At 73.7% G+C, this 114,139-nt stretch carries 91 protein-coding genes, 1 tRNA gene, 3 pseudogenes and 1 riboswitch (2 of these 96 only partly in view); of the genes and pseudogenes, 49 read left to right on the top strand and 46 right to left on the bottom strand.

The genetic code is table 11. The annotated features are described in order from the left end of the window. Positions 1-688, top strand: partial view of a site-2 protease family protein gene (locus tag RM844_RS05125; RefSeq protein WP_311665193.1) — the 3' portion only. 506 nt of this gene lie to the left of the window's left edge; the window shows 688 of its 1,194 coding nt (coding positions 507-1,194); its start codon lies off the left edge, out of view; the stop codon is at positions 686-688. A gap of 64 nt (positions 689-752) precedes the next feature. Here RM844_RS05125 and RM844_RS05120 read toward each other — a convergent pair whose 3' ends face one another. Together RM844_RS05120 and RM844_RS05115 are read right to left on the bottom strand one after the other, a co-directional pair. Next, entirely contained in the window at positions 753-1,763 is a 1,011-nt protein-coding gene (locus RM844_RS05120; RefSeq protein ID WP_311665190.1) for a glycoside hydrolase family 5 protein, read from the bottom strand. Positions 1,764-2,180: 417 nt separating this feature from the next. Beyond that, a complete protein-coding gene (locus tag RM844_RS05115; protein WP_311665189.1) occupies positions 2,181-2,819 on the bottom strand; it encodes a TetR/AcrR family transcriptional regulator in 639 nt (212 codons plus the stop codon). Between the two features lie 132 nt (positions 2,820-2,951). On the opposite strand from RM844_RS05115, the gene RM844_RS05110 reads away from it, so the two are divergent. Continuing rightward, positions 2,952-4,415 carry a DHA2 family efflux MFS transporter permease subunit gene (locus tag RM844_RS05110; protein WP_311665187.1) on the top strand — a complete coding sequence of 488 codons (1,464 nt, stop codon included), beginning with the start codon at positions 2,952-2,954 and terminating at the stop codon, positions 4,413-4,415. A gap of 18 nt (positions 4,416-4,433) precedes the next feature. Here RM844_RS05110 and RM844_RS05105 read toward each other — a convergent pair whose 3' ends face one another. Further along, entirely contained in the window at positions 4,434-5,426 is a 993-nt protein-coding gene (locus tag RM844_RS05105; protein ID WP_311665185.1) for a helix-turn-helix domain-containing protein, read from the bottom strand. A gap of 108 nt (positions 5,427-5,534) precedes the next feature. Between RM844_RS05105 and RM844_RS05100 the strand changes: the two genes are divergently transcribed. Further along, positions 5,535-6,581 (top strand): saccharopine dehydrogenase NADP-binding domain-containing protein, encoded by a 1,047-nt coding sequence (locus tag RM844_RS05100; protein ID WP_311665184.1) that lies wholly within the window; start codon positions 5,535-5,537, stop codon positions 6,579-6,581. A gap of 107 nt (positions 6,582-6,688) precedes the next feature. Here the strand turns inward: RM844_RS05100 and RM844_RS05095 are convergent, their stop codons facing one another. Then, positions 6,689-7,048, bottom strand: a complete 360-nt coding sequence (locus RM844_RS05095; RefSeq protein WP_311665182.1) for a hypothetical protein — start codon at positions 7,046-7,048, stop codon at positions 6,689-6,691. Between the two features lie 263 nt (positions 7,049-7,311). Between RM844_RS05095 and RM844_RS05090 the strand changes: the two genes are divergently transcribed. The 5 genes from RM844_RS05090 to RM844_RS05070 all read left to right on the top strand — a co-directional run bounded on the left by RM844_RS05090 (position 7,312) and on the right by RM844_RS05070 (position 12,395). Next, a complete protein-coding gene (locus tag RM844_RS05090) occupies positions 7,312-8,250 on the top strand; it encodes an AurF N-oxygenase family protein (RefSeq protein ID WP_311665180.1) in 939 nt (312 codons plus the stop codon). A gap of 127 nt (positions 8,251-8,377) precedes the next feature. Further along, complete coding sequence (locus tag RM844_RS05085) at positions 8,378-9,106, top strand: TetR/AcrR family transcriptional regulator (protein ID WP_311665178.1); 729 nt, start codon at positions 8,378-8,380, stop codon at positions 9,104-9,106. Between the two features lie 200 nt (positions 9,107-9,306). Then, positions 9,307-10,731: a rifampin monooxygenase gene (gene rox, locus RM844_RS05080; protein WP_311665176.1), complete on the top strand. Its 1,425-nt coding sequence runs from the start codon at positions 9,307-9,309 to the stop codon at positions 10,729-10,731. Between the two features lie 44 nt (positions 10,732-10,775). After that, on the top strand, positions 10,776-11,075 hold the full coding sequence (locus tag RM844_RS05075; RefSeq protein WP_311665174.1) for a hypothetical protein: 300 nt from the start codon (positions 10,776-10,778) through the stop codon (positions 11,073-11,075). A 198-nt stretch (positions 11,076-11,273) separates the two neighbouring features. Further along, positions 11,274-12,395: a C40 family peptidase gene (locus RM844_RS05070; RefSeq protein WP_311665172.1), complete on the top strand. Its 1,122-nt coding sequence runs from the start codon at positions 11,274-11,276 to the stop codon at positions 12,393-12,395. 355 nt (positions 12,396-12,750) lie between these two features. On the opposite strand, the gene RM844_RS05065 is transcribed toward RM844_RS05070, so the two are convergent. From RM844_RS05065 to RM844_RS05055, 3 genes are all read right to left on the bottom strand, one after another. Then, positions 12,751-13,725, bottom strand: coding sequence for an ArsR/SmtB family transcription factor (locus RM844_RS05065; RefSeq protein ID WP_394814439.1), 975 nt, complete (start codon positions 13,723-13,725; stop codon positions 12,751-12,753). Between the two features lie 157 nt (positions 13,726-13,882). Then, positions 13,883-14,398: a roadblock/LC7 domain-containing protein gene (locus RM844_RS05060; RefSeq protein ID WP_311665167.1), complete on the bottom strand. Its 516-nt coding sequence runs from the start codon at positions 14,396-14,398 to the stop codon at positions 13,883-13,885. Then, on the bottom strand, positions 14,395-17,148 hold the full coding sequence (locus RM844_RS05055) for a sensor histidine kinase (protein ID WP_311665165.1): 2,754 nt from the start codon (positions 17,146-17,148) through the stop codon (positions 14,395-14,397). Before RM844_RS05055 ends, RM844_RS05060 begins: the two co-directional genes overlap by 4 nt. Positions 17,149-17,410: 262 nt before the next feature. Here RM844_RS05055 and RM844_RS05050 point away from each other — a divergent pair, with 262 nt between their 5' ends. The 6 genes from RM844_RS05050 (at position 17,411) to RM844_RS05025 (ending at position 26,349) form a co-directional block, all read left to right on the top strand. Further along, positions 17,411-18,208 carry a protein phosphatase 2C domain-containing protein gene (locus RM844_RS05050; RefSeq protein WP_311665163.1) on the top strand — a complete coding sequence of 266 codons (798 nt, stop codon included), beginning with the start codon at positions 17,411-17,413 and terminating at the stop codon, positions 18,206-18,208. Positions 18,209-18,479: 271 nt separating this feature from the next. Continuing rightward, positions 18,480-19,358 (top strand): lysozyme, encoded by an 879-nt coding sequence (locus tag RM844_RS05045; protein ID WP_311665161.1) that lies wholly within the window; start codon positions 18,480-18,482, stop codon positions 19,356-19,358. A 68-nt stretch (positions 19,359-19,426) separates the two neighbouring features. After that, positions 19,427-20,188 (top strand): spermidine synthase family protein, encoded by a 762-nt coding sequence (locus tag RM844_RS05040; protein WP_311665159.1) that lies wholly within the window; start codon positions 19,427-19,429, stop codon positions 20,186-20,188. A 133-nt stretch (positions 20,189-20,321) separates the two neighbouring features. Beyond that, positions 20,322-21,161, top strand: coding sequence for a response regulator transcription factor (locus RM844_RS05035; RefSeq protein ID WP_311665157.1), 840 nt, complete (start codon positions 20,322-20,324; stop codon positions 21,159-21,161). Between the two features lies 1 nt (position 21,162). Next, the gene (locus RM844_RS05030; RefSeq protein WP_394814444.1) at positions 21,163-22,254 is read left to right on the top strand and encodes a HAMP domain-containing sensor histidine kinase; all 1,092 of its coding nucleotides are present in this window, start codon (positions 21,163-21,165) and stop codon (positions 22,252-22,254) included. A gap of 342 nt (positions 22,255-22,596) precedes the next feature. Continuing rightward, entirely contained in the window at positions 22,597-26,349 is a 3,753-nt protein-coding gene (locus RM844_RS05025; protein ID WP_311665155.1) for a multifunctional oxoglutarate decarboxylase/oxoglutarate dehydrogenase thiamine pyrophosphate-binding subunit/dihydrolipoyllysine-residue succinyltransferase subunit, read from the top strand. A 158-nt stretch (positions 26,350-26,507) separates the two neighbouring features. On the opposite strand, the gene fxsT is transcribed toward RM844_RS05025, so the two are convergent. From fxsT to RM844_RS04985, 8 genes and pseudogenes are all read right to left on the bottom strand, one after another. Next, positions 26,508-29,519: an FxSxx-COOH system tetratricopeptide repeat protein gene (fxsT, locus tag RM844_RS05020; RefSeq protein WP_311665153.1), complete on the bottom strand. Its 3,012-nt coding sequence runs from the start codon at positions 29,517-29,519 to the stop codon at positions 26,508-26,510. 113 nt (positions 29,520-29,632) lie between these two features. Continuing rightward, positions 29,633-31,006, bottom strand: a complete 1,374-nt coding sequence (locus RM844_RS05015) for an aKG-HExxH-type peptide beta-hydroxylase (protein WP_311665151.1) — start codon at positions 31,004-31,006, stop codon at positions 29,633-29,635. Beyond that, positions 31,003-32,184 (bottom strand): FxsB family cyclophane-forming radical SAM/SPASM peptide maturase, encoded by a 1,182-nt coding sequence (locus RM844_RS05010; RefSeq protein ID WP_311665149.1) that lies wholly within the window; start codon positions 32,182-32,184, stop codon positions 31,003-31,005. The genes RM844_RS05015 and RM844_RS05010 overlap by 4 nt, the downstream gene beginning before the upstream one ends. 129 nt (positions 32,185-32,313) lie before the next feature. Then, positions 32,314-32,526 carry an FXSXX-COOH protein gene (locus RM844_RS05005; protein ID WP_311665147.1) on the bottom strand — a complete coding sequence of 71 codons (213 nt, stop codon included), beginning with the start codon at positions 32,524-32,526 and terminating at the stop codon, positions 32,314-32,316. Positions 32,527-32,685: 159 nt separating this feature from the next. Further along, positions 32,686-35,991: an SAV_2336 N-terminal domain-related protein gene (locus RM844_RS05000; protein WP_311665145.1), complete on the bottom strand. Its 3,306-nt coding sequence runs from the start codon at positions 35,989-35,991 to the stop codon at positions 32,686-32,688. A gap of 6 nt (positions 35,992-35,997) precedes the next feature. Further along, positions 35,998-37,071 carry an AAA family ATPase gene (locus RM844_RS04995; protein ID WP_311665144.1) on the bottom strand — a complete coding sequence of 358 codons (1,074 nt, stop codon included), beginning with the start codon at positions 37,069-37,071 and terminating at the stop codon, positions 35,998-36,000. A gap of 126 nt (positions 37,072-37,197) precedes the next feature. Next, positions 37,198-39,309, bottom strand: a complete 2,112-nt coding sequence (locus RM844_RS04990) for a VMAP-C domain-containing protein (protein ID WP_311665142.1) — start codon at positions 39,307-39,309, stop codon at positions 37,198-37,200. A 20-nt stretch (positions 39,310-39,329) separates the two neighbouring features. After that, positions 39,330-39,677 (bottom strand): annotated as a pseudogene (locus tag RM844_RS04985) (CU044_2847 family protein); the annotation flags it as partial. Positions 39,678-39,879: 202 nt separating this feature from the next. On the opposite strand from RM844_RS04985, the gene RM844_RS04980 reads away from it, so the two are divergent. The 3 genes from RM844_RS04980 to RM844_RS04970 all read left to right on the top strand — a co-directional run bounded on the left by RM844_RS04980 (position 39,880) and on the right by RM844_RS04970 (position 42,064). Continuing rightward, on the top strand, positions 39,880-40,059 hold the full coding sequence (locus tag RM844_RS04980) for a DUF6104 family protein (RefSeq protein WP_311665138.1): 180 nt from the start codon (positions 39,880-39,882) through the stop codon (positions 40,057-40,059). A 201-nt stretch (positions 40,060-40,260) separates the two neighbouring features. Further along, positions 40,261-41,115, top strand: coding sequence for a DUF4097 family beta strand repeat-containing protein (locus RM844_RS04975; RefSeq protein WP_311665136.1), 855 nt, complete (start codon positions 40,261-40,263; stop codon positions 41,113-41,115). 1 nt (position 41,116) lies between these two features. Then, entirely contained in the window at positions 41,117-42,064 is a 948-nt protein-coding gene (locus RM844_RS04970) for a PadR family transcriptional regulator (RefSeq protein WP_311665134.1), read from the top strand. Positions 42,065-42,145: 81 nt separating this feature from the next. Here the strand turns inward: RM844_RS04970 and RM844_RS04965 are convergent, their stop codons facing one another. After that, positions 42,146-43,108, bottom strand: a complete 963-nt coding sequence (locus tag RM844_RS04965) for a zinc-binding dehydrogenase (RefSeq protein ID WP_311665131.1) — start codon at positions 43,106-43,108, stop codon at positions 42,146-42,148. A gap of 128 nt (positions 43,109-43,236) precedes the next feature. Between RM844_RS04965 and RM844_RS04960 the strand changes: the two genes are divergently transcribed. Next, positions 43,237-43,785, top strand: a complete 549-nt coding sequence (locus RM844_RS04960; protein WP_311665129.1) for a GNAT family N-acetyltransferase — start codon at positions 43,237-43,239, stop codon at positions 43,783-43,785. Positions 43,786-43,960: 175 nt separating this feature from the next. Here RM844_RS04960 and RM844_RS04955 read toward each other — a convergent pair whose 3' ends face one another. Genes RM844_RS04955 through RM844_RS04945 form a run of 3 tightly spaced genes read right to left on the bottom strand, consistent with a single transcriptional unit; the run spans position 43,961 to position 46,796 of the window. Continuing rightward, positions 43,961-44,713 (bottom strand): amino acid ABC transporter ATP-binding protein, encoded by a 753-nt coding sequence (locus RM844_RS04955; protein WP_311665336.1) that lies wholly within the window; start codon positions 44,711-44,713, stop codon positions 43,961-43,963. A 26-nt stretch (positions 44,714-44,739) separates the two neighbouring features. Further along, positions 44,740-45,813: an amino acid ABC transporter permease gene (locus RM844_RS04950; RefSeq protein WP_394814438.1), complete on the bottom strand. Its 1,074-nt coding sequence runs from the start codon at positions 45,811-45,813 to the stop codon at positions 44,740-44,742. Between the two features lie 32 nt (positions 45,814-45,845). Next, positions 45,846-46,796, bottom strand: coding sequence for an ABC transporter substrate-binding protein (locus RM844_RS04945; RefSeq protein WP_311665127.1), 951 nt, complete (start codon positions 46,794-46,796; stop codon positions 45,846-45,848). A 621-nt stretch (positions 46,797-47,417) separates the two neighbouring features. On the opposite strand from RM844_RS04945, the gene RM844_RS04940 reads away from it, so the two are divergent. Then, positions 47,418-48,614, top strand: coding sequence for an NAD(P)-dependent malic enzyme (locus RM844_RS04940; protein ID WP_311665125.1), 1,197 nt, complete (start codon positions 47,418-47,420; stop codon positions 48,612-48,614). Positions 48,615-48,692: 78 nt separating this feature from the next. On the opposite strand, the gene RM844_RS04935 is transcribed toward RM844_RS04940, so the two are convergent. Beyond that, complete coding sequence (locus RM844_RS04935; RefSeq protein WP_311665123.1) at positions 48,693-49,451, bottom strand: class I SAM-dependent methyltransferase; 759 nt, start codon at positions 49,449-49,451, stop codon at positions 48,693-48,695. A 112-nt stretch (positions 49,452-49,563) separates the two neighbouring features. Between RM844_RS04935 and RM844_RS04930 the strand changes: the two genes are divergently transcribed. Beyond that, entirely contained in the window at positions 49,564-50,274 is a 711-nt protein-coding gene (locus RM844_RS04930; protein WP_311665121.1) for a CGNR zinc finger domain-containing protein, read from the top strand. 44 nt (positions 50,275-50,318) lie between these two features. Here the strand turns inward: RM844_RS04930 and sodX are convergent. Then, a pseudogene (gene sodX, locus RM844_RS04925) lies at positions 50,319-50,573 on the bottom strand (nickel-type superoxide dismutase maturation protease); the annotation flags it as partial. Between the two features lie 278 nt (positions 50,574-50,851). Here sodX and sodN point away from each other — a divergent pair. Continuing rightward, a complete protein-coding gene (gene sodN, locus RM844_RS04920) occupies positions 50,852-51,247 on the top strand; it encodes a superoxide dismutase, Ni (protein WP_311665119.1) in 396 nt (131 codons plus the stop codon). 143 nt (positions 51,248-51,390) lie between these two features. Here sodN and RM844_RS04915 read toward each other — a convergent pair whose 3' ends face one another. Continuing rightward, positions 51,391-53,694 carry a HelD family protein gene (locus RM844_RS04915; protein WP_311665117.1) on the bottom strand — a complete coding sequence of 768 codons (2,304 nt, stop codon included), beginning with the start codon at positions 53,692-53,694 and terminating at the stop codon, positions 51,391-51,393. A 288-nt stretch (positions 53,695-53,982) separates the two neighbouring features. On the opposite strand from RM844_RS04915, the gene RM844_RS04910 reads away from it, so the two are divergent. The 4 genes from RM844_RS04910 (at position 53,983) to RM844_RS04895 (ending at position 57,239) form a co-directional block, all read left to right on the top strand. After that, complete coding sequence (locus RM844_RS04910) at positions 53,983-55,038, top strand: hypothetical protein (protein WP_311665115.1); 1,056 nt, start codon at positions 53,983-53,985, stop codon at positions 55,036-55,038. Positions 55,039-55,138: 100 nt separating this feature from the next. Then, a complete protein-coding gene (locus tag RM844_RS04905; RefSeq protein ID WP_311665113.1) occupies positions 55,139-55,615 on the top strand; it encodes an NUDIX domain-containing protein in 477 nt (158 codons plus the stop codon). Between the two features lie 275 nt (positions 55,616-55,890). Beyond that, positions 55,891-56,304: an ATP-binding protein gene (locus RM844_RS04900; RefSeq protein ID WP_311665111.1), complete on the top strand. Its 414-nt coding sequence runs from the start codon at positions 55,891-55,893 to the stop codon at positions 56,302-56,304. Further along, positions 56,193-57,239, top strand: a complete 1,047-nt coding sequence (locus tag RM844_RS04895; protein WP_311665332.1) for an RNA polymerase sigma factor SigF — start codon at positions 56,193-56,195, stop codon at positions 57,237-57,239. Before RM844_RS04900 ends, RM844_RS04895 begins: the two co-directional genes overlap by 112 nt. A gap of 23 nt (positions 57,240-57,262) precedes the next feature. Here RM844_RS04895 and RM844_RS04890 read toward each other — a convergent pair whose 3' ends face one another. Beyond that, complete coding sequence (locus RM844_RS04890; RefSeq protein WP_311665109.1) at positions 57,263-57,694, bottom strand: hypothetical protein; 432 nt, start codon at positions 57,692-57,694, stop codon at positions 57,263-57,265. Positions 57,695-57,755: 61 nt separating this feature from the next. On the opposite strand from RM844_RS04890, the gene RM844_RS04885 reads away from it, so the two are divergent. After that, positions 57,756-58,724 (top strand): diacylglycerol/lipid kinase family protein, encoded by a 969-nt coding sequence (locus tag RM844_RS04885; RefSeq protein WP_311665107.1) that lies wholly within the window; start codon positions 57,756-57,758, stop codon positions 58,722-58,724. Positions 58,725-59,059: 335 nt separating this feature from the next. Beyond that, a complete protein-coding gene (locus RM844_RS04880) occupies positions 59,060-59,317 on the top strand; it encodes a WhiB family transcriptional regulator (RefSeq protein WP_019433310.1) in 258 nt (85 codons plus the stop codon). A 256-nt stretch (positions 59,318-59,573) separates the two neighbouring features. Here RM844_RS04880 and RM844_RS04875 read toward each other — a convergent pair whose 3' ends face one another. Together RM844_RS04875 and RM844_RS04870 are read right to left on the bottom strand one after the other, a co-directional pair. Beyond that, positions 59,574-61,058 carry a sensor histidine kinase gene (locus RM844_RS04875; protein WP_311665102.1) on the bottom strand — a complete coding sequence of 495 codons (1,485 nt, stop codon included), beginning with the start codon at positions 61,056-61,058 and terminating at the stop codon, positions 59,574-59,576. 366 nt (positions 61,059-61,424) lie between these two features. Next, positions 61,425-62,042, bottom strand: coding sequence for a TetR/AcrR family transcriptional regulator (locus RM844_RS04870; RefSeq protein ID WP_311665100.1), 618 nt, complete (start codon positions 62,040-62,042; stop codon positions 61,425-61,427). A gap of 122 nt (positions 62,043-62,164) precedes the next feature. Between RM844_RS04870 and RM844_RS04865 the strand changes: the two genes are divergently transcribed. After that, entirely contained in the window at positions 62,165-62,923 is a 759-nt protein-coding gene (locus RM844_RS04865) for an SDR family oxidoreductase (protein ID WP_311665098.1), read from the top strand. 92 nt (positions 62,924-63,015) lie between these two features. Here the strand turns inward: RM844_RS04865 and RM844_RS04860 are convergent, their stop codons facing one another. The 5 genes from RM844_RS04860 to RM844_RS04840 all read right to left on the bottom strand — a co-directional run bounded on the left by RM844_RS04860 (position 63,016) and on the right by RM844_RS04840 (position 68,858). Continuing rightward, positions 63,016-64,068 (bottom strand): SIS domain-containing protein, encoded by a 1,053-nt coding sequence (locus RM844_RS04860; protein ID WP_311665096.1) that lies wholly within the window; start codon positions 64,066-64,068, stop codon positions 63,016-63,018. 96 nt (positions 64,069-64,164) lie between these two features. After that, complete coding sequence (locus tag RM844_RS04855; RefSeq protein ID WP_311665094.1) at positions 64,165-65,724, bottom strand: glycoside hydrolase family 3 protein; 1,560 nt, start codon at positions 65,722-65,724, stop codon at positions 64,165-64,167. Positions 65,725-65,730: 6 nt separating this feature from the next. Further along, on the bottom strand, positions 65,731-66,543 hold the full coding sequence (locus RM844_RS04850) for a carbohydrate ABC transporter permease (protein WP_311665092.1): 813 nt from the start codon (positions 66,541-66,543) through the stop codon (positions 65,731-65,733). After that, positions 66,540-67,523, bottom strand: coding sequence for a carbohydrate ABC transporter permease (locus tag RM844_RS04845; RefSeq protein ID WP_311665090.1), 984 nt, complete (start codon positions 67,521-67,523; stop codon positions 66,540-66,542). Before RM844_RS04845 ends, RM844_RS04850 begins: the two co-directional genes overlap by 4 nt. Before the next feature lie 75 nt (positions 67,524-67,598). Then, entirely contained in the window at positions 67,599-68,858 is a 1,260-nt protein-coding gene (locus RM844_RS04840) for an extracellular solute-binding protein (RefSeq protein WP_311665088.1), read from the bottom strand. 277 nt (positions 68,859-69,135) lie between these two features. On the opposite strand from RM844_RS04840, the gene RM844_RS04835 reads away from it, so the two are divergent. The 7 genes from RM844_RS04835 (at position 69,136) to RM844_RS04805 (ending at position 79,581) form a co-directional block, all read left to right on the top strand. After that, on the top strand, positions 69,136-69,897 hold the full coding sequence (locus tag RM844_RS04835; protein ID WP_311665086.1) for a GntR family transcriptional regulator: 762 nt from the start codon (positions 69,136-69,138) through the stop codon (positions 69,895-69,897). Positions 69,898-70,077: 180 nt separating this feature from the next. After that, positions 70,078-72,312: a carbon starvation CstA family protein gene (locus RM844_RS04830; RefSeq protein WP_311665084.1), complete on the top strand. Its 2,235-nt coding sequence runs from the start codon at positions 70,078-70,080 to the stop codon at positions 72,310-72,312. After that, positions 72,309-72,515, top strand: coding sequence for a YbdD/YjiX family protein (locus RM844_RS04825; protein ID WP_311665082.1), 207 nt, complete (start codon positions 72,309-72,311; stop codon positions 72,513-72,515). Before RM844_RS04830 ends, RM844_RS04825 begins: the two co-directional genes overlap by 4 nt. A 174-nt stretch (positions 72,516-72,689) precedes the next feature. Continuing rightward, positions 72,690-74,123, top strand: a complete 1,434-nt coding sequence (locus tag RM844_RS04820; RefSeq protein WP_311665080.1) for a DUF2079 domain-containing protein — start codon at positions 72,690-72,692, stop codon at positions 74,121-74,123. 103 nt (positions 74,124-74,226) lie between these two features. After that, entirely contained in the window at positions 74,227-74,958 is a 732-nt protein-coding gene (locus RM844_RS04815; RefSeq protein WP_311665079.1) for a vWA domain-containing protein, read from the top strand. 918 nt (positions 74,959-75,876) lie between these two features. Then, a riboswitch (cobalamin riboswitch) is annotated at positions 75,877-76,040 on the top strand. Between the two features lie 116 nt (positions 76,041-76,156). Beyond that, complete coding sequence (locus RM844_RS04810; RefSeq protein WP_311665077.1) at positions 76,157-78,529, top strand: ribonucleoside-diphosphate reductase subunit alpha; 2,373 nt, start codon at positions 76,157-76,159, stop codon at positions 78,527-78,529. Further along, positions 78,520-79,581 (top strand): ribonucleotide-diphosphate reductase subunit beta, encoded by a 1,062-nt coding sequence (locus tag RM844_RS04805; protein ID WP_311665076.1) that lies wholly within the window; start codon positions 78,520-78,522, stop codon positions 79,579-79,581. The genes RM844_RS04810 and RM844_RS04805 overlap by 10 nt, the downstream gene beginning before the upstream one ends. 81 nt (positions 79,582-79,662) lie before the next feature. Here the strand turns inward: RM844_RS04805 and RM844_RS04800 are convergent, their stop codons facing one another. The 6 genes from RM844_RS04800 to RM844_RS04775 all read right to left on the bottom strand — a co-directional run bounded on the left by RM844_RS04800 (position 79,663) and on the right by RM844_RS04775 (position 84,662). After that, entirely contained in the window at positions 79,663-80,397 is a 735-nt protein-coding gene (locus tag RM844_RS04800; RefSeq protein ID WP_311665074.1) for a D-Ala-D-Ala carboxypeptidase family metallohydrolase, read from the bottom strand. A gap of 118 nt (positions 80,398-80,515) precedes the next feature. Further along, a complete protein-coding gene (def, locus tag RM844_RS04795) occupies positions 80,516-81,145 on the bottom strand; it encodes a peptide deformylase (RefSeq protein WP_311665072.1) in 630 nt (209 codons plus the stop codon). A 128-nt stretch (positions 81,146-81,273) separates the two neighbouring features. Continuing rightward, entirely contained in the window at positions 81,274-82,266 is a 993-nt protein-coding gene (locus tag RM844_RS04790; RefSeq protein WP_311665070.1) for a tetratricopeptide repeat protein, read from the bottom strand. A gap of 228 nt (positions 82,267-82,494) precedes the next feature. Further along, positions 82,495-82,818: a mycothiol system anti-sigma-R factor gene (gene rsrA / locus RM844_RS04785; protein ID WP_311665068.1), complete on the bottom strand. Its 324-nt coding sequence runs from the start codon at positions 82,816-82,818 to the stop codon at positions 82,495-82,497. Continuing rightward, positions 82,815-83,462: a sigma-70 family RNA polymerase sigma factor gene (locus RM844_RS04780; RefSeq protein WP_394814443.1), complete on the bottom strand. Its 648-nt coding sequence runs from the start codon at positions 83,460-83,462 to the stop codon at positions 82,815-82,817. Before RM844_RS04780 ends, rsrA begins: the two co-directional genes overlap by 4 nt. A gap of 381 nt (positions 83,463-83,843) precedes the next feature. Continuing rightward, positions 83,844-84,662, bottom strand: a complete 819-nt coding sequence (locus RM844_RS04775; RefSeq protein ID WP_311665064.1) for an SOS response-associated peptidase — start codon at positions 84,660-84,662, stop codon at positions 83,844-83,846. A 207-nt stretch (positions 84,663-84,869) separates the two neighbouring features. On the opposite strand from RM844_RS04775, the gene RM844_RS04770 reads away from it, so the two are divergent. Then, positions 84,870-85,709, top strand: coding sequence for an SCO2400 family protein (locus RM844_RS04770; protein ID WP_311665062.1), 840 nt, complete (start codon positions 84,870-84,872; stop codon positions 85,707-85,709). Between the two features lie 202 nt (positions 85,710-85,911). Here RM844_RS04770 and RM844_RS04765 read toward each other — a convergent pair whose 3' ends face one another. Further along, complete coding sequence (locus tag RM844_RS04765; protein WP_311665060.1) at positions 85,912-87,984, bottom strand: glycoside hydrolase family 48 protein; 2,073 nt, start codon at positions 87,982-87,984, stop codon at positions 85,912-85,914. 578 nt (positions 87,985-88,562) lie between these two features. Here RM844_RS04765 and RM844_RS04760 point away from each other — a divergent pair. Continuing rightward, complete coding sequence (locus tag RM844_RS04760) at positions 88,563-89,960, top strand: glycoside hydrolase family 6 protein (protein WP_311665058.1); 1,398 nt, start codon at positions 88,563-88,565, stop codon at positions 89,958-89,960. A gap of 288 nt (positions 89,961-90,248) precedes the next feature. On the opposite strand, the gene RM844_RS04755 is transcribed toward RM844_RS04760, so the two are convergent. The 3 genes from RM844_RS04755 to RM844_RS04745 form a co-directional block, all read right to left on the bottom strand. Continuing rightward, the gene (locus RM844_RS04755) at positions 90,249-92,990 is read right to left on the bottom strand and encodes a WD40 repeat domain-containing protein (protein WP_311665056.1); all 2,742 of its coding nucleotides are present in this window, start codon (positions 92,988-92,990) and stop codon (positions 90,249-90,251) included. 45 nt (positions 92,991-93,035) lie between these two features. Beyond that, a complete protein-coding gene (locus RM844_RS04750) occupies positions 93,036-94,091 on the bottom strand; it encodes an SMP-30/gluconolactonase/LRE family protein (RefSeq protein ID WP_311665054.1) in 1,056 nt (351 codons plus the stop codon). Between the two features lie 259 nt (positions 94,092-94,350). Beyond that, entirely contained in the window at positions 94,351-95,388 is a 1,038-nt protein-coding gene (locus tag RM844_RS04745; RefSeq protein ID WP_311665051.1) for a LacI family DNA-binding transcriptional regulator, read from the bottom strand. 242 nt (positions 95,389-95,630) lie between these two features. On the opposite strand from RM844_RS04745, the gene RM844_RS04740 reads away from it, so the two are divergent. Genes RM844_RS04740 through RM844_RS04725 form a run of 4 tightly spaced genes read left to right on the top strand, consistent with a single transcriptional unit; the run spans position 95,631 to position 100,433 of the window. Continuing rightward, on the top strand, positions 95,631-96,956 hold the full coding sequence (locus tag RM844_RS04740; RefSeq protein WP_311665049.1) for an ABC transporter substrate-binding protein: 1,326 nt from the start codon (positions 95,631-95,633) through the stop codon (positions 96,954-96,956). A gap of 13 nt (positions 96,957-96,969) precedes the next feature. Then, positions 96,970-98,022, top strand: coding sequence for a carbohydrate ABC transporter permease (locus tag RM844_RS04735; RefSeq protein ID WP_311665047.1), 1,053 nt, complete (start codon positions 96,970-96,972; stop codon positions 98,020-98,022). Then, entirely contained in the window at positions 98,022-98,957 is a 936-nt protein-coding gene (locus RM844_RS04730; protein WP_311665045.1) for a carbohydrate ABC transporter permease, read from the top strand. The genes RM844_RS04735 and RM844_RS04730 overlap by 1 nt, the downstream gene beginning before the upstream one ends. 57 nt (positions 98,958-99,014) lie before the next feature. Beyond that, a complete protein-coding gene (locus tag RM844_RS04725) occupies positions 99,015-100,433 on the top strand; it encodes a GH1 family beta-glucosidase (protein WP_311665042.1) in 1,419 nt (472 codons plus the stop codon). A gap of 303 nt (positions 100,434-100,736) precedes the next feature. Here RM844_RS04725 and RM844_RS04720 read toward each other — a convergent pair whose 3' ends face one another. Together RM844_RS04720 and RM844_RS04715 are read right to left on the bottom strand one after the other, a co-directional pair. Beyond that, positions 100,737-101,600, bottom strand: a complete 864-nt coding sequence (locus tag RM844_RS04720) for a spermidine synthase (RefSeq protein ID WP_311665040.1) — start codon at positions 101,598-101,600, stop codon at positions 100,737-100,739. 142 nt (positions 101,601-101,742) lie between these two features. Next, on the bottom strand, positions 101,743-102,144 hold the full coding sequence (locus RM844_RS04715; protein WP_311665038.1) for a hypothetical protein: 402 nt from the start codon (positions 102,142-102,144) through the stop codon (positions 101,743-101,745). A 174-nt stretch (positions 102,145-102,318) separates the two neighbouring features. On the opposite strand from RM844_RS04715, the pseudogene RM844_RS04710 reads away from it, so the two are divergent. Further along, positions 102,319-103,840: pseudogene (locus tag RM844_RS04710) on the top strand (hypothetical protein). An 88-nt stretch (positions 103,841-103,928) separates the two neighbouring features. Here RM844_RS04710 and RM844_RS04705 read toward each other — a convergent pair. After that, positions 103,929-104,534, bottom strand: coding sequence for a histidine phosphatase family protein (locus RM844_RS04705; RefSeq protein ID WP_311665036.1), 606 nt, complete (start codon positions 104,532-104,534; stop codon positions 103,929-103,931). 200 nt (positions 104,535-104,734) lie between these two features. Here RM844_RS04705 and RM844_RS04700 point away from each other — a divergent pair, with 200 nt between their 5' ends. The 3 genes from RM844_RS04700 to RM844_RS04690 all read left to right on the top strand — a co-directional run bounded on the left by RM844_RS04700 (position 104,735) and on the right by RM844_RS04690 (position 106,269). Further along, positions 104,735-105,652 carry a phosphatase PAP2 family protein gene (locus RM844_RS04700; RefSeq protein ID WP_311665034.1) on the top strand — a complete coding sequence of 306 codons (918 nt, stop codon included), beginning with the start codon at positions 104,735-104,737 and terminating at the stop codon, positions 105,650-105,652. A gap of 34 nt (positions 105,653-105,686) precedes the next feature. Then, positions 105,687-106,043: a hypothetical protein gene (locus tag RM844_RS04695; RefSeq protein ID WP_311665031.1), complete on the top strand. Its 357-nt coding sequence runs from the start codon at positions 105,687-105,689 to the stop codon at positions 106,041-106,043. A 152-nt stretch (positions 106,044-106,195) separates the two neighbouring features. Continuing rightward, positions 106,196-106,269, top strand: a tRNA-Lys gene (locus RM844_RS04690). A 76-nt stretch (positions 106,270-106,345) separates the two neighbouring features. On the opposite strand, the gene RM844_RS04685 is transcribed toward RM844_RS04690, so the two are convergent. Continuing rightward, positions 106,346-107,560 carry a M6 family metalloprotease domain-containing protein gene (locus RM844_RS04685; protein ID WP_311665029.1) on the bottom strand — a complete coding sequence of 405 codons (1,215 nt, stop codon included), beginning with the start codon at positions 107,558-107,560 and terminating at the stop codon, positions 106,346-106,348. 347 nt (positions 107,561-107,907) lie between these two features. Between RM844_RS04685 and RM844_RS04680 the strand changes: the two genes are divergently transcribed. Both RM844_RS04680 and RM844_RS04675 read left to right on the top strand, forming a co-directional pair. Then, positions 107,908-109,662, top strand: coding sequence for a putative bifunctional diguanylate cyclase/phosphodiesterase (locus RM844_RS04680; RefSeq protein WP_394814436.1), 1,755 nt, complete (start codon positions 107,908-107,910; stop codon positions 109,660-109,662). A 90-nt stretch (positions 109,663-109,752) separates the two neighbouring features. Continuing rightward, positions 109,753-110,193: a site-specific integrase gene (locus RM844_RS04675; protein WP_311665026.1), complete on the top strand. Its 441-nt coding sequence runs from the start codon at positions 109,753-109,755 to the stop codon at positions 110,191-110,193. A gap of 115 nt (positions 110,194-110,308) precedes the next feature. Here the strand turns inward: RM844_RS04675 and RM844_RS04670 are convergent, their stop codons facing one another. Together RM844_RS04670 and RM844_RS04665 are read right to left on the bottom strand one after the other, a co-directional pair. Further along, positions 110,309-111,052: a maleate cis-trans isomerase family protein gene (locus RM844_RS04670; RefSeq protein WP_311665024.1), complete on the bottom strand. Its 744-nt coding sequence runs from the start codon at positions 111,050-111,052 to the stop codon at positions 110,309-110,311. 8 nt (positions 111,053-111,060) lie between these two features. Then, positions 111,061-111,960: a maleate cis-trans isomerase family protein gene (locus RM844_RS04665; RefSeq protein ID WP_311665022.1), complete on the bottom strand. Its 900-nt coding sequence runs from the start codon at positions 111,958-111,960 to the stop codon at positions 111,061-111,063. Positions 111,961-112,133: 173 nt separating this feature from the next. Here RM844_RS04665 and RM844_RS04660 point away from each other — a divergent pair, with 173 nt between their 5' ends. Together RM844_RS04660 and RM844_RS04655 are read left to right on the top strand one after the other, a co-directional pair. Continuing rightward, on the top strand, positions 112,134-113,105 hold the full coding sequence (locus RM844_RS04660) for a D-2-hydroxyacid dehydrogenase (protein WP_311665021.1): 972 nt from the start codon (positions 112,134-112,136) through the stop codon (positions 113,103-113,105). Beyond that, on the top strand, positions 113,102-114,139 hold the 5' portion of the coding sequence (locus tag RM844_RS04655) for an amidase (RefSeq protein ID WP_311665019.1). It continues 414 nt past the right edge of the window; 1,038 of the gene's 1,452 nt are visible here — the first part of the coding sequence; it begins with the start codon at positions 113,102-113,104; its stop codon lies off the right edge, out of view. Before RM844_RS04660 ends, RM844_RS04655 begins: the two co-directional genes overlap by 4 nt.

Genomic DNA, 114,139 nt, shown 5'->3' with positions numbered 1-114,139 from the left:
CGGCCGGCTGCTGCGGGCGGCGCTCTGGCGCCGCTCCGGCGACCGGCCCCGGGCCACCGCCCAGTCCAGCGTGGCCGGCCAGGTCTTCGGCTGGGTGCTGGTGGCCGCCGGCCTGGTGGTGTTCCTGTGGAGCGGCGCCTTCGGCGCGCTCTGGCTGGCCCTGGTGGGCTGGTTCGTCGCCGGGGCCGCCTCGCTTGAGGGGCAACAGGCCCGCGTCCGGCAGCTGTTGGCCGGCGTGCCGGTGACCGAGACGATGACGCCCCGGCCGGCGACGGTGCCCGCCGACGCGACCGTCGGCGGCCTGCTCTCGGAGACCTCCCCCGGCTACGACCACCCGGCGCTGCCCGTGGTCTCATCCAGCGGCGCCCCGATCGGGCTGGTGACCAGGGAGCGGCTGCGCCAGGTCCCGGTGGAGAAGCACCGGGCGCTGACCGTCGCCGAGATCATGGTGCCGCTGGAGCGGGTCCGCACCACCACCCCCGACCAGGACCTCGCCGAGCTGCTGCCCCGGCTCGAACCGGGACCGGAACAGCGGGTGTTGGTGGTGGAGGGCGCGGAGGAGCCGGGGCCGGCCGGCGGCGGCCGGGCGGCGCCCACCCGACTGCTGGGCATCGTCTCGCCGTCGGACGTCAACCGCACCATCCGCCGGCTGTCGGAGCACCCGCGCCACCAGCCGGCCGGTCACTGAGCGACCGGCCGGCCGGGGGGTGGGGGGCGGCGGGTGGCCGGGCCGCCCACCACCACGGGGGCGGTCAGTTGTAGATGGTGGCTTCCTCGGCGGTCTCGGCGACCCCGTCCGGGCCGTTGAAGAACCGCTCGCCCCACTCGGTCAGCTGGTTCGGGTCGAAGTTGACCGACAGGTCCAGGTAGCCGACCTCGCTGCTGTTGCCGCTCCAGGACCAGCCCAGGTAGCCCAGGTCCAGCTCCTCGGCGGTGGCCATGATGGCGTCCTCGTCCGGGTCGCCGTCCGAGTGGTTGTGGCCGAACTCGCCAACCAGGATGGGCAGTCCGGCGTCCACGAAGTGGTTCAGGTAGTCCTGCACGGCGGTGGCGTTGTTGTACACGCCGTACATGTGGATGGAGAAGATGGTGTTCCCGGTCGGGTCCGAGTCGTAGACCGACTGGGCGCCCGCCCGCATGGTGCCGGTCCAGTCCTGGCCCCAGTTGGGCGCGTCCACCATGATGGTGTGCTCGAAGCCGGCGTTCCGCAGCTTGCCGATCGCGGCCTGGGTGTCGGCGGCCCACGCCTCGTAACCGGTGTTGCCGAACGGCTCGTTGCCGATGTTGACGATGATGTGGTCCTCTTCGCCGCGCAGCTGGTCGAGCACGCTCACCCAGTAGTCGGCGGCGGCGTCCAGCGAGACGGCGGCGCCCGCCTCGGGGTACCCGGTGGTGTCGTGCACCTCCAGCACGCAGATCAGCCGGTTGGCCTTGCACTCCGCGACGATCTCGGCCACCTGGTCGGGCGTGGTCTGCGCCCACTGGTGCCCGCTGCTGAGCACCACCCGGACGGTGTTGGCGCCCAGCGCCTTGATGTCCGCGAGCGAGCCGAGTTGGTCGAGGTACCAGGCGTGGGCGTGGTTGGCGCCCCGCATCACGAAGTCGTTGCCGGTGCTCTCCACCAGCCGGCCGTTCTCGATGTGCAGGCCGACGGCCCGCGTCCCCGGCTCGTCGGCGGTGGCCGGCTGCACCGCGAGGGCCACGCCCAGCGCCCCGGCGACACCGGCGGCGACGACGGTTCCGATTCGTTTCGTGCTCTTCATGGCCGTCTCCTCGAAGGGTCCGTCCCGTGGACCCGTTGGGGGGTGGGGGATTGACGAACGCGTGCGAGAACCAGCGCGGTGCGGACCCGCGTTGGAGCGCTCCCATGGAATCGCCCACCCATCAGGCCATCGTGTCGGCGCCATGTCAAGGAGATGGACAGAGCCGGCGGGATTGCCGGGCCGGGGAATGCCGCGAAGGCTCCACTAACGGGGCAACTCCGGCGCGACTTAACCGGATAACTCGCGACTCTACGTGTTGTCTCGGATACCAATCGCGACCGTGGCGCAGCGCGGCCCACCATCCGGCGCGGGCGCCGACAGGGGTGCGCGGCCCGCGCGCCCGGGGTGCGCCGACCCACCGGAGACCCAAACCTGTGAGAGCGCTCCCATCCGCCGGGCGCCCCGCCGGGCGGAGCCTCAGCCGCCGGTAGACGCCGGGCCGTAGGCGCGGAGGAAGGTGGCGGTGGCCGCGGCGGCCACCTCGCGGTACTCCGCGTCCGCCACCTCCCGGGTACCCATCCGGGAGCGTGCCTCCATGGGGCCGACCAGCAGCGCCATCAACTGCTCGGCCGCCAGGGCCGGTTCGGTGGCGGTCAGCCGGCCGGCGAGGGTGAGCCGGCCCAGCGGGTCCGCCAGCGCGCGCACCACCCGGTGCGGCCCGTAGGCGCTGACCAGCTCCAGCGCCTCGGGGAAGCGGGTCACCTCGGCGTACAGCAGCCGGCGCAGCGCGCAGGAGGTGGCGTCCCCGTGCACCCGCAGCAGCCGGTGACCGACCAGCCCCAGCGTGCCGGGCAGGTCGTCACCCGGCTCGTAGAGCGGCTCGATGGCGGCGATCCGCTCGTCGAGCTTGGCCCGGGCGGTGGCCTCCAGGGCACTGCGGAAGAGCGTCGCCTTGTCGGTGAGGTGGTTGTAGACGGTCGGCTTGGCCACCCCGGCCTCGGCGGCGATGTCCTGGACGCCGGCCGCCGCGTACCCCTTGCGGGCGAAGACGGCGAACGCGCCCGCCAGGATCGCCGCCCGCTTGTCGATCCGCCCCCGCGCCTGGGTCCCTGCCATGGGCCGATTGTACGGGCGGGCCCCGCCGAGACCCGGGGCACGGGGCAGCCGCCTGGCCCCGCACACCGAACTCCCCTGGCGACCCGCCGACTTCGCTTGCGTATGAACTAGTCAGAACATTAACTTGAACCCATGAGTTCAATATCTCGGGACCGGTTGGGTGCTCCCCTGCTGCGACTGATCGGCGTGCTGCTGCTCGGCGGGCTGCTGGGCATCCTGAACAGCACCATGGCCGCGGTCGCCACCCCGACGCTGGCCGCCTCGCTGAACGCCTCGCTGAGCACCGTGGGTTGGGCCTCCACCGGCTTCCTGCTCGCGGTGACCGCGACCATCCCGTTCGCCACCTGGGCCGTCGACCGCTTCGGCGGGAAACGGCTGTGGCTGACCGGACTCGGCGTCTTCGTGCTGGGCTCGCTCGCCTCCGGGCTGGCCTGGAACGCGGGCTCGCTGATCGTCTTCCGCCTCGTCCAGGGCGTCGGCGCCGGCCTGTTGGACCCGCTGCTGCTGGTGCTGCTGGCCCGGGCCGCCGGCCCGGCCCGGGCGGGGCGGGTGATGGGGCTGATGGGCGTGGTGCTCGCGCTGGGCCCGGCGGCCGGGCCGATCGCCGGCGGCGCGGTGGTGGAGGCGCTCTCCTGGCGCTGGATGTTCCTGCTCAGCGTGCCACTCGGGCTGGTCGCGCTGCTGCTGGCCCGGCGGACGCTGCCGGCCGACCAGCCGCCGGCGGAACGGCCGGGCGGCGGCCGCCTCGACGTGCTGGGGCTGGCGCTGCTGGCCCCCGGGTTCGCCGGGCTGGTGCTGGCGCTCTCCCAGACGGCGGAACGTGGCTCGGTCGGGGCCTGGTCGGCGCTGCTGCCGCTGCTGCTCGGCCTGGCCCTGCTGGCCGGCTACGGGCTGCACGCCGGCCGGGCGCGGGTGCCGCACCCGCTGATCGACCTGCGACTCTTCGCCAACCGCGGCTTCACCGCCGCGGTGACCATCATGGGGCTGAGCGGTGTGATCAACTTCGCCGCCTTCTTCGCCCTGCCGCTCTACTACCAACAGGTCCACGGCCACGGGGTGTTGGCGGCCGGGCTGCTGATGGCCCCGATGGGGCTCGGCGGCTCGCTGGCGATGCCGCTGGCCGGCCGGCTCTCCGACCGGTTCGGCTCCCGGGGCCTGGCCGCCGCCGGGACGGCGCTCGCCCTGGCCTGCACCCTGGGCTTCACCCGGGTCGACGCGGACACGGGTGAACTCCTCCCGGCGCTGGGCGCGTTGTTCCTGGGCGTCGGGCTGGGCTTCCTCAGCGCGCCGACCATGGGCTCGCTGTACCGGGCGCTGCCGGCCGAGCGGGTGGCACAGGGCAGTTCGGTGCTCTACATGCTCAACCAGGTGGGCGCCGCCCTCGGGGTCGCGCTGGTCACGCTGGTCGTGCAGACCTCGGGGGCGGTGACCGAGGGGCTGCACCGCGCGTTCTGGCTGGCCGCCGGGGTGCTGGCGGTGGTGCTGCTGACGGTGCCACTGCTGCCCGGCCCGCCCCCGCGCACCGGGCCGGACGGCGCCGTCGAGCCGGCCGAGCCAGCGGCGTCGGGCGGGGCGCGGCGGTCGGGACGAGCCTGACCGTGGTGGGAGCGGGCCCTACCGCCGGGGCCGCGCCGCGGCCGGGTCGGCTGGTCCGGCCGGCTCGGCCGGCGGCCGGGCGCGGAAGGTGCGGCGGTAGGCGTCCGGCGGCACGCCGACCACCCGGTTGAAGTGCCGGCGCAGCGTGGTGGCGGAGCCCATCCCGGCGGCCGCCGCCACCGCCTCCACGCCCCGCTCGGTGGACTCCAGCAACTCCTGGGCGCGCCTGACCCGTTGGATCAGCAGCCAGCGCAACGGGGTGGTCCCGGTGACCGCCTGGAAGTGGCGGCCCAACTGGCGGGTGCTCAGCCCCGCCTGGCGGGCCAGGTCCGTCACGGTCAGCGGCTGGTCCAGCCGCGCCAGCGCCCACGGCAGCAGCGCGCCGAGCGGGTGCTGGCCCGGCGCCGGCACCGGCGTCGCGACGAACTGCGCCTGGCCGCCCTCCCGGTGCGGTGGCACGACCAGCCGGCGGGCGACCGTGTTGGCGACCGAGGTGCCGTGGTCGAGCCGGACCAGGTGCAGGCACAGGTCGAGCGCGGCGGCCTTGCCGGCGGAGGTGAGCACGGTGCCCTGGTCCACGTAGAGCACGTCGGGGTCCACCGTCACCCGGGGATGGCGGGCGGCCAGCACCTCCGTGTGCGCCCAGTGGGTGGTGGCCCGGCGGCCGTCCAGCAGGCCGGCGGCGGCCAGCACGAACGCGCCGGTGCACAGCGAGGCGACCCGGGCGCCCGCCGCGTGCGCCGCGCGGACCGCGTCCACCAGCTCGGCGGGCGGCGGCACGTCGACATCGACCCAGCCGGGGACGATCACCGTGTCGGCGCGCGGCAGGTGGTCGAGGCCGTGGTCCGGCTCCAGCCGGAACCGGCCGAGCCGCACGGCGCCCGGGCCGCAGACCAACAGCCGGTAGCCGGGCCCGGCCACGCCGGCCAGGGGGGAGCCGAACACCTCGTGGGCGAGGGAGAGTTCGAAGGGCAGCATGCCGTCGGTGACGGCCAGCGCGACAGTGCTCACGTCCGAAACTGTACGGGCCATGGCGTTCCGGACACTCGTCCGCCGGCCGGCCGCCGGCCAGGATGGTCCACGAACGCACACCGAGTGGACAGAGCACGGGAGTTACCGATGGCGGCGGGACAGAAAGTAGCGGTGTACGGGGCCTCTGGGCACACCGGACGCTTCGTGGTGGCCGAGCTGCGGGAGCGGGGCCTCGTCCCGCTGCTCCTCGGCCGGGACGCCGCGCGGCTGGCGGCCCTGGTGCCGGCGGCCGGTCCCGGGGCGGCGGCCCGTGCGGCGTCGGTGACCGACCCGGCCGCGCTGGACCGGGCGCTGGCCGGCGCGGCCGCCGTGGTCAACTGCGCCGGCCCGTTCGCCACCACGGCCGGCCCGCTGATCGAGGCGGCGCTGCGTGCCGGCATCCCCTACCTGGACGTGGCCGCCGAGATCGAGGCCAACCTGGACACCTTCACGCACTTCGCGGAGCGGGCCGCGGCCGCCGGCACGGTGGTGCTGCCGGCGATGGCCTTCTACGGCGGGCTCGGCGACCTGTTGACCACCGCGGCGATGGGCGAGGACTGGCCGGCCGCCGACGAGTCGGTCATCGCCTACGGGCTGAGCGGCTGGCACCCCACCGCCGGGACCCGCGCCGCCGGCGTGGTGTCCAGGGAGCGGCGCGCCGGCCGGGGCGTGCGCTTCACGGCGGGGCGGCTGACCTACCACCGGGACGGGCCGACCACCCTGGAGTGGCCGTTCCCCGAGCCGCTGGGCACCCAGACCGTGGTCGCGGAGTTCACCATGGCCGACGTGGTGACCATCCCCAGCCACCTGGCCGTTCCCGAGGTGCGCACCCACATGTCACTGGCGGCGGCCAAGGACCTGTCCGCGCCGGAGACCCCGGCGCCGACGGCGACCGACCCACGGGGCAGGTCGGCGCAGACCTTCCTGGTGGAGGCCGTGGTGCGGCGCGGTGGCGAGGAGCGGCGCGCGGCGGCGGCCGGCCGGGACATCTACGCGGTGACCGCGCCACTGGTGGTGGAGGCGGTGGCCCGGGTCCTCGACGGCCGGACCAGGACGGTCGGGGTGGCCGCCGCCGGCGCGCTCTTCGACGCGGCGGACTTCCTGCGCGCCCTCGCCCCGCACCTCACCGTGACGCTGCCCGCGGCCGTCGGCTGACCCGCGCGGGGGCGTGTGCGGCGGGGCGCGTGACCGGGGCGCCGAGCCGGGGGCGTGCGGCGGCCGGGTCGGGTGGCCGGGTCTGGTGGCCGGATTGGCCCGGCGGCTCAGCCGGCCCGGTCGCGGCGGTAGGCGAGGAACTGGGCCTCCGCGAAGCCCGCCACGATCACCGCGCCGACCAGCAGGAACGCCACCCCGGCACCGGTCAGGTCCCCGACGCCGGCCAGCGCCAGGACCACCATGGCCACCCGACAGCCGGCGTTGGTCCCCACCACGGTCAGGGCAAGGGGCGGCCGGTGGCGCGGCGGCGGGCGACGGCCAGCAGCACGCCGGCGCCGACCAGCATGGGCCACCGCGAAGAGCGGCCCGACCCCCACCGGCAGGCCCAGCGGATCGCTGAGGAAGGGGGCGCCCACCAGCATCAGCACCCCGAAGAGCCCGGTGCTCGCGGCATCGAAGCGCAGCACGGCGTGCAGTGGGTGCGTCGCGGGGCGCTGGCACGCACGGCGCTGGTCACGGTCATTCCGGCCTCCCTGGTCCGACGGCCCAACCACCCGCTGCCGGGGGGCCGTTCCTCCCCGACGGTGTCACCGGGGCCGGCCCGGCCCAATGACCTCCCAGGCCATGGCGGCCCCGGCCGGCGACGCGGCCGCCCAGGGGCCGCCCAGGGCCGTAGAAAACCGTCGTCCACGGGATTGACGGGCTTGCTGACAGCTAGTCTCATAAAACCATGGCTCTCTCCGGTGACCTGGCCGACGTCACGACGCTGCGGGACGCGCTCGGTGCGCTCAAGGACCGTGAGCAGGTCGCCGAGCGACTGCTCGCGGCGTCGGCGCGGCACTCCTTCGACCCCGACCGTGACCTGGACTGGGAGGCCCCCTGGGTCGACGGCCTCTGGTACTGGCCGCCAGAACTGGTCTCCCTCTACGACACCCCGCTCTGGTACCGGATGAGCGAGGAGCAGCGGATCGCGCTCTCCCGCCACGAGGCGGCGGCGCTCGCCTCGTTGGGCATCTGGTTCGAGCTGATCCTGATGCAGCTGCTCGTCCGGCACATCTACGACAAGCCCGCGACCAGCGCCCACGTCCGCTACGCGCTGACCGAGATCGCCGACGAGTGCCGGCACTCGATGATGTTCGCCCGGGTGATCACCCACGGCGACACCCCGAACTACCCGCCGGTCCGCGCGCACCACAACGTGGCCCGGGTCTTCAAGACCTTCTCCACCACGCCGGGTTCGTTCGTCGCGACCCTGCTGGGCGAGGAGGTGCTGGACTGGATGCAGCGGATGACCTTCCCCGACGAGCGGGTCCAGCCGTTGATCCGCGGCGTCACCCGCATCCACGTGGTGGAGGAGGCACGCCACGTCCGGTACGCCCGTGAGGAGTTGCGCCGGCAGATGCTGATCGCGCCGCGCTGGGAACGGGAGTTGACCCGGGTGGCCAGCGGCGAGTTCGCCCGGATCTTCTCGGTCGCCTTCGTCAACCCCGAGGTGTACACGAACGTGGGCCTCGACCGGCGGGAGGCCGTCGCCCAGGCGCGGGCGAGCGCCCACCGGCGTGAGGTGATGCGGGAGGGCGCGCGGCGACTGACCGAGTTCCTCGACGACATCGGGGTGATGCGCGGGGTGGCGCGCCGCATGTGGCGCAGCTCCGGCCTGCTGGCCTGACCCGAAGGGCCGCCCGGTCGCCTCGGCCGGTCCCAACGGGCTTGCTCCGGCGCGCCGTTGGCCAGAACGGTCGGCGCGGGACCGCCCGCACCCCACCGGCGGCCGGCCGGCGGCTACCCTGCTTGTCATGAGCGGCCCCCCAGCACCCCGCGTGCCGGCCTACCGTCGGCTGAGCGTGGACGAGCGGCGTGCCCAACTGATAGCGACGGCCCAGGGGCTGTTCGCGCACCGCGTGCCGGAGGAGGTCTCGCTGGACGACGTGGCGCGCCGGGCCGGGGTCTCCCGCCCGCTGGTCTACCGCTACTTCCCCGGCGGGAAGCAGCAGTTGTACGAGGCGGCGCTGCAACACGCCGCCGAGGAGCTGGCCGCCTGCTTCGACGTGCCGGCCGGCGGCCCGCTCAGCGAGCGGCTGGGCCGCGGGCTGGACCGCTACCTGGCCTTCGTCCGCGAGCACGGCGAGGGGTTCTCCGCGCTGCTGCGCGGCGGCAGCGTGGTCGGCACCGCCCGCACCACGGCGATCGTGGACGGCGTGCGCCGGGCGGCGGCGGACCGGGTGCTGAGCCACATGGCGGTGCGCCGCCCCGGCCCCTGGCTACGCACCGCGGTGCGCACCTGGATCAGCGCGGTCGAGGCGATGTCGCTGATCTCCCTGGACGAGGGCGAGTTGGGCCTGGACGAGCTGCGCGACTACCTGATCGACCTGTTCGTCGGCCAGTTGGTGATCACGGCGGCGCACGACCGGCAGACCGCCCGGGTGGTGCGCGCCGCGGCGGCCCTGGAGCCGCCGGACGGGCCGGTCTCGGCGCTGCTGGACCGCGCCCTGCGCACCCTGGCCCCCGAGCCGACCGGCCCCTGACCGGCGGGCCGGCGGGCGCCGGGCCTCGGCGGCGCCGCGGTCCAGGAAACACGAAAGGCAAGGAGCGCACGCTCCCTGCCACTCTCAAGGTATAGCGCACGGGGGACCTTGCGGCAAGACCCCCCCGTTGGCCCAGAATCAGCGGCCCCGGTCCGGCCCCGCACCTGGTGGCCGGCCGTACACCACACCTGGGGGCTGAGTTGATCGACGTGATCGTGGCCGGCGGCGGACCCACCGGCATGATGTTGGCGAGCGAGCTACGGCTACAGGGCGTGCGGGTGCTGGTGCTGGAGCAGGCGGCGACACCGACCCGGCAGGTCCGGTCGCTGGGACTGCATGTGCGCAGCATCGAGCTGCTGGACCAACGGGGCGTTCTGGACCGGTTCCTGGCGCTCGGCACCAGATACCCCACCGGCGGCTTCTTCGCCGGGCTCGCCAAGCCGACGCCCACCGGTCTTGACACCGCGCACGGGTACGTCCTCGGCATCCCGCAGACCAGCACCGACCGGCTGCTCGCCGAGTGGGCCACCGAGTCGGGCGCCGAGGTGCGGCGCGGGTGCGCGCTGGTCGGACTGGCCCAGGACGCGGACGGGGTGACCGCCGAACTGTCCGACGGAACCCGGGCGCGCGCCCGCTACCTGGTCGGCTGCGACGGCGGCCGGAGCACCGTCCGCCGGCTGCTCGGCGTCGGCTTCCCGGGAGAGCCCAGCCGGGTCGAGACGCTGCTGGGCGAGATGGAGGTGGCCGTCCCGGCCGAGACGGTGGCCGCCGTGGTCGCCGAGGTGCGCGAGAGCCAGGTGCGGTTCGGGCTCGGGCCGGTCGGGGACGGCGGGTACCGGGTCGTGGTGCCGGCGGCCGGGCTGGCCGCCGACCGCGCCGTCCCGCCCACCCTCGACGAGGTGCGGGAGCGGCTGCGGGCGGTGGCCGGCACCGACTTCGGCGTCCACTCCCCGCGCTGGCTGTCCCGCTTCGGCGACGCCACCCGGCTCGCCGAGCGGTACCGGGTCGGCCGGGTGCTGCTGGCCGGCGACGCGGCGCACATCCACCCGCCGGCCGGCGGCCAGGGCCTCAACCTCGGCCTCCAGGACGCGTTCAACCTCGGCTGGAAGCTGGCCGCCGCGGTACGCGGCTGGGCCCCCGATGGCCTGCTGGACAGCTACCACGCGGAGCGGCACCCGGTGGCCGCCGACGTGCTGGACAACACCCGCGCCCAGATGGAGCTGATGTCCACCGAGCCGGGCGCGCGGGCGGTGCGCCGGCTGGTCTCCGAGCTGGCGGACTTCGAGGAGGTCAACCGCTACCTGACCGAGAAGATCACCGCCATCGGCGTCCGCTACGACTTCGGCCCGGGCCACCGGCTGCTCGGCCGGCGGCTGCGGGACGTGCGGCTGGGCCGGGGCCGGCTCTACGAGCTGACCCGCGGCGGGCGCGGGCTGCTGCTCGACCAGACCGGCCGGCTGTCGGTGACGGGCTGGGCCGACCGGGTCGACCGGGTCGTGGACACCAGCGACGAGTTGGACGTGCCGGCGGTCCTGCTGCGCCCGGACGGGCATGTGGCCTGGGTCGGCGAGGAACAGCGTGGGCTGGTCGACGCGCTGCCCACCTGGTTCGGCGCCGCCGCCTGAGCGCCGGCCCGAGCGCCACCGGCGGCCGGGCCTAGACTGCCCCGGTGCGAGCTGTGGAGACACCCTTTGTCGGGGGGCCGCTGGACGGCGAGACGCTGCCGGTGCTGGTGGGTGCCACGGGCCGGCCGCCCAAGGTCTACGAGGTGCCGGTGCCGGACGGGGACGGCGGCCTGGCGGCCGTGCACGTCTACCAGTTGGAGGCGGCCGGCCACACCAGGCGGCTCCGGCTGCCCAAGGGCTGGCGCTACGTCTACGCGCCGGACGCCCTCCCCGGCCGGGCCTACCGCAAGCGGCTGCGCCCGTCCGGCGACGACGACGCCACGCCGCCGCCGGACGGCTCCTGACGAGGCGGGGCGGGGCCGGCGGGACGGCGGGACGGCCGACCCGGGCGGCTCCGCGGGCTCCCGGCGCCGCCGGGCAGCCGTTTCGGGGCGCGCGGCCACCCGTTCGCGCCGTTCGGCGTGCGCGGGGTGCGGCACCGTGCACACCATCGCTGGGCCGATCCCGCCCGCGGGTGGCGTGACGGCAGGAGGAGCCGCCTGATGCCCCGACACACCACCGCCCTGGTCGCGCTGTTGCTCGCCGCCACCGTCGTCGGCGGCCCGTCCGCCAACGCCACACCCCGCGAGGCCGCCGACCAACCCGCCGACCCCGCTGCCCTGTTGACCGAACTACGCGAGCTGGCACGGGAGTCGGGGGCGGCCACCGAGGCGTACAACGAGTCGGCCGAGCGGCTGGCGGCGCAGCGGGCCGAGGTGGCGCGGCTGGACGCGCTGCTGGCCGACGCCCGGGGCACCCTCAGCGGCGCCAGGAGGACCGCCGGCCGGCTGGCCGCCGCCGAGTACCGGAACGGTGGCGGCGGCGAGCTGCCGCCGGTGCTGCGGCTGCTGCTCACCGGCGACGAGCCGGCGCGGGCGCTGCACGACACCACGGTGGCCCGGCGGGCGGCCGCCGGGCAGCTGGCCGAGATCCAACGGCTGGCCGAGGCGGAGCGGACCACCGAGACGCTGGCGGACGAGGCCCAAGCGGCGTGGGACGAGGAACGGCTGCTGGCCGAGCGGGAACGGGAGCGGCGGGACGCGGCGCACCACCGGATGGCCGAGGTGGCCGAGCTGCTCGCCGGCCTGACCGAGGAACAGCGCTCCGGGGTGACGGAGTTGGCGACCCGGGAGACCGCCGACGCGCAGCGGGAGTTCCTCGCCGCCCAGCGGCCGGCCGACGGGAGCGGGGCGGCGGCCGAAGGCGGCGCGGTGAGTGACGCGGTGACCGACGCGGTGACCGACGGCCGGACGGGCGACGCGGCCGGCGACGCGGCCGGGCGGCAGGCCCTGGAGTGGGCGCTCGCCCAGCGCGGCAAGCCGCACCGGCCGGGCGCCGCCGGTCCTGACGCCTTCGACCCGGCGGGACTGGCGCTGCGCGCCTGGGAGCAGGCCGGCGCCACCGTGCCCAGGACCAGCGCCCGGGCCTGGGAGCTGCTGCCCCGGGTGCCGCTGGATGAACTGCGCCCGGGCGACCTGGTGGTCTACCACGACGACGCCAGCCACATCGCGCTCTACGCCGGGGACGGCACGGTGGTCCACCCGCCCGCCCCCGGCCGGGAGGTGGCGGTCACCCCCGTCGCCGGGCGGCCGATCCTGGGCGCGGTGCGGCCCCGCACCCCCTGATCCCCGCGCCGCCTGACCCGCGCGCCGACGGCCACGGTCGCACTGTCAGTGGCGACCGCTACGGTGGGTAACCACCTGGGCGCGCGGTCCGCCACCCGGGTCCCGTCCCCTCGTCGAAGGCCGAGACCGCGTGCGTACCGACCGTTCCCCCCGCCCAGTCCCCCGTTCCGCCGGCCCGGCCCGGGTGGTGGTCCCGCCCCCCTGGGGACCACCGCCCGTGGCCGGCCCGGCGGCTGCCGCGCGGCGGGCCCGCCGCGCTCGTGCCACGACGTTAGGCGGCCCGGGCCCGGGCCAGGGCGTGTTTCACTCCTGCGTGAATCCGGGGACGGCGCGGGTGGCCGGCGCCGCCCCGCGGTCACCGGTCGGGGCCGTCCCCGCCGCCCAGCAGCCGGCGGCCCAGCGGGGTCAGGGTGTGCACCACGGCGTTCCGGCGGCGTTCGCTGAACAGCAGTCCCGCCGCGCGGAGCACCGCCGTGTGCTGGCTCACCGAGGACGGCAACGCGCCGGTCCGACGGGCCAGTTCGCCGCTGCTCGCGCCGCTCCCCACCTGCGTCAGCACCTCCGTCCTGGTGGCGCCGATCAGCGCGGCCAGCTCCCGCCGCCGATCCCCGTCCGGCGCGAGCGCCCCGCCCCGCCGCTCGGCGGGGTAGACCAGCACCGGGATACCGTCCTGCCTCAGCAGCGTGACCGCGGTGCGCCAGCAGAAGTAGGACGGGACCAGCAGCAACCCCCGCCCGCCGAGGTGGAGTTCCTGGCGCACCGGATAGTCCATCTCCAGGACGGGCGCGCGCCAGCGGATGCCGGGCGCCAGCCTCCCCAGCAGGGACTCCGTCCCCCGGTCCAGCAACTCCGTGGCCAGCCGCTCCCGTTCGGCCTCGACCGCGGCACGGACGTGCCGCCAGTGCGGGGTGATGGCCACCCGCTGGTAGCTGGTCAGCGCGCGGCCGAGCAGGTCCAGCGCGTGGTCGTCCCCCCGGGAGAGCGCCCTCACCCAGGGCGAGACGGCGCGCTCGGCGCCCAGCAGCTCGATGTCCCCGCGCCGCGCCGCCGGCGGGGTCCGCAGCACCTCGGCGACGCTCTCCCGCAGCCCGTAGCGCTGCCGCGCCGGGGTGAGAAAGTCCGGGAAGTAGCCCCGGGGCGGCACCAGTTCGGACAGCAGCCGGGTGGCGCGCGGCGCGCCGGCCGCCACCGAGCGGCGCCAGCGGCGCGAGACGTTCCCGCGCTCGGCGTGGTGCAGGCTGTGCAGGCTCAGCACCGTCTCCCAGGCCGGCACGGCGCCCACCGCCACCCGGACCCTGGCCAGGTCGTCTCCGTCGAAATGAACACGCAACACCGCTTCCCCCCGATGTATCCGCATCCCACGGCATCGCCCCCTTATCTACCGACAGGGGGGCGGGGACGCAAGAGGGAGGACCGCCGGAGCCCCCGCCGACGAGCGGCCGACGGACCCGGCCCGCCGGGACACCGGCCAGGTGCGGTCCCCCGGCCTAGTAGGGGCTGGTGGCCTGGCGGAGTTCGGCGCGGAGTTCCGGGGTGAGGAGGTGGCCGGCGCGGCCGACGAGCAGCGCCATCTGGTAGGTGACCACGCTGATGTCGACCGTCGGCTCGGTGTAGACGCCCAGCAGGGAGCCGTCCGAGATGGCCATCACCAGCAGGTTGCCGGTCTCCATGGCGACCAGCGTCTGCTTCACCTGCCCGCCGTCCATCAGCGAGGCGGCGCCGCCGGTGAGGCTGCCCAGGCCGGAGACCACCGTGGCCAGGTCGGCCGCCGCGCCGCTCGGCGTGCCGCCGGGCCAGCGCGGGGTGGGCGGCCCGGTCAGGAGCGGGGTGGTCGCGCCGTCGGCGCCCGACTCGGTGGAGAGCAGCGGCAGCCCGTCCGTGGAGACCACGGCGACCGAGAGCACCCCCGGCACCTCGTTCACCAACTTGCTCAGCAGCCACCGCAGGTTCTGCCCGCCGTGGCTCTGCGGGCGTTGCTGCCGCGTTTCGGTACCCGAGGTCATGACGGCTGTTCCTCTCCGTGTCGGCCAGGTCGTTCGCCGGGCCCTTCGCCTGGCCCGCGGCCGAGTCCCTGGCCGGGTCCTTGGTCGGCGGGGGCGCCCGGATGCGCGGGGAACTCCCCGGTGGCCAGCGCGGCGTCCCGGTGCCCCTCCCTGGCTCCCCGCTGGAAGCCGCCGAGCCGGCGGCGCAGCTCCTCCGGGTCCACCGTCCGGTTCCTCCCGGTGTCCGCGCCGGAGGGCCCGGCGGAGGCCACCCGGGTGCGGAGCGGCAGCCCGCTGTTGGTGGTCACGGGCGCGCTGTCCGGCGCGTGCGCGTGCTCGGCGCCGCGGGACCTGAGGTCGCGCACCGGGAGCGCGCCGGTCGGCGACCCGCCGGCGGGCGGCGTCCCGGCTCCGGCCGGGTAGCCGCCGGGCGCCGGCGCCGCCGGGTACCCGGCCTGGCCCGGCACCACGGGGTGCTGGCCGGTGGCCGGGGCCACCGGGTGCTGCCCGGTGGACGAGGCGATGGGGTGCTGGCCCGTGGTGGACGCCAGCGGGTACTGACCCGTGGACGCGTCCAGCGGATGCTGACCCGTCGTCGCGTCCAGCGGGTACTGACCGGTGGTCGAGGCCAGCGGATGCTGGCCCGTGGTGCCCGCCGGGGCGGCGTGCGCGCCGCCGTGGTCGGCCTGGACCGTCGGGTAGCCGCCGCTGGCCGGCCCGGCCAGCGCGTCGGTGGGGAAGCCACCGGGCTCGGCCCCGCCCGGCTGGAGCAGGCCGGCCGGCACCAGCACCTCGGCCAGGGTGCCACCGGCCGGGCGGGCCACCAGCCGGCAGCGCAGCCCGTGCCGGGCGGCCAGCCTGGCCACCGTGTAGAGCCCCATCCCGATGTGCTGCCCGTTGCCGCCGTCCGCGCCGGGCGGCGGGGTCACCGGGTCGGCGAGCCGGGCGTTCAGCTCGGCCAGCCGGCCCTCGGCCAGACCGCGTCCCTCGTCCTCGACGGTGAGCAGCAGCTCCTCCGCCTGCCAGTGGCCGGTCAGCCGCACCCGGGTGCCGGTGGGCGCGGAGACCGCCGCGTTGTCCAGCAGCTCGGCCAGCAGGTGGCTCACGTCCCGCGCCGCGTGCGCGGCGATCCGCATCGGCGGCGGCGGGACCGTCTCCACCAGGTCGTAGCGCTCTATCTCGCTGACCGCGGCCCTCGCCACGTCGATCAGCGGCATCGGCGAGGCCAGCGCCCGGACCGGCTCGGCGCCGGCGAGCAGCAGCACGTTCTCGCTGTGCCGCCGCATCCGCGCCGCCAGGTGGTCGACGGAGAAGAGCACGGCCAGCTGGTCAGGGTCGGTCTCGTGCTCCTCCAACCCCTCGATGACGGCGAGCTGTTCCTCCACCAGGTCCAGCAGCCGCTGCGCGTGGTGCGCGAACATGCCGTGCACCGCGCCGTGCAACGCGGCCAGCCGGGCGGTCAGTTCACGCTGCTCGGCGAGCAGCCGGTCGCGCTCGGCGCGCAGCCCGCCGCTGCTCTGCTCGGCCTCGGCGGCCTGCCGCTGGAGGTCCTCGGCGCGCGACCGCAGGGCGTTGACCGAGGCCACCACCTCCGCGAACTCGTCGTTGCGGCCGACGTACCGGACCGGCTCCTGGTGGACCGGGTCGGCGGCCACCCGCCGGGTGCCCAGCCGGACGGCGGCCAGCGGGCGGGTCAGCGAACGGGAGGTCTGCACGCTGACCGCGAGGGCCAGCAGCAGCGCGCCGATGATCACCCCGGCGGTGACCAGCAGCCGCGTCATCTCGTCGTCGCGCAGCGCCTCTACGGCCTCGGTGTGCTCGGTGGCCAGCGTGGCCAGCACCCCGCGCTGGAGGCCGGTGCGGGCCTGGAGCGCCTCGTCCACCGCGGCGGGGTCGAGCGCCCGGTCCGCCGCGTCCAGGACGGAGCCGTCGGTGAGGACGGCCAGGTAGTCCTCGGCTGCCTCGGCGTCGCCGCCGGCCACCGTGTGCCGGTAGGAGTCCTGCCCGTGCTGGTCGGCGATGGCCAGGAAGTCGGCCAGGGCCGCGGCCTCGGAGACCGCCTCCCGCTGGGCCAGGCCGGTCAGCTCGGCCTGTTCGCCGTCGCCTTCGAGGGCGGCCAGCAGCAGGCCCCTGGTCGCCGACGAGGCGTGCACGGCGCGGGCCAGGTCGGGCAGCGCGTCACTGGTGGGGCTGACCGCGTCGACCGGGGCGACCCGGCTGACGGAGCGCAGCAGCCCGTCCAGGCGCTCGATCACCGCCGTGTAGCTCTGGTGGATCTCCACCGGCGTGCGTTCGCCGGCGAGCGCCTGCTCGCGCTCCGCGGCGAGCGTGGCCAGCTCGTCCGACAGCGCGGGCTCCACCGCGTCCCGCAGCTCGGCGATCCGGCGGTCCGCGCGCGCCGTGGCGTCGTCGGTCAACGCCGCGGCCAGCGCGCCTGGTTCACCGGCGGCGGCGACCACCAGGGCGTCCCGCTCGTCCGCCAGGATGTGCGCCAGCGAGACCGACCGCTCCCCCAACGAGGAGTCGTCCAGAAGCTGTTGGCTGTCCGTCAGCGCCTCGTACTGGTGCAGCGCGGCGGGCGCGCCGGCGATCAGCACCGCGGCCCCGCTCAGCAGCAGGGCGACCAACAGCCGGGTGCGGACCCGGCCGCGGCGCCGGCGGGCCGCGCGGGATCCGGGGTCGGCGGCGGCCGCCCCCGAGGCGCCCTGAGGTGTGGAAGGGGCAGAACCACCTTCGTCCCGCGATGTCGTCTTCCGCACCTGTGCTCGCATTCTCGTCACTTCGGCTCCGACCTTGCCAGCGCCGACCGGGCGGGAGGCGAACCGGCCAGCCCCGCCACCCGAAGGAGTGAACAACACCCTGAAGTCGGCGGACAACTTCACGTCACCTGACCGGGGGACCGCGCCGTGAGTTCGGCTGGTTTTCGCTGGAATTCCGGCCGCGCTCCTGGCAAGATCAGCTTCCGCGCCGGCAACTATCGGCTCTTTCCCAGGCGAACGCCAACAAATGCCACCCTACGGCAGACTGTTGAGCATGCGCATCCAGTCGGCCACCGAACCGGGTTCACCGGGCCGCCCCAACGAGGACTTCGCCGCCACCGCCACCCCGACCGAGGTCGGCGACGGAGCACTGGTGGTGCTGGACGGCGTCACCGCACCAACCGGTGATTTCGGTTGTACACACGGGGTCGCCTGGTTCTCCGCGCGGCTCGGCGGCACGCTGCTGCGGGCACTCACGAGCGCCCCGGCACGCCCGCTGACCGACGCGCTGGCGCACGCGATCGAGCGCACCGCCGACGCCCACCGGGGCTCGTGTGACCTTTCTCACCGACGCACCCCGCAGGCCACGGTGGTGTGTTGCCGATGGAACGCCGGCGAGGTGGAGTATCTGGTGCTCTCCGACTCGGCGTTGTTGGTCGAGGAGTCAACGGGCGTGGTGCGGCCCGTTCTTGACGACCGACTGGACCAACTCCGGCCATTGGCATGGCGACAGCCGGCCGAGCGACGGGCCGCCTTCGTCGAGGCACACCGGAACGCGCCGGACGGCTTCTTCACCGCGGCCGCCGATCCGGCCGTGGCCGCCCGCGCGGTGACGGGCCGTCTCCCCAGGGAGCGGGTCAGCTCGCTGGCCGCCGTCACCGACGGGGTGGGGCGCTGGACGGAGGTCTTCGGACTCGGGGACTGGTCGGCGCTGCACCGGTCGCTGGTCGAGCGGGGCCCGGCCGGGCTGATCGCCGAGGTGCGCGCGGCGGAGTCCGCCGACCCGGCGGGCGCGGCGTTCCCCCGGGGCAAGACCCACGACGACGCCACCGCCGTCCTCGCCGTGCTCTGACCGTCGCAACGCGCCCACGGGCGCCAACCAGCCTCGGGCCCGGGGGCGTTCACCCGGCGTGTCCGGGGGCGGTGCGCCGCCGGGTCGCGCGGCCGGCCGTGCGGCGCCGGGTTTCACGCCGTTCAGCGGCCTGGACCACCGCTAAGGCCGTTTCCTCCTTCCCTGTCCTGTCTACCCGCGTTACCGTCGAGTTGGGCCATTGGCATGGCCACACCAGCATGCCGTCCCGGCCCGACTGTCCCCCCACACCACGGTTCCGGAAGGCACACCCATGCCCGTTCCCGACCTGGGTACGCGCGGCCACACACGTCGCCGGCGCGCCCCACGCACCCTCCCCATCCTGCTCGGCACCCTTCTCGCCGCCCTGGCCCTGCTGTTGGCCACGCCGACGGCGGCCGGCGCGGCCGCCCCGCCCGACGATCCGGAGCGGCATCCCGACTTCGGCTCGGCCTACCTGGGCTCGACCGTCCTCGAACACGAGGGCGGCGACACCAGCTACGTCCCGCCGGCGGCGGACCCGCTGGCCAGCGTCGAGGGCGTGGACGTCTCCAGCCACCAGGGCAACGTGGCCTGGTCCACGCTCTGGGACAGCGGCGTCAAGTTCGCCTACGTCAAGGCGACCGAGGGCACCAGCTACCGCAACCCCTACTTCACGCAGCAGTACAACGGCTCCTACGACGTCGGGATGATCCGCGGCGCGTACCACTTCGCGGTGCCCAACGCCTCCAGCGGCGCCGCGCAGGCCACCTACTTCGCCAGCAACGGCGGCGGCTGGTCGGCCGACGGGAAGACGCTGCCCGGCGTGCTGGACATCGAGTACAACCCGTACGGCTCGACCTGCTACGGGCTGAGCCAGTCGGCGATGGTCGACTGGATCCGGGACTTCAGCGACACCTACCGCGCGCACACCGGCCGGGACGTGGTCATCTACACCACCACCGACTGGTGGACCCAGTGCACCGGCAACAACGCCGGCTTCGGCGCCACCAACCCGCTGTGGATCGCCAGGTACGCGTCCACCCCCGGCACCCTGCCGGCCGGTTGGGGCTTCCACACCTTCTGGCAGTACACCTCGACCGGCCCCACGGTCGGCGACCACAACCTCTTCAACGGGGACTACAGCCGGCTCCAGGCGCTGGCCGACGGCTGACCGCGGCCGCCCCCGGGACCACCGGAAAACCCCGGGGGCGGCGGGGTGCCGTGCGGGAGGATGGCCCCATGGCACCCTCAGCGCTTCCCGCCCCAGGCACCGCCGGCCCGTCGGCCGGCCAGGACGCGGCAGACGGCCGGCCCGTGGTGCTGGACCGGCGGACCGGGCCGTTCGGCGAGGTGGTGCTGCGCCGGCACGGCGCGCTGCTCCAGATCATCGCCAACGGCTGCTTCCTGATGGACACTTCGGACGGCCGTTCCGAGCGGCTCCTGGTGCGCGCCGCGCTCACCGAACTGACCTCCGGTAGCGGAGCCGCCAGGCCGCACCCGCCCCGGCTGCTGATCGGCGGCCTGGGCGTGGGCTTCTCACTGGCCGAGGCCGCGGCCGAGCCGCGCTGGGGCGGCATCGACGTGGTGGAGCGGGAGCCGGCGGTGCTCGACTGGCACCGCGCCGGCCCGCTCGCGGCGCACTCCGGGGGCGCGCTGACCGACCCCAGGGTGCGGGTGGTCCAGGCGGATCTGCTGGCCCATCTGCACAGCGTCCGGGGCCGGTACGAGGCGCTCTGCCTGGACATCGACAACGGCCCGGACTGGACGGTGACCGAGGACAACGACGGCCTCTACTCCCCGGCCGGGCTCGCCGCCTGCCGCGCGGCGCTCACCGAGGGTGGGGTGCTCGTTGTGTGGTCCGCACAACCCTCGGCGACATTCCCCGACTTGCTGGGCGATGCCGGGTTCGTCGGAGTTCGCACCGAAGAGGTGTCGGTTGCCCGAGGTGTTCCCGACGTGCTGTTTCTCGCCAGCCGACATTCCGCCACCCGGTCCGCGTAGCCGGGGCCCGAGTTTCCGCTCTACGCTGCTTAGCGGTGCCCCAGGGCACCGTCTTGTCAGCACCAGCCGGCTGACACCACGCGACACCCCGGGGCGGTACCTCATGACCTCAACAGAAACCAGGAATGCGCCGATGGACCGAGAGCACCAGGAGAAGCCGTTGCCCACGGGCGACCCGACCGAGCCGGAGACGGCGGAGCGGAGCGGTCACCACAACGCGACCGTGGCAACCCCCGGAGCCCAGCGACGCGTTCTGGTCGTCGAGGATGACCCCACCATCGTCGAGGCGATCGCGGCCCGGCTGCGGGCCGAGGGCTTCCTGGTGCAGACCGCGGCGGACGGCCCGGCCGCGGTGGAGACCGCCAGCGCCTGGCACCCGGACCTGCTGATCCTGGACGTCATGCTGCCGGGCTTCGACGGCCTGGAGGTGTGCCGCCGGGTGCAGTCACAGCGCCCGGTGCCGGTGCTGATGCTGACCGCCAGGGACGACGAGACCGACATGCTGGTCGGGCTCGGCGTCGGCGCCGACGACTACATGACCAAGCCGTTCTCCATGCGCGAGCTGGTCGCCAGGTCGCACGTGCTGCTGCGCCGGATCGAGCGGGCCGCGGTGGCCGCCACCACGCCCAGGCCGGGCAGCGTGCGCCTCGGCGACCTGGAGATCGACCGGACCCAGCGCCGGGTGCGGGCCGCCGGCAAGGACATCCACCTCACCCCCACCGAGTTCGACCTGCTGATGTGCCTGGCCCGCTCGCCGCGCGCGGTGCTCACCCGGGAGCAGCTGCTGGCCGAGGTCTGGGACTGGGCCGACGCCTCCGGCACCAGGACGGTGGACAGCCACGTCAAGGCGCTCCGCCGGAAGATCGGCGCCGAGCGGATCAGGACGGTGCACGGCGTCGGGTACGCGCTGGAGACCCCGCCCGGGTTCGCCGGCGAGCCCACCGTCCGTGGCCAGGCCACCGCGGAGGGCTGAGCTGACCGTGCAGCGGGAGTCGACCGCGCGGCGCTACGGCCACACGCTGTGGCGGGTGCTGCGCCCGCTCGACCCGTTCCGCTCGGTGAAGGCCGCGCTGGGCGGCCTGGTGATCATCTCGGTGGGCATCACCACCGTGCTGCTGCTCCTGGCCTACCGGTCGGACATCGGACTCCAGGTGATCGCGATCATCGCGATCATCGCGTCCCTGCTGGTCACCCAGTTCGTGGCCCAGGGGCTGGCGTCCCCGGTGCTGGAGATGACCTCGGCGGCCAGGGCGATGGCCAGGGGCCGGTACGACCGGCGGGTCCGGGTGGCCCGCCGGGACGAGCTGGGCGACCTGGCGCACGCCTTCAACCGGATGGCCGCCGACCTGCAGGCCGCCGACCGGCAGCGCAAGGAGCTGGTGGCCAACGTCTCGCACGAGCTGCGCACCCCGATCGCCGGGCTGCGGGCGGTGCTGGAGAACGTGGTGGACGGGGTCTCGGACGCCGATCCGGAGACCATGGCCACCGCGCTGCGGCAGACCGAGCGGCTGGGCCGGCTGGTCGAGCAGCTGCTCGACCTCTCCCGGCTGGAGAACGGCGTGGTGCCGCTCCAGGCCAGAGACTTCCGGGTGGAGCCGTACCTGACCACCGTGCTGGCCGACGCCCGGATGGCGCTCGGCCGGGGACACGCCAGGACCGACGTCCGGATCCGGCTGGACGTGGTCCCCGGCGGGCTGCGGGCCAGGGCCGACCCGGAGCGGCTGGACCAGGTGGTCACCAACCTGGTGGACAACGCGGTCAAGCACAGCCCGCGCAACGGCACGGTCACCGTCGTGGCCCGGCCGGGCGCGGCGCCCGGCGGGCTGGTCATCGAGGTGCGGGACGAGGGGCCCGGCATCCCGCAGGAGCAGCGCGAGCTGGTCTTCGAGCGGTTCGGCCGGGGCACCATCGACGGCGTCCAGGCGCACGACGGGGGCACCGGGCTGGGGCTGGCCATCGCCCGCTGGGCGGTGGAGCTGCACGGCGGGACGATCGGCGTGGCGGAGTCCCGTCGGGGTTGCCACATCCGACTCACCCTGCCGGGTAACGCGCAGGCAAATAATTGACGTAGGGTCGCGGTCAGGGCCCGAAGGCGGGCCCGCTGACCTCGGGCGCCGCCGGGCGCCCTCGGTCGCGCGCCCCGGCGTGCGGCCCGGAGCCCGGCGCATCGTCGCAGTTGAACGCGGGGGTCCTCGCGGTCCTGTTCGACGGTAGTCCCGTTGTTGCCAATTCGTTGCCTGTTCACACCAAACTTGATGCAATTCCCGCGCGTTCCTGCCCTGAAACGCGGGCTTCGGTGTGGTGTAGGCCACGTCTGGCGGCTGCGGACTGCGCCGGAGGCGTAGGGGGGCGTAGCCTTGATTTCCGCTGTCCATGACCTTGCGAAGCGGAAGAGGGCGGTTGCCGCCGTGTCGCCACAGTCCCCGAACACCTCAAGCGTTGACGCCGACCGAGAAGCGCAGAAGAACTCTGCCGCCGGCTTCGGAGCCAACGAATGGCTTGTTGACGAGATCTACCAGCAGTACCTCCAGGACCCGAACTCCGTTGACCGTGCCTGGTGGGACTTCTTCGCCGACTACCAGCCGGGAGGCGACTCGGCACCCGCCGCGCCGGCCGGCGCGGGCTCGGCCCCCGCCGCCGCGCAGGCCCAGCCTCCGGCGGCGCCCGCCCCGGCGGCGCCGGCCAAGCCGGCGGCGAAGCCCACCGCGACCCAGCCGGCCGCCCAGCCGGCCCCGGCCAAGCCGGCGGCGAAGCCCGCCGCGGCCAAGCCGGCCGGGGCCAAGGCTGCCCCGGCCAAGCCGGCCGCCGAGCCGACGGCCGGTCCCGAGCTGGTGACGCTGCGCGGTCCCGCCGCCGCCGTCGCCAAGAACATGAACGCCTCCCGTGACCTGCCCACCGCCACGTCGGTGCGCGCGGTCCCGGTGAAGCTGCTCTTCGATAACCGCATCGTGATCAACAACCACCTGAAGCGGGCCAGGGGCGGGAAGGTCTCCTTCACGCACCTGATCGGCTACGCCATGGTGCAGGCGATCAAGGCGATGCCGGCGATGAACTACTCCTTCACCGAGAAGGACGGCAAGCCGACGCTGGTCAAGCCCGAGCACGTCAAGCTCGGCCTGGCCATCGACCTGGTCAAGGAGAACGGCGACCGCCAGCTGGTGGTGGCCGGCATCGAGAAGGCCGAGACGCTCACCTTCTTCGAGTTCTGGCAGGCGTACGAGGACATCGTCCGCCGGGCCAGGTCCGGCAAGCTGACCATGGCCGACTTCACCGGGGTCACCGTCTCGCTGACCAACCCGGGCGGCATCGGCACGGTGCACTCGGTGCCGCGGCTGATGCCCGGCCAGAGCGTGATCCTCGGCGTGGGCGCCATGGAGTACCCGGCCGAGTTCCAGGGCAGCTCCCAGGCGACGCTCAACCGCCTGGGCATCTCCAAGGTCATGACGCTCACCAGCACCTACGACCACCGGGTGGTCCAGGGCGCGGCGTCCGGCGAGTTCCTCCGCCAGATCAGCCAACTGCTGCTGGGCCAGCACGACTTCTACGACGACATCTTCGAGGCCCTGCGGATCCCGTACGAGCCGATCCGCTGGCACCGGGACATCGACGTCAACCACGACGACGAGGTCACCAAGGCGGCCCGGGTCTTCGACCTGATCCACTCCTACCGGGTCCGCGGCCACCTGATGGCCGACACCGACCCGCTGGAATACAAGCAGCGCCGCCACCCCGACCTGGACATCACCGAGCACGGGCTCACCCTGTGGGACCTGGAGCGGGAGTTCGCGGTCGGCGGCTTCGCCGGCAAGTCGATGCTCACCCTGCGGGACATCCTCGGCGTGCTGCGCGACTCGTACTGCCGGACCACCGGCATCGAGTACATGCACATCCAGGACCCGAAGGAGCGGACCTGGATCCAGGACCGGGTGGAGCGCCCGCACAGCGCGCCCGAGCGCGAGGAGCAGCTGCGCATCCTGCGCCGGCTGAACGCCTCGGAGGCGTTCGAGACCTTCCTCCAGACCAAGTACGTCGGTCAGAAGCGGTTCTCGCTGGAGGGCGGCGAAACGGTCATCCCGCTGCTGGACACGGTGCTGGACGAGGCCGCCGGCGACAAGCTGGACGAGGCCGTGATCGGCATGGCGCACCGCGGCCGGCTGAACGTGCTGGCCAACGTGGTGGGCAAGTCCTACGCGCAGATCTTCCGCGAGTTCGAGGGGAACCTCGACCCCAAGTCGATGCACGGCTCGGGTGACGTCAAGTACCACCTCGGCACCGAGGGCACCTTCACCGGGCTCTCCGGCGAGCAGATCAAGGTCTCGCTCACCGCCAACCCGTCGCACCTGGAGGCCGTCGACCCGGTGGTCGAGGGCGTGGCCAGGGCCCAGCAGGACATCATCGGCCGGGGCGGCAAGGACTTCACGGTGCTGCCGATCCTGCTGCACGGTGACGCGGCCTTCGCCGGCCAGGGCGTGGTGGCCGAGACGCTCAACATGTCGCAGCTGCGCGGCTACCGCACCGGCGGCACCATCCACATCGTGATCAACAACCAGGTGGGCTACACCGCGACGGCCGCCGCCGCCCGGTCCTCCACCTACTGCACCGACGTGGCGCGGATGATCGAGGCGCCGATCTTCCACGTCAACGGCGACGACCCGGAGGCGGTCTGCCGGGTGGCCCGGCTGGCCTTCGAGTACCGCCAGGCGTTCAACAAGGACGTCGTGATCGACCTGGTCTGCTACCGGCGCCGCGGCCACAACGAGACGGACAACCCGTCCTTCACCCAGCCGCTGATGTACGACCTGATCGACAAGAAGCGCTCGGTGCGCAAGCTCTACACCGAGTCGCTGATCGGCCGGGGCGACATCACGCTGGAGGAGGCGGAGCAGGCGCTCCAGGACTTCCAGGGCCAGCTGGAGAAGGTCTTCAAGGAGGTCAGGGACGCCACGGACACCCCGGCCCCGGCCGAGGTCCCGGTGCCCAGGCCGGAGTTCCCGGTCGCGGTGGAGACGGGCGTCTCCGCCGAGGTGGTCAAGCGGATCGCCGAGTCCCAGGTCAACATCCCGGAGCGGATCACGGTCCACCCCCGACTGCTGCCGCAGCTGCAACGGCGCGCGGCGATGGTCGAGGAGGGCACCATCGACTGGGCGATGGGCGAGCTGCTCGCCATCGGCTCGCTGCTGATGGAGGGCACCCCGGTCCGGCTCGCCGGCCAGGACTCCCGGCGCGGCACCTTCGGTCAGCGGCACGCGGTGCTGATCGACCGGAAGACCGGCGAGGACTACACCCCGCTGCTCTACCTGGCGCCCGACCAGGCCCGGTTCAACGTCTACGACTCGCTGCTGAGCGAGTACGCGGCGATGGGCTTCGAGTACGGCTACTCGCTGGCCAGGCCCGAGGCGCTGGTGATGTGGGAGGCCCAGTTCGGCGACTTCGCCAACGGCGCCTCCACGGTGATCGACGAGTTCATCTCGTCGGCGGAGCAGAAGTGGGGCCAGACCTCCGGCGTCACCCTGCTGCTGCCGCACGGCTACGAGGGCCAGGGCCCGGACCACTCCTCGGCCCGGATCGAGCGGTTCCTCCAGCTGTGCGCGCAGAACAACATGACGGTGGCGGCACCCACCCTGCCGTCGAACTACTTCCACCTGCTGCGCTGGCAGGTGCACAACCCGCACCACAAGCCGCTGGTGGTCTTCACCCCGAAGTCCATGCTGCGGCTGAAGGCGGCGGCCTCGCGGGCCGAGGAGTTCACCAGCGGTGCCTTCCGGCCGCTGATCGGCGACGCGGCGGCCGACCCGCAGCAGGTCCGCAAGGTCGTGCTGTCCGCCGGCAAGGTGCACTACGACCTGGCGGCGGAGCGGGAGCGGCGGAACGCCTCGGACGTGGCGCTGCTCCGGCTGGAGCGGCTCTACCCGCTGCCCAGTGAGGAGCTGCGCGCCGAGCTGGCCCGTTTCCCGCACGCCGAGCGGGTGGTGTGGGCCCAGGAGGAGCCGGCCAACCAGGGCGCCTGGCCGTTCGTGGCGCTCAACCTCCCGCAGCAGGTGCAGCTGCCCGGTCAGCTGATCCCGGTGACCAGGCCGGCCTCGTCCTCGCCCGCGGTCGGTTCGGCCAAGCGGCACCAGGCCGAGCAGCAGGCGCTGGTCGAGGAGGTCTTCGAGCTGTGAGCCAGTCCCTGGCCGGCCGGGTTCGCCCCCGGCCGGCCAGGGGCGGCGGCGAGGACGACGAGGGGGGCCACCGCGGACGCGGTGGCCCCCCTCGTCGTCGGGTGACCGTGGTCGGCTGGCCAGCGGGCCGGTGATCAGCCCGACCAGCGGGCCCGACGTCAGGTGATCAGCGGCTCGAAGTCCCAGAAGGGGCGGACCCGCGCCCGGGCGCTGACCGTGTGCACGTGCTGCGAACCGAGGGTGGAGATCAGCCCGGAGAGCGCGTCCTCCTCCGCCTTGTCGGCCTCCGCCCGCTGCCGCAGGTTCCGCAGGTCGGTGGCGAGGGCCACCTTGCAGGACAGGGTGAGCGGGTGCTCGCGGCCCAGGCCCCGGTTGTTGGCGGCCCGGCGGGCGGTGTCCCGGCTCAGCTCGGCGGCGCTCTCCACGTCGCCGGCGATGTTGCGGTCGGCGCTGAGGTTCAGCGCGATGCCCAGCCGCCAGGGGTGGTTGGGGCCCACCGCCTCCGTCATCCGGGTCAGGCACTGCTCGTTGAGGTCGAGCGCCTCCTCCCGCTCCCCCGCCGCGCGCAGCACCAGGGCGTGGTTGGCCAGCGTGCCGATGGTGTACGGGTGGTCGGGGCCCAGCGCCTGGCGGTACTGCCGGACGGTCCGCTCGCCGAGGGTCCTGGCCAGGTCGAGCCGGCCGTGCGCGCGCAGCACGAAGGAGTAGCAGGTGGCGATCTGCTGGGTGAGCGGGGAGCGTTCCCCGAGCACCCGCTCGACCCGTTCCAGCAGGTCGGCGAGCCGGTCATGGGCCAAGGGGCGCTCGCCGGCGCGCAACAGGCACAGCGCGAGGTTCAGCTCGGCGCTGAGCGTCTGGGGGTGGTCCACGCCCAGCACCGCGCGGTGCACCTCGACGCTCTGTTCCTGGAGCGACTGGGCCTCCGAGTAGCGGCCGAGCAGCCGCAGGTCCAGCGCGTAGGCGGTCTCCGAGGAGAGCGTCGCGCTGTTCCTGGCGCGCATCAGCTCGCGGCGGGCCTGGAGCGTGCGCCGGTCCTCGGCCAGCGCCGTCCGGTACTCGCCGAGCAGCCGCAGCGTGACGGCCAGGTTGCTGCGGGCGTTGAGGGTGCGGAAGTCCTCCTCGCCGATGAGGTCGAGGTTGCCGGCGAGCACCCGCTCCGAGGCGTCCAGCGCCTCCTGGTACCGGCCCAGGCCCCGCAGGTCGGCCGCGAGCCCCTCCAGCACCCGGAGCGCGCCGAGCGACTCGGCGCGGCCCTCGGCCGCCATCCGGGCCAGCAGACCGCGGTTGATCCGCTCGGTCCTGGCGTACTCGCCGACCGCGCGCAGCATGCTGGCGTGGTAGGAGGCGAGGTCGCTCATCAGCGGGTGCTCCTCGCCGAACAGCTCACGCCAGGCCCGCTCGGCGCGTTCGACGAGGTGGATGCCGGCGGTGTACTCCCCCGCGACGTAGAGGTAGTGCAGGCAGTGGTAGATCAGCCGGTGCACCCGGGTGTGGCGGCTGTGCAGCGCGCCCGAGCTGTCCAGGTGCGGCACGATCCTGGCGTAGGCCGGCCAGTTCCTGGTGTCCGTCGGCGTGCCGGGGTCGGCGGCGGACAGGCCGTGCCGGACCGCCCGGGAGAAGATCTCCCGGTCCGTCTCCGACATGCCGGAGCGCACCGTCTGGTGCACCATGCGGTGCAGGTGGATGGTGCCGGCGGCGTGCGGCTCGTCCTCGGCGTTCGGCGGGTCCCACTGGATCACCGAGTACTGGACCAGGCGGTTGGTCGCCGCGTTCCAGCGCAGCGGGTCGGACATCAGGCCGACCAGCTGCTCCGGCAGCCGCTCCGCCGGGATCTCCCGCAGCAGCTGGACCGGGATGGCGCCGGGCGCGAAGAACGCGCACAGCCGCAGCAGTTCGACGGCCTCGGGCACGGTCTCCCGCAGCCGGTTGAGCAGTATCGAGAACGCCGTCGGGTAGGAGGTGTCGAAGTCGGCGGCCACCCGCAGGCCGACCTCGATGTCCTGGTCGTCGCGGAGCATGGCGACGTACTCCTGGACGGTCATGGTGGAGTCGTTGAGCCAGCCGGCCGTCTGGTCGAGCGCCAGCGGCAGGTCGCCCAGGGTCTCGGCCAGCAGGTCGGCGTCCGACCGGCCGATCCGGGGGGCGCGGCGGCGGACGAAGGCCACCGACTCCTCCCGCTGGTACACCGGGACGGAGAGCAGGTGGGTGTTGTAGGCGTCCCAGTCGCGGTTCTGCGAGGTGATCAGCACATGGCCGGGGCCGCTCGGCACCAGGTCGTCGATGGTCTCCGGGCGGTCCGCGCCGTCCAGCACCACCAGCCAGCGAACGTGCGGGTCGCCGCGGCGCAGCGCGTCGCCGACCGCGCGCAGCCGCTCGCCGTACTCGTGGCCGGTGCTCAGGCCGAGGGCCGGGGCCAGCTCGGCGAGGCCCTGCCGGAGCGTGCCGCGCTGGTCGGCGGCGACCCACCAGACCACGTCGTAGGACGACGCGAAGCGGTGCGTGTACTCGGCGGCGGCCTGGGTCTTGCCCACCCCGGAGAGGCCGAGCAGGGTGACCACCCCGGCGCCCGGCTCGGCGCCCTGCAACTGGTCGTGGATCTCCTGCAACAGCCGCTCGCGGCCGGTGAACCGGGCGTTCCGGCGCGGCACCCCGCCCCAGACCCGCGGCAGCTCCATCGGGAACCGGGCGCCGCGGACCCCGGCCAGGGTGTCGAGGGACGGGTCGTGCGCGTCGAAGGCGCCGACCAGCCGCACCAGCCGCCGCTCGGCCTCCCGGGCGCCCAGCCCCCACAGCTCGGTGGTGCCGCCGAACGCCGCCGAGGCGGTGGGCATCGGGCTGGTGGAGACGGAGACGGCGGCGAACCGGCGGGAGTGCGGGGCGACGACGGTGCGCAGCGCCTCGTTCCACTCCTGGTCGGTGCGCGGACCGAGCTTGAAGTACCAGTCGCTGAGCACCACCAGGATGCGGCCCTCGACCAACAGCAGGTCACTCAGCGCCTCGGCGAGCGGCGTCTCGATCGGCGGGTCCCAGCGTTGGAAGGAGACCTGCCAGCCGTACCCCTCCAGGCGGTCGGCGATCCACACCGCCCAGGCGCGGTTGTACCCCGCGTGGCTGATGGTGATCCGCTGCTCCTCCGCCCTCGGAGCCGTGACCTGAGCCGAACCTTGCACGGAGCCTCCCTCAGCGGCCAACCGACCGACGCGTTCGCTCTGCTGACGATCCGGACGCGTGCGACCCGACGCCCCGTCAGACATCCCCCTGGGAAACATACACCTCGCCACCGTCAGGTAACCGTGCCACGAGCGTGCTGCCGCAGCCAGCCGGCCCGCGCGGTCTCCACGTACGCCCGGGCGCGCACCAGGTGGCCCTCGGGCGGGGCCGGCGAGCCCAGCTGGCCGTGCCGGTCCGCCATGGCGGCGACGAACAGCCGCCCGTCGTCGGTGAGTCGGCGGGCGGCGCGCAGCGTCGGGAGCACGGCGCCCACCTGGGTGTGGGCGCGGCAGTGCGCGGCCCACGCCTGGTCGCGGGCCGCCGGGTCGGCGAGGCCCAGGGCGAGTTGCTGCCAGAAGCCGGCGAGCGCGAGATGCGCGTAGGCGCCGTGCAGCAGCCCGTCGAAGGGGCGCGGGTCGGGGCGCCAGGGGGCCCAGTGCCGGGCCCTGGGGCCCTCGTGGTGCAGCGGGTTCAGCTCCTGGACGGCGGCCAGCTTGGCGTGCTGCAGCTCGTGGGTGAGGCCGGCGGCCAGCAGCGCGGCGCTGGGCGGGGCGCTGGCGAGCACCGCGCCGAACGCCCCGGCGCTGGTGCTGCTGACGTGCCCGGCCCGGCCGCCGCCCCGGTGCAGCAGCGGCACGATGCAGTTCAGCAGGGTGAGTTCGGCGGCCCTGGCGGCCCCGCCGAGGCGCAGCAGCGGCAGCGCGGCGGCCCACAGTCCGGACCAGTGGGCGCGCTCCGCCGGGCGCAGCGCGTGCCGCGGCGGCCCGTCGCCGGCCTGGTTCGGCGTGGGGCGGCTGGGGTCGAGGTCGTCCAGCAGCACCGGCCGGGGGCCGCCGCCCAGGGTGTGCAGCGGCAGCCAGCGCGGGTCGGTCGAGCGCCAACCCCCGCTCGGCTCCGGCCGGATGACCAGCGGCGGCCCGTCCGGCAGCCGGAGCGTCAGCCCGCCGTCCCTGGCAGTCAGCTCGGCCGGCGTGCCGTCGGGCGCGCCGGTGCTGACCGCGCCCAGCGTGGGCAGCGCCAGCCGGCCGCCGCCGACGTCGACCCGGAGCCGGAAGTCGAGGCCGGCGCGGAGCGCCGCGGCGGCCGCCAGCCCGCCCAGGTGCCCGAGGTCGCGGGCGGCCTCCTGGCCGCCGCCGGTGGTCAGGCGGCGGGCGCAGCGCTCGGCCCAGGTGCCGGTCAGCGGGTAGAACAGCACCCGGCGGGCGGCCGCGGGCGCGGCCCGCTCGGCGCTCTCCAGCAGCGCGGCGTGCTCGTGCGCGAGGGCGGCGGCCGGGGCCGGCGCGGCCGGCAGCGCGTCGAGCAGCACCCGCAGGAGCAGCAGCCGTTGGGTGTGCTGGCTGGCGGCCAGGGCGGCCAGCGTCGGCTCCGCGCCCTCGGTGCGGCCGAGTTGGGCCAGCTGCGCGCGGCTGAGCGGCTCGGTCACCGGGCCGGTGGCCGGGCCGCTCACCGGGGCACCGCCCGGCGGACGGCGGCGGCCAGGTGGTGGGTGAGCCGGGCCAGGTCGGCGCAGTAGACCGAGGGGTTGGCGAAGCCGTGGCCGGCGCGGTACCGGTGCGCGTAGTGCCCGCCGCCGCACACCGCCAGCAGCGGGCAGGCGCGGCAGGCGGCGGCCAGCGCCCCGGCCCCGCCCTGGCGGGCGGCCACCCCCGGGTGGCCGAGCGCCGCGTCGAAGGGGTCGGTGGCGATGTGCAGCCCGGTGGCGGCGGCGCCCGGGTAGGCGCTCTTGAGCGAGTCGGACTGCTCGATGGCGCCGTCCGTCTCGACCACCACGGCGCTGAACGGGGCCAGCCCGAAGAGGTCGCCGGCGGTCGGCTGGCGGAGCAGCGCGGCCAGGCACTCCTCGAAGATCCGGATCCGCACCCGGCGGCGGTCGGCGTGCCACCACGCGTCGAAGACGGTGGTCAGCCAGTCCGCGTAGGGCGTGGGCCGGTCGACGCCAGGGCGGGCGTCGGCCAGCCCTGGCGGCGGGCTGGTCCAGTTGCCGTGCGGCAGCAGGAAGTCCACCGCCGGCGGGTCGAGTTCGAGCAGGGAGCGGTAGACCTCGATCGGATCGGTGTCGAGATCGATCACGCTGAGCACGCCGGTGTAGCTGTCCCGGTGGGTCGGGGAGGCCAACAGCCGCGCGGCGCGACGGATGCCGGGCCAGGCGGGCCGGCCGGCGTGGTCCACCCGGGCCGCGTTGTGCCGGGCCAGGCCGCCGTCCACGCTCAGCCCCACGCCGATCCGGTGCCGGGCCAGGGCGCGCAGCCGCGCGCCGGTCAGCAGCGTGCCGTTGGTCTGCACGACGGCCCCCACCCGGCAGCCGGCCGGGACCGCGGCGCGGACCAGGTCCACGAAGCCGCCCAGCACCTCCGGATCGGTGAGCAGCGGCTCACCGCCGTGCAGCACCACCTGGACGGCCGGCAGCCGGTGCGTCGCGGCGTGCTCGGCGATCCGCCGGGCCAGCCGGTCCAGGGTCGCGGGCGCGATGCTGACCGGCTGCGCCCGCCAGCCGGGGTCGGCGGCGAAGTACATGTAGCAGTACCGGCAGGCCAGGTTGCAGCGGCTGTTCACCTTCACGACGAACTGCCGGAACGGCTCCGGACCCGGTCTCCTCCGGCGGCTCGCCTGGACCGTGGTGTGCATCGCGCGTCCGTCCCCTCTGGGCCGCGCCCGCTCCCGTCCTCGGATGGGGACCTTTCCGACGACGCGGCGCCGGGAAACCCCGTCGTGCGATTCCGGTCGGTCAACCGGCGCAACTCGACCGAGAGTTGCCTACTTCTCTCGTTCCTTCCCGTCCCCCGGCATCGTCTGGCCGAAGTCCCACAGGGTCTCCCGCGGGCTGGCCACCCGCTCCCGCAGGTCGGTGAGGACCGCGTCGAGCACCGGATGGTCGATCCGCCGGACCTCGGCCAGGCTGAGCGCCAGCAGATCCGGTAACTCCGGCAGCGGCTCGAAGGCGACAGCCTCCTCAGGAACCATCGACATGCTCTCTCCCCGACATCTCGCCCACGGCGGCGCACGGCCGATGCGCCGCACCGGAGATTCCCGCCCCGCCGGGCCCGGAAACGAAACGCTGGCCGCGCGCCCCCGGCGAGCCAGGGCGAACCCGCGCGCCCCCCGCACCACCCGCCGCCCCGGCGCGGCTCAACGCTCGCGCGCGAGCGCGGCCAGCCGGGCCGCCGTCTCGGCGCCGGCCTTCTCCCCGTCCGGCAGCCGCCGCCACTGCTGGAGCGCCGAGCGGTAGGCGCCGCCCGCCGCCAGCGGGCGGCCCGCCGTCTCGAAGACGGCGCCCCGCTCGTGCAGCGCGGTCGCCGCCAGCCGCACCGGCTCACGCGGATCGACCGCCCCCGTCTCCGCCGCCAGCGCCGCCGACGCGGCCCGGCGGAAGGCGTCGGCCGCCTGGTCCAGGCGCTCGGGGCGGTGGGTGTGCCCGAACGCCCGCCGGTGGGTCTCCCCCAGCTCCAGGTAGGCGCGGGCCACCGTCAGCGGCTGCTCGGCCCGCCGGGCCGCCCGGTGGAAGAGGTACTCGGCCTCCCGCAGATCCACCAGGTCCCCGGCGTCCCGGTAGCGGGCCGTCAGGGCCTGCCCCAGCCGCAACAGCCGCCCCGGCAGCCGGGGATCGCCCTCCGCCGTCTCCATCCGGCAGTCCCGTAGCACCCGCACCGCCCGGGAGACGAACGCCGCGCCGTCCTCCCGCTGCGCCCGGAGCAGCAGCGCCGCGCCCCACTCCTCGATCAGCGCGCTGTACTCCGGGCGGTCCCGCGAGGCCAGCCGGCCGGCCTCCTCGAACCGCGCGGCGGCCGTCTCCAGCTGGACCACCTCGCCGTCCACCTCGTAGGCGCGCAGGGCGAGCCGGCCGGCCCGGCTCAGGCAGCTGGCGCGGGCGGCCGGGTCCTCGGCCAGCCGGCCGGCCGTCTCGATCACCTCGGCGGCCCGCCGCCACTCGTCGTCGGTGCGCAGCAGCGCGTCGGCCAGGTCCAGCAGCGCACTCACCCGGGCGCGCGCCGGCGCCCGCTCGCTCTCCAGCGCCCAGCAGCCCTGCCGCAGCGAGTCGGCGGCCTGGCCGGCGTGCACCCGGGCCCGTTCCAGGTCGGGGGCGGCGTCGGCCAGCCGCAGCAACGTCCGGCCGTGCGCCAGCCACAGCCCGCTGGGCTGCGGCTGGTCCGCCGGCCAGGCGTCGGCCACCGCCTCCACCATGCCCACGCACTCCTGGAGCAGCGCGGTGTCGCCGCCCAGCCGCCACTGCGCGGTCAGCACCTCGACCCGGTCCAGAGTGACCTCAAGGGCCGCCTCCCGGTCCAGCCCCGGCGTGGTGTGCACGGCGGCGAACTCCCGGTCGGCCAGCCGCCACAGCTCCAGCGCGCCCCTGGTGTCGCCGGCGGCCCGCCGCTCACCGGCCGCCGCGTGCAGCACCCGGGCCAGCACCCGGCGACCGGCCGGCGAGCCGAGGTGGGCGGCCGCCGTCTCGGCCGCCTGCCGGGCCTCGACCAGCAGCTCGCCGTCGCGCTGCGCCCGCCACAGCCGCAGCAGCGCCTCGGCCAGCTCACCCCACAGCTCCGGGTCGGTGCGCTGCCCCGGCTCCAGCCACTCCGTGGTGGCCTGCCGCAACAGGCCGACGGCGGCCAGCAGATGCCGGACCTGGCCGTCCTCGGCGAAGGCGGCGGCCAGCGTCCTGGCCCGGGCCACCACCCGGGACGGCGAGGGGGCGGCCGACCGCGCGGCGTCCCGCGGCGGCGGCGGGGCGGCCGGCAGGAAACGCCGCAGCACCTTGGCCGCCACCTCGGCGAACGGGCGGGGCAGCGACTGCTCCGCGTCCTCGGCCGCGCCGGTCAGCGGGTCGGGGCCGGCCGGCTCGGTGCCGGCGAGCTGGGCCAGCGCCAGGGCCGGGAAGTTCGGCCCGGCGCCGCCGAACCGCCGGCTGACGTAGCCGGAGCAGTGCTTCAGCACCAGCAGCGCCTCGTCATGGCCCAGCTCGGCGAGCAGCTCGTCCTGCACGCCGTCCACGAAGGCGAACCAGAGGCCGTCCCCCGCGGCCTCGGCGGCCGGCCCGTCCAGCCGCCGCAGCAGGCCGCTGAGCAGCACCTCGGACAGCTCGGCCGGCCCCGAGTCGGGCAGCATCGTGCGCTGGATCAGCTGCATCACCGGGAGGAAGAGCGGCGCGGCGGCCAGGTAGACGGCCAGCCGGACCGCGCCGGGCGAGGCCGCCGCGCGGAACCTGGCCAGCGCGGCCGCGGCCGAGGGCGCGCCGCCCGGCCGGGCCCGGCGGCGGGCCGCCGGCGGCTGGTCGGCGCGGACCCAGCCGACGGCCGCCGGCACCTGGCCGGCGCCGGTGCCGGCCAGCAGCCCGGCCCAGGCGCCGAGCGCGGCGGAGGTGGGCGGCAGCAGCGGCACGGCGACGGCGGCCGGGTCGTGCGGCTGGCCGGCGGCCAGGCCCTCCGCCGCGAACCGCAGCCGCACCGAGCCGGCCGGGCCGGCCTCGCGCACCAGGGCGCCGTAGCTGGCTGGCAGCCGGGTGCGCGGCCAGAGCCGCTGCGGGAGCGGCTGCACCACGGCGACCGGGGCGTGGCGGGCCAGCGCGTGCAGCAGCCGGTGCGCGGCGCCCTCCCGCCAGAGCGGGCCGGCGCAGTCGCTCACCACCACGGTCAGCCGCCGGCCGGTGGGGTCACGCAGCTGGCGGGCCGGGCGGAGCGCGGCGCCCTCCGGCTCGAAGCGGCGGCTCACCGCCGGGCTGCCGTCCGGGGAGCGGTGCAGATAGTGCACCTGGATGTCCCGGAAGGCGCCCAACCGGCCGAAAACCTCGGCCAGTTCGGTCAGCATCCGCTGCCAGACCCGCATCGCGGGCGCGGCGTCCATCAGCAGCTGCAGCTCGGTGTGTCCGCGCGGCTCGGCGCGGAAGACCGGGGTGAGCAGCCCGCCGGCCCTGGCGGTCCGCTCGGCGGTGGCCGGCTCGTCCAGCACCAGCGCGCGGGTCGACCGGCGGGGCGGGCCGGTCGGCGGGGTGTAGCGCCGCAGCGGGCGCAGCGCCCGCTCCATGCCCAGCAGCCCGGGCAGCGCCCTGGCCTCCGGCACGCCGACCGGCAGCGCCTCGCCCGGCGGCCGGTCCGCCGCGCCGGCGAGGCCGCCCGGGTCGGCGTAGAGCAGCACCGTCTCGTCCTCGGGGCGCGGCAGCCGGCCGGCGCCGGCCGGCCGGTCGGCCGGCGCCCGGGCCGGGTCGGGTGCCTCGTCCGGCGGCCTGGCCGGCTCGTCGGCGGGCGCGTCCGCCTCCCGCGCGCCGTCCACGCCCCGCGCGCGCTCCCCCGAGCCGGCGCCCGCCCCGCCGGCCGCGCCGCCCCGGGTGTACTGGGCCAGCCAGAGGGCGTCGGACAGCTCCGTCCAGGAGGGGTCGCACCCCGCGCCACGCAGGGCGGCGACCAGGGACGCCAGTCGGTCGGGGCGCGCCGCTTGGGACATCGGTGCCTACCTGGGTTGATCGAGGCGTTGGATGAGCATGTCGGCCAGTCGGTCGCGGGTGGGGAGCTCCGCGTGGTGGGTGAGGTAGATGGCGTTCAACAACTGGTCGGTGGCGAGTTGTTCGGTCCGGGACCGCTCCAGGAAGCGGCTGATGAGATCCTCCCCAACCCGCGTCAGGTCATCCCCCAGATGGGCCCGCACCACGGTGGCCAGCCGCTCGTGGTCCGGGCGCCGCAGCTGGAGCGGGATGCAGCGGCGCAGCAACGGCGCGGGGAAGTCCCGCTCGCCGTTGCTGGTGAGCACGACGAACGGGAAGGAGTGGCACCGCACCCGGCCCTCCCGGACGGTGACCTTGGTGCCGTCGTCGGTGAGCACCTCGACCTGCGGCTCGCGTTCCGCGATCCGCTGCAGCTCGGGGATCGAGAACTCGCCCTCCTCCAGGACGTTCAGCAGGTCGTTGGGCAGGTCTATGTCGCTCTTGTCCAGCTCGTCGATGAGCAGCACCCGGGGCTTGGCGGTCGGCAGCAGCGCCGTGCCCAGCGGGCCGAGCCGCAGGTAGCTGCCGATGCCGCCGGGCACGGCGGTGGCCGGCAGGCCGGCGGCCCGGCCGCTGGCCGCGATCTGGGTGTCCTGCAGGCGGGCGATGGCGTCGTAGTGGTAGAGGCCGTCCTCCAGCCGGCTGCGGCTGACGATCGGCCAGTGCAGCACCCGGCCCAGCCCCAGCTCGAAGGCGACCGAGTGGGCCAGCGTGCTCTTGCCCGTGCCCGGGCTTCCGGTGACCAGCAGGGGGCGGCGCAGATAGAGCGCCGCGTTTATGATCTCCAGCTCCTCGGCGCTGGGGCGGTGCATCTCGGCCAGGTGTCGGAAGGCCCCGAGCCGCCGGTCCGAGGCGCTGTCGGTGTCCGGCCCCGGCGCGACCAGCGGCTGCCGGTGGCCGTCGAAGTCCCGCCACGGCGGCGGCTTGGGCAGGGCGTGGATGCCCTCGTGCCGCTCGCCGGTGCCCCGGTAGATCAGCCACTCCCCGTCCGTCGCCTCGCGGTCGGTTGACCCTTCCTGCCCGTTGGTTTCAGAGACTGCCACCGCGTCCTCCTCGTCGGTTGTGCGCCGTCCGGACGATCGCCTGGGCCTGGACGTTCCCGACCGTAGCCGGGGACGCGGGCCGCGCCCAGTGGCGTGGCGACGTTCGCGTCAAGGTGGCCGAATGCCTCACGGCGCCTCCAGGTAGTCGCCGTCGAGCGGCTCGGCCGCCGGGTCCGCGTAGAGCAACGCCACGTCCGCCGCCCAGGCGGCGTGCGCGGTGCCGTCGGCGGCGGCCTCCCGCAGCCGCCACAGCGCGGACGGCAGCCAGCCGGCCCGGCCGGCGTCCTGGACGGCGCCGACCACCCCGTCGTGGAACTCCTCGCACCACAGGCCCCGGGCCGCCAACTCCCGGCGCCACAGCACCACGTTGTACCCGCTGGCCATCACCCGGTGCAGCGCGGCCGGCTCGCCACCGCTGGACGGCGTCCGGCAGAGCACCGGCACCGTGCCCATCTCGCGGCCGATCAGCGCGGCCGGCTCGGGCAGCGGGCGGGCCCGCTGGTCGTGGCAGTCCAGCACGTCCGCCAACATCGGGCCGCGGTGCACCGCTGCCCAGCGGTCCCGGCGCAGCACGGCCAGCTCCTCGTTGTCCTCCGCGCCGGGCACCGGGTCCGTACAGCGCACCACCACCGGGCGGCGCTCGCCCAGCGTCGGCCAGTCGGGCATCAGCCGCCAGCGCTCGAAGGCCACCGGCAGCAGCGAGTAGGGCACGGCCACGTGCAGCGGCACCGGGGCGCCCGGCTCGTCGCCCCGACGGAAGGCCTCGGCCAGCGCGGCGCGCAGCCGCTCCGGCGGGTTCTCCAGGTCGCTGGCCTCGAAGTCCTCGGCGATCGGCGCCAACCCGCCGTCCTTGGCCGAACAGACCCGCCAGTCGTACCGGCCCCACTCCCAGAACCGGGGCACGATCTGCAGCAGCACGAACGACTCCACCGCGCCGGGCGGCGCGCCCAGCGGGCCCGGGCCGAGCGGCCGGTCACCGCCCGAGTCGTCCCGCCTCGGCGGCGCCTCGCGCGCGGTCCGCCGATCCAGCCGGACGCTCTCCTCGTGGAGGAGTCGGTTGCGGACCATGCGGGACAGCGTCGGCGTCTCCTCGGCCAGCCGGTGCACCCAGCGGAGCAACCGCTCCTCGGCGTGGGGCTCCGCCGGGTAGGGCCGGTCCTCGGTGGCGGCGTAGAGCGCGTAACCGAGCACCGCCTCCAGGCCGGTGACGCCCTGCCGGAGGTCGTAGAGCAGGCCGAGGCCGTCCCGCCAGGCGCGGGGCGCCGGGAGCTGACCCTCGTAGGGGCGGCCGCGCACCTCGCCGACCACCTTGTCCAGCTGGGGGGTCGAGACGGGGGGCGGCAGCGCCGCGAACAGGCCGAGCAGCCGCACCCGCTGACCCGGCGTAAGCACGGTGGGCGCGGTGAAGCTCAGCTGGCTCTGCACGTCGGTCCAGGTGGTCTCGCCGGAGTCGGCGTCCTGGTGACGCTCGGCGTGGTAGGCGTCGTGCGCGTGCAGCACGGCCTGGTAGGCGTCGTCCGCCAGGCTGGCGACCGGCCCGCCGGGGTGGGGCAGCCGGCGTAACTGGATGACGGAGGCGGCCAACCCGCCGTCCCTGACGTCCCGTCGGGCCTTGAGCACGCCGATCACCTCACCTCGCTCCAGGTCCACCACGGGACCGCCGGAGACGCCGTGCGGGAACTCGTCCTCGTTGCCCAGCCGGAGCAGACCCTCGGTGCCCATCTCGCCCTTGATGGTGCACCGGCCGCTGATGTCCACATAGCTGCCGGCGATCTCGGCGGCGCCGAAGAAGGCGACCTCCTTGCGGGTGAAGACCCGGGCGGTGCGCTCGCTGAGCCAGACGCAGCCCGGCCCCTCGGGACCCGGCGGCGGTGGGCCGAGGAGGCGGACCAGGGCCAGGTCGGGGGCCGGCCACATGCCGCCGGCCGGGGGCGGTTCGTCGGGCTGCGCCCAGACCACCCGGCCGGGCACCGGGCGGTCCACACCTCTGAAGGTCAGCCCCACCTCGCGCCTCCCTCCCTGGACGCCGTCCCCGCCGAGGGCCACGTGGGCGCAGGTGAGCACCCACTCGGGAGCGACGAAGAACCCGCTGCCCCAGGGGGGCGGGGCAGGCTCGCCCTCGGCATACCCCCTCGGCGGTGGATGGATGCGTACCGTGGCGGCGGCGACGAGCGGCGCGAGGAGTTCGAAGGCGTCACCCTCCCACGGCTGTGCGCCCCCCGCGCCACCCCATGTCACGCCGCGTCCCCGCCGGAGGCCGGCGGCGGGCCGCCCTGCCAGGTGAGGGTGACCGTGATGGCACCCTTGGCCTCGCCCTCGGCGAGCAGGCCGACGATCTTGCCGGCCTTGGCGGTGAGCTCGATGCCGAAGCTCACGCTCACCTCGTCCGGCCTGGCGTCCCGCAGGCCGTCGGCGACCGACGCGGCGACGCCGCCGATGAGTTCGCGCAGGCTCTCCATCTGGGCGGCGGCGCGCTGCGCGAACCCGGTGTCCGAATAGCCGCCGCGCGGCTGCTGTTCGGGCAGCCGCGTCGACGACGCGTCCGCGATCCGGGCCCACACCGGCGTGCCGTCCGGCAGGGTGACCCGGGTGACCTCGCTGCTCATGACTTCCCCCCGTCGCTCCAGATGTGCCCGAAGGTTACCGGCCGCCACCGACAGTTGCCTATCCTTGACCGCGCCTCCTCCCCCGCCCCCGTCCCCGCCCCTGGCCGGCGGGCGGCCGCCCCTCGGGTGGGAGCGGACGGTGGGGCGGCGGACGCGCTGTCCTATCGTTCCTGGGTCCACCTTTCTGTACTGGGAGCACGACGTGTACTTCACCGACCGAGGCATCGAGGAACTCGCCCAGCGGCGCGGCCGCGAGGAGGTCACGCTGGACTGGCTGGCCGAGCAGTTGCGCACGTTCGTCGACCTGCACCCGGACTTCGAGGTCCCGGTGGAGCGGTTGGCGACCTGGCTGGCCCGGCTGGACGACGAGGACGACGAGTAGCCGGCACCGGCCGGAGGGGTACCGGAGCGACCGATGGCGCCCGTGGTGCGCGCCCGGCGTGCGCGCGGTCGGCACGCAACGGCTGGTCGGCCGGAGTGACGCGGTCCCCCTTGACGTGCGAGACACGCGATATATCGTCTTCCGGAGAATGCGATATATCGATGGTCGGCGCGTGCCGGCCGTGACGCTCCGGGAGGCGCGATGACGCGAGACGACGGGTGGTCCGTCGCCGAGCCGGGGACGCTCCGCTTCGACGACGATCCGATCCAGGAGGCGGAGATCCGCGTGATGGGCGGCGCGGTCAACGTCATCGGCACGGACGAGCCGGTCGCCCGGCTGGAGATCGCCGCGGTCGAGGGGCCGCCGCTGCTGGTCAGCGTCTCCGGCGAGCGGCTGGTCATCGGCTACCGCGACCTGCCCTGGCAGGGCTTCCTGCCCTGGCTCGCGCACCGCCGGCGGCGTCGGGCGGTCATCTCGCTCTCGCTGCCACGGGCGAGCCGGGTCTCGGTCGGGGCGGTGGGCGCCCCGGTGACGCTCAGCGGGCTGGCCGGCCGGGTCACGGCCAGCAGCCTCCGCGGGGACATCCGGCTCCTCGGCCTCGGCGGCCCGACCCGGGTGGAGACGGTCTCCGGCGCGGTGGAGGCCGTCGGCCTCCGCGGCCCGTTCCACTGCCACTCGGTCTCCGGTCCGCTGACGATGGTCGACGGCGCCTCCCCCAGCGTCCGGGCCGAGTCGGTCGGCGGCGACCTGGTGCTCGATCTGGCCGGCACGGCCCCGCCCGACGTCCGGCTCACCACGGTCTCCGGCGAGTTGGTGGTCCGCGTCCCCGAGACGGCCGGCGCCGCGGTCTCCGCCAGCAGCGTCAGCGGCGTCCTCTCCTGCCGGCTCCCCGGCCTGCCGCTGGACGCCCGCGGCCCGCGGTCGTTCGCCGGCCGGCTGGGCGCCGGCTCCGGCACCATCAGCTGTTCGTCGGTCTCGGGGCCCATCACACTGCTGCCGCGGCCCGTCCCGGAGCACGAGCGGCCCGCCGCCTCCCCTCTGCGTAAGGAAGTCTGAGATGCCTCCCGTCTTCGGCCACGGCCGGCTCCGGCTCTACCTGCTCAAGCTCCTGGCGGAGGCCCCCCGGCACGGGTACGAGGTGATCCGGCTGCTGGAGGAGCGTTTCCAGGGGCTCTACGCCCCCTCGGCGGGGACGGTCTACCCCCGCCTCGCCAAGCTGGCGTCCGAGGGGCTGGTCAGCCACACCGAGGAGGGCGGCCGCAAGGTCTACTCGCTCACCCCGGCGGGCGAGCGGGAGCTGACCAGCCGGGCGGAGGAGCTGACCGCCCTGGAGCGGGAGTTGCGGGACTCGCTGACGGCGCTGGCCGCCGGCATCCGGGCCGACATCAGCGAGACGGCGACCGACCTGCGGGTCGAGGTGCGGCGCGCCGCCGCCTCCGCCCAGGCCGACGCCGCGGAGGACGCGCCGTCGGAGGACTTCGCGGCCTGGCGCCGGCGTGGCCCGCGGAGCCGGCGGCCGGCCGGCCGCGCCCGCTGGGCCGAGGCGCCCGACGCGGAGTCCGAGCGGGCCGGCTCGGGCCAGCCCGGCCGGGGGCAGCCGGGTCAGGAGCGCGCCGGCCGGGAGGAGTTCGGTCCCGAGCCGTTCGAGCGGGCGGCCCGCCGGATCCAGGACCGGGTCCGCTCCCGGGCCAACGCGGGAGACTGGCAGGGCGCCGTGCAGGCCGGGTTGGACGGGCTGAGCAGCGAGTTCGGTGGGTGGAGCCGCCGTGCCGAGCCGGGCGGCGCGGGCGAGGAGGCGAGTGGCGCGGAGCGCGAGCGGCCGGCGGAGGAGCCGGTGCCGGACCCGGCGCGGGAGTTGGAGCGCCTGCTGGACCGCTTCCGGGACGACGTGCGGGACGCCGCCCGGGATCACGGCGTCGACCAGGAGCAGTTGCGCGAGGCACGGCGGCAGCTCTCCGCCGCCTCGGCACACCTGGTGGCGCTGCTCCGCTCCCCGTTCGGCTGAGCCGCCGGCCCCCACGGCCGGCCCGATCCTCCGCGCCCGGCGGTCCGGGCCGGGGGGCCGGGGTGGGCGGGCCGGGGGTGGTCAGCTGGTGAGGACGATCTTCCCGAAGACGTCGCCGCGTTCCACCCTGGCCAGCGCCTCGGGGGCCCGGTCCAGCGGCAGTTCGGAGTCGATCAGCGGGCGCACTCCCTTGGCCTGACAGAAGCTCAGCAGCGCCGCCAGCTCGTCCCGGTCCCCCATGGTGGTCCCGACCACCCGCAGCTCAAGGAAGAAGATCCGGGTCAACTCCGCGTCCGGCAGCGCCTGTCCGGAGGTCGCCCCGCTGATCACCAGGGTGCCGCCGGGCCGCAGCGAGCGCACCGAGTGCTGCCAGGTGGCCGCGCCCACCGTCTCCAGCACCGCGTCCACCCGGTGCGGAGGCCGCTCCCCCGGGGCCAGCGCCACCTCCGCGCCCAGCGCCAGGGCCCGCTCCCGCTTGGCCGGGTCCCGGCTGGTGACCAGCATCCGCAGCCCCGCCGCGGCGCCCAGGATCACCGCGGCCGTCGCCACCCCGCCGCCCGCGCCCTGCACCAACACGCTGTCCCCCGGCCGGACGTCGGCCGCGGTGAAGAGCATCCGATAGGCGGTCAGCCAGGCGGTGGGCAGGCAGGCCGCCTCGGCGAAGGTCAGCTCGGGCGGCTTGGGCAGCAGGTTCCAGCGCGGCACGGCGAGATACTCGGCGAAGGACCCTTGATAGCGCTCGGAGAGCAGCGACCGCCGCTCGTCCGGCCCCACCCCGTGGCCGGTCGCGCCGATCACCGAGTGGACCACCACCTCGTTGCCGTCCTCGTCCACGCCGGCCGCGTCGCAGCCCAGCACCATCGGCAGGGCCTCCTGGGCCAGCCCGACCCCGCGCAGCGACCACAGGTCGTGGTGGTTGACGGAGGCGGCGCGCACCCGGACGAGCGCCCAGTGCTCCGGCACCTCGGGCCGGGGCCGTTCGCCCATCTCCAGTCCGGTCAGGGGACGGTCGCGGTCGAAGTGGGTGGCATAGGCGGCGAACATGCCCCGCACGCTAGTGCGCCGGCGCGCGCGGGGCCAGCCCCCACCGCACGCTCCGTTCCCCGAACCCCCGTGGAGTGGGAAGATGGCCCATCCCCGGAATCCCCGGGGCGACTTTGGGGGACATCACCATGGGCACGCTGTTTCTCCGTCGGCTGACCCGCTGGCAGGCCGAGACGGAACGGGAGCAGATCGTGGACCTCCGGATCGCGGCACATCAGGAGTCGCACCCCGAGGCCGCGCCGCCCGACCGCGCCGAACTGCTGCGCGCCTTCATCGACCAGGACGTCCAGCGGCCCGACTTCGACCTGGTGCTCGCGGGTGATCCGCGACCGGCTGGCTGCGCCTACGGGTTCCGGGCGGAGCCGGACGACAGCTGGTGGTCGGGGTTCCGGGAGCGGCCCGACGAGCTGCCCGCCCTCGCCGGGACCCGCACGGTCTTCGTGGTGGCGACGCTGGTGGTGCATCCCAGGCGCCGACGTCAGGGGCTGGCCGGCCGGCTGCAGCGGGAGCTGCTGTCCCGGGCCGGCGCGCCGCTGGCGCTGGCCCTGCTCACGCCGGACAACGGCCAGGGGCAGGCCACCGCCCAGGCCCTGGGCTGGAGCAAGGCGGGCCAACTGACGCCCAGGGACGGCGTCCCGCTCGACGCGTGGAGCGTTCCGCTGGGCCAGCGGGGCTGAGCGCCCCGGCACGCCGGACTCCTCGGGGCGCACGGCGGACCCGGCGCGCCCCCGCGGGCGACTCAGCGCCCCGCCGGCCGGCCCGGGCGCCTCGCCCGCCGGCCCGGCCGATCCCGGCGGCCGACCCGACGCCCGCGGCCCGGGCGGCGCCGCGGGGACGGGGCGCCCTGAGGGGTCAGAGCACCTTGGAGAGGAAGGCCCGGGTGCGCTCCTGGCGCGGGTTGGCCAGCACCTCGCGCGGGTCGCCCGACTCGATGACCAGCCCCTCGTCCATGAAGACCAGGCTGTCCCCGACCTCCCGGGCGAAGCCCATCTCATGGGTGACCACGATCATGGTCATGCCGTCCTCGGCGAGGGCGCGCATCACGTCCAGCACCTCGCCCACCAGCTCGGGGTCGAGCGCCGAGGTCGGCTCGTCGAAGAGCATCAGCTTGGGGTCCATCGCCAACGCCCGTGCGATGGCGACCCGTTGCTGCTGCCCGCCGGAGAGCTGCGCCGGGTAGTTGGCCATCCGGTCGGCGAGCCCGACCCGGGCCAACAGCTCCTCGGCCCGTTCCCTGGCCGCCGCCCGCTTGATCCCCTTGACCTGGACCGGGGCCTCCATCACGTTCTCGGCGGCGGTCATGTGCGGGAAGAGGTTGAAGCGCTGGAAGACCATCCCGATGTCCCGGCGCTGCGCGGCGACCTCGCGCTCCCGCAGCTCGTAGAGCTTGTTGCCACGCTGCCGGTAGCCGACCAGCTCGCCGTCCACGTAGAGCCGGCCGGCGTTGATCTTCTCCAGGTGGTTGACGCAGCGCAGCAGCGTGGACTTGCCGGAGCCGGAGGGGCCGACCACGCAGGCGACCTCACCGGGTCGCACCTCCAGGTCGATGCCCCGCAGCACGTGCACCGGGCCGTAGTTCTTGTGGACCTGCTCGGCCCGCACCATCGGGGTGGTGGACTCGTCCGTCGCCGTCATCGCGTCCTCCCGCCGCTCGCGTCCGCGCCGCTCTCCCCCGGGTCCACGGCCTCGGGCCCGCTCGGCGCCACGGCGCCGACCCGGGGCCTGCGGACCTGGGTGACCAGGGCCAGCACCCGCTGCCAGAGCGTGGGGGGCAGCGCGCGCTCGCCACCCTTGGCGTAGTGCCGCTCCAGGTAGTACTGACCGATGCTGAACACCGTGGTCAGGATCAGGTACCAGACGGTGACGACGATCAGCATCTCCATGACCGCGAGATTGCGCGAACTGATCGATCTACCGGCCCGGAAGAGTTCCGTGTACTGGATCGCGTAGACCAGCGACGAGGTCTTCAACATGTTGATGAACTCGTTGCCGGTCGGCGGGATGATCACCCGCATCGCCTGCGGCAGCACGATCCGCCGCAGCGTCCTGCCGTTGTTCATGCCCAGCGCGTGCGCGGCCTCGGTCTGTCCCCGGTCCACGGACTGGATGCCGGCCCGGGCGATCTCCGCCATGTAGGCGGCCTCGTTGAGCCCGAGCCCCAGCAGGGCGGCGAGGAACGGCGTCATCGCGTCGTTCATCTCGTCCTTGTAGAACCCGAGGTTGATCGTGTCGAAGACGTACGACAGGTTGTACCAGAGGAAGAGCTGGACCAGCACCGGGGTGCCGCGGAAGAACCAGATGTAGCCCCAGGCGACGCTGGCCAGCACCGGGTTCCCGGAGAGCCGCATGATCGCGAGGATCACCCCGAGGACCACGCCGAGCAGCATGGAGACCAGGGTGATCCACAGCGTCTTGCCGGCGCCCTCGATGATCGTGTCGTAGGTGAGGTACTCCCCCACCACGCCCCAGTTGATGTCCGCCCCGCGCAGCGCCTGGACCAGCGCGCCGAGCAGCCCGAGCACCACCAGGACGCCGATCCACCGGCCCCAGTGCCGGACCGGCACGGCGCGGATGGGCTCCGCCGCCGGCCGGCGCTCGTCGGGCGGACCGCCGCCGGCGGCCGTGCGGTCGTGACCTGGCGGGTCGTCCCCGTCGCTGGGGGCGCCGGCCGGTTCCTTCGACAGTCGATCGTGGGAATCTGACACGAAGATCGCCCTCGTTGGCTCGCTCTCGGCGGTTACTGACCGGCGTTGACGGTGGCCTCTTCGATCGCGCCGGCCTCGGCGCTCCACTCGGCCAGGATCTCGGCGTAGGTGCCGTTGTCGATGATCTCCTGGAGCGCGGCCTGCAGCGCGTCCCGCAGCTCGGTGTTCTCCTTGGCGACGGCGATGCCGTAGGGCGCCGCGTCGATCTGCTCGCCGACCACGGTGAACAGCCCACCGTCACCGGCGTTCAGCTCGTTGTAGAGGGCCACCGGGTAGTCGGTGATCACGGCGTCCGCCCGGCCGCTCTGCAGCGCGGTGATGTTCTCGCTGTCGACCTCGTTGATCACCGGGTCGATCGCCTCGTCGCAGCCGGCCTGCGCGTCCTCCAGCACCGTCTCGTTGGCGGTGCCCTGCTGCGCGGCGACGCTCAGGCCGCAGAGGTCGGCGACGCCCTCGATGCCCTCGGGGTTGTCGGCGGGGACCAGGATGGCCGAGCCGGCCTGGAAGTAGTTGACGAAGTCGGCGCCGCCCTCGGCGTCCTCGCTGATGCCCTGCTGCCGCTCGGCGGTGTCGGTCATCGCGGACATGATCACGTCGTGGCGGCCGTTGTTGAGGCCCAGGATCAGCCCGTCGAAGGTGCCGTTCTCGAAGACGAAGTCGACGCCGAGCACCTCGCCGAGCGCGGCGCCGATGTCCGGGTCGATGCCGGCGATCTCGTCGTTCTCGTCGATGAACTCGATGGGCGCGTAGGCGATGTCGGAGCCGACCTTGATCTCGCCGGCCTCCTGGATGTCGGCGGGCAGCAGGTCGAACAGCTCGCCGGCGGCCTCGTCCCCGCCCTCCCGCGCCGACTCCTCGTTGGCGGCCGAGTCGTCGCCCGAATCGTCCGTCTGGTCACCGCAGGCGCCGAGCAGCAGGACGCCGGCTGCGGCGAACGCGCCGGCCGCCGCGAGGCGGGGACGGCGAGTGAGGCGAACGGTCATGGCGTGATCCTCCTGGGCCGGGGTATTCCGAGGGGGTCGGGCACGCGTCGTCGAGTGTCGCGACGGAGTGGAGCTGTTCAGTGCCTGGACATCCTGCCATCCCCATCCCCAACAGAACCGGTCAGTACATCAAGATCGGATAACGGACAGCGAACACCGATGGCCGGAAGTGGACAACTGCTGTCTATGCGCGTTCGTTTACGCAATGCCGCTGAACACTCGTGAGAGATACCTCACCCGCGGGCCGCCCGGCCGGTCAGCGACCGGGCACGGAGCGGTACCGGCTCGTGGCTTACCCACCGGCGCGCGCCCGCCGAGCGGTCGCGCCGGAGCCGATCCGTAACCAAAGTCCGGAACGTGCGCGCCCGTCTTTGGCGACTTACTGAGCGTTTCCCTGCTCGAAACCCAATGCATTCGTCGGCGCGCCATGTCATCGGGTAGAACCGTGCGTTACACCCCTCACCCGGGGACCTGGGCGCCTGTGCGAAGCGCCCGGCGTCCGCATCCGACCCGCGTCGGCAGCCAACTGCCGGCCGAATGGCGGACGTGGTGCCCGCCCGCGCCCCGATCGGAGCGCGACCACCCTCAGACGACGACGTTGTACCAAAGGGGTTACACCAAGTGGCATCGGAGATCATCAATCCGCGCGGAGAACTGTCGGAGACCGAGCTGGACCCGGCCTTCGCCCTGCACCGCGGCGGCAAGATGGCCGTGCGCGGCACGGTCCCACTGCGCGACGCGGAGGACCTCTCGCTCGCCTACACGCCCGGGGTCGCCCGGGTCTGCGCCGCCATCGCCGAGCGGCCCGAACTGGTCCACGACTACACCTGGAAGTCCAACACGGTCGCGGTGGTCACCGACGGCAGCGCCGTGCTGGGGCTCGGCGACATCGGCCCGGCCGCCTCGCTGCCGGTGATGGAGGGGAAGGCCATCCTCTTCAAGCAGTTCGGCGGGGTGGACGCGGTCCCCGTGGCCCTCGACTGCCGCGACCCCGACGAGCTGGTCGAGACGGTGGCCCGGATGGCGCCCTCCTTCGGCGGGATCAACCTGGAGGACATCTCGGCGCCGCGCTGCTTCGAGATCGAGCGCCGGCTCCAGGAGCGGCTGGACATCCCGGTCTTCCACGACGACCAGCACGGCACCGCGGTGGTCACGCTGGCCGCACTGCGGAACGCGGCCCGGCTCACCGGCCGCACGCTGGCCGAGCTGCGGGTGGTGATCTCCGGCGCGGGCGCGGCCGGCGTCGCCATCAGCCACATCCTGCTGGGCGCCGGCGTCGCGGACGTGGTGGTCTGCGACCGGCGCGGCGTGGTCTCCGCCGACCGGGATGATCTGACCGAGGTCAAGCGGAAGTTGGCGGCCGTCACCAACGCCGGTGGGCGGACCGGCTCGCTGGCCGACGCGCTGGCCGGGGCCGACGTGTTCGTCGGCGTCAGCGGTGGCACGGTGCCGGAGTCGGCGGTGGCCACGATGGCGCCGGGCGCCTTCGTCTTCGCCATGGCCAACCCGGACCCGGAGGTCCATCCGGAGGTCGCCGCCCGGCACGCGGCCGTGGTGGCCACCGGGCGCAGCGACTTCCCCAACCAGATCAACAACGTGCTGGCCTTCCCCGGCATCTTCGCCGGCGCCCTGCGGGTCCGGGCCACCCGGATCACCGAGAGCATGAAGCTGGCCGCGGCCGAGGCGCTGGCCGCCGTCGTCGCGGACGAGCTGAGCCCGGACCGGGTCATCCCCTCGCCGTTCGACGAGCGGGTCGCCCCCGCGGTGGCGAACGCGGTCGCCGAGGCGGCCCGCGCCGCCGGCGTGGCCCGCGCCTGACGGCCGGCCGCTGACGGCTGACGAGGTGGTGCGGTGGGGTCGGGACACCGGCCGCACCACCTCGCCGGGCCGCGCGGCTCAGCGCAGGGCCAGCACCATCGTGTCGTTGAGCGACGCCCAGGCCACCCGGGCCTCGGCGAAGCCGGCCGCCCGCAGCGTCCTGGCGTGCCACTCGAACGACGGCATCTGCCCGTCGTCGTGGTCCCCCTGGGCCGGGTCGCCGAAGATCCGGAACCGCTCCGCGGTCGGCTCGGCCAGCTCGGGGGCGGCCAGCGCCTCGGCCCACCAGGCCGGCCAGTCGGCCCGCCCCGCGGCCTTCTCCCGCGCCCGCCGCGCCTCGTCGAAGGCCGCCACGGCCGCCGTGATCCGGGGCGTGGCCTCGTGCGGCATGTGGTCGGCGTTCAGGAAGACGCCCCCCGGGCGGACCAGCCCGGCCAGTCGCCCGTAGAGCCCGGTCAGCGCCTCCTCGGTCAGCCAGTGCAGCGCGGTCGAGGTCAGCACCGCGTCGAAGGAGTCGTGCGGCAGCGCCTCGGCCCAGTCCCGGTCGGTGAGGTCGGCCCGGACGAAGGTGGCGCGCGGCTCGTCGGCGAAGGAACCCCGGGCGATGGTCAGCAGCGCGGGATCGAGGTCGACGCCGACGCTGGTCGCCTCGGGGAAGCGGCGCAGCAGCCGCTGGCTGATGCTGCCGGTGCCGCAGGCCAGGTCCAGCACCCGCGGCCGGTCCCCGACCAGTGCCTCGACCGCGTCCAGCATCACCCGGAAGCGTTCCTCCCGATCCGGCAGGTACCCCTCCTGCTGCTGATCCCAACTCCGCTGCCAGACAGACCAGTCGGTCATCTTCCCTCCCTGGGGGTCGACGCGCGCCACAGTCCGCGGGTAAGGGCCCGGTTCGATAGCCACCCATTACCATGGCCCGGCCGACTATAGAGCCCCCGGGTAAGGAACACAATTGGAACTCACCTATTACTCGGACTACGCGGTGCGCCTGGTCAACACCGAGCAGCCACTCCGCCACACCGACACGCTCACCTCGGTGGCGGCCGTCCGGGCCCTCTTCGGCGAGGCCCAGCAGGCCGCCCGCCGGGCCACCGACGCGGACGTGACCCGGCTACGCGGCGTGCGCGCCCGGTTGCGCGCGGTCTTCACCGCCGCCGCCGAGGGCGACGAGTCGAGCGCCGTCGACCTGCTGAACGCGCTGCTGCTCGAGTACCCGGCCAGCCCACAGATCTCGGGCCACGACTTCCTGGACGAGGCCGGCCGTCCCCGTTGGCACCTGCACCTCGCCGAGCACCCGTCGAACGCCACCGCCGGCTACGCCGCCACCGCCTGCATGGGACTCGCCGTGCAACTCACCGACCTGGGCGTCGACCGGCTGGGCATCTGCGAGGCGACGCCCTGCCGGAACGCCTATATCGACACGTCGACCAACCGCTCCCGGCGCTACTGCTCGGACCGCTGCGCCACCCGCGCCAACGTCGCCGCCTACCGGGCGCGCAAGCGCCGGGAACGCGCCGTCAGCGGGCGCACCGCGCCGGGCAACCTGCCCACCGCCCCGGCCAACGCGACGACGCGGGCGCCAGAGCCGGACCTGGACCGCCCGCCGGCCGACGGCTCGGGCGCGGCCGCGAGCCCCGCCGGCCCCTCGACCCCGGCCGGCTGAGCGGCCGCCAGCGGCGAGCGCAGCCGCAGCACCGCCCGGGCCACCAGCAGCCCGTCCGGCACCACGCCGAACTCCCGGCTGTCGTTGGTGACCGCGGTGTTGTCCCCCAGCACCCACCAACCGTCCGGCCGCCGCTCCGCCGCCCGCTTGACGATCAGCAGGTCGTGCTGGAACGGGTGCCGGAGCACCACCACGTGCCCGGCGCGCACCCGGGCGCCGTAGGCGAGCAGCAACTGGTCGCCGGGACGCAGGGTGGGCAGCATCGAGGGGTTGTAGACCTCGGCGAGCCCGAACCTCATCGCATCCTCACTCCTCGTCCCCGAGCCATGCTCCCCGGAGCCCCCGTTGATCGCACGTCCGGTTGACCGCGCGGCCGCCACCGGCGGGCGCGCCACCGTCCCGGACATCCTCCCCGACGCACCCCGCCGGACGCCCGCCCGCCCCTGGGCCGTACGGCCCGCGCGCCCTTCGGACTTTCGACCTAGGCCCCCCTGGCAGAGCCGGGTCGGCCGAGAAAACGGCCCCTGCACGGAGTAATGTCGGCCGGGAGAAGACGATCACGAGGAAGGACAGCTCTATGCTCTCCCGCCTGTTCGCCCCCAAGGTTCGGGTCAGCGCCCACTGCGACCTGCCCTGCGGCGTGTACGACCCGGCCCAGGCCCGCATCGAGGCCGAGTCCGTCAAGGCCGTCCAGGAGAAGTACCAGGCCAACGACGACCCGCACTTCCGGGCCCGCGCCACCGTCATCAAGGAGGAGCGCGCCGAGCTGGCGAAGCACCACATCTCGGTGCTCTGGAGCGACTACTTCAAGCCCCCGCACTTCGAGAAGTACCCGGAGCTGCACCAGCTGGTCAACGACACCCTGAAGGCGCTGAGCGCGGCCAAGGGCTCGACCGACCCGGCGACCGGCCAGAAGGCTCTGGACTACATCGCCCAGGTGGACAAGATCTTCTGGGAGACCAAGAAGGCCTGACCGCCGCCGCCCCCCGGGGCACCACCGTCCGCACCCGGAACCACGGGCCGCCACCCCAGGCGACCACGCGGTCCGGGTGCGGCTCGTTCCGCGCCCCCCGCGCAGCCCCGCCGCCGCCCCCGCCCGCGAACCGCCCGCCCCGCTCAGTCCCGGCACTCCACCAGACCGGTCAGACCGGCCGGCGGCGCCGCGCCCGGGTGCAGCACGCCCAGCCGCCGGGTGGCCCGGGTCAGCGCGACGTACAGGTCGTTCAGCCCGCGCGGGGAGTCGGCGACCACGCGGTCCGGATCGACGACCAGCACGGCGTCGAACTCCAGCCCCTTGGCGGTGGCCGGGTCGAGCACCACGATCCGCCGGTCGCCGCCAGCCGCCGTCACCGCCCGCTCGGTCGCGGCCAGCAGCCCGCCCGGCACCAGCACCGCGACCCGCCCGGCCGGCAGCCGGTCCCGCTCGGCCACGGCCAACTCGGCGGCCTCGGCGGCCAATCCGGCCGGCCCAGCCCCGGTGGCCCGTCGCCACCACGGCCGCTCGCCGCCGGCCCGGACCGCCAACGGCGCCGTCCGCGCCGGGTCGATCCGGGCCAGCACGGCGGCGGCCACCTCGGCGATCTCCGCCGGCAGCCGGTAGTTGACCGTCAGCTCGGCCAGCCGCCAGCGCGCGCCCACGTGCGGCCGCAGCACGGCCGCCCAGGACGGGGCGCCGGCCGGATCGCCGGTCTGGGCGATGTCCCCGACCAGTGTCATCGACCGGCCCGGGCAGCGCCGCATCACCAACCGCCAGGCCATCGGCGACAGTTCCTGCGCCTCGTCGACCACCACGTGGCCGAAGGCCCAGGTCCGGTCGGCCGCGGCCCGCTGCGCCGGGGTCCTGGTGTCCGCCTCGGCCTGCCGGTCGGCGAGTTGCTCGGCGTCCACCAGGTCCCAGGCCGCGAGCTCCTCCGCTCCCCCGTCGTCCTCGTGTTCGGCGGCCCGCGAACCGTAGGCGACCGCCAGCGCCTCGGCGGCCAGTCGCACCGACTCGGCGCGCTCGGCGGCCCGCGGGTCGGGCCCGTTCGCCGGCGGCGGGCCGAGCAGCTCGGCCGCCTCGTCCAGCAGCGGCACGTCCGCCACGGTCCAGTCGTCGGGCGCGTCCGGCCGGTACAGCGCGGCCCGTTCCGGCTCGGTCAGCCCGGGCGCCGCGGCGGCCAGCCGGACCCGCGAGCCGAACAGGCCGGCCAGCAGGGCCGCCGGGGTGAGCACCGGCCAGAGCGCGTCCAACGTGGCCAGCACCCCCGGATCAGCCGCCAGTTCGTCGCGGATGTCGGACCGGTCGGCCGCGGTGAGGAGCGGAGTGCCGTCCAGCACGTCGGTGCCGTACCGCGCCGCGACCCGGTCGGTCAGCTCGTCCAGGAGCAGCTCGCGGAAGACCGGCCTGGCCTCGTTGTGCCGCAGCCCGGTCCCGGCGGCCCGGCGCGCCAGGCGGGCGCAGGTCTCGACCGACAGGTCAAGCGGCTCGCGGTCGAGGACCAACCGGTGCCCCGCCGCCGGCGGCCGTCGCCGGTCGGCGAGGGCGGCGGCCAACACCTCGACCATCGCCAACCGGCCCTTGACCACGGCGCTCCCCGCCGGCTCGGGGCGCCGGGCGGTGACGCCCGGGTAGAGCTGGCCGAGGGTGGCCAGCAGCACGCCGCCCTCGCCGAGCGAGGGCAGCACGTCCCCGATGTACCGCAGGAAGGTGGCGTTCGGCCCGACCACCAGCACCGCGCTCTTCGCCAACGCCGCCCGCCGGGTGTAGAGCAGGTAGGCGGCGCGGTGCAGGGCGACCGCCGTCTTGCCGGTCCCCGGCCCGCCCTGCACCACCAGCACCCCGGCGTGCGGCGCCCGGATGACCTCGTCCTGCTCGGCCCGGATGGTGGGCACGATGTCGCTCATCCGGTCACCGCGGGCGGCGTCGAGCGCGGCGATCAACGCCGGGTCGCCGCCCACTTCGGCGGTGCCGGCGAAATCCTCGTCCCAGATCCCGGTGACCCGCCGCCCCAGCGACTGGATATGCCGCCGCATTCGCACCCCCGCCGGGTGGCGCGCGGTGGCGACATAGAACGGGCGGGCCGCCGGGGCCCGCCAGTCAATCAACAGCGGGGTGCGATCCGGGTCGGCGGTCCGCAGCCCCAGGCGGCCGATATAACGCCGTTCGGGGCCGGCTTCGGCCGGCTGCTCGGGGGATTCCGCCATATCGAGCCGGCCGAAGCACAGCCCGCCGTCCACGTTCTCGAACCTGGCCACCTGGCGGGCCAACTCGCTGGCGGTCAGGTCGCGTTCCACCAGCCCCTGGTGGGTGAGTCCGGTGCTGGCCAGCGTCGAGTCGAGCCGCTCGACGGCCTCGGCCCGCAGCACGTCGAGGCGGGCGTGGAGGAGTTCGACGTACGCCTGTTCCCGGGCGATCTCGGGGCTTTCCTGGCCACTTGACAAAGCAATCGCCTCTTCGTTAGAATTCGCTTGGGAGTTGACTTGTTCCGACAGTCGCCGAATGTCAAACAAGCCAATATAGCGAGGAATTCACCGCGTCGACAAGGCGCGGTTTTTCTTTTTCCTCCCGGTCGCCACACGTGCAGTGCAACGCCTTCGCAACAAGGCGCGCCCCCCGCCTTCCGCGCGCCGCGCGGCGCTGACATCGTCAACACACGCCGCTTCGCGGCGGCGTCTTGCGTTACGCACCGGGGGGAATCGATGATCACGCCTGCGCCCACGGGGCCACCCGTGCCGTCCCACGCGCCACCGGACCCACCGCCGCCGGCCCCCGCCACGTTCCGCCGGGCCCCGGCCGACCACGCGCCGCGCTACCTGGCCACCGGGCTGCTGCTGTTGGCCATGGGCGGCGGGGTGCTCGGCTGGCTGGCCCACGGCCTGACCAGCCCCCGGCTCACCCTCGGCGACCTGCTGTGGAACGTGGTGAACCCGCACCACCCGGTGTCCGCCGACGCGCTGACCCCGCTGGAGTGGACCTTCGCCGTCGCGCTGCTCACCGTCGCCGCGCTGGCCCTCCGCCGGCGCCGGGCGGCCAGGGGCGGCGCGCTGCTGTTGGCCTTCCTGCTGCTCGGACTCTGCCTGCGGCAGGGGGTGGGCGCCCTGGACGAGCGGTACCGGCTGGGCTTCGAGACCCCCACCTACGGCCCCTGGGCCCTGGCCACCTACGCCGTCGGCCTGCTCGTCGCCGTCGCCGTGCTGGCCCTGCTCCTGCCGCGCCCCGAACGCCCCGCCGGCCGGTACCAGGAGGACGGCGAGGGCCGGCCGCCGGCGCTCGGCGCGGCCGGCGCCGTGGCCGGCGCGGCGCTGATCGTGCTGGCGCTGGTCCGGATCGGCTGGCTGCTGGACAACCAGCGGCTGGCCGCCCGGTACGACCTGCGGACCTGGAACGAGTACTTCAGGGAGCTGGTCGACCCCTCGCTGTCCTCATCCCCGGTCTCGCTGACCGGCGGCAGCCCCTACTACGAGGCGGCGCTGCCGGTCGCCATGCTGCTGGTGGGCGGGCTGGCCTGCGCGGGCCGCCCGGTGGCGCGGGGCGCCGGGCTGACCCTGCTGGGCATGCTCGGCTACCTCCAGTACCGGGCGCTGGCCGGCGTCGACGTCAACGACCTGGACCTGTACTTCGACTCGGGACGCGGCACCCTGTGGCTGGCCAGCGCGCTGGGCTCGGCGCTGGCCGTGCTGGCCGGACTGCTCGCGCTGGCCGGGGCCGGGCGGGGCCGGCCGCGCGACCGGGCGGCCGACCCAGGGTGGTCGACGCGGCCGGGCCCGCCGCCGTTCCCGCGCTGACCCGCCCCCGGCCGGCGGGTCCGCGGCCCGCCCTCGGCCCCCTCCCCCCGACCGGATATCCGTTCCCGCGGGCCGGGGCGCGGTGCATAGGCTGGGGCCCATGTCAGCCCCCCTGCCTCCCGCGATCCAGTCCATGACGATGCTGGCCGCCGCCGTGTTGGTGCACGACCGCGCCACCGACCGGGTGCTGCTGCTGCGGCGCGGCCCCGGGGCCAAGTTCGCCCCCGGGATGTGGGACCTGCCGGTCGGCAAGTGCGACCCGGGCGAGCCGGTGGCGGCCGCCGCGGTCCGGGAGTTGCGCGAGGAGACCGGCCTGGCGGTCGCCGAATCGGCGCTCCGGGTGGCCCACGTGCTGCACGCGGCCAAGGGGGCGGAGGCGCCCAACGGCTTTCTCACGGTGATCTTTTCGACCGAGACCTGGCACGGGGAGCCCCGCAACGTCGAGCCGCACAAGCATTCCGAGGTGCGGTGGGTGAGCGTGAAGGCACTTCCGGAGAACACCGTGTTCGGCACCCATCGCGTGGTCGACCAGTGTCTGAACGAGAAGGTCGGGCTCACCCAACTCGGCTGGTCGTGACACGGGGACCGAACGGGGCAGTACGATCAACCACCATCGCGATGATCACGCGCAACATCTGCCGTGGACAGGGGATTTGACGGCGCCTCACTGGGCACACTACGCACCGAGTGCATTACGATGAGTAATACCGCTGAGGTGTTCAGGTCGGTCGGTCGCGTCCCCGGGGCCAGGCGACAGCGTGTGGTGGATCGCGGTAGCGTCGCAGGGCGGCCAGGGCACCAGGAAGAGGTGCCCGGGAGCGCTACGAGCTGTGAGTCTCTGTGGAGGTGAGGGTGTCCCAATTCCCAGGTGAGCCCGGATCGCAGGACTTCGTCGAAGTCCGGCTGCCGGCCGCGGGTGCCTATCTGTCGGTGTTGCGCACGGCCACGGCCGGCCTCGCCGCCCGATTGGACTTCACCCTCGACGAGATCGAGGACCTCCGCATCGCGGTGGACGAGGCCTGCGCGATCCTGCTCCAACAGGCCATCCCCGGCAGCGTGCTGGACTGCGTCTTCACGCTGGTCGGCGACGCGTTGCGGGTGACGGTCTCGGCCCCGACCACGGAGGGCCACGCCCCGGAGCGCGACACCTTCGCCTGGACGGTGCTCAGCGCGCTGGCCGGGGAGGTCGAGTCGGCCGTCGCCGAGGACAAGACGGTCAGCATCAGCCTGCACAAGACGCGAGGCGCCGCCCCCGGAACGCCGTGACCGGCGCCCAGGGGCCGCCACGGGACGAGGGGGCCGAGGTGAACGAGGTGGACCAGACAGCGCGCGCGGCGCGCCAGGAGCCGGCTGGCACGGCCATTCCGGGGCAGGTCGACACCGGTCAGGTGCCGAGTCGACAGCCGCGGGAGGCGCCGGCGACCCGGCGTCGGGTCGCGCCGGATCCACAGGACCGCAGCGCCGCGCGCGGTCTCTTCGTCGAGCTGCGCACCCTGCCCGAAGGGTCGGCGGAGCGCGCGGAGTTGCGGGACACCCTGGTGCGGATGCACCTGCCGCTGGTGGAGCACCTGGCCCGCCGCTTCCGGAACCGCGGCGAGCCGCTGGACGACCTCACCCAGGTCGCCACGATCGGGCTGATCAAGTCCGTCGACCGCTTCGACCCGGAGCGCGGCGTGGAGTTCTCCACCTACGCCACGCCGACGGTGGTCGGCGAGATCAAGCGGCACTTCCGGGACAAGGGCTGGGCGGTGCGGGTGCCGCGTCGCCTCCAGGAGCTGAGGCTCTCGCTGAGCCAGGCCACCGCCGAGCTGTCCCAGCAGCACGGCCGCGCCCCCACGGTGCACGAGCTGGCCCAGCGGCTGAACATCTCCGAGGAGGAGGTGCTGGAGGGCCTGGAGTCGGCCAACGCGTACAGCACCCTCTCGCTGGACGTCCCGGACACCGACGACGAGTCGCCGGCCGTCGCCGACACCCTGGGCGCCGAGGACGACGCCCTGGAGGGCGTCGAGTACCGCGAGTCGCTCAAGCCGCTGCTCGAACAGCTCCCGCCGCGCGAGAAGAAGATCCTGCTGCTGCGCTTCTTCGGCAACATGACCCAGTCGCAGATCGCCCAGGAGGTCGGCATCTCCCAGATGCACGTCTCCCGACTGCTGGCGCGCACCCTGGCCCAGCTGCGGGAGCGCCTGCTGGTCGAGGAGTGACCGCCGCGGAGTGACCGGACCCGTCAGGCCCGGCCGGGCCCCACGCCGAGCGCCTCGGTCGCCGTGGGGCTGAGCAGACACCCCAGCACCAGCAGCGCCGAGGCCGCCAGCGGCAGCGCCGCCCCGACCCAGGCTCCCCCACTGCCCAGCAGGGTGAACGCGATCGGCAGCGCCAGCAGTTGGGCCATCACGCCGGGCCCCCGGCTCCAGCGCCGCAGCCGCCACAGCCCGTGCCCCGCCACCAGCGGCACCACCGCCAGGGCCAGCAGGGTCAACGCCCCGGCGACGGCCTGGGCGCGGTCCCCCGGCTCCCCGCCGACGGCCAGCACCAGCATCACCGCCGCGACACCGGCCAGCACCGCGCCCTGCGCCCCGCACACCGCCGCGGCCACCGCGACCCTGCGTGGCCGTACGGCGTCCGTCCGCTCCGCTTCCCGCGCGCTCTTCTCACTCACCCGGCCAGGGTATAAGGCACCTCGGCGGCGCCCCCGGCGGCAACCTGGGTACCCTGCACCCATGCGCGCACTTCTCGTGGTCAACCCGGTAGCCACCACCACCAGTGCGCGGACCCGGGACGTGCTGACGCACGCGCTGGCCAGCGATCTCAAGCTGGACGTGGCGGCCACCGAGTACCGGGGGCACGCCCGACGGCTGGCCCGCCAGGCCGCCGAGGCCGGCACCGACCTGGTGATCGCGTTGGGCGGCGACGGCACGGTCAACGAGGTGGTCAACGGCCTGCTGCACGAGGGCCCCGACCAGGACGGCAGCCTGCCCCGGCTGGCCGTGGTGCCGGGCGGCTCCACCAACGTCTTCGCCCGCGCCCTCGGCCTGCCCAACGACGCGGTGGAGGCCACCGGGGCACTGCTCGACGCGCTGCACGAGGGCTCGGAGCGGGCCATCGGCCTGGGCCTGGCCTCCGGCACCCCGGGTACCAGGGACGCGGAGGTGCCCAGGCGCTGGTTCACCTTCTGCGCCGGCTACGGCTTCGACGCCGGGGTGGTCGGCCGGGTGGAGGGCCAGCGCGAGCGCGGCAAGCGGTCCACCCACGCGCTCTACGTGCGGCAGGCCATGCGGCACTTCCTCGGGGACCGCCAACGCACCCAGGGCAGCATCTCGTTGACCCGGCCCGGCGCGGAGCCGGTGGACGGTCTGGTGCTGTCGATAGTCTGCAACACCGCGCCCTGGACGTTCCTGGGGAACCGGCCGGTGTACGCGGCCCCCCGCGCCTCCTTCGACACGGCGCTCGACGTGCTCGGCCTGTCCCGGCTCTCCTCCGCCGCGATCACCCGCTACGGCGCCCAACTGCTGCGCTCCAGCCCGGAACGAGGGCCGCATGGCCGGCATGTGGTGGCATTGCATGACGAACCGGAGTTCACCTTGCAATCGCAGGTGCCGCTGCCGTTTCAGCTTGATGGTGACCACCTGGGACTGCGAAACAGCGTCTCCTTCACAGGCGTGCGCCGTGCACTGCGTGTGATTGTGTGAGCGGAACCGGCAAAAGTCCTTGTAGTCGAACGTTTAGCGCAGACTCCACCCAGGGGAATTAGGGTTGTGAGCTAAGCGACACCAAGGATTCAAAAAAAACTTCTCGGAAGGGGTTGTATCCGTCGCCGAGGTTTGCGAACCTCTTCATGGCGATCGGGACGGCCAACACCGGCCCCCTTGAGAGCCCGAATCCCCCCTCCTCCCTCCTACAGGGGCACAGCGGGGCACTCACCCAGAGCGATGTCTATGTGACAGCTCGTTCTTCGTGAGAGGATTCGTGAAAGCGTTCACATTCACAAGCAATGTAACTGCAACGTGCAGGAGATGGAGCAGACATGGACTGGCGTCACAACGCCGTTTGCCGCGAGGAAGACCCCGAGCTGTTCTTCCCCATCGGCAACACCGGTCCCGCGCTGCTGCAGATCGAGGAAGCCAAGGCCGTCTGCCGCCGCTGCCCCGTGATGGAGCAGTGCCTGCAGTGGGCGCTGGAGTCCGGCCAGGACTCCGGTGTCTGGGGCGGCATGAGCGAGGACGAGCGCCGCGCGATGAAGCGCCGCGCCGCCCGCAACCGGGCGCGCAAGGCCACTGCCTGACGCGCCCGCGCCACCACCCTTCGCTGCCGCGAGTCGCAGCACCCGCACCGCCCAAGGTGCACATCGCGTAGGACGTGATGAGCCCCGGCGCCCGGCCGACATCGGCCAGGACGCCGGGGCTTAGTGCTGGGTACCGCGATGCCGCGCGCCGGCACTGTGGACGTTCCGTGTGCCCGCTCCGGCCGGATCGGCACCGCTCACCCGCATGCCGTTCGATTCCCTGACGGGCGGTCAACTGCCGGCCCGGCCAAGGGCTTCAGCGCTTCTCCGGCTCCAGCGGCAGGTCGAGCACCACCCGGGTGCCGCGCTCTTCGGCCGGCACCATGTCGAACCGGCCGCCCAACTCGCCCTCGACCAGGGTGCGGACGATCTGCAGGCCGAGGTTGCCCCCGCCGCGCGGGTCGAAGCCGGCGGGCAGCCCGCGCCCGTCGTCCTCCACCGTGACCAGCAGCCGGCCCGGCCCGCGCGGGACCTCGGTGCGGACCGCCAACACGTCGATGGTGCCCCGCTCGCTCGGGCCGAAGCCGTGCTCCAGGGCGTTCTGCAACACCTCGGTGAGCACCATGGAGAGCGGGGTCGCGGTGGCCGCGTCGAGGATGCCGAACCGGCCGGTGCGGCGGCCCACCACCCGGCCGTCCGGGGAGAGTTCGGCGACCATCATGATCACCCGATCGGCGATCTCGTCGAACTCCACCCGCTCGTCCAGGTTCTGGGAGAGCGTCTCGTGCACGATGGCGATCGACCCGACCCGGCGGACCGCCTCCTCAAGCGCCGCCCGGGCGTTGGTGTCCCCGGCCGCGCCGATGCGGCGCGCCTGGAGGCGCAGCAGGGCGGCCACGGTCTGCAGATTGTTCTTCACCCGGTGGTGGATCTCCCGGATGGTGGCGTCCTTGGTGATCAATTCGCGCTCTCGGCGACGGAGTTCGGTCACATCGCGGAGAAGTATGAGCGATCCGATGCGCTCGCCTTTCGGCTTCAGTGGAATCGCCCGCAACTGGATCACACAGTCGGCGCCCTCGATCTCGGCCTCCCTGGGCGCCCAGCCGCTGGCCAGCTTCACCAGCGACTCGTCCACCGGGCCCCGGGTGGGGGCCAGGTCGGCGGTGGTCGGCCCCAGCGGCAGCCCGACCAGGTCGGTGGCCAGGCCCAGCCGGTGGTAGGCGGAGAGCGCGTTGGGGCTGGCGTACTGCACCACGCCCTCGGCGTCCAGCCGGATGAACCCGTCGCCGACCCGTGGCGCCCGGTCCATCCCAACCTGCTGCCCGGGGAACGGGAAGGCGCCGCCGGCGATCATCTGGGCCAGGTCGGAGGCGCTCTGCAGATAGGTGAGCTCCAGCCGGCTCGGGGTCCGGACGGTCAGCAGGTTGGTGTTCCGGGCGATCACCCCGAGCACGCGGCCCTCCCGGCGCACCGGGATGGACTCCACCCGGACCGGCACCTCCTCGCGCCACTCCGGGTCGCCCTCGCGCACGATCCGCCCCTCGTCCAGCGCGACGTCCAGCAGCGGGCGCCGCCCCCGGGGGACCAGGTGGCCGACCATGTCGTCCTGATAGGAGGTGGGCCCGGTGTTCGGCCGCATCTGGGCGACGGAGACGTAGCGGGTGCCGTCCTCGGTGGGCAGCCAGAGCACCAGGTCGGCGAAGGAGAGGTCGGACAGCAGCTGCCACTCGGAGACCAGGAGATGCAGCCATTCCAGGTCCCCGGTCCCCAGCGCGGTGTGCTGGCGTACGAGATCGTTCATGGAGGGCACACCCGGAGCTTACCGGCGTACGCCTTGAGACGGTTCCGATGCGCCATGTGATCAACTTGTGACGGGGAACGACGAAAAGGGGCAGGAAGTCCGTTCAGAGCATGGACACATGGGAGGGCCCCGGGACAGAATGAGGGACGTTGACTTCTGCTCTCCCCGCACAAGAGAGCAGAGCGGGGTCCGGCGCTTTCTGCCCTGACGGCGCCCGGGCCCGATATCGCTCCGGGCTGCGGTGCCAAGAGGGTTGAGGGTCCCTCTTCGGTGCCGCGGCCCGTGGGTGTTTCTCCCCCTCTCCTCCTCCCGTCCCGCCTCCCCTCCGCCCCCCTCCGTTCCTCGCCGCGCCAGCCCGCCGCCGGCTCAGGCCGGCCCGGTCAGCTCCGCCGGCCAGGCGCCCATCGCCAGCTCGGCCACAGCCGCCAGCTCGGCGCTGCTCGCGCCGTCCCTGGCCTGCTGGCTCATCCCCTGGATCACCGCACCCGTGTACCTGGCCAGGGCACCCGCGTCCACCGACGCCGGCAGCACCCCGGCCGCGACGTCCGCCGCCACCCGGGCCTCCACGGCCCGGACGTTGCCGTGCCGGACGGCCCGCAGCCCCTCCGCGACCTCGTGCGCCGACTCCTGGTAGTTGGTGACCGCCGAGACCACCAGGCAGCCGGTCGGGAGATCCGCCCTGGCGTACTCCACGGCCGCCTCCCGGAGCACCCGGTGTACCCCGGACCTGGCGGTCGGCTCCTCGGCCATGGCCCGCCTGATGAACGAGCCGTAGTGCTCGATGTAGTACGCCACCACCTCCTCGAAGAGGGTGCGCTTGTCGCCGAAGGCCGCGTAGAGGCTGGGCGCGCCGATGCCCATGGCGGCGGTGAGGTCGGCGATCGAGGTGGCCTCGTAGCCGTGCTCCCAGAAGGCGCGGGTGGCCTGCTCCAGCGCGGTCTCTCGGTCGAAGGAGCGTGGGCGTCCACGCGTTCGGGTGGCCATGACGGAATTCTATAGCGTCCGCTTCAGAAGGGGTGTACGGTTCTTTCTGTAACGACCGCTAGGAAATTGTGGCTGGCCGCTGGCTGACGGCGGACAGCTGATGACAGAGGGGTGGGCGCGGCATGAGCACGCTCAAGGGCAGGACGGCGCTGGTCACCGGCGGCAGCCGCGGCATCGGGCGGGCCGTCGCGCGGCGGCTGGCCCGGGAGGGCGCCCGGGTCGCGGTGCACTACGGGCGGCGGGAGACGGCGGCCAGGGAGACGGTGGCGGCCATCGAGGAGGCCGGCGGCAGCGCCTTCGCGATCGGCGCGGAGCTGGGCCGGCCCGGGGATGCCGAGGCGCTCTGGGTCGCCTTCGACGAGCAGGCCGACGGCCTGGACATCCTGGTGCACAACGCGGGGATCACGGGCGAGCGGGCCGGCCTCGCCGGCACGACGGCCGAGGAGTTCGAGCAGCTCCAGGCGGTCAACGTCCGGGCCCCGTTCTTCGTCACCCAGCGGGGCCTGGGCCGGCTGCGGGACGGCGGGCGGATCGTCAACGTCTCGTCCGGGTTGGCCGGGCGGGCCGGGATGATGCCCGCGGTGCTCGCCTACTCGATGACCAAGGCCGCGATGGAGGCCTTCACGGCGGGCCTGGCCAAGGAGCTGGGCCCGCGCGGGATCACGGTCAACGCGGTCTCCCCCGGCATCGTCGACACGGAGATGAACGCCGCCCTGGAGCTCGCGGCCCCGGAGCGGCGGGCCGCGGTCGCCGCGATGTCGCCGCTGGGCGAGGTGGGGTCGCCGGCCCACATAGCGGATGTCGTCGCGTTCCTCGCCTCGTCCGACGCCCGGTGGGTCACCGGCCAGTCCATCGATGCCACGGGGGGCGCGTTGCTCTGAGCGGGCAGGCGGGGCCGGGCGGGCCGCGTCCGTCTCCCCGGGCCGCGCGGCGGCCCGGGCGCGGCCCCGCGGGACTGATCAGCGGCTGTGCCCTACCGCGTCTCGGTGACCTTGGCCAGGGCGCGCGGGGCGTCGGGGTCCTGTCCCCTGGCCCGGGTCACCTCGTAGGCGAGGAGTTGCAGCGGGATGATCTCCAGGATGGGCTGGAGTTCCTCGACGAGGCCCTCGGTGGGCAGCGCGAAGCCGGCCGAGGCCCCGGCCAGTGCCGACTCCGGCCCGACCACCATCAGGTCGGCGCCCCGGTCCCGCAGTCGGTCGAGGACGGGGCGCAGCGCCTCGCCGCCCCGGCCGTCGGTGACGATCGCGATCACCGGGGAGACGTTGTCCACCATGGCGAGCGGGCCGTGCAGCAGGTCCGCGCCCGAGTAGGCCAGAGCCGGCACGTAGCTGGTCTCCATCAGCTTCAGCGCGGCCTCCCTGGCCGTCGGATACCCGTAGCCCCGGGAGGTGAGGACCATCCGTTCCGCGAAGCGGTAGCGCGCCGCCAGGGTCCGTACCTCCTCCTGCCGGGCCAGCACCCGTTCCGCCAGCTCGGGCAGGCGGGCGGCGGCGGCCGTGCCGTCCTCGCCGGCCAGTGCGGCGACGAGGAGATAGAGCGCCAGCAGCTCGGCGGTGTAGGTCTTGGTCGCGGGCAGCGCCTGCTCGGGCCCGGCCAGCACGTCGATGGCGAACTCACTGGCCCTGGCCAGCGGCGAGTCCGGGTTGTTGGTCACGGCCAGGGTGATGGCGCCGCCCTCGCGGGCGGCGGTGGTCGAGGCCACCAGGTCCGGGGAGCCGCCCGACTGGCTGACGGCGATCACCAGGCAATCGGCCAGGTCGGGCTTGGCACCGTAGGCGGTGGTGGTGGACATGGAGGTGAGGCCGCAGGGCAGCCCCAGCCGGATCTCCAGCAGGTACTTGGCGTAGAGCGCCGCGTTGTCCGAGGTGCCACGGCCGGTCAGCAGGACGAAGCGCGGCCGGCGCGCCGCGATCTGTTCGGCGACCTCGGCGATGGGCCGCGCCCCCTGGCTCAGCAGTCGGCGCAGCACGGACGGTTGCTCGGTCATCTCGGTGAACATCAGCCGGCCTGGCTGCGTGGCGGACATCGGGCTCTCCCAGCCGGAGGGGGACGGACGGATTGCGGGGACGGCGGGCCCGGCCCCGCCGTGGTGGCGGGGCCGGCGTTCGGCGGCCTGGGCGGCTCAGCCCGGCTGGTGGCCGGTCAGCAGCTCGGCGACAGCCTGACCACAGACCCGGGCAGCGCCATAGGTGGCCAGATAGGTGTCGCCCACCGGCCCGGCGTGCGGCACGCCCATCTCCACCACGACGGTGTCCGGGCGGGCGGCGAGCAGCTCCGCGACGGTCTCCGCCACCCAGGGGTGGCGGTGCCGGTCCCGGAAGACGACGACCAGGGGCCGCTCCCCCGCCGTCGCCAGCACCTCGGCGGCCAGCCCGGCGGGGCCGGCCCGCTCGGCGTCGGCGGTGGCGTGCCCGCTGGTGGTGGTCCCCGGGAGGAGCCTGGCCAGCTCGGGGCCGGGCCCCCAGGGCGTCTGGTCGCCCACGGCGATGTTGGCCGCCGAGCTGAGCGTTGCCACGTGGGCCGGCCGGGTCAGTGGCCTGAGCCGGCCGTCGGCCGGCCGGCTGACGCGCACCGCGCGCCGGGCGGCGGCCAGTCCGATCTCCGCGTCGGCCGCTGCGTCCGCCGGGCCGGCGGCGGCCAGCCGGGCCCGCTCGTCGGCGGTCCAGCGGCCCAGGGCGCGCACCCGTTCGGCGGCCTCGTGGAGCCGCTCCTCGGGGAGTTCGCCGGACCGCACGGCGTTGACCAGGGCGTCCCGCAGCCGCAGCACCTCGGCCTCGTCGGACGGGCTGCCGCCGATGCACAGGGCGTCGGCGCCGGCGGCGATCGCCAGCACGCACCCCTGGTCCAGTCCGTAGGTCTCGGCCACGGCGCGCATCTCGATGGCGTCCGAGTAGATCAGCCCGTCGAAGCCGAGGCCGCCCTCGGCAACCGGCGCGCGCAGCAGGCCGTTGAGCACGGCCGGGCTCAGCGTCCCCGGCCGGTCGGGGTCGAGCGCGGGCACCAGGATGTGCGCGCTCATCACGCACCGGGTGCCGGCGGCTATCGCCGCCCGGAACGGCGCCAGCTCACGCTCGTGCAGCGTGCCCAGGTCGATGTCGATCCTGGGCAGCGCGTGGTGGCTGTCCACGTTGGTGTTGCCATGGCCGGGGAAGTGCTTGACGCAGGCGGCCACGCCGGCCGACTGGAGCCCCTCCACATAGGCGACGGTGTGCCGGGCCACCAGCCCCGGCTCCTCCCCGAAGGAGCGCACCCCGATCACCGGGTTCTCCGGGTCGGAGTTGATGTCGGCGGACGGCGCCCAGTTGACATTGACCCCGCAGGCGGCCAGCCGGCGTCCTATCGCGGCGCCGACCGCCCTGGTCAGCTCCGGGTCGTCGACGCTGCCCAGGGCGTGGTTGCCGGGGACGAACGAACCACCGTGCACGTCCAGCCGGGTGACGTCCCCGCCCTCCTCGTCGATCGCCACCAGCACGTCGGGCCTGGCGCTCCGCAGGTGGCCGGTCAGCTCGGCCAGCTGCGCGGTGGAGACCACGTTCCGGCCGAACAGGCCGACGCCGGTCATGCCGTTCTCCAGCTGCGCCAGCAGCCAGTCCGGGGCCCGGTGGGTGCCGACGAAGGTGGGTTGCAGAACGGCCAGCGCGTCCCTGGTGAGGGTGTCGGAGTCGGGTACCACGGTGGTCATGGCGTGTTATCCCTTCACGGCCCCGGCGGAGAGCCCGCCGGTGACCCGTCGCTGCAGCAGGACGAAGACGATCAGGACCGGGATGGTGAACATCGAGGAGGCGGCCATGGTGGCGCCCCAGTCGTTGCCGAAGTTGGTCTGGAACTGGGTCAGCCACAGCGGCAGCGTGGCGGCCTCGGGCGACTTGTTGAGCACCAGCACCATGGCGTACTCGTTCCACGCGGCGATGAAGCCGAAGAGCGAGGTGGCCATCAGGCCGGGCGCCAGCAGCGGGAAGATCACCCGCAGGAACGCCTGGGCCCGGTTGCAGCCGTCGATCATCGCCGACTCCTCCAGCTCCTTCGGCACCGCGGCGATGAAGCCGCGCAGCGTCCAGATGGCGAAGGGCAGGGCCATCACGAAGTAGATCAGCGTCAGGGTGAGCAGGCTGTTGAGCATCTCGGCGTCCCTGGCGTTCAGGTACACCACGATGATCAGGATCTCCCAGGGCGCCATCTGGGCCATCATCACGGCGAGCACCATGCCCCGGCGGCCCTTGAACTCCATCCGGGCGATGGCGAAGCTGGCGGCCAGCGCCACCACCAGGGCGAGCAGCACCGCGCCGACGGTGACCACGAAGCTGTTGGCCACGTAGGTCCAGAACAGCTCGACCCCGGTCGCCGTCGAGTAGTGCTCGAAGGTGGGGGTGAAGAAGAAGACGGGGTCCTTGGTGAGCACCTGGGAGTTGCTCTTGAAGGAGGTGCTGAACATCCAGTAGACCGGGAAGATGAACAGCACGGACACCACCAGGGCCGTGCCGTTGAGCCAGAGCTTCCTCATGAGTTCTCCTTCTCCTGCTTGAGGATCAGCCGGAAGTAGAAGGACATGGCGACCAGCAGGATCACCAGCGTGAGCACCGAGATCGCGGCGGCCATGCCGTACTGGTTCTGGCCCATGCCCTCGACGTAGGCCATCACGGGCAGGGTCTCGGACTCCCGGTTGGGGCCACCGCCGTTCATCGCGTAGATCTGGGCGAACGCCTTGAAGACCCAGATGATCTCCAGGAACGTGGTGATCATGAAGAACGGCCGCATGATCGGCAGCAGGATGGACCAGAAGATGCGGGCCGCCGAGGCGCCGTCCATCCGGGCGGCTTCCCAGATCTCGCCGCTGACCGTGGTCAGCCCGGCGTAGAGGTTGATCGCGACGAACGGGACGGAGGTCCAGACGATCAGCACGGTGACGATGGCCAGCGTGGAGAAGCCGCTGCCGAACCAGTTGTGCTGGTCGTAGCCCTCGAAGCCGAGGGTGCGCATCAGCCAGTTGGCGACACCGAACTGGGTGTCGAAGAGCCAGCGGAAGACCGTGGTGGTGGCGATCACCGGCATCGCCCAGGCGGCCACCAGCGAGATGGCGAGCACCAGCCGCATCTTCTTGCCCAGGGCGTTGAGCAGCAGGCCCAGCAGGGTGCCGAGGACCATGATCAGCACCACGTTGACGGCCATGAAGACGAAGGTGCGGAACACCGAGTCCCAGAAACGTTCATTCTCCAGGACCGCGCGGTAGTTCTCGATGCCGGTCCACTCGGTGGTCCGGGAGATCAGCTGCTTGCGGCCGAACTCCTGGAAGGAGATGAGCACGTTCCGCGCCAGCGCGTAGCCGAGGACCGCGAGGATGGCGATCACGGCGGGCGCCAGCAGCAGGTAGGGCACCAGTCCGGAGGGGACTCTGCGGCGCGGGGGACGGCGGTCCCCGTCCTGGCCGCCGGCGCCGCGGACCGGGGGCGGTGGTGCCGGTGCTTCCTCGATGTGCACGGTCATGCGTGACTTCCCTCGGGTGGCGAACAAGGGGGAGGGGTGCCGTCGGTCGGCGACGGCACCCCCGGGTGGTGTCGGCTACTCGCGGTTGATCCGTTCGGTGATCTCGGCGTCGGCCTCCTCGGCGGCGGACTGGTAGTCGTCGCCGTTGAGCGCCTGGGTCATCAGTTCCTTGATCGGGTTCGGCAAGGTCTCCACGTTGGCCCAGCCGGTGGTCAGCGGCGGCAGGTAGCCGACGTCGGCCGAGGCCACCATCGCCTCGGCGAAGCTGCCCGGCTCGGGCGAGGCGGTGACGTCGGTGCGGTTGGGAACCACGCCGCCGTTGTTGGCGTCGACGAACTTCTGCGCCCACTCCTGGGAGGTGGCCATGCGCAGCCACTCGTTGGCCAGCTCCGAGTTCCCCGCCCGCCCGGAGACGGCCAGGTTGGAGCCGCCGAGGAAGACGTGGCCGAGCTGGTCGGCGGTCTCGCCCGGGACCGGGAAGTAGCCGAAGTCGGCCTCGCCGCCCTGCTCCTCGATGGCCGCGATGGCGCCGGCCGCCTCCCAGCCGAGGCCGATCCAGGAGGCCACGTTGCCGTTCGGCACCACGTCGGTCGACTGCTGCGGCTCGGCCTCGTCGATGTCGGTCGGCGCGTTGGAGAAGGCCTGGAGCTCGGCGTAGAACTCCATGCCGGCCTGCCCCTCCGGGGTGGCGAGCGAGCCGGCCCAGCCGTCGCCCTCCTCGACCGCGAAGGTGCCGCCCGCGTCGGCGACGAAGCCGCCCATCACGTAGTAGCTCTGACCGGGCAGGTAGATCGGTTCGGCATCGGTGTTCTCCTGGATGGTCTCCAGCGCGGTGATCCACTCGTCGCGCGTGGTGGGCACCTCGGCGCCGGCCTCCTCCCAGATGCCCTTGTCATAGATCACCACGCGGTTGGCGCCGTACCACGGCACCGCGTAGAGCGTGTCGTCCACCCGCGTCGACTCCAGCATGGGGGCGTTCCACGGCTCATCGGCGAAGTCCGCCAGGTCGGCGAGGCCACCGGTGTTGGCGTAGCCGACGGTGTGGGTGTTGCCGATCTCCAGGACATCGACGGTGCCGTCCTCGGAGAGCGCGGTGATCACCCGGTCCTGGATGCCGTCCCACTGCTGGATCTCGACGTTGACCTCGACATCGTGCTCCGCCTCGAAGGCGGCACTCAGCTCCTCCACCCAGGGCTCGGGGGCGGACCCGTCCATCAGCCAGACGGTGATGGAGTCGGAGCTGCCGCCGCTCCCACCGTCGTCACCGGAGCCGCAGGCGGCGACCGTCGCCGTCATGGCGGCCACCCCGATAGCAGCGATCAGCTTGCGCTTCACGGCACCCTCCTCATCAAAAGCCGGGACCCGTCCACATCGTGGTGGCGTCGGGACGGCCGTCGCGTTAGTGGTGTAGACAAGAGGTTTAGACCAGTTGCACGGAGCCTGGACCAGACCAGGAATGGTGTCAAGGGGCCCGCGAGCCGCCGGGCGGGTCCGTTACCGGACCGACATCTGCCCTGGGGCGGCGGCCCGGCCGGGCCCGTGCCACGATGTCAGCTGCGATCTTTCGGAGGAGCCGGTGACGGCAGCACACAACGAGTCGGAGGGGTGGGACATGGCCAGCGAATCAGGTGCCACCGACGCCGCCGACCGGGTTCGCACCGCACGCGTCCCGAAGTACTACCGCCTTAAGCGTCATCTTCAGCAGATGACGGAGACCATGCCACCCGGCACCCCGGTGCCGCCCGAACGTTCACTGGCAAGCGAGTTCGACACCTCCAGGACCACGGTGCGTCAGGCGCTCCAGGAGCTGGTGGTGGAGGGCAGACTGGAACGCATCCAGGGCAAGGGCACCTTCGTCGCCAAGCCCAAGGTCTCACAGACCCTGCAACTCACCTCCTACACGGAGGATATGCGCGCACAGGGTCTGGAGCCCACCTCTCAGCTGCTGGAGATCGGCTACATCAACGCCGACGAACGGCTGAGCCGCCTGCTGGACCTGCCGGAGGGCGGGCGGGTGCTGCGGATCGAACGGCTGCGGCTGGCCAGCGGCGAGCCGATGGCCATCGAGACCACCCATCTGTCGCAGGAGCGCTTCCCCGCGCTGCGCCGCAGCCTGGTCCGCTACTCCTCGCTGTACACCGCCCTCGCGGAGGTCTACCAGGTACACCCGGCACGCGCCGAGGAGACCATCGAGACCTCGCTGGCCAACCCCCGGGAGGCCGGACTGCTCGGCACCGACGTGGGACTGCCGATGCTGATGCTCTCCCGGCATTCCCGGGACACCCGGGGTGAGCCGGTCGAGTGGGTCCGTTCGGTGTACCGGGGCGACCGGTACAAGTTCGTGGCCAACCTGGAGCGTCCCCGCCCCACCTGACCAGCGGGGACCGGGGCGCGCCGCGCGCCGCCGGGCGGCGGCGCCGGGCCCGAACGGGCCCGGGGCGCGCGGCCCTGGCGCGAACGCCCCCGCGCACGCCCCATGGTCAAGGCGGCTTCCGTGGCCTAGATTCCCCGCGTCGGTCATCGAGGACCAGCGGGAAGTCGCGGGAGGCACCCCATGCAACTCCTGGGTCAAGCACGCCAGGCACGCACGCGTTCCATCGTCATCTGGACCACCGTCTCCGTGGTCGCGGCCACCGGCTGGGCCATGCTGGCCCTGTCCCGCGGGGAGGACGTCTCCGCGGCCTGGATGGTCGCCGCCGCGCTCGGCAGTTACGCGATCGGATACCGCTTCTACTCACGCTTCATCCTCCGCCGGGTGTTGCGCGCCGACCACAGCAGAGCCACCCCCGCGGAACGGCTGGAGGACGGGCTGGACTACCAGCCCACCGACCGCAGAGTCCTGCTCGGCCACCACTTCGCCGGGATCTCCGGGGCCGGGCCGCTGGTCGGGCCGGTGCTGGCGGCCCAGATGGGCTACCTGCCGGGGACCATCTGGATCATCGTCGGCGTGATCTTCGCCGGCGCCGTCCAGGACATGGTGGTGCTCTTCTTCTCCACCCGCAGGGACGGCAAGAGCCTCGGCCAGATCGCCCGCGAGGAGATCGGCCCGGTGGGCGGCGTGGCCGGCGTGCTGGCCATCTTCAGCATCATGATCATCCTGCTGGCGGTGCTGGCGCTGGTCGTGGTGAACGCCCTGGCCGAGTCGCCCTGGGGCACCTTCTCGGTCGGCATGACCATCCCGATCGCCCTCTTCATGGGCATCTACCTGCGCTACCTGCGCCCGGGCCGGGTCTCCGAGGTGACCGCCATCGGAGTGGCGCTGCTGCTCTTCGTGATCATCGCCGGCCGCTGGGTGGCCAACTCGGGCCTGGCCGAGACGTTCACGCTGGCCCCGCGCACCCTGGTGATCTGGCTGGTGATCTACGGCTTCGCCGCCTCGGTGCTGCCGGTCTGGCTGCTGCTGGTCCCCCGGGACTACCTCTCCACCTTCATGAAGATCGGCACCATCGGCCTGCTGGCCCTCGCGCTGGTCTTCACCCTGCCCACGCTGCAGATGGAGGCCGTCACCGACTTCGCCAGCAACGGGGAGGGGCCGGTCTTCGCCGGCTCGCTCTTCCCGTTCGTCTTCATCACCATCGCCTGTGGCGCGCTCTCCGGCTTCCACGCGCTGATCTCCTCCGGCACCACGCCCAAGATGATCCAGAAGGAGACCCAGGTCCGCAGCATCGGCTACGGCGCCATGCTGATGGAGTCCTCCGTCGCGGTGATGGCGATCACCGCCGCCTGCGTGCTGGACCCCGGCGTCTACTTCGCGATGAACGCCCCGCCGGCGGTGATCGGCGACACCGTGCAGGCCGCCTCCGAGGTGATCACCTCCTGGGGCTTCGTGGTCACCCCGGAACAGCTGGCCGCGGCGGCCGAGTCGGTGGAGGAGGGCTCGCTGCTCTCCAGGACCGGCGGCGCGCCCACCCTGGCGCTGGGGCTGGCCGCGATCTTCTCGGACATCCTCGGCGGCGAGACCATGATGAGCTTCTGGTACCACTTCGCCATCATGTTCGAGGCGCTCTTCATCCTGACCGCCATCGACGCCGGCACCCGGGTCGGCCGGTTCATCCTCCAGGACGCGCTGGCCAGCACGCACCCCCGGATGGCCCGCTTCCGGTCCACCGGCTGGCTGCCCGGCATCCTGCTGACCAGCGCCGTGGTGGTCGGCCTGTGGGGCTGGCTGCTCTGGGTCGGCGTCAACGACCCGCTGGGCGGCATCAACACCCTCTATCCCATCTTCGGCATCTCCAACCAGCTGCTGGGCGCGCTGGCGCTCGGCCTGTGCACCGTGCTGCTGATCAAGTCCGGTCGGCTGCGCTACGCCTGGGTCACGGCGGTGCCGATGGCCTGGGTGGCCGTGGTGACCCTCACCGCCAGCTGGCAGAAGGTCTTCTCCGGCGACCCCGCGGTGGGCTTCCTGGCCCGCCGCGACCAGTACCAGGCGGGCATCGACGCCGGCGAGCTGCTGCCGGGCGCCGCCGACATGGGCGAGATGCGGACCATCGTCAACAACGCGCTGCTGGACGCCGTGCTCGCCGGCGTGCTGGCGCTGCTGGTGCTGGTCGTCTTCGCGGACGCCTTCCGGGTCGCCTGGAAGGCCGTCCGAGCGCCGGAGACGGTGCGGCTGCACGAGGCGCCCTACGTCGAGTCGCGCCTGATCGCCCCGGCGGAACTGATCGCCACCAAGGCGGAGAAGGCCGAGCTGGCCAAGGCCGGCCTCGGCCCGGGCGGCGGGGTGCCGGCGCAGCGACGCGCCACCGAGCCGGCGGCCGAGCCGACCGACGAACGGGAGGCCGGGCGGTGAGCGCGCGCACCGCGCCCCGGCGCGCGCTGGCCTGGCTGCGCTGGTACGTCACCGAACTCACCGGGGAGAACGCCTACCAGCGGTACCGGGAGCGGGCGGAACGCACCGACCCGGGCGGGCCGGTGCTCGACCGCCGGGCGTTCGAGAGGTGGCGTACCGACCAGAAGTACGCGGACCCCACCAAGCACCACGGCTGCTGCTGAGCCCGCCCCGGCGGGCCTTCCCCGGGCCGAGCCCCCGTCGCGCCCCAGCGGCCCGGCGGGGCTCGGCAGGGCCCGGCGGGGGCCGGCCGGTCAGAACCAAGCGGCCTCGCCTAGCGTTTTCGCTGTCGAGGCTCCCCGGCGTGGGTTCGGGGAGCGCGGTGGCGAAGGAGCGGCATGGAGACCATCGAGCGGGACCGGACGGCGCCGGAGGGCCGGCCGGCGGCGAGCGCCCGGCGCTGGCGGTCCGGCGCCCCCGCTCCCTACCTGCTGGCCGGCGTCTTCTTCGCGCTCTACACCGTGCTCTCCGTCGGCCGCTTCCGCGATCTGCGCACCCGCTCGTGGGACCTGGGCATATTCGAGCAGGCGGTCCGCTCCTACGCCCAGCTCCAGCAGCCGGTCGCCGACCTCAAGGGGCCCGGGTTCCTCATCCTGGGCGACCACTTCAGCCCGGTCACCGCGCTGCTGGCCCCCGCCTACCGGCTCTTCCCCACCCCGATCACCCTGCTGGTGGCGCAGGCCGCGCTGTTCGCGCTGGCCGTCGTCCCGGTGACCAGGGCAGGCACCCGGCTCCTCGGCCAGGCCAGGGGGCTGGCCCTCGGTGTGGTCTTCGGGCTGTCCTGGGGCGTCCAGCAGGCCGTCGACTTCGACTTCCACGAGATCTGCTTCGCCGTGCCGCTGATCGCCTTCGCCCTGGAGGCACTGCTGCGGGAGCGGTGGTACGCCGCCCTGGCCTGGTCGTCGCCGCTCTTCCTGGTCAAGGAGGACCTCGGACTGACCACGGCGGCCATCGCGTTGGTGGTCGCGCTCCGCGCGCGCGGACGGGCGCCCGGCGCCGCCCGGGTGGCCGGGCTGGTGGCCGCGGCCGGGGCCGTCCTCTGCGCGCTGACCCTGGCCGTGCTGATCCCCGCCTTCAACAACGCGGGGGACTACGACTACTGGACCAAGCTCAGCGAGGAGGGCGGTGGCGGCGGGCCGCTCGGCGCGCTGTCGGCCGGCTGGGGCGAGAAACTCCGCACCCTGGTGTGGCTGTTGCTGCCCACCAGCGGCCTGCTGGCGCTCCGTTCCCCGCTGCTGCTGGTCGTCCTGCCGACCCTCGGCTGGCGCTTCGTGTCCCACGAACCGCACTACTGGGGCACGGACTTCCACTACAGCGCGGTACTGATGCCGGTGGTCGCCCTGGCCCTGGTGGACGCGCTGGCCCGGGCCCGGCACGCCAGCTGGCGCCCGCTGCGGGACTACGCCCGCTTCCTGCCCGCCGGGCTGTTGGGCGCGACGCTGGCCCTCGGCGGCTCGCTGCCGGTCTCGACCCTCGGCGACGCCGAGACCTGGCGGCCCGGCCCGACCGCCCGGGAGGGCCAGCGGGTGCTGGCGGCCGTCCCGGACGACGCCGAGGTGGCGGCCAACGTCCGGCCCATCGCGCAACTCACCGGCCGCGCACGGGTGTTCTGGATCGGGGACCCGTCCGTCCCGGCCCCCGAGTACGTCGCCTACTACGACCCGGGGATGACGACGGCCGGCATGCTGCGGCGCGCCGACCAGCTCTATCCGAAGATCGGCTACACCGTGCTCGACCAGGGCGCCGGCTTCTTCGTGCTGCACCGCGACTGACCCTCACCACCGGCACCCGCCGCCCCGCCTGACTGTCGGCGGCCCGTGGTAGCGTCCCGATCACGCGGGGGAGCCAGGGGAGACACAGAGCGGGGTGGGGACGATGCCGGACACGCCGGCGATCAGTCTGGAGAAGGTGCGGGCGGCGGGCGGCCAGGAGCTGGCCCAGGCCTACGAGTCCGCGCGCGTCTCGCTGACGAAGCTCGGCCTCGGCGGTCAACGAGCCGCCGTCTACCTGGTGTTGGACCGCTCGGGTTCGATGCGCCCCAGCTACCAGGACGGCACCGTCCAGCACCTCGCGGAGCAGGCCCTGGCCCTCTCGGCCAACCTGGACGACGACGGGGTGGTGCCGGTGGTCTTCTTCTCCACCGAGGTGGACGGCATAGCCGAGGTCTCGTTGGGCGCGCACCGCGGCCGGATCGCCGCGTTGAACGAGTCCTACGGGCACATGGGGCGGACCAACTACCACCTCGCGATGCGGGCCGTGATCGACCACTACACGGCCTCGGGCGCCAGCGAGCCGGCCTTCGTGATCTTCCAGACGGACGGCGGCCCCTCCTCCCGGTCGGCCGCCGAGAAGGCGCTCTGCGAGGCCGCGCGGCTGCCGATCTTCTGGCAGTTCGTCGGCTTCGGCGATCCGGCGGCCAAGCACTTCGCGTTCCTCCGCAAGCTGGACGAACTCCCGGTGCCGACCCGCCGCGTGGTGGACAACGCGGGCTTCTTCGCCGCCGGCACCAACCCGCGGGCCTTCTCCGACGAGGCGCTCTACGACCAGTTGATGGCCGAGTTCCCCGAGTGGCTCGTCGCCGCCCGCCGGGCCGGCATCCTCGGCTGACCACCGCCGCTGCCGCCGGCGTCGCCGTTACCGCGGCCGTTGCCCTCGTCCCTGCCCGCGGCGTCGGTTAGCCGGCCTCGGCGCGGGGCCGGGGCGGACGACGGGTCTCGGCCAGCGTGGCGGCGTGCCGCCCCGCGACCAACGCCGCCCGGCCCGGCCGGTGTCGCGGCCGGCGCCCCGGCCCCCGTGGCGAACTCCGGGCACCGCCCGGGCAGCTCGCGGCGGCCAGCGACCGCTTAGCCGAACCGCGGCCACCCGGCCGGCGTTTCCCGACGCCCACCGCCGTCGGCGACGGCCGCGCCGCCGTGCCACTCCCCCGGCCACCGCCTCGCCCGGTACACACCGCAGCGGCCCGTCGGGCAGTTGTTTGAGCCATTTCGGCGGCGCTCGGCACGGCCGGCCGGCCCGACCCCGCTCGCCGTTCCGACGCCGCCCCGCCTCGCACCCGGCCCATGGGGCGTCCGGGCGGGCCTCCCCGCCGCGCCCCGGCGCCCGGGCCCGTCCGGCCCGCGGGCCAACCCCGGTGCACGCCCCACGATCCCCCTCCCGCCAAGGCCGGCCCACCGCCCGGAGGCAGGTGTTCGCCGGGCTCGGGCCCGGGCCCGCGACCTCCGGCCGGGGAGGATCCTCTCATCGGCCGGAAGCGGTCCCGGCGGCGCCCCGAGTGTCAGTGCCGGAGCGCAGACTGGTACTCATGAAGGTGAGTGGGCGAGCGTCGAAGCCGGCGGAGTTGGCCGCCGTCGGCCCGTGCCGACGGGGGCGCGCCGCGCCGCGCGCGGCCGGTCCTGGGCGTGTCGCGGCTCGGCGTCGGTCGCGACTGCACACGCCCGTCCGGCCCGGCGGCCGGCCCGGCCGGGCCCCGGCGACGCCCCGGGTGTTCGCAGGTGAACTGCCGACGCAACGAGACAGAGAACACAACATATAGGGCTGCTCGTTGGCAGCGGCACAAGATGTATGCTCGTGCTCGCTGTCGCCGCAGGGGAATCCGGTGCGAGTCCGGAACTGTCCCGCAACGGTGTGTCATGGCCTGCTTGTCGCCTGCCATGACGAGTCCGAGTGCCTGCCAACAGCTGATCACGTCCAAGCCCCGAGGGCTGGGCCGAGGGACGCGGAGCGGTTTGCCATGCCTGGCACAGCCATGCCCGCTTCCGGTCTCGGCCCGTCCTCGGAGCGCATCGCACCCGAGGGAGAGCACCGAGTGACCATCGCGCCCGCCGCCCCCGCAGAGCCGGCCACAGCCGCGCTGACGCGCACCCTGGCCGACCTCACCGCCGACCTGCCGGCCGCCGATCCCGCGCGGGTCGCCGCCGCCGTCGAGCGGGGCCGGCATCCCGGTTCCGACGAGGCCGAGTTGCGGGAGTTGGCCATCGAGGCGGCGGCCGGTCTGATCGCCGAGGAGCCCGCCTACTCCCGGCTGGCGGCCCGGTTGCTCACCCTGGAGATCCGGGCGGAGGCCGCCGGGCAGGGCGCGGTGAGCTTCTCCGCCTCCATCGCCGTCGGCCACCGCGAGGGGCTGATCGGGGACAGCACGGCGGCGTTCGTCCGCGCGCACGCCACCGAGTTGGACGCGCTGCTGGACCGCACCGTGGCCGAGGGCGCGGACGACCGGTTCGAGTACTTCGGGCTGCGCACCGTCCAGTCGCGTTACCTGCTGCGCCACCCCATCGAGCGGCGGGTCATCGAGACGCCACAGCACTTCCTGCTGCGGGTGGCCTGCGGCCTGGCGCCGGACGACTCGGCGCGGGCGCTGGCCCAGGTCGCCGAGTTGTACCGGCTGACCAGCTCGCTGGCCTACCTGCCGTCCTCGCCCACCCTCTTCAACTCCGGCACCAAGCACCCCCAGATGTCCTCGTGCTACCTGCTGGACTCGCCGGCCGACGAGCTGGACTCGATCTACGAGCGTTACCACCAGATCGCCCGGCTCTCCAAGCACGCCGGCGGCATCGGCCTCTCCTACAGCCGGGTGCGCGCCCGTGGCTCGCTGATCCGGGGCACCAACGGCACCTCCAACGGCATCGTGCCGTTCCTGCGCACGCTGGACTCCTCGGTCGCGGCGGTCAACCAGGGCGGCCGGCGCAAGGGCGCGGCCTGTGTCTACCTGGAGACCTGGCACGCCGACATCGAGGAGTTCCTCGAACTCCGCGACAACACCGGCGAGGAGGCCAGGCGCACCCACAACCTGAACCTGGCGCACTGGATCCCGGACGAGTTCATGCGCCGGGTGGACGCCGACGGCGACTGGTCGCTCTTCTCACCGGCGGACGTGCCGGAGCTGACCGACCTGTGGGGCGAGGAGTTCGACGCCGCCTACCGGGCCGCCGAGGCCAAGGGCCTGGCGCAGCGCCAGGTGCCGGCGCGGCAGCTCTACGCCCGGATGATGCGCACCCTGGCGCAGACCGGCAACGGCTGGATGACCTTCAAGGACGCCGCCAACCGCACCGCCAACCAGACCGCCAGGCCCGGCAACGTGGTGCACTCGTCGAACCTCTGCACCGAGATCCTGGAGGTCACCGACGACGACCAGACGGCCGTCTGCAACCTGGGCTCGGTCAACCTCGCCGCGCACCTCGGCGAGGACGGCACGATGGACTGGGCGGCGCTGGACGCCACGGTCCGCACCGCCGTCCTCTTCCTGGACCGGGTGGTGGACATCAACTTCTACCCGACCGAGCAGGCGGAGACGTCCAACTCCCGCTGGCGCCCGGTGGGCCTGGGCGTGATGGGGCTCCAGGACGTCTTCTTCCGGCTGGGGCTGCCGTTCGACTCGCCGGCCGCCCGGGAGCTGTCCACCCGGATCGCCGAGCGGGTGATGCTGGCCGCCTACGAGACCTCCGCCGAGCTGGCCGAGCGGCACGGCCCGCACGCGGCGTGGGAGGACACCCGCACCGCGCGGGGCGTGCTGCACCCGGACCACTTCGCGGACGTGTCGCACACCTGGCCGGAGCGCTGGGAGGCGCTGCGGGCCCGGATCGCCCGCGGCGGCATGCGGAACTCGCTGCTGCTGGCGATCGCGCCGACGGCCACCATCGCGTCGATCGCCGGGGTGTACGAGTGCATCGAGCCGCAGGTCTCCAACCTCTTCAAGCGGGAGACGCTCAGCGGTGAGTTCCTCCAGGTGAACACCTACCTGGTCGCCGAGTTGAAGCGGCTGGGCCGCTGGGACGAGGAGACGCGGCAGGCGCTGCGGGCGGCCAACGGCTCGGTGCGGGAGCTGTCGGGGCTGCCCGCGGAGGTGCGGGAGCTCTACCGCACCGCCTGGGAGATCCCGCAGCGGGCGCTGATCGACATGGCCGCGGACCGCACCCCGTACCTGGACCAGAGCCAGTCCCTGAACCTCTTCATGGCGGCGCCGACCATCGGCAAGCTCAGCTCGATGTACGCGTACGCCTGGAAGCGCGGCCTGAAGACCACCTACTACCTCAGGTCCCGTCCGGCGACCCGGATCGCGCAGTCAGCCCGGTCGAGCACGGCAGCCGTGCTGCCCGACCCCGTCGCCACCACCGTCCCCGTCCCCGAGCAGGCCGTCGCCTGCTCCCTGGAGAACCCCGAGTCCTGCGAGGCATGCCAGTGACCGTCCCCACCCAGAGCCAGTCGGCCGACCAGCCCGCGACCCCGGCCCGCCAGAAGAACCTGCTGGACCCGGGCTTCGAACTGACGCTGCGCCCGATGCGCTATCCCGAGTTCTACGAGCGCTACCGGGACGCCATCAAGAACACCTGGACGGTGGAGGAGGTGGACCTGCACTCGGACGTGGCGGACCTGGCCAAGCTCTCTCCCGGCGAGCAGCACCTGATCGGGCGGCTGGTGGCGTTCTTCGCGACCGGCGACTCGATCGTCGCCAACAACCTGGTGCTGACCCTCTACAAGCACATCAACTCCCCGGAGGCGCGGCTGTACCTGTCGCGGCAGCTCTTCGAGGAGGCCGTGCACGTCCAGTTCTACCTGACCCTGCTGGACACCTACCTGCCCGATCCGGACGAGCGGGCCGCCGCGTTCGCCGCGGTGGAGAACATCCCGTCGATCCGGGAGAAGGCGGAGTTCTGCTTCCGCTGGATGGACTCGGTCGAGAACATCGCGCAGCTGGAGTCGAAGGCGGACCGGCGGCGTTTCCTGCTCAACCTGATCTGCTTCGCCGCCTGCATCGAGGGGCTGTTCTTCTACGGCGCCTTCGCCTACGTGTACTGGTTCCGCTCCCGCGGGCTGCTGCACGGCCTGGCCACCGGCACCAACTGGGTGTTCCGGGACGAGAGCATGCACATGGAGTTCGCCTTCTCGGTGGTGGACACCGTGCGCCGGGAGGAGCCCGAGCTCTTCGACGAGGAGCTGGGCGGGCAGGTCACCGAGATGCTGCGGGAGGCGGTCGAGGCCGAGCTGCAGTTCGCCCGGGACCTGTGCGGTGACGGCCTGCCGGGGATGAACACCGACTCGATGCGGGAATACCTTGAGTGCGTGGCCGACCAGCGGCTGGCCCGGCTGGGCTTCAAGCCGGTCTACGGCTCGCAGAACCCGTTCGGCTTCATGGAGTTGCAGGACGTCCAGGAGCTGACCAACTTCTTCGAGCGGCGCCCCTCGGCCTACCAGGTCGCGGTGGAGGGCAACGTCTCCTTCGACGACGAGTTCTAGGCCGGGCCTGAAACACCGGAGACCGCGGCCGGCGCTGAACAGCGCCGGCCGCGGCCGTGGGTTCGGGTACCGCGGCGCGGATCAGATGCCGCAGCTGGGGGCGGACCAGAAGCGTCCGCTCTGGGTGCCGAGGTGCGCGTGGTCGTTGTGACCGGGGTAGCCCGGGCCCAGGATCTCGTTGAAGCCGTGGTAACGGGCCTGCTGCACGATCTGGCAGAAGGTCGGCGAGCCGACCAGGTCGATGCCGCGGCCGTAGAGGTGGTTGCTGTTGGCCGCGCCACCGGCCGCGCTGTTGCAGGCGTAGGAGCGGAAGCCGCTGCTGGTGTTGAGCGGCCGGTCACCGAGCGCGTGCCGGAGGGCCTCCAGCTTCCACATGGCCTGGAGCGCGTTGGCCCGGGCCGTCGCGGCGTTGACCGCGCCACCGGACCAGTCACCGTTGCAGCGGTTCATCTCCGCCCAGGTGAAGTGGATCGGCGTGCAGTCGTTGTCCTGGAGGTCGTAGATCTTGCCGAAGGTCTGCTGGCCGGCGATGCCGTCCGCGGACAGACCGTACGCCTGCTGGAAGCGGGTGACCGCGGCGGCGGTGGCCGGGCCGTACTGGCCGTCGATGGCCAGCACGTTGCCGTAGCCGGGGTAGCCGGCGACCCGGATCTGGAGCTGGCGAACGTCTTCGCCGCTGGACCCCTGGCTGAGGGTGCGGTTCCAGGTGTAACAGCCGTCCGCCTGGGCGGTCCCGGCGGTCGCCACGGTGCCGACCACCGCAGCTGAGGCGATCATGACAACCGTGAGGAAGACGCGCAGAAAACGTCTGAACATGTTGCCTCCGTGAGGGGAGAGGGACGAAACGAGAGTGCCCGAGCCAGTCAACGCGCGTCAACCTCTCACGGGGCACCAGTAGTTGGGACCTACCGGCACCCCGTGGACTTTCTCCCGCTTACTCCTCGTTGGGTACCGTCTCGTAACGCGGCGTTCCCTCGTCCATCATCTTCAGCGCGCGCTTGCGGTCCCGCTTGGAGAGCCGGTCGATGTAGAGCCGGCCGTAGAGGTGGTCGGTCTCGTGCTGGAGGCAGCGGGCGAAGTACCCCGTGCCGCGGACCACGATCGGCTCGCCGGCCGCGTCCTGCCCGCGCACCACCGCGTAGTCCGGCCGCGCCAGCTCCGCGTAGGCGGTCGGCACCGACAGGCAGCCCTCGTTGTTGTCGTCCAGCACCCGGCGCTCGGCCGGCAGCTCGTCCAACACCGGGTTGCAGACCACGCCGACGTGCCGCACCCCCTCGTCGTCCTCGCAGTCGTACACGAAGACCTTGCGGTCGACGCCGATCTGGTTGGCGGCCAGCCCCACGCCCTCCGCGGCCCGCTGGCTGGCGAACATGTCGTCGATCAGCGCCGCCAGCGCCTCGTCGAACTCGGTGACGTCCTGGCACTCCCGGTGCAGCACCGGGTTCCCCACCACCGTGATCGGCCGGACCGTGCCGCGCTCCCGGTACGCCCGCTCCCGCTCCGCGGCGTCCGTGGTGTCGTCGATGAACTCGGCACCGCGCTCGTCGGTCTCTTGTTCCGCCATGATCCGCCGTTCGCCTTTCCGGTCCTGCTCGCGGGCCGGGCCCGCACTGCCGGGACAAGCTTACGGCGCTGACGCGGCTGCTCCGTTCGCGACCGAGGCCCACCGGCGGCCGCCCCCAACCGGCGGGCTCAGCACACCTCTTCGAGATCCCGCCAGGCCCGCGCGTCCGGCCGGTCCGCCACCCAGCCGTCCAGCAGCCCCCGCACCAGGCCGCTCGGCGCGGCGATACCGCACTCACGCTCCGGCGACCAGCGGGTCCCTGCCCCGGTGTGGCCGAGCGGCCCCGGCCGGCCCGGCACGCTGTGGTCGTGCGGATCGTGCTGGGCCAGCCCGTCGCCCTCCTCGCTGGGCATCCGGCTCTCCGAACAGGAGCGGCACAGCAGCCGCACCGAGGACGACCAGTCCTCCGCGGCGTAGCCCGCGTCCGCGGCCAGCCGCTCCAGGGCGTCCCGGTCCTCCTCGCTGGCCGCCTCGATCAGCACCACCCAGGTCGGCACCGCTGAGGGCGCCCACAGCTCGATCTCGTCGAAGACCGGGAAGACCGCCGAGCCGCCGTCCAGCACCGTGGTCCGCTCACCGCGCGGCACCCCGTCGTGCAGCACCACCTCGCCCCAGCGGCGACCGGAGGAGGGCAGCGGGATGTTGCGCACCTCGATCCTGGCCGGATCGAGCCGGTGCCCCCACACCACCTCGGCCTCCCCCTCGGGGGACAGGCGCACCGCCGCGCCGCCCAGCTCCATGCCCAGCGGCTCGTCCGCCACCGACGAGGCGCCCGGCACCGGCAGCCCCCACGCCTGCCAGGCCCGCCGGGCCAGCGGCCAGTCCTGCAGGGCGGTGGCGGCGATGCCGACGTTCCACCAGTCGGGGGCGCCGGCGTCCTTCTCCAGCAGGGCGACGGCGCGCAGCCCGGCGGAACGCGCCTGCTCCCAGTCGTGCCGGAACTTGTGCAGCAGCGCGAGGTTGAACCAGGACTCGGAGAGCCAGGGCTCCAGATCGGCGGCACGGGTCAGCAGCGCGTCCGCGTCCTCGTAGCGGCCGTCGTCGATCAGGGTGAAAGCCCGGTTGGTGGCCAGCCGCCAGTCCGTGGACGGGCGCTGCCGGACCCTGCCGAAGATCCTCACGGTGTCCTGCCTGATTCCCGCCTCGTAGCGTGCACTTCACAGTTCTCCTGTCCGTCCCGGACCGCATCCAACCATGGGGGGACAGGTGCCTGCTCACAGCATGGGTCAGCGGGCGGGCTCACGCGAGACGGCGACGGACCAGCGGGGTGAAACAACGGCGCCCGGGGCGCGGGCGCGCTCCGGGCGGAGTGGGGAGGCCGGGGCTTCGGGGCTCGGCTTCCCGGGGCCTCAGTGCTCGGCTTCCAGCGGGCCGGGCGCGGCCCCGGCGTCGGGCACCGGCCCGGCCGGCCGGCGGTCGCCGTCCCGGATCGCGTCGATCCGCTCAAGCACCTTGGCACGCAGGTCGGCCGGCACCTCGTCCTGGCCGCAGCAGCGCTTGACCAGCTTCTTGACGGCCTGCTCCAGGCCGTACTTCTCCAGACACGGAGAGCAGTCGTCGATGTGCTCCTGCATCTTGACGCTGTCCCCGTCGGGCATCTCGTGGTCGAGATACTCGTAGAGGTGGTCCAGGACCTCCGAGCAGTCCGTGGGACGCGGCTCTTCGCCTGTCATGACCCTGAACCCTTCTGCGCACCGGCTGGCACCAGGCCGCGCTCCCGCGCGTAGTCCTCAAGCATGTCGCGCAGCTGACGCCGGCCACGATGCAACCGGGACATCACCGTGCCGATGGGGGTACCCATGATGTCCGCGATCTCCTTGTACGCAAAGCCCTCGACGTCCGCGAGATAGACCGCTATCCGGAACTCCTCCGGAATCGCCTGCAGCGCCTGCTTCACGTCGGAGTCCGGCAGGTGGTCCAGCGCCTGCGACTCGGCGGACCGCAGACCGGTGGACATGTGCGACTCGGCCCTGGCCAGCTGCCAGTCCTCGATGTCCTCCGCCGCACTGCGCTGCGGCTCCCGCTGCTTCTTGCGGTAGGAGTTGATGAACGTGTTGGTGAGGATGCGGTACATCCACGCCTTGAGATTGGTGCCCCGGCGGAACTGGTGGAACGAGCCGTACGCCTTGGCGTAGGTCTCCTGGACGAGATCCTCGGCGTCCGCGGGGTTCCGCGTCATCCGCAGCGCGGCCGAGTACATCTGGTCCAGATAGCCGAGGGCGTCCCGTTCGAACCGGGCGTTCCGCTCGGCCTCGGTCTCCTCGGCCAGCTCCGCCTCCCGCGGCGCGCCGTCGTCGGTGCCGGTGACCTGACCCACCTCCCTTGAGAACCCGGCGAGCCCGAACGCGGGCCCACCCGACTGGGAGGATAGACGACGAAGCGGTCGATCCGCCGATGTGGAGGCACCCTCGGCGGCGAGCCGCAGCGTCGCCCAGTCCACCTCGCTGGCACGCGGCTGACGCTGCTCGGCGGGACGTGACGGGCAGGCGATGGAACCCATCTGGCGGTCTCCCTCTCTCGCCCCTGGCGAGGCACGGGTCGCTGACACGATCACCGGGCACAACACCGAACCCTCCCCGGGTATTCCGCGCCCCGGCGGCCGGGCGACGCGAGGGGTCGGCGCGGCGAGGCGAGCGGGCGGCGCGGCGGCGGGCCGCCGGCCCGCGCCGGCCAGAAGCCAGAAGCCAGAAGCTAGAAGCTAGAAGAGGGTGATCTCCTCCGGCCCCGGCAGCTCGGCCACCAGCTCCGGCCCGTTGTTCCGCACGTTGCTGACGCTGGTGGCGACCGGGTAGGCCCGGAAGGAGCCGGGCGCCGGGGCGGCCAGCAGGCCACGTATCCGCTCCGGGTCCCGGAGGGCCGGATCCAGCCAGGCGTCCCACCGGTCAGGCGGCAGGGCCAACGGCATCCGGGGGTGGATGTCGGCCAGGGTGCGCGGCCCCTCGGCGTCATCCCCACGGCCGGGCAGCGGGCTGACCTCCGCCTCCGTGGTCACCACCGTGCAGGTGGCCCACCAGGCCGACGGGTGGTCGTCGGGCAGGGTGCCGTCCCGCCAGAACTCGTAGAGCCCGGCCAGCGCCATCACCGAGCCGTCGCTCGGCGTGACGAAGTACGGCTGCTTCCGGGGCCGCTTGCGCTTGCCCTTCTCCTCCTCGGCACGCTCCGCGTCCCCGGTCACCCACTCGTAGTAGCCGTCGGCCGGGAGCAGGCAGCGGCGGGCGGCGAACGGCCGGCGGTAGGCCGGCTTCTCGTGCACCGTCTCGGCCCTGGCGTTGATCATCCGGGCGCCCCCGTCGGGGGACTTGGCCCAGGACGGGACCAGCCCCCAGCGCAGCCGGCGCAGCTGCCGCACCGGCTCCGGGCCGGCCTCCTTCACCGGACGCTCCAGGACCGCGTAGACCTCCTTGGTCGGCGCGACGTTCCAGTCCGCCGGGAGGGGGTCGCCCGGGTCGAGCAGCGCCACGTCGAAGAGGCCCGCCAGATCCTCGGGCCGCCGGCTCGCGGCATACCGTCCACACATGGCGCCCAAGGGTAGCGCCGGGCGCTGACAGTCCGGCGCTCCCCGTGCTCCGAGCGGCTCCCGAGCCGCCCGGGAACCGCGTTGCGCGAAGGAACAGTTGACGTCTCATGGGGCTCGGGTGCCCGTTCCGTCGGGACCGTATGGAGGCGCTCCCACGGCGCTAGGGTGTGCGAATTCCCACGGGGTCATCGCACGGAACGGGGAGCCATGGACTACTGCGTCACCTGTCGCCGCCACATCAACGGCGCGCTGCTCTGCCCGGGCTGTGGGGAGCTGGTCTCCTGGCCGGCGGCCGGTCAGGACGCCGGCGGCACCGAGGGCCCCACCCCCGACCGGCCGCCCACGACCGCCACCACCGCAGCCGCCGACCGGACCGCGCCACGGCCCGCCGAGGCCGGCGCGCCGGCCGACGCCGGCCCGGCCGAGCCGGGCCCGGCCGAGGCGCCCGAGGCCGGCGCCGGCGCGGCCGGCCCGCGGCCCCGCTCCCGCCGGCACGCCGCCGGCGGCGGCCGGAGCCGGCGCCGCGCCCTGCTCGCCGGCGTGCTCGGCGTCGCGGTGCTGGGCTTCGCGGTCGCCGAGGTGGGGGACCGCGTCCTGCCGGGCGGCGAGGCCACCGCGGCACGGGACGTCGAGGCGGCCGACTCCCCCGCGCCCCGGGAGACCGAGACGACCGAGCCGGCCACCCCGGAACCGGACCCCACCGAGCGGGCGCCCGAGCCGACGGGGGAGACGGCCCCGGCCGAACCGGCCGAGACGGCGGCCGACGAACCCACCGAGGACGCCGCGCCGCCCAGCTCCGAGCCGCCCCCGCCCACCGAGCACGGCGGCACCGTCGAACCGGCGGAACCGGACCCGACCGAGCCGACCGACCCGACCGAGGAACCCGCCCCGACCGAGCCGACCGACGAGGAGTCCGGCACCCCCGACCCCGGCGACGGAGGCGACGACGGGTCCGGCGGCGACGGCGGCACGGGGGACGGCGGTGGCCAGGACGACGGGGGCGAGGAGGAGGACGACACCGTCTGCGTGATCTTCTGGTGCTGGTAGCGGCCTTCTGGTGCTGGTAGCGGCGTACCCACGGGGTGGACGTCCGGACGCGGGCACGCCGAGGGCCCTGGTGCGCTCTCACCAGGGCCCTCGGTGGTGCTGGTGACCGGCCGGAACGGATCACGCGCCGTCCGCTCCGGCCGCTCGTGCCACGGGCGGAATCCGCTCCGCCCCCGGCTCTCCCACGTGTCCGCGCCGGTTCCTACGCGTCCTCTCCGAAGAGGTTGGTGTAGGTGGCCAGGGCGATGGCGATGTCGGCCTGCGCCCAGAAGCGGTGGTAGGTGAACGTCGGCGCCTCGCCGCCGTTCAGGTACGCCTCCACCTGCGGCCAGTCCGGGTCGTCCTGGTAGAAGGACCGGAGCGACTCGAAGGTCGCGCCCGGCTCGATCACGTCGCCGTTGGGCATGGTGCCGCTGAAGCCGGCCGGGACGTAGACCTCGTCGCCGAAGCGGCCGAAGTCCTCGCGGACCTCCTCGGTGGCCACCCCGATGTCGTCCGAGTTGGCGACCAGCGCGTCCAGCAGACCGGCCGCGGTCTCCTGCGCCGCCGTGTCGCCGCTGGCCGCGGCGTAGAACGAGAGCGCGTTGGCCAGCGAGCCGGCGACGCCCACGTCCTGCGAGTGGCCGACGACCTCGACGTGCAGGTCGGCGTTGTCACCGGGGTTCGCCGGGTCCCAGGTGTCCGGCTGACCGGACCAGGCCAGCGTGGCCGGGATGGCGAAGTCGGCGCCGTTGCCCACGGTCACCTCGGGCAGCACCCAGGCGACCCACTTGTCGAGGACCTCGCCGGCCAGCGCGTCGCCCGACTCGTAGTAGTACTCGGCCAGCCGCTGCATCGACCAGGCCTGCATGCCGAACCACTGGTTCGACGGCGGGTCGTGGTAGACCGGGTCCTCGTCGTACCACATGCCGTAGAAGGTGGAGGTGCCGGCCGGGGGCTCCGCGTAGGCGCCGTCCCAGCTGTTGTTGGCGCCGCCGGCGATGCCGCCCTCGTCGGACTGCAGCCAGCGGTAGAACTCCACCATCCGGTCCAGGCTCGTGCCCCAGTCCTCGCCCGCGCTCGGCGAGTCGGGGATCAGCGCCTCGTCCGTGGACAGGGCGTAGGCGGCGAGCGGGTTCTGGTAGCCGAAGTGGTTGAAGCTGGACCCGATCCGCCAGGACCAGCCGGCGGAGGTGTCCATCGCGCCGCCCCAGGCGTAGTACCAGGACATCAGGTACTGGGCGCTGTTCTTGCCACTGCCGGCGGGGCAGGTGGTCGGGCCGACACACTCGCCGACCTGCTTGAAGTACTTGTCGTACATCGAGTACCGCAGGTAGTCGCCCATCTGGGCGGCCTTCTCCACGGTCGCCGCGACCTGCGCCTGGTTGCCCTGCTCCGAGGCCCACTGGTTGGCCCAGTAGGCGGCCTGCACGGCGCGCGCGTCGGCGTCGGGCGCGTTGGTGTAGCGCCACTGGGCCGAGTACGCGGCGTCGTCGGTGAACAGGTCCAGGTAGCCGTTCTCGCCACCGAAGGTGAAGTCGTCACAGGAGGGGTGCGGCACGGTCTCCCACACCGACTCCTGCGGACCGCGCTGGAAGGTGTTGATGAACGACGGGCCGTCGGCGTTGCCCCCGCACGGGTCGCCGGGGGTGTTGCCGTAGCCGTAGACGTTGTCCACGTCCTGCAGCCAGTGCATGCCGTAGATGTCGTCCGTGCCGTAGGTGGACGACAGCTCGCCGGCCAGCGGGTCGTCGCCCACGGGGACGTTGCCGTCCAGCTCGGCCGGGTAGTTCGAGGGGTCGTTGGACTCCGGCGCGTAGGTCGCCGGGGCCGACGGGTCGTAGAAACTGCTGGTGGGCTGGTCCGCCGCACCAGGGATCATGTACTCCTCCATCAGCGCCCAGGCGTCGTTGAACGGCGCCCAGTCACCGGTGACCTGGCCGTACTGCGCCTCCAGCCAGATCAGGTAGGAGTAGGCCTCGGAGGTCGTCTCGTGACCGTGGTCCGGGGCCTCGACGATCAGGGTCTCCACCGAGTGGTACGGGATGCCCTCGGGGGAGAAGTACCCGTTGGCCGGGTCCTTGATCTTGTCGTACAGCTCCAGGAACTGGTCCTCGTACTGCTGCACGCCGACGCCGCTCTCGGCGGCCGCCGGGTTGGCGCTGCCGCTGTTGGCCGCGACCAGCCCCAGGGGCAGGGAGAGGGCCACGGCACCGGTGACCCACAGACGGCGGCTCTTCTTGCGTGCTCTCGCTCTTGCTGAAGTCTCGATGGGAGATCCACGGTGGATTCGCATCGCACCTCCTCGCGACTCGGCGGTGGGAGAACGTGCCCGTCGGGTGACGCGCACCAGGACCAGTGGGAGCGCTCCCAAGAATCAAAGCATTACCTGAACACGTCAACCCCTCGAACAAATCCCATGCTTAAGGGGCAGGTCAGCGGCAAATTCTTGAACGACCCCTTGGCGAACGGGGGTTGATTGGCCTACGGTCCCTTCAACCAGTGGGAGCGGTCCCAAGCTGTGGACGGCGTCGAAGTCAGGCGCCGGACGATCGGAGCCGCTTCCGAATGCACCCCCATCCCCCACCCCCACCCCCACTTCCGGAGATCTCGGCCACCCCTCCCGGCCCGCCGCCCGCGGGCTCCGGGACGTGCGGAGGGCCCGCAGGCCCTTCGGCCGGTTTCACCGGCTTCCCGTGGACAGGTGACGGCGACGGGACCCGGCGGCACCGTCAACAGGTCGTCCGGCCCCGCTCCTCGTCCACCCCGCGCGGGTCCGGTGAACCCACCGGTTCGCCCTTCCTTACCTGACGCACGACGGTCCGACGCGCACCTTCGCCGGGCTGAACGCAACCATCTGGAGGAAGTACCGCAATGAGCCGCACCAACCCCCCACCGCACCGCAGCAGGAAGAAGAAGGCCACGCTGGTCGCGGGCGCCCTGATCGGCGCCGGCGCGCTGACGCTCGGCACCCTCGGCATGGCCAACGCCAACGAGGACGTCCGCCCCCTGGAGCGGGTCGACAACCCGTACGAGGGCGCCGGCGTGTACGTGAACCCGGACTGGTCGGCGAACGCCGCCGCCGAGCCGGGCGGCGAGGCCATCGCCGACGAGCCGACCGCGGTCTGGCTGGACCGCCGCGCGGCGATCGAGGGTGGCTCGGCCGGCAACAGCACCGGTCTGCGCGAGCACCTCGACAACGCGCTGGTCCAGGCCCAGGACCACGAGAACTTCGTGTTCCAGGTCGTGATCTACAACCTGCCCGGTCGCGACTGTGCCGCGCTCGCCTCCAACGGTGAGCTGGGGCCGGACGAACTCGACGTCTACCAGTCGGAGTTCATCGACCCGATCGCGGAGATCCTCGGTGACCCGGCCTACGCCGACCTGCGGATCGTCACCGTCATCGAGATCGACTCGCTGCCGAACCTGGTGACCAACATCAGTCCGCGCGAGACGGCGACGCCCGAGTGCGACGAGATGCTGGCCAACGGCAACTACGTCAACGGTGTCTCCTACGCGATCGACACGCTGGGCGACATCCCGAACGTCTACAACTACATCGACGCCGGCCACTACGGCTGGATCGGTTGGGACGACAACTTCGGCGCCTCGGCCGAGCTGTTCGCCGAGACCGCCAACACCGGCGGCGCCACGGTGGACGACGTGCACGGCTTCATCGTGAACACGGCCAACTACGGCCCGGCGGTCGAGCCGCACTACGGCATCGACGACACGGTGGGCGGCACCTCGGTCCGCGAGAGCGACTGGGTCGACTGGAACCGCTTCGTGGACAACCAGTCCTTCGCCCAGGCGTTCCGCACCGAGCTGGTGTCCCAGGGCTTCAACTCGGACATCGGCATGCTGATCGACACCTCCCGTAGCGGCTGGGGCGGCCCCGACCGGCCCACCGGCCCCGGCCCCGAGACCGACGTGAACGCCTACGTCGAGGGCAGCCGCGTCGACCAGCGCTTCCAGACCGGCAACTGGTGCAACCAGGCCGGTGCCGGTCTCGGTGAGCGGCCCGAGGTCGCGCCCGCCGAGGGCATCGACGCCTACGTGTGGGTGAAGCCCCCGGGTGAGTCGGACGGCTCCAGCGAGGAGATCCCGAACGACGAGGGCAAGGGCTTCGACCGGATGTGCGACCCCACCTACGAGGGCAACCCGCGCAACAACCACAACATGTCCGGCGCGCTGGCGGACGCCCCCATCTCCGGGCACTGGTTCTCCGCCCAGTTCCAGGAGCTGCTGGCCAACGCCTACCCTCCGCTGTGACCGACTCCTGACCACAGCGTGAGCCACACCCTGCCGGCCGGGTGACCGGCCGGAAGGTCCCGGGTGGCGCACACCACGGGAAACCCCCCACACACCCGCCCCCGGTGCCGGTCCCGGCACCGGGGGCGCGGTGCGTGCCGGGCACCGCGCCCCGGCGCGGGGGACCGTCCACGGAGGCTCCGACCGGAGCGGGCCGGGGAGGCGGCGGGTGCGGCGGCGGGCGCACTCGGCCGGGACGGTGGTCGGACGCGGACCACGGACGAGGCGGACCGCCGAGGCATCAGTCACTCAGCCGGGCGTCGCCGGCGCCTCAGGGAAGAGCGGTGGCCCGGGGGCGGGCGGCCCGTCGGGCAGCGGCCAGCGCCGGGCGCCGTACTGCGTCACCGTGACCAGGGTCCGGCCGTCCGGCGAGAGGGCCACCCCGCCGTCGGCGCAGCCGAAGGGTATCTCCACCAACATCCGGCCGGACTCGGCGTCCCACACCGCACCCCAGCCGTGACTGCCCGGGAAGTACGCCCGCGGGCCGGCCGCCGACCAGACCAACTGGCCGTCCGGCTGGTCGTGCATCGGCAGGTCGCGCACCGCGGTGACCGGCGGGACCGCGGCCCGGCCCACCTCGTCCCCCAGGGCCAGCCGCCACAGCCCGGCGTGCCCGCGGTGGGTCGCGCCGGCCACCGCCAGCGTCCGACCGTCCGGCGCGAAGGCCAACCCGGTGACCTGGCGCAATCCGGCCGGCACCGCGACCGGGACGGTCGAACCGCCCACCTCCCGGACGACCACCCGGCTCACCGCGTCCCTGACCCCGAAGGCCAGCCGCTCGCCGGTGGCGTCCAACGCGGCCAGGTCCACCCTGGTCCCCCGCCAGGCGACCGTCTCGCGGGCGGACTCGGCGAGCGAGAGCAGCGGCTTGCCGGAGGCCACGTCCAACACCACGACCCGACCGGTCACATGGGCCGTCAGCGCCACCCGCGAACCGTCGGCGCTGAACGCCGTCCGCAGCCGCTCCTCCTCGTCCCAGGGCACCGGCGGCAGGGTGTACACCCAGCGGGTCCCACCGGCGGCCACCTCGTCCAACACCAGCGCCGAATCCTCGCCCAACAGCCCTCTGGCCAGTACCTCGCCGGTCGGGGAGAAGGCCAGGTCGGAGAGGTAGGAGGCGCCCGGCACCGCGGGCAGCAGCCGCACCTCGGGGGCCACGCCCGCGCTGGCGCCGTCCGGCCAACGACACAGCACCTGCGGGCGGCCGACGGAATCGCGGTCGAGCTTGGCGCAGAAGGCCAGCGCCCGCGCGTCGTCGGCCACCGCGGCGACCCGCACCGACCAGTGCGAACAGGGCAGTTCCGCCCCGGCGGAGCCACCGGCCGGGGGCCCGCCGCCCACCAGGGCGGGTGGCAGCCCGGACAGCAACACCCGGCCGGGCGCCGGCTCCGCCGCCGGCGGCGGCTCGTCCGGACGCTCCAGGCCCGCCACGAACCAGACGTCCATCTCCTCCTGCACGACCACCAGGGCGCGGCCGTCGGGGGTGAAGGCGCCGACGGCGCCCGCCGGATCCGCCCACAGGGTGCGGCCCGAACCGTCGAAGAGCAGCGACCCGAAGTCCGCGCCGACGAACCCCAACGGTCCGTCCGGCGTCCAGCAGGCGCGGGCCGTGCTGGCGGCGGACGGCGAGTCCGCGTCCAGGCCCTCGGTGAACTCCGCGGGCCGCAACAGCTCGTGCCCGGTGAGCCGCACCGTGCCGTCGGCGGCCCTGGCCACGGTGAACCGGCGGCCCGCCGGCCGTGCCGTGGTCGCCAGACCGGCGCGCTCCGGGACCCCGCCCACCACGCCGCCCACCACGAACAGGCCGTCCCCGTCCGGCGCCAGGGCCAGCGCCGCGATCGAGCTGAGCCCGGTGTCCGCGACCGCCAGCACCCGGCCGCCGGCCACCTCGCGCAGCACCACCCGGCCGGCGGGCCCGGTGTGCGCCAACAACGCGCCGCCGGCGTCCAGGGCGGCGGGGCCGAAGGCGTCCTCTCCCTCCGGCACCCGCAGCAGCACCTCGCCCGTGTCGCTGGCCAGCACCGCGACCACGTCGGACCCGCCGGTCCCCACGGCGAGCCGGCGGCTGTCGGCCGAGAAGCCGAAGCGCACCAGGTCGTCCATGCTGACCTCGATGTCCTCCGGGTCCAGCGCCAGCTCGCCGCCGGCGGCGGCGTCGGCGGTGTGCGGGAACACCCGCCACAGCCGCTCACCGGTGGCCGCCGACCAGGCGTGCCACACCCCCTCGACGGCGGCCACCACGATCTCGCCGTCCGGGCTGAGCTGGAGGTCGTAGGACTCGTCGTGGTGCTGGGCCCCGTCCAGGTACCAGACCAGGGGGGCGTCCCTGGTGGTCTCCCAGCGCACCATGTCCCCGCCGTTCTGGTGCCACTCGGCCGTCGCGGCCAGGGCCAGCCAGCGCAGTCCGGCGGGGGCGGCGACCGCGCTGGCGCCGTTGTAGAAGTAGGCCGTGCGGCCCTCGGCGCCGGCGTCGACCCCGCCGAACCCGGCCCCGGCGGCGGCGACCTCGGCCTCGACTCCGGTGCCGGCGGCGGTCACCCGGCCGGTGCCGGCACCGGCCGGCGCGTCCTCGGTGCCGTCCTCCGCCCCGTCGTCCGCCCAGTCCTCCGCCACCGGGTGGGCCACCGTGCCCGTCTCCACGTGGTCCAACCGCCCCAACGCCCGGGTGCCGGCGAAGGCGTGCTGGGGGCGGAACTCCCCCGCCGTCCACTGCGCCCACCAGCGGTCCGGCATCGGCCGCTGGGCCGCCGGCCAGCGCAGCGCGAGGGGACGCAAGGAGGCCAACCGCGCCGGCTCGACCCGGTCCAACTGGTCGCAGACCGCCCACCAGCCCGCTTCGCTCGGCCGGGCGGCCAGCAACGCCCGCGCCACCTCCTCGGGCGAGCCCGCCGCGTCGCCACCGGGCACGGCGGGCCGTGACGCCCCGGGGTCGGAACCGGCGGAGTCAGGGGCGGCGGGGTCGGAGGAGGCGGTGGGCTCGGAGGCTTTCATGACGTCCGTCCTTGGTTCGGCGGGCGAAGTCAGGGTCGACGAGGGTCAGTCGAGGTCGTGGGCGGACACCTCGGCGGGGGAGGCCACGACCAGCGCGCGGCCGTCGGGGGTGAGCGACCAGGCCGTGGACCGGCCCAGCTCGGGGATGGCGGCCAGGGCGGCGCCGGCGGCCAGGTCCCACACGGTGACCGTGCGGCCGACCCGCAACGCGGCCCGGGGGCCGGCCGCGCCCCAGACCGGGCGCAGCGTCTGCTGGGCCGCCTCGGCCGGCAGCGCGGTGAGCCGGCGCCGCTCGACGACCGCGTCGTCGGCCGGCCGGCCCGGGGCGAGGAAGACGGCCTCGGCGGCGCCGGCCGCCACGCCGAGCACCACGAGCAGCTCGCCATCCGGCGCGAAGGCCAGCCCGGCACACCAGTCGAGGCCGGTGGGCAGCACCGTCAACGCCCCACTGCGCGGGGCCAGTACGGCGATGCCACCGGCCGGCGCCCGCTCATAGGGGCGGCAGAGCCGGAAGGCCAGCCGGGAGCCGTCGGCGTCGACGGCGATCGCCTCGCTGCCGCCGACCCGCGGCGGCTCGGCGGCGCCGTCGACCAGCCGGTCACCGTCGGCCGCCGACCAGGCGAGCACGCTGCGACTGGCCTGGTCGCAGCCGGCGACCACCCGGCCGTCACCACTCACCGCCAGCCGCAGGCCGCCGTACTCGCCGAAGCCGGCGTAGACGGGCCGGCTGAGCGCGCGGCGCCAGCGCTCCTCACCGCTGGGACGCAACGCGAAGTGGGCCACCTGGCCCGGTTGTTGCTCCTCGCTGCCGCCGAAGGAGACGGTCAGCGCGGCGTCGCCCGAGCTGAACAGCAGGTCCCGCACCACGGCACCCGGCGGACGCCGGGCGATCGGCAGCCGCGCCGGCGGGGACTGGCCGCCGGGGGCGAGCACCAGCAGCTCCGCCAGTCCGGGGAACCAGGGCGCCGCCGTGGCCACCGCGATCCGGGTCAGCCCGGCCGTGGCCGCTACCGCCGTGACGCGCTGCGCCGCGGCGGGACGCCCGGGCAGCGGCCGGCGAAGATCCAACTCGCCTGGCGCACAGAGTAGTCGAACAGCCATGCAAGGGACCATAGACCGCCACACCGACAGCGGGGACCACCTTGCCCCACTTCCGACCCTCGATCCGGACGGTCGGTTGGCCGAGAAGTGCCTCGTGGGAGCGCTTTCGCTGAGCTTGGCACCGCATGGATACGGCCAACCTCCACGCCCCGTCCCCGCCGGGCCGGGGCCGGCCGGGCGCCCCACGCCGACGACGGGGCCGGCGGCGCGCCGGCCCTCGGGGCCCCGCGCCGCCGGCGGTCCGACGCCCGCGCCGGACTCAGGACGAGGCCCGGCGGACCAGCTCGGTGGGCAGCACCAACCGGGGCCGGTCCGGCCCGGCGTCACCGATCTCGGCCAGCAACGAGCGGGTCATCGCCCGGCCCATCCCCTCCATCGGCTGCCGGACACTGGTCAGCGCCGGATCCATGTGCCGGGCCAGCGCCGAGTCGTCGAAGCCGACGAGGGCGACATCGCCCGGCACCGAACGTCCCAGCTCACGCAGGGCCCGCCGGGCCCCGATGGCCATCAGGTCGGAGGCGCAGAAGACCGCGTCCAACTCGGGCCGCCGAGCGATCAGCTTGTGCATCGCGGCGTGCCCACTCTCCTCGGAGAAGTCACCGCGGGCGATCAGCTCCTCGTCGGGCTCCCGCCCCGCGGCACGCAGCGCCTCCTGGTAGCCCTCGACCCGGCAGCGGGCCACGTACATGTCGGACGGCCCGGTGATGGTGGCCACCGTGGAACGCCCACGGCCCAGCAGGTGTTCCACGGCCAACTGCGCCCCGCCGACGTTGTCGCAGTCCACGTGGGGGACCAACTCGTCCGAGGAGCGTCGGCCGTTCATCACCACGGGGATGCCCATTTCGGCCAACTGATCGGGCATCGGATCGTCACCGTGCACCGAGACCAGCAGCACGCCGTCCACCCGGTGGCTGGCCGCGTACTGCGAGAACCGCGCCCGTTCCTTGGGGGTGCGGATCAGTGTGAGCAACAGTTGGATATCGGTATCCGCCAACTCGGCGCTCACGCCCCGGATGATGCCGGAGAAGTAGGGCTCGGCGAAGAGCCGCGTCTCGGCCTCGGGCACCACCAGCGCGATGGCGTCCGACCGGTTGGCGGCCAGCGCCCTGGCCGCGCGGTGCGGGACGTAGCCCAGATCGGCAATGGCCTGCTCAACGGCCGCGCGGGTGCGTTCACTGACCCGAGGCGAGCCGTTGATGACGCGGGACACCGTGCCCCGCCCCACGCCGGCGCGGGCGGCGACCTGCTCCAGAGTTGGTCTTCCGTCGCGACCGGTGCCGCGCCTTGTCACTGCCATCGGTTCCTCCCGTTTGCGCCCCAGAGTCCAACTACATCACGGATACCGAAGCGACCTGTTCTATGACTTGACACTCGCCAAGGCCTCAGGAAGCCTTCAACCCATCACATCTGGGAGCGCTCCCACGCGACCAAAACCCTACAGAACCCGTACGTTCCGAGCCCAGGCCCCACCCCCACAGCCGCAGCAGAACCCCGGCCGGGAAGGCAACGTCATGTGTGCGCCAGGAGGACCAACCCGTTATGCGCGATAGAGCACGCACCATCCACCGTCCCAGCCGCAGAACCACCCGCGTACTGGCGTTCGGCGTCGCCGCCACCCTGGCCAGCGGTCTGCTCGCCGGCTGTGGCAGCGACGATGACGAAGGGGGCGACGGCGGCGACGTCGAACTCACCATCGGCGTCTTCGGTCAGTTCGGCTTCGAGGAGGCCGGGCTGTACGAGGAGTACATGGAGCTGAACCCGCACGTCACCATTACCCAGGACTCGATCTCCGAGAACGCCGACTACATCCAGCAGCTGCGCACCCGTCTCGCGCAGAACAGCGGACTGATGGACGTCCAGGCCATCGAGGTCGGCAACATCGCCGAGATGACCGGCGACCTCAACGGCCGCTGGGTCGACTTCACCGAGTACGAGGACGTCGACACCGGCCACTTCCTGCCCTGGAAGCTGGACCAGGCCACCACCGAGGACGGCCGGATCATCGGCCTCGGCACCGACATCGGCCCGACCGGCATCTGCTACCGGAAGGACCTCTTCGAGGAGGCCGGGCTGCCGAGCGACCGCGAGGAGGTCAGCGCCCTCTTCACCGACTGGAACGCCTACCTGGAGGTGGGCGAGCAGTTCGCCGCCAACACCCCGGGCGACGCGGACTACGTCGACTCCGCCGGTGGCGTCTTCAACGCGGTGGTCTCCGCCTACGAGGAGCGCTACTACAACAGCGCCGGCGAGATCAGCTACCAGGACAGCGAGGGCGTCCAGACCGCCTGGGACCTGTCCGTGCAGGCCGCCGAGGCCGGACTGAGCGACGCGCAGCAGCAGTTCAGCGACGAGTGGAAGAGCGCGCTCGCCAACGGCGCCTTCGCCACCATCGCCTCCTGCCCGGCGTGGATGCTCGGCAACATCAGGGCCGAGGGCGGCGAGGCCGGCGTCGGCCTGTGGGATGTCGCGCAGTCGCCCACCCCGTCCAACTGGGGCGGCTCCTTCGTCGGGGTGCCGGAGGCCGGCAGCAACAAGGAGGAGGCCGTCAAGCTCGCCGCCTGGCTGACCGCCCCCGAGCAGCAGGCGAAGCTCTTCGCCGAGCGCGGCAGCTTCCCCAGCTCCGCCGCGGCGCACGAACTGCCCGAGGTGACCGAGGCGACCGACGACTACCTGACGGACGTGCCGATCGGGCAGATCTTCACGGCCGCCGCCGCCGACATCCCCACCCAGGTGATCGGCCCCCGGGACCAGGTGATCCAGGAGAACATCACCAACGGTCTGGTCGCGCTCGAGCAGCAGGGCCTCTCCTCCGAGGAAGCATGGGACTCGGTCGTGAGCCAGCTGGACAACGCCCTCGCGGAATGACCAGGACAGGTAGATGACGACTGATCACGCATCGGCCGCGCCCCCCGACTCCTCGGGGGGCGCGGCCCCGCGCCACGATTCCGGCAAGACCGGGAAGAAGTCCGCCAAGAAGTCCGGCAGGGACTTCTCGGCCCGGGAACTGAAGCAGGCCGAGCGGCGCTCCCGCTGGTACCGATGGGACCTGAAGTACAGCCCCTACGCCTTCGTCTCCCCCTTCTTCATCTTCTTCGCCGCCATTGGCCTCTTCCCCCTCCTCTACACGGGCTGGGCGGCGATGCACCAGGTGTCGCTCACCGACCCCAACCAGATGGAATGGGTGGGCTTCGAGAACTTCTCCCGGCTCTGGGACGACGAGTTCTTCTGGAACGCCCTCCGCAACACCTTCACCATCGGCATCATCTCCACGGTGCCGCAGCTGGCGATGGCCCTGGGCCTGGCGCACATCCTCAACTACAAGATGCGCGGCAGCATGTTCTTCCGGGTGGCTCTGCTCACCCCCTACGCCACCTCGATCGCCGCGGCCACCCTGGTCTTCGCCATGCTCTACGGGCGCGACTACGGCATGATCAACTGGGCGCTCGGCGTGGTGAACATCGACCCGGTCAACTGGGAGGCCGGCACCTGGTCCTCGCAGTTCGCCGTCTCCAGCATCGTGATCTGGCGGTGGACCGGCTACAACACGCTGATCTACCTGGCCGCGATGCAGGCCGTGCCCAACGACCTCTACGAGTCGGCCTCGTTGGACGGCGCCTCCCGGTGGCAGCAGTTCCGGCACATCACCATCCCGGCGCTGCGGCCCACCATCATCTTCACCGTCGTGGTCTCCACCATCGGTGCCACCCAGCTCTTCGGTGAGCCGCTGCTGTTGGCCGGCAGTGAGAACGGTGGCGCGCAGAGCCAGTACCAGACGCTGGGCCTCTACATGTACGAGACCGGCTGGTTCAACCTGCATCTCGGCCGCGCCGCGGCCATCGCCTGGGCGATGTTCGTGCTGCTGATCATCATCGGGCTCATCTACTGGCTGCTCACCCGGCTGGTGGGCAAGAGCAATGGCGAGGAGGCGTGATGGCGAGCACCACAGACGTCGCCGCCCCGGACACGCGGGAGACGCCGGGCACTCCGCCCCCGGGCCAGCGCGGCCGGAGGCGGACCGCGAAGACCGCGGGGGCTGGCAAGGCGGGCGGGCACCTGCGCGCCGGCTGGCTCACCTATCTCATTCTCGCCGTCTTCGCCGTCGGTTCGCTCTTCCCGCTGGTGTGGTCGGCGATCGCGGCCTCGCACCCCCACTCCCGGCTGGCCGAGGCCACCCCGCCGTTCTGGTTCGGGGACCGGCTCTTCACCAACCTGGACACGGCGTGGAACGACGCCAACATGGGCAAGGCCATGATCAACACGTTCTTCGTGGCGGGGACCGTGACCGCCACCACCGTGTTGTTCGCCACGCTCGCCGGGTTCGCCTTCGCCAAGCTCAGGTTCCGCGCCAAGAACCTGCTGCTCCTGCTGGTCATCGGCACGATGATGGTGCCGCCGCAGCTGACCGTGGTGCCGCTCTTCATGGCCGTGGCCGAACTGGAGTGGACCGGCCACCTCCAGGCCGTGATCGTGCCGACCCTGGTCAGCGCCTTCGGCGTCTTCTTCATGCGCCAGTACCTGCTGCAGGCGCTGCCCACGGAGCTGATCGAGGCCTCCCGGGTGGACGGCGCCAACAGCCTGCGGGTGGTGTGGCACGTGGTCTTCCCCGCGGCCCGCCCGGCGATGGCCGTGCTGGGGATGCTGACCTTCGTGCTGGCCTGGAACGAGTTCTTCTGGCCGATCATCGCGCTGACCCAGCAGAACCCGACCGTCCAGGTGGCGCTGACCGGACTTGGCCGGGGCTACGTCCCCGACCGGGGCGTGATCATGGCCGGGGCGCTCCTTGGCACCCTGCCCCTGCTCATCGCGTTCGTGGCGTTCGGCAGGCAGATCGTCGGCGGCATCATGAACGGCGCGCTCAAGGGCTGAGCACTCCACCGGTCCCCCTTCGGTACCCTCATCACGAGCAAGAATGGGAGCGCTTCCATGACTGAAAACCAACCACGGGTCTTTCCCGCAGACTTTCTGTGGGGATCCGCGACCGCCTCCTACCAGATCGAGGGCGCGGCCCGTGAGGACGGCCGGACGCCGTCCATCTGGGACACCTTCTGCCGCACCCCCGGCAAGGTCTACCAGGGCGACAACGGCGACGTGGCGTGCGACCACTACCACCGGTGGGCCGACGACCTCGACCTCATGTCCGAACTCGGGCTCCAGGCCTACCGCTTCTCGGTGTCCTGGTCCCGCGTGCAGCCCACCGGCCGCGGCCCCGCCGTGCAGCGCGGGCTGGACTTCTACCGCTCCCTCGCCGACGGCCTGCTGGAGCGGAACATCACCCCGGCGATCACCCTCTACCACTGGGACCTCCCCCAGGAGCTGGAGGACGCGGGCGGCTGGCCCGTCCGCGAGACCGCCGAGCGGTTCGCCGAGTACGCCCAGCTGGTCGCCCAGGCCCTGGGCGACCGGGTGCAGCTGTGGACCACGCTCAACGAGCCCTTCTGCAGCTCCTTCCTCGGCTACGGCTCCGGCGTCCACGCGCCGGGCCGCACCGAGCCGGAGTCCGTGCTGAAGGCGGCCCACCACCTCAACCTGGCGCACGGACTGGGCGTCCAGGCGCTGCGCACGGTGCTGCCGGCCGAGGCCCAGATCGGCATCACCTTCAACCCCGGGGTGGTCAGGCCGCACACCGACTCCCCCGAGGACCTGGACGCCGCCCGACGGATCGACGCCCTGCACACCCGGATCTTCACCGACCCGGTGCTGCACGGGAGCTACCCGGAGGACCTGAAGCGGGACACCGCGCAGGTCAGCGACTGGTCCTTCGTCCAGGACGGCGACGAGGCCGACATCCACCAGTCGCTCGACTTCCTGGGCCTGAACTACTACACCCCCACCGTGGTCTCCGGCGCGGACGGCACCGGCGACGCCTCGCGCAACGACGGCCACGGCAACTCGGAGCACTCCCCCTGGGTGGGCTCGGAGCAGGTGGAGTTCCACCTGGCGGCCGGCGACCGCACCGACATGGGCTGGGTCGTCGACCCGACCGGGCTGGTGCAGCTGCTGCGGCGCTTCGGGGACGAGGTGCCGGACCTGCCGCTCTACGTCACGGAGAACGGCGCCGCCTTCGAGGACAAGATGGACGCCTCCGGGGCCGTCCACGACCCGGAGCGGGTCAACTACCTGCACGGGCACCTGGACGCCGTGCACCAGGCGATCGAGCAGGGCGTGGACGTGCGCGGCTACTTCCTGTGGTCCCTGCTGGACAACTTCGAGTGGGCCTACGGCTACAGCAAGCGCTTCGGCGTGGTGCACGTGGACTTCGAGAGCCAGCGCCGGACGCCCAAGTCCAGCGCGCGCTGGTACTCCGGCGTGATCGCCGACGGGCGGCTGCCCGCCGCGGGCTGACCCCGGTCGGGAGACCCCGGCACACTTCCCCTGTCCTACCCGGAAGCCTCGCCGGAACAGCGCGCCACACCGGGCGACCACTCGCCCCAGCCGGCCGCCCCGGCGAGGAGGACAGGGGGGAACCGCCCCCGCCCCGGCACCGCGCCCAGCGCGGCCGGGGCGGGGGCGGGCGCGTCCCCGGGCCCCGCACCCGGCCCGCCCGGTGTCCGTCGTCCGTGTCCGTCGTCCCATGCCCGCCCCCAGAAGTGCTCTTCGCGTCCAGTCGAGCACACTGTGTCACGGGGGTCTGACAGCGGCCGTGGATCAGCGGAAGACCCCCTCCGGCGGAGGCGGCGACGGCCGGGCGGTGGCATCGGTGACGACGGCGGCGCCGCCCGTGAAGTCGGCCAGTTCCCGGCCGGTCAGCAGCCGCGCGGGGAACGGGTCGCCCGCCGCCCGGCGGGTCAACTCCGCCACCGGCAACGGCTGCTCGGCCGCGCACAGCACCCCGTTGCCGTAGCGCCGGCCGCGCAGCACCGCCGGCTCGGCCAGCAGGCAGACCTCGGGGAACCGGGCGAGCAGGGTGGCCACCTGCCCCCGCAGGTGAGCCAGCGGCGGTCCGTCCGTGCAGTTGACGGCGTACCAGCCGCCGGGGGCCAGTGCCTGGCGCACCTCGTCGACGAACTCGACACTGGTGCAGTGCGCCGGGGTGCGGGCGTCGGCGAAGACATCGGTGATCACCAGGTCGGCCCAGCCGGGCGGGATCCTGGCCAACGCCGCCCGGGCGTCCAGCGCGCGCACCCGGACCCGCGCGCCGTCCGGGAGCGGTAGGCGCCGCCGGACCAGTGCCGTCAACCGCGTGTCAGGCTCGGCCACCTGCTGACCGGAACGCGGCCGGGTCACCGCCACGTAGCGGGCCATCGTCAACGCGCCCCCGCCCAGGTGCAGCACCTGGACCGGACGGCCGGCGGGAGCGAGCAGATCGACCAGGTGCCCCAGCCGCCGCTGGTACTCGAAGGCCAGCCGGGTGGGCTCGGCGAGGTCGACATGGGACTGGGGGGCGCCGTCCACCAGCAGCTCCCACGCGTCGTCCCGGTCCGGGTCGGGAAGCAGTTGGGCCTCGCCGCCGTCCACCGCCTCGATCGCCTGCTCCTGCTCGGCCGCGCGCCGCGCTCGTCTACCCGCCATCGGGCCAGTCTCCCCCGGGAACGGGGGGCGGGCGCACCCGGGGCGGCACGAGCCCCGCGCCGCGCCCAGCACGTCCGTCCGCCCCGGACGGCTCGCACGCCGGTGTGCGAGCCGTCCGGTAACGCCCGTGCGCGCCGGCGCCTCAGGCGCCGGCGCGGCGGGGCCTGGCGCCGCTGCCGGCCCCGCCGCCGCAGCGGTCCACCACGGCCAGCAGGTTGATCGCCTCGTGGATCGCCGCCCGCAGCCGCTCCGGCTCGGTGGCCCGGGCCACCGCGCCCTCCGGCGGCACCAGCCAACAGCTCCCCGTCACCGGCGGCCTGGCGCCCCCCGGGTGGGCGGCGGCCGCCCTGGTGCAGGCGCTGCCCGGCAGGTTCCACCGGGCGGCGGTCCCGGGTGGCACCAGGAAGCCGAGGGTGTCGCCCTCCCGGTCGTGCAGCACCGGGCCCACTCCGTGCCGGAGTCGCAGCAGGTCGACGGCTTCCAGTCCTTGCCGTGCCGGAACCGTGACCAGGTCGCAGGCCGCCGTGTCGCCGGTATCCGCCATGGGTTCCTCCCGAGGGTGCGGTCGAGTGCGGTTGTTTAACGGCGGACCACCGTCAACAGCTACGGCCAGAAGCCCCACCATTGGATGGCAGTTCATGGCAGATCGACGGCCCGACGGCTGTTCCGGCCCGGAACGGCGGGTGCGCGGCTGGCTACAGCCGGTACCTTCCCGGCCATGACGAGGCCATCATCCACGTCTCGAAGCACCGTTCCCAACGAGGTCTTCCGGCAGCTGCGCGGCGGGCTCTCCCCCGGCGAGTTCGCCGCCGCGGTGCGCCGCGCCGCCCGCGAGATCGGCGAACGGGTCTCCTGTGACGCCCGCTATGTGGGACGCGTGGAAGCCGGCGAGATTCGGTGCCCTAACTACGCGTACGAACGGGTATTTCTTCATATGTTCCCGGGACGCACGCTGACCGACCTCGGCTTCCAACCGCGGGAGACCGTGCGCGGGCGCGGGGCGCGCCCGCGCACCGCCCCGGCCCCTGGGGCCGCGTGGCTGGCCGGCTGCGGCGCGCCCGCCCACCGCCCCGTCCCGTGGCGCGCCGAGCCGGCCCGCCACCCCCACCCCCACCATCCCCCGGGCAGCCGACGGCCGGTGGCCGTCCCAGCGCGGGCGCGACGCGGCGCCCCCGGGTGAGCACCCCCACGACCTGGAGGAGGGCGACGTGCTGCGTCGCGCGTTCATGACCGGCGGTCCGGCCGCCCTGGCGTCCCTGACCGCCCTGGGCGCGGCGCCGAGCGCCGCCGCCGGCCGGGCCCGGCCGGGTGCCGCCGAGGTGACCCGGGTCCGGCAGGCGGTCCGCGACATTCGGCTGCTGGATGACCAGCATGGCTCGCAGGCGCTCTACCGGCCGGCCGGCGAGGCCCTGCGCACCGCCTACGAGCTGCTGGACATCGGTGCCAAGCGGGCCACCGTCAACGGCGAACTGCACTCCAACACCGGCGAGCTGGCCCTTTCGGTCGGCTGGCTGGCCCACGACTCACGGCGTTACGCGGAGGCCCGTTCCTACTACGCGGAGGCCCTGGCCACCGCCCGGGTCGGCGGTGACCCGGCCCTGGAGGCGCACGCGTTCTGCAACACCGCGTTCCTGGCCAGGGACACGGGGCGGCCGCGGGAGGCGGTGCGCGCCGCGCAGGCCGGCGCGCGCGCCGCGCAGGGGTTGGCCTCGGATCATCTGCGCTCCCTGCTCGCGCTGCGCGAGGCGGCCGGCTGGGCCGGCATGAGCGACCGGGGCGGCGCCCAACAGGCACTCGCCCAGGCCCGCGCCGCCTACGAACGCGGCCGCTCGCCGGAGAGCCCGGAGTGGATGAGCTTCTTCGGCGACGGCGAGTTCGCCAGCCTGGAAGGCCAGTGCTGGGCGCTGCTCGGCGACTGGCGGCGCGCCGGCGAGTGCGCCAGGCGAGCGGTCGCCGCGGCCCGGCGGGACCCGCACTTCGCCCGCAACATCGCCCTCTACTCCGCCGAGTTGGCCGGCTTCCTAGCCCGCGCGGGCCAGCCGGAGGAGGCGGCCGAGGTGGGCCACCAGACACTGGACCTGCTGGACGGGGTGCACTCCACCCGGATCACGGAGCTGCTCGCCGACACCACGGCGCGGCTGCACCCGGCCCGCGGGGACGCCACGGTCGCCGCGTTCCTCCAGCGGGCTCGTTCCCGGCCCGTCCTGCCGTCCCCCCCGATGACCGCGCGCGCCCGATGACCGGGCCACGGCCGCGGCGTGCCCGGCGCGGGGGCGCGCGCCGGGCGGGCGGCCCGCGACGGGCTCCCTGGGGCGCGCCCCGACCGGATCAGGCCGTCTCGGACAGGTGCGCGGTGTCGTTCCAACGCTCCACCGCCGGCTGTCCGTAGGCCCAGGAGAGGACCGAGAGGGCGGCGGCGTCCAGCCGCAGCCGGGCAGCGAAGGCGACGTCCTGGTCCAGCCACCGGGCGGCCACCGCCCGGAGGACGTGGCCGTGGGCGAAGACGACGGCGTCCCGCTCCGCCGACCTGGCCCAGGCCACCACCGCGTCGGCCCGCTCGGCCAGCCGCGCCATGCTCTCGCCGTCGCGCACGCCGTCCCGCCAGATCACCCAGTCCGCGCCGCGCTCGCGGGTGATCTCCTCGGTCGTCAGGCCCTCTTCCCTGCCGTAGTCCCACTCCACCAGCGCGTCCCAGGCGGTGGCACGGTCACCGAAGCCGGCGAGGGCGCAGGTGTCGGCGGCCCGGGCGAGCGGGCTGGTGCGGACCTCGGCGTCGGGCAGCCCGTCCCACGGGGCCGCGCGCAGCCGGTCGCCCAGCGCCCTGGCCTGGTCCCGTCCCTCGTCGAGGAGGGGGACGTCGGTCAGCCCGGTGTGTCGGCCGGACACCGACCAGGCCGTTCGCCCGTGCCGGACCAACAGGAGGCGAGCAGGCATGCGGTTCCTCTCGTACGGTGCGCTCGCGGGGGCGCGTTCGCGGTCGCTGGTGGGATCTCGTCCGTCCCGAGCGTCACACATCATCCCGTACGCAACCGACAAGGGGCCCCTGGGCGTCTCTCCGACAGCGGTTCGCCTTACGGTGGACTGTCCTGTGCGTTATCAACAGTTGACCACGAGATGATCCGGAGTGCGCACCCATGCTCAAACAGCGGCCACGCTGGTGGACCGAGCTGCTGCTGCTCCTGGTCGCTTACGGGGCGTACTCCTGCGCGCGGTTGCTGGCCAGGGGAGATGTCAGCACGGCCGTGGACAACGGGCTGAGCATCCTGCGCCTGGAGCGCGCCCTGTGGCTGCACGCCGAGGAGCCGCTCAACCGGCTCTTCACCGAGGAGCCCTGGCTCGGGGTGCCGTCCTCGTTCGCCTACGCCTCGCTGCACTACCTGGTCACGCCGGCGATCCTCATCTGGCTCTTCCGTTGCCACCCGACGCGCTACCGGTTGATGCGGACCTGGCTGATGGCCTCGACCATGCTGGGCCTCGTGGGCTTCACGCTGATGCCGACCAGCCCGCCCCGGCTGCTGCCCGGCGGCCACGGCTTCGTGGACAGCCTCGCCCAGTACAGCGGCTGGGGTTGGTGGGCGGACGACGCCAGCGCGCCCAGCGGCATGGGCGACTTCACCAACCAGTACGCGGCCATGCCGAGCCTCCACGTGGGCTGGTCGGTGTGGTGTGGCGTCGCCCTCTGGCACTACGGCGGCCGGTCGGGCTGGGTGCGGGCCGCCGCGGTCGGTTATCCGTTGATCACCACGATGGTGGTGATGGGCACGGCCAACCACTACTTCCTGGACGCGCTGGCCGGGGTGACGGTGATGGTCGTCGGGCTGCTGGTGGCCAGGCCGCTGCTCCTGCTGGCCGCCCGGATCAGGACCCGGTTCGGATGGCAGGAGTCGGCCGCCACGCCGGACTACCCGTCGCTGCCGACCATCGAGGACCAGGACCGGCGTCCGCGCCGGCGTGCGGATCAGGAGAGCGCCCCCTCGGGCGCCTCTGGCGCCTCCCCCGGTGTCCCCAGGGCGCGGCAGAATGGTTCTCCGACCCCGAGGAACACCGTCTGACGCCGCCGTCCCGAGCAGGAGGCTGATCCCTCGCATGTCCGAATCCGGCCAGGGCCGCGAGCCCTCCGGCAGCCAGCCACAGTTCCGCCGTCCGGCCGCGCTCTTCTTCGAGCCGCCCGCGGAGCCCGCCGACGAGGAGCACTTCTTCTCGCTGGAGTCGATCAACGACCCGCACGAGCTGCTGGGCCGGGCCACGGAGCTGGCCACGGCGTTCCAGTCGGCCGCCGACCGCTCCGTCGAGTACCAGGCGATGGCGGCGGCCCAGCTCGCCGATCCCACCCGGTTCGACCGGCTGACGCCGGCCGCCATCGCGGACCGCGCGGGGTGGACGGAGGACTACGCGGTGAAGATGATCGAGTTCGGCCGAGGACTCCTCGGGCGCCGGGCGTGATCCCGGGTCCCGGCCGCCGACCGGCCGCCGTCTGCCGGTCGGCTCCCCGGTGGGCGCAGCCACTGTGGGCTGGGAAAACGCCAGAAAGAGCCCACCCGGGAAGCGATTTTTGCTTCACCGGTTCGGGGTGCTAATGTTTACCACGTCAGCAGGCGCCGCTAGCTCAGTTGGTTAGAGCAGCTGACTCTTAATCAGCGGGTCCGGGGTTCGAGTCCCTGGCGGCGCACCGACAGGGGAAGCCCCCCACCAGCCGGAGACGGCGGGTGGGGGGCTTCTTCGTGTGCCGGCCGTCCCCTCCGGGACTACGCCAGGTCGACCCGGAGGTGCCAGCCGCCGCTCGCCGTGCGTTCCCCGACCTCGACCCGCACCCCGGTCTCCGGGTCGGTGTAGCTCTCACCGGTCTCCAGCGGGGCGTCGGCCAGCCTGGGGTGGACCGAGGTGCCGTGGCAGGCCTCGGTCTCCGGGTGGCCGTCCACCACCTCGATCGGCCCGTCGGCGGACGGCACGTCGCTGCGCACCCGGTAGAGCAGGACGCCCCGGGTGCAGATGTCGCTGTCGTTCCCGATCGGCGTGCGCGCCTCCGCCACCAGCGCCTCCGTGGGCCCGGTGCGGACCACCACGACCCGGGTGTCGGCCGCCGGGTCACGCTCGTCCAGCGGGGCGCCCAGCGGCTGGAGGGTGTGCCGGCTGCTGCCCGGCGTCCGCACGCAGTCGACGTGCTCGGTGTCCAGCCAGCCCAGCTTCCACTTGTGCCAGCCGAAGAGGTCGGGGGCGAGTCCGAACTGGCTGCCCATCAGGTCCCAGTCACCCACATGGGTGTCCCAGTCGCCCGCCCCCTCGGTGGGGCGGTTGTACAGGTCGGGCAGGTCGAAGACGTGCCCGGTCTCGTGGGCCAGGACGTTGCGGTCCGGCCGGCGGTGCTCGAAGACGGTCACCAGCCGGCGGATCTCGGCGTCTCCGACGGTGATCGGGGAGTTGAAGTTGACGACCTTGGTGGCGTCCGAGTCCACGCCCGGCGCGTCGGGGTCGGCGACCAGGTAGATCATGTCGAAGGCGGCCAGGTCGGCCTCGGGGGCGATGACCGAGAGGGCGTCGTGTAGGTAGTCGGCCCGCAGGTCGGCGGGCCAGTCGCGTTGTATGCCGTAGTCCACGGAGTCGGCCGGCATCTCCAGCCACTCGGCCACCAGCTCGGTCCGCAGCGCGAGTCGGCCGTAGGAGGAGTGGTCGAAGTACTCGGTGGTGGCCGGGAAGTACTCCTCGGCGATGCGCTCGGGGTCCAGCTCGGGCTCGGCGTCGGGGAAGGAGAGGAAGAGCATCACCGCGTTCAGGGTGCCGACCGGGCGTGGGTAGTCGTCGTTCCAGCTGTCCAGCCCCTCGGAGTGGTGCACCGCGGAACGCGGCAGGCCACAGGGCTCGTCGGCGATCGCTCCGGTGCCGGGGGCCGCGGTCATGGTGGTGGCCAGCAGCGCGCCGAGCGCGGTCAGGACGGCGGCTGGGCGGCGGTGGTCACGGAGCATGCGGCCTCCCGTCGAGCCATTGGATGTGCCGAGTCCACCTTGTTTGTTTTCGCCGGGATACGCCCTGTTTCCATAGCCCGGTCAGGTAACGCGTCGCCGATTACCGTGCGTGCACATCAGTCCTGACCGATCAGCAAGGTAAAGCGGGCGGGCAGAAACGATCAGCTGGTCGAAAACTTGTCGCAAGCGCGCCGCTAAGGAATCGAGACAGGCCAACCAAGCACTGGCTCAGTCCGCGCCAGAACCTCTATGATCGGCACATTTCCAGCGTGGATACGCCATGCGGGCAGCCGGGGAGTGCCCGACGGCACCATCCGCGGGCGCCCCATCCCCTCCCGGAGCAATCGGTGAACGGACCCCCCAAAGGACCGGGCCAGAACCCCGGAGGCGGCCTCGCCGCAATTCCCCACGCCCTCACGGAGAGTGAAGTTCTCCGGGATTACCAAGCCGCGTTCCGGATCGCCACCCTGCCGATGGCCCTGGTGGGCAGATCAGGACAGATCCTCTCCGCCAACCCGGCCCTCGGCTCCCTGCTCGGGGTCGCCCCCGACGAGCTGACCGGCCGCTCGGCCGACGCGGTCACCGGCATCGGCATCGACGACCGCACCCAGGGCTCCTACCACGCGGTGCTCGCCGGCCAGCGCGAGCTGCTGCACTGCACCCGGCGGCTCAAGCACACCGACGGACACGCGCTCTGGGCCGACATCACCGTGGCCCCCACCGGAGGGCGGCACACGGTGGCGCTGCTGACGGTGGCCGACATCAGCGAGCGCCGGGAGCTGAAGGAACGGCTGCGCCACATCCAGATGCACGACCCGATCACCCGGCTGCCCAACCGGAGGCTCTTCTTCGAACGCCTCACCAACGCCCTCGCCGACTCGGCCACCGGCCGGATCGGCCTCTGCTACCTGGGACTGGACGGCTTCAAGGCGGTCAACGACACCCTGGGGCACCGGATCGGCGACCAGCTGCTGAGCGCAGCCGCCCAACGGCTCACCGAGTGCGCCACCGGCGCCGGCGGCCATCTGGTGGCCCGGCTCGGCGGCGACGAGTTCGCCGTGCTGGTGGAGAGCTCGACCAGCACCGAGCAGCTGACGGTGCTGGCCGGCGCGCTGCTGGCCGCGCTCCAGCACCCGTTCGACCTGGCCGGTCAGCGGCTGGCGGTTTCGGCCAGCATCGGGGTGGTGGAGCGAGAATGCGCCACCACCACGCCCACCGACCTGATGCAGGCCGCCGACACCACGCTCTACTGGGCCAAGGCCGACGGCAAGGCCAGGTGGACGCTCTTCGACCCGGAGCGCAACGCGCACCGGATGACCCGTCAGTCGCTCTCCTCCACCCTGCGCCGCGCCGTGGAGCGCGGCGAGTTCATCCTGGAGTACCAGCCGATCGTGGGGCTCGCCGACGACCTGGTGCGTGGCGCCGAGGCGCTGGTGCGCTGGCGGCACCCGCAGTTCGGGGTGCTCGGGCCGGACCGGTTCATCGGGCTCGCCGAGGAGAACGGCGCCATCGTCCCGCTGGGCCGCTGGGTGCTGCACGAGGCCTGCCGCCAGGCCCGGCGCTGGCAGCTCGAACACCCGGGGCCACCGCTCTTCGTCTCGGTCAACGTGGCGGTCCGTCAGGTGTGGGACTCCGACCTGGTCAACGACGTGGCGTGCGCGCTGCGCGAGTCCGGGCTGCCGTCCGGCCTGCTGCAGCTGGAGCTGACCGAGTCGGACGTGATGGGCTCGGCCGGCCGCCCGTTGCAGGCCCTCCAGGCGCTCTCCGACATGGGCGTGCGGATCGCGATCGACGACTTCGGCACCGGCTACTCCAACCTCGCCTACCTGAGCCGGCTACCGGTGCGGGCGCTCAAGCTGGACGGCACCTTCGTGCGCGGCTTCCGCACCGCGCGCCACCTCAACCCGGCGGACGAGACCATCGTGACCTCGCTGGTCCAACTCGCCCACAAACTGGGCCTGACCGTCACCGCGGAGTGCGTCGAGGGCGCGGCCCAGGCCGAGCGGCTGCGGCGCATCGGGTGCGACACCGGCCAGGGCTGGCACTACGCCAGGCCGCTGTCCCCCGACCACCTCGCCGCCATGCTGGCCGGGCGCCGCTGACCCGACCGTGACCGACGCCCCAGGCCCCGCCGCCGTCTCCCCCCTGTACTGCGCCCGGAGTTGGCGGAATACTGCCCATCCATGAAGATCATGGCTGAAACCATCACCCCGGAGAGACTCGACGCCCTGCTGGCGGACGAGACCATCCCGGCGGTGCACCGCGCCCTGTGGCAGCTGCTGTGGGAGACCGACATCCGCGTCCTCGACCTGCTCTCCCTCGATGTGGCCGAGGTGGACGGCGAGCACGGTCAGGTCGTCAGGTCCGGGACGTCTCCCGTCACGCTGGGCCCCCGCGCCCTGGAACTGCTCGCCCCGCTGCTCGCCGACCGGGCCAAGGGCCCGCTCTTCGGCACCGGAACCGCCCGGGTGCGCGCGCTGAGCTGGGAGGAGGCCGTGCGGGGTGCCCGGGCTCAGGGGCACGCCATCCACGGCTTCCGCACCGCGGGCAAGCGCCACCGCGCCCCGACCGCGCCGCCCGCCGCCGCGCCGCCAGCCGCCACGCCACCAGCCGCCGGGGCGACCACGGCCTGACCGACCGCGCCGCGCGCGCCGGGGACCGCCCGGCGCGCGGCCCCGGGACAGCGCCGCCGCGCCGCCTCGCCGCGCTCCCGCTCTCAGCCGCCCGGACGCGCCACTCGCGGGGCCCTCAGGCCGCCGGCCGCCCGCCGGCGAAGAGGGTGCCGAGGCTCGGGCAGACGGCGGCCACGCCCAGCAGCCGCAGCCCCTCCCAGACGGTGACCTGGTTGGCGGTGAGCACCGGCTTGCCCAGCACCGCCTCCAACTCGGCCACCCAGGCCGCCGAGTGCAACGCGGTGTCCGGGAGCAGCACCGCCTCGGCCGACGGATCGTCCCCCGCCTCGGCCAGCCGCAGCACCTCGTCCCGGCCCCAGGTGCCGACCTCGGCCGCCGTGATGATGCCGCTTCCCCGGGTGGCCACCACCTCGATGCCCGCGGCCTTCAGGAAGTCGGCGAAGAGGCCCGCGACGTCCGCCGGATACGTCGCCGCCACCGCCACCCGGGTGACGCCCAGGGACGCGACCGCGCGGGCGAAGGCGAAGGAGGTGCTGGAGGCCGGCAGGCCGGCCGCGGCCGCGAGCCGCCGCACCTGCTCCCCCGCCCCCTCGTAGCCGAAGACGAAGCTGGCCGAGGTGCAGGCCCAGACCACCGCGCCCAGCGGGTGGCGCCCGGTCAACTCGCCCAGGACGGCGGTCAGTCGATCGACGGACCCCATTTCCAGCAGCGCGTCCACCCGGTGCGCGTCGGTGCCGATGTCGGTGTGCGCCAGCGGCAGCCGCACCGCGGCCCCCGCCTCGTTGAGCATGGCCTCCAGGCGGGGGTAGTCGTCCTCGGCCGAGTACCCGGGGTAGAGAAAGCCAACCGTGGCGACCATCGGTCACCTCACCTCTCGTCGTCGGGGAAGCCGTCGGGAAGACCGTCGCCGAACGGATCGGGGAAGCCGTCCTGGTATCCGGGCTGGGGCTCGACGGCCTCCGCCAGCGCCGGCTCGGGCAGCGGGGGCTCGTCGGCCCGCGGCAGCGGCGCCATCGACGCGGGGCCGCGCCGCGCGGCCGGGTCCAGCAGCGCCTGGTAGGGGCCGACCGCGGCCTTGCCGACCCGCCGCAGCGCCGCCCACATGGTGACCTGGTTGGCCGAGATCACCGGCATCCGCAGCTCGGCCTCCAGCTGCGGGATCACGTCGTAGGTCGGGAGGTTGGTGCAGCTGATGAAGAGCGCGTCCGGGCCCTCACGGACCGCCTCGCGCGCCATGTCGACCACGTCGCGGTAGCCGACCCGCCAGATCTCCCTGGTCAGCCCCAGGTAGCTGCGGCCGCAGACCTGGACGCCGGCCTCCCGGAGATAGTCCTCCAGGGAGTCGGTGACCGACTTGGTGTACGGGGTGACGACGGCGATCCGGCGCGCGCCCAGCTCGCGCAGCGCCAGCAACAGCGCCCCCGAGGTGGTGCACGCCGGGACCTCGCCGGCCTGGGTCATCGCCGTGGACATCGCGCGCTCGCCGGCCAACCCGCCGACGAAGCTGCCCGAGGTGCAGGCGTAGGCCACCGCCTGGGGCGACACCGCGATCAGGGCCCGCACCGCCTCGCGGAGCGTCTCGTGCTCGCTGACCAGCCGGGCCAGGTCGAGGCTGACCTCGACCGGGACGAACGGGGTGCGGGTGAGATGGAGCGAGACATCGTCGGGAACCCAACGCCACAGCTCCCGGTCGAGGGCGAAATCGAAGGGTGCGACAACTCCGATACCGCGCTGCGGTTGCGGCCCACCCAAAAACGAGACATCCATGTCGGGACCCCGATTCACAACGGAGGGGCGGCTTGGAGGTTGAGGGAAACCCCCGGCCGGGATACTGGCTTTCGCAGATGCCTTCGTTGACGAAGGTAGTTCCGGTTCCTAGCGTGGTCAATCCTCGTCATCCCAACTCAAACAGCCATTCGTTTCGGAACGGTTTCTCCCTCATGACCGCACCTCGTGTCCTGGTTCTGGACGACGATCCCCTGCCCCGCCTCGACCGGCTCGCCGGCCGCGCCGACGTGCTGCACAGCAACGCGAAAACGCTGGCCAGCCGCCTGCCCGAGGCCGATGTCCTGCTGGTCTGGGACTTCACGTCCGACGCCGTCAGACACGCCTGGCCCGGCCCCGGCGCCCGCCCCCGCTGGGTGCACACCGCCAGCGCTGGGGTCGACCGGCTGCTCTTTCCCGAGCTGCTCGCCTCCGACACCGTGATCACCAACGCCCGTGGCGTCTTCGACCGGCCGATCGCCGAATACGTGGCGGGGCTCGTGTTGGCGCTGGCAAAGGATTTTCGGGGCACCTGGGCGGCGCAACAGGAGCACCGCTGGGTACACCGGGAGACCGCAAAGGTCTATGGAAGCAACGCCGTGATCGTCGGCTCGGGGCCGATCGGCCGGCGGATCGGCGCCATGCTCCAGTCCCTCGGCGTCGCCGTCGAGCTGGTGGGGCGCCGGGCCAGGGAACGGGACCCGGCCTTCGGTCGGGTCCACTCCGCCGACTCACTCCCCGAACTTCTGCCCGAGACGGACTGGGTGGTCTGCGCGGCCCCCCTCACGCCGCAGACCACCGGGATGTTCGACGCGGAGACCCTCGCCCTGCTGCGGCCGAGCGCCCGACTGATCAACATCGGCCGGGGCGCCCACGTGGTCACCGACGACCTGGCCGACGCGCTGCGCGCCGGCCGGCTGGGCGGTGCGGCGCTCGACGTCCTGCCGGACGAGCCGCTCCCGCCGGACAGCCCGCTGTGGGACGTCCCCAACCTGCTGATCTCGCCCCACATGAGCGGCGACACCTTCGGCTGGCGGGACGACCTCGCGGACCAGTTCCTGGACAACTTCGATCGCTGGCACGCCGACCGCCCCCTGTTCAGCGTCGTGGACAAGCAGCTCGGCTACGTTCCATCGGAGGACACATGACAGATCTGGCCACGCTGACCGCCGCCGAGCTGGCCGCCGCCTACGCGGCGCGCGCGGCCTCGCCCTCGGAGGCGGTCGCGGCGGTGCTGCGACGCGCCGAGGTGGCGCGCGAGACGTTGAACGCCTTCGTGCTGATCGATCACGAGGGCGCGACCGAACAGGCGAGGGCGGCCACCGAACGCTGGCGCCGGGGCGAGCCCCTGAGCCCGGTGGACGGGGTGCCGGCGACCGTCAAGGACATCCTGTTGCAGCGCGGTCACCCGACGCGCCGCGGCTCGGCCGCCGTGCCGGCCGGCGAGAGCTGGCCGGAGGACGCGCCCTCGGTGGCCCGGCTCCGCGAGGCGGGCGCGGTCCTGGTGGGCAAGACCACCACCCCCGAGTACGGCTGGAAGGGCGTCACCGACTCCCCGCTGCACGGCGCGACCGGCAACCCGTACGACCCGGCGCGCACCTCCGGCGGGTCGAGCGGGGGGAGCGCCGCGGCGGTCGCGCTGGGCGCCGGGCCGTTCAGCCTGGGCACCGACGGGGGTGGCTCGGTCCGCATCCCGGCCGCGTTCTGCGGGATCTTCGCGCTCAAGCCGACCTACGGCCGGGTGCCGCTCTACCCGGCGAGCGCGTTCGGCACGCTGGCCCATGTCGGGCCGATGACCAGGGACGCGGCGGACGCGGCGCTGCTGCTCGACGTGATCAGCCGGTCCGACTCCCGGGACTGGTCGCAACTCGCGCCGCCCAGCAGCCCGTTCACCGCGGCGCTGGTGGGCGGCGCGGCCCGGGTGCGGGGCCTGCGGATCGCCTACTCGCCGCGGCTGCGCGAGGTGCGGGTCGACCGCGAGGTCGCGGACGCGGTGGACCGGGCGGTGGACCGGCTGGCCGGGTTGGGCGCCGAGGTGACGCTGGTGGACCCGCCGCTGCCGTCCTTCGACGAGATGCGCGAGGCGTTCCACGTGCTGTGGTTCAGCGGTGCGGCGCGGGTCACCGAGTTCTTCGACGAGCGGCAGGTGGCCGCGCTGGACCCGGGGCTGGCGGAGGTCCGT

This window comes from Streptomyces chisholmiae (assembly GCF_031845445.1).
In the GTDB taxonomy this organism is placed as follows: Bacteria; Actinomycetota; Actinomycetes; order Streptomycetales; family Streptomycetaceae; genus Streptomyces; species Streptomyces chisholmiae.
The sequence above is the reverse complement of the archived record's forward strand: the minus strand, read 5'-3'. Positions and strand labels throughout refer to the sequence as shown.

What these genes read in the sequence shown, in the direction of transcription:
- RM844_RS05120 (WP_311665190.1), bottom strand. Translation starts at nt 1,763, where the DNA reads ATGAAGAGCACGAAACGAATCGGAACCGTCGTCGCCGCCGGTGTCGCC.
- RM844_RS05115 (WP_311665189.1), bottom strand. Translation starts at nt 2,819, where the DNA reads ATGGCAGGGACCCAGGCGCGGGGGCGGATCGACAAGCGGGCGGCGATC.
- RM844_RS05110 (WP_311665187.1), top strand. Translation starts at nt 2,952, where the DNA reads ATGAGTTCAATATCTCGGGACCGGTTGGGTGCTCCCCTGCTGCGACTG.
- RM844_RS05100 (WP_311665184.1), top strand. Translation starts at nt 5,535, where the DNA reads ATGGCGGCGGGACAGAAAGTAGCGGTGTACGGGGCCTCTGGGCACACC.
- RM844_RS05090 (WP_311665180.1), top strand. Translation starts at nt 7,312, where the DNA reads ATGGCTCTCTCCGGTGACCTGGCCGACGTCACGACGCTGCGGGACGCG.
- RM844_RS05085 (WP_311665178.1), top strand. Translation starts at nt 8,378, where the DNA reads ATGAGCGGCCCCCCAGCACCCCGCGTGCCGGCCTACCGTCGGCTGAGC.
- RM844_RS05070 (WP_311665172.1), top strand. Translation starts at nt 11,274, where the DNA reads ATGCCCCGACACACCACCGCCCTGGTCGCGCTGTTGCTCGCCGCCACC.
- RM844_RS05060 (WP_311665167.1), bottom strand. Translation starts at nt 14,398, where the DNA reads ATGACCTCGGGTACCGAAACGCGGCAGCAACGCCCGCAGAGCCACGGC.
- RM844_RS05055 (WP_311665165.1), bottom strand. Translation starts at nt 17,148, where the DNA reads ATGCGAGCACAGGTGCGGAAGACGACATCGCGGGACGAAGGTGGTTCT.
- RM844_RS05050 (WP_311665163.1), top strand. Translation starts at nt 17,411, where the DNA reads ATGCGCATCCAGTCGGCCACCGAACCGGGTTCACCGGGCCGCCCCAAC.
- RM844_RS05045 (WP_311665161.1), top strand. Translation starts at nt 18,480, where the DNA reads ATGCCCGTTCCCGACCTGGGTACGCGCGGCCACACACGTCGCCGGCGC.
- RM844_RS05040 (WP_311665159.1), top strand. Translation starts at nt 19,427, where the DNA reads ATGGCACCCTCAGCGCTTCCCGCCCCAGGCACCGCCGGCCCGTCGGCC.
- RM844_RS05035 (WP_311665157.1), top strand. Translation starts at nt 20,322, where the DNA reads ATGGACCGAGAGCACCAGGAGAAGCCGTTGCCCACGGGCGACCCGACC.
- RM844_RS05010 (WP_311665149.1), bottom strand. Translation starts at nt 32,184, where the DNA reads ATGCACACCACGGTCCAGGCGAGCCGCCGGAGGAGACCGGGTCCGGAG.
- RM844_RS05005 (WP_311665147.1), bottom strand. Translation starts at nt 32,526, where the DNA reads ATGTCGATGGTTCCTGAGGAGGCTGTCGCCTTCGAGCCGCTGCCGGAG.
- RM844_RS05000 (WP_311665145.1), bottom strand. Translation starts at nt 35,991, where the DNA reads ATGTCCCAAGCGGCGCGCCCCGACCGACTGGCGTCCCTGGTCGCCGCC.
- RM844_RS04975 (WP_311665136.1), top strand. Translation starts at nt 40,261, where the DNA reads ATGACGCGAGACGACGGGTGGTCCGTCGCCGAGCCGGGGACGCTCCGC.
- RM844_RS04970 (WP_311665134.1), top strand. Translation starts at nt 41,117, where the DNA reads ATGCCTCCCGTCTTCGGCCACGGCCGGCTCCGGCTCTACCTGCTCAAG.
- RM844_RS04965 (WP_311665131.1), bottom strand. Translation starts at nt 43,108, where the DNA reads ATGTTCGCCGCCTATGCCACCCACTTCGACCGCGACCGTCCCCTGACC.
- RM844_RS04960 (WP_311665129.1), top strand. Translation starts at nt 43,237, where the DNA reads ATGGGCACGCTGTTTCTCCGTCGGCTGACCCGCTGGCAGGCCGAGACG.
- RM844_RS04955 (WP_311665336.1), bottom strand. Translation starts at nt 44,713, where the DNA reads ATGGTGCGGGCCGAGCAGGTCCACAAGAACTACGGCCCGGTGCACGTG.
- RM844_RS04945 (WP_311665127.1), bottom strand. Translation starts at nt 46,796, where the DNA reads ATGACCGTTCGCCTCACTCGCCGTCCCCGCCTCGCGGCGGCCGGCGCG.
- RM844_RS04935 (WP_311665123.1), bottom strand. Translation starts at nt 49,451, where the DNA reads ATGACCGACTGGTCTGTCTGGCAGCGGAGTTGGGATCAGCAGCAGGAG.
- sodN (WP_311665119.1), top strand. Translation starts at nt 50,852, where the DNA reads ATGCTCTCCCGCCTGTTCGCCCCCAAGGTTCGGGTCAGCGCCCACTGC.
- RM844_RS04905 (WP_311665113.1), top strand. Translation starts at nt 55,139, where the DNA reads ATGTCAGCCCCCCTGCCTCCCGCGATCCAGTCCATGACGATGCTGGCC.
- RM844_RS04885 (WP_311665107.1), top strand. Translation starts at nt 57,756, where the DNA reads ATGCGCGCACTTCTCGTGGTCAACCCGGTAGCCACCACCACCAGTGCG.
- RM844_RS04880 (WP_019433310.1), top strand. Translation starts at nt 59,060, where the DNA reads ATGGACTGGCGTCACAACGCCGTTTGCCGCGAGGAAGACCCCGAGCTG.
- RM844_RS04875 (WP_311665102.1), bottom strand. Translation starts at nt 61,058, where the DNA reads ATGAACGATCTCGTACGCCAGCACACCGCGCTGGGGACCGGGGACCTG.
- RM844_RS04870 (WP_311665100.1), bottom strand. Translation starts at nt 62,042, where the DNA reads ATGGCCACCCGAACGCGTGGACGCCCACGCTCCTTCGACCGAGAGACC.
- RM844_RS04865 (WP_311665098.1), top strand. Translation starts at nt 62,165, where the DNA reads ATGAGCACGCTCAAGGGCAGGACGGCGCTGGTCACCGGCGGCAGCCGC.
- RM844_RS04860 (WP_311665096.1), bottom strand. Translation starts at nt 64,068, where the DNA reads ATGTCCGCCACGCAGCCAGGCCGGCTGATGTTCACCGAGATGACCGAG.
- RM844_RS04855 (WP_311665094.1), bottom strand. Translation starts at nt 65,724, where the DNA reads ATGACCACCGTGGTACCCGACTCCGACACCCTCACCAGGGACGCGCTG.
- RM844_RS04850 (WP_311665092.1), bottom strand. Translation starts at nt 66,543, where the DNA reads ATGAGGAAGCTCTGGCTCAACGGCACGGCCCTGGTGGTGTCCGTGCTG.
- RM844_RS04845 (WP_311665090.1), bottom strand. Translation starts at nt 67,523, where the DNA reads ATGACCGTGCACATCGAGGAAGCACCGGCACCACCGCCCCCGGTCCGC.
- RM844_RS04835 (WP_311665086.1), top strand. Translation starts at nt 69,136, where the DNA reads ATGGCCAGCGAATCAGGTGCCACCGACGCCGCCGACCGGGTTCGCACC.
- RM844_RS04830 (WP_311665084.1), top strand. Translation starts at nt 70,078, where the DNA reads ATGCAACTCCTGGGTCAAGCACGCCAGGCACGCACGCGTTCCATCGTC.
- RM844_RS04820 (WP_311665080.1), top strand. Translation starts at nt 72,690, where the DNA reads ATGGAGACCATCGAGCGGGACCGGACGGCGCCGGAGGGCCGGCCGGCG.
- RM844_RS04815 (WP_311665079.1), top strand. Translation starts at nt 74,227, where the DNA reads ATGCCGGACACGCCGGCGATCAGTCTGGAGAAGGTGCGGGCGGCGGGC.
- RM844_RS04805 (WP_311665076.1), top strand. Translation starts at nt 78,520, where the DNA reads ATGCCAGTGACCGTCCCCACCCAGAGCCAGTCGGCCGACCAGCCCGCG.
- RM844_RS04800 (WP_311665074.1), bottom strand. Translation starts at nt 80,397, where the DNA reads ATGTTCAGACGTTTTCTGCGCGTCTTCCTCACGGTTGTCATGATCGCC.
- def (WP_311665072.1), bottom strand. Translation starts at nt 81,145, where the DNA reads ATGGCGGAACAAGAGACCGACGAGCGCGGTGCCGAGTTCATCGACGAC.
- rsrA (WP_311665068.1), bottom strand. Translation starts at nt 82,818, where the DNA reads ATGACAGGCGAAGAGCCGCGTCCCACGGACTGCTCGGAGGTCCTGGAC.
- RM844_RS04775 (WP_311665064.1), bottom strand. Translation starts at nt 84,662, where the DNA reads ATGTGTGGACGGTATGCCGCGAGCCGGCGGCCCGAGGATCTGGCGGGC.
- RM844_RS04770 (WP_311665062.1), top strand. Translation starts at nt 84,870, where the DNA reads ATGGACTACTGCGTCACCTGTCGCCGCCACATCAACGGCGCGCTGCTC.
- RM844_RS04765 (WP_311665060.1), bottom strand. Translation starts at nt 87,984, where the DNA reads ATGCGAATCCACCGTGGATCTCCCATCGAGACTTCAGCAAGAGCGAGA.
- RM844_RS04760 (WP_311665058.1), top strand. Translation starts at nt 88,563, where the DNA reads ATGAGCCGCACCAACCCCCCACCGCACCGCAGCAGGAAGAAGAAGGCC.
- RM844_RS04755 (WP_311665056.1), bottom strand. Translation starts at nt 92,990, where the DNA reads ATGAAAGCCTCCGAGCCCACCGCCTCCTCCGACCCCGCCGCCCCTGAC.
- RM844_RS04750 (WP_311665054.1), bottom strand. Translation starts at nt 94,091, where the DNA reads ATGGCTGTTCGACTACTCTGTGCGCCAGGCGAGTTGGATCTTCGCCGG.
- RM844_RS04745 (WP_311665051.1), bottom strand. Translation starts at nt 95,388, where the DNA reads ATGGCAGTGACAAGGCGCGGCACCGGTCGCGACGGAAGACCAACTCTG.
- RM844_RS04740 (WP_311665049.1), top strand. Translation starts at nt 95,631, where the DNA reads ATGCGCGATAGAGCACGCACCATCCACCGTCCCAGCCGCAGAACCACC.
- RM844_RS04735 (WP_311665047.1), top strand. Translation starts at nt 96,970, where the DNA reads ATGACGACTGATCACGCATCGGCCGCGCCCCCCGACTCCTCGGGGGGC.
- RM844_RS04730 (WP_311665045.1), top strand. Translation starts at nt 98,022, where the DNA reads ATGGCGAGCACCACAGACGTCGCCGCCCCGGACACGCGGGAGACGCCG.
- RM844_RS04725 (WP_311665042.1), top strand. Translation starts at nt 99,015, where the DNA reads ATGACTGAAAACCAACCACGGGTCTTTCCCGCAGACTTTCTGTGGGGA.
- RM844_RS04720 (WP_311665040.1), bottom strand. Translation starts at nt 101,600, where the DNA reads ATGGCGGGTAGACGAGCGCGGCGCGCGGCCGAGCAGGAGCAGGCGATC.
- RM844_RS04715 (WP_311665038.1), bottom strand. Translation starts at nt 102,144, where the DNA reads ATGGCGGATACCGGCGACACGGCGGCCTGCGACCTGGTCACGGTTCCG.
- RM844_RS04705 (WP_311665036.1), bottom strand. Translation starts at nt 104,534, where the DNA reads ATGCCTGCTCGCCTCCTGTTGGTCCGGCACGGGCGAACGGCCTGGTCG.
- RM844_RS04700 (WP_311665034.1), top strand. Translation starts at nt 104,735, where the DNA reads ATGCTCAAACAGCGGCCACGCTGGTGGACCGAGCTGCTGCTGCTCCTG.
- RM844_RS04695 (WP_311665031.1), top strand. Translation starts at nt 105,687, where the DNA reads ATGTCCGAATCCGGCCAGGGCCGCGAGCCCTCCGGCAGCCAGCCACAG.
- RM844_RS04685 (WP_311665029.1), bottom strand. Translation starts at nt 107,560, where the DNA reads ATGCTCCGTGACCACCGCCGCCCAGCCGCCGTCCTGACCGCGCTCGGC.
- RM844_RS04675 (WP_311665026.1), top strand. Translation starts at nt 109,753, where the DNA reads ATGGCTGAAACCATCACCCCGGAGAGACTCGACGCCCTGCTGGCGGAC.
- RM844_RS04670 (WP_311665024.1), bottom strand. Translation starts at nt 111,052, where the DNA reads ATGGTCGCCACGGTTGGCTTTCTCTACCCCGGGTACTCGGCCGAGGAC.
- RM844_RS04665 (WP_311665022.1), bottom strand. Translation starts at nt 111,960, where the DNA reads ATGGATGTCTCGTTTTTGGGTGGGCCGCAACCGCAGCGCGGTATCGGA.
- RM844_RS04660 (WP_311665021.1), top strand. Translation starts at nt 112,134, where the DNA reads ATGACCGCACCTCGTGTCCTGGTTCTGGACGACGATCCCCTGCCCCGC.